96 protein-coding genes and 1 tRNA gene (1 of these 97 running past the window's edge) are annotated in these 115,343 nt (G+C 61.8%); 67 read left to right on the plus strand and 30 right to left on the minus strand.

All coding sequences use genetic code 11. From position 1 onward, the window contains the following. Nucleotides 1-56: 56 nt before the first annotated feature. Genes BV071_RS19415 through BV071_RS19430 form a run of 4 tightly spaced genes read right to left on the minus strand, consistent with a single transcriptional unit; the run spans nucleotide 57 to nucleotide 8,150 of the window. Nucleotides 57-1,070 (minus strand): aldose epimerase family protein, encoded by a 1,014-nt coding sequence (locus BV071_RS19415; RefSeq protein ID WP_052573615.1) that lies wholly within the window; start codon nucleotides 1,068-1,070, stop codon nucleotides 57-59. Nucleotides 1,071-1,077: 7 nt separating this feature from the next. Continuing rightward, the gene (locus BV071_RS19420) at nucleotides 1,078-3,330 is read right to left on the minus strand and encodes an alpha-galactosidase (RefSeq protein WP_035610891.1); all 2,253 of its coding nucleotides are present in this window, start codon (nucleotides 3,328-3,330) and stop codon (nucleotides 1,078-1,080) included. A gap of 20 nt (nucleotides 3,331-3,350) precedes the next feature. Next, nucleotides 3,351-6,677 (minus strand): DUF5107 domain-containing protein, encoded by a 3,327-nt coding sequence (locus tag BV071_RS19425; RefSeq protein WP_075090961.1) that lies wholly within the window; start codon nucleotides 6,675-6,677, stop codon nucleotides 3,351-3,353. 24 nt (nucleotides 6,678-6,701) lie between these two features. Continuing rightward, complete coding sequence (locus BV071_RS19430; protein ID WP_075090962.1) at nucleotides 6,702-8,150, minus strand: sugar porter family MFS transporter; 1,449 nt, start codon at nucleotides 8,148-8,150, stop codon at nucleotides 6,702-6,704. 147 nt (nucleotides 8,151-8,297) lie between these two features. Between BV071_RS19430 and BV071_RS33285 the strand changes: the two genes are divergently transcribed. Then, nucleotides 8,298-9,200, plus strand: coding sequence for an AraC family transcriptional regulator (locus tag BV071_RS33285; protein WP_265594634.1), 903 nt, complete (start codon nucleotides 8,298-8,300; stop codon nucleotides 9,198-9,200). A gap of 67 nt (nucleotides 9,201-9,267) precedes the next feature. On the opposite strand, the gene BV071_RS19440 is transcribed toward BV071_RS33285, so the two are convergent. Then, complete coding sequence (locus BV071_RS19440) at nucleotides 9,268-11,055, minus strand: Gfo/Idh/MocA family oxidoreductase (protein WP_052573619.1); 1,788 nt, start codon at nucleotides 11,053-11,055, stop codon at nucleotides 9,268-9,270. A gap of 317 nt (nucleotides 11,056-11,372) precedes the next feature. Between BV071_RS19440 and BV071_RS19445 the strand changes: the two genes are divergently transcribed. Next, complete coding sequence (locus BV071_RS19445) at nucleotides 11,373-11,969, plus strand: DUF1080 domain-containing protein (protein WP_035611151.1); 597 nt, start codon at nucleotides 11,373-11,375, stop codon at nucleotides 11,967-11,969. A gap of 112 nt (nucleotides 11,970-12,081) precedes the next feature. Beyond that, entirely contained in the window at nucleotides 12,082-13,461 is a 1,380-nt protein-coding gene (locus BV071_RS19450) for an arylsulfatase (RefSeq protein ID WP_052573623.1), read from the plus strand. Between the two features lie 84 nt (nucleotides 13,462-13,545). Here the strand turns inward: BV071_RS19450 and BV071_RS35545 are convergent, their stop codons facing one another. After that, nucleotides 13,546-13,701 (minus strand): hypothetical protein, encoded by a 156-nt coding sequence (locus tag BV071_RS35545; protein WP_265594635.1) that lies wholly within the window; start codon nucleotides 13,699-13,701, stop codon nucleotides 13,546-13,548. 73 nt (nucleotides 13,702-13,774) lie between these two features. After that, a complete protein-coding gene (locus BV071_RS19455) occupies nucleotides 13,775-15,580 on the minus strand; it encodes a hypothetical protein (protein WP_265594636.1) in 1,806 nt (601 codons plus the stop codon). Between the two features lie 7 nt (nucleotides 15,581-15,587). Here BV071_RS19455 and BV071_RS19460 point away from each other — a divergent pair, with 7 nt between their 5' ends. Further along, complete coding sequence (locus BV071_RS19460) at nucleotides 15,588-16,751, plus strand: putative nucleotide-diphospho-sugar transferase (protein WP_265594637.1); 1,164 nt, start codon at nucleotides 15,588-15,590, stop codon at nucleotides 16,749-16,751. 95 nt (nucleotides 16,752-16,846) lie between these two features. Here the strand turns inward: BV071_RS19460 and BV071_RS19465 are convergent, their stop codons facing one another. Then, nucleotides 16,847-17,458, minus strand: a complete 612-nt coding sequence (locus BV071_RS19465) for a sulfotransferase family 2 domain-containing protein (protein WP_265594638.1) — start codon at nucleotides 17,456-17,458, stop codon at nucleotides 16,847-16,849. Between the two features lie 912 nt (nucleotides 17,459-18,370). On the opposite strand from BV071_RS19465, the gene BV071_RS19470 reads away from it, so the two are divergent. Both BV071_RS19470 and BV071_RS19490 read left to right on the plus strand, forming a co-directional pair. Next, nucleotides 18,371-19,630 carry a tyrosine-type recombinase/integrase gene (locus tag BV071_RS19470; RefSeq protein ID WP_265594639.1) on the plus strand — a complete coding sequence of 420 codons (1,260 nt, stop codon included), beginning with the start codon at nucleotides 18,371-18,373 and terminating at the stop codon, nucleotides 19,628-19,630. 2,059 nt (nucleotides 19,631-21,689) lie between these two features. Continuing rightward, nucleotides 21,690-22,973 (plus strand): DnaB-like helicase C-terminal domain-containing protein, encoded by a 1,284-nt coding sequence (locus BV071_RS19490; protein WP_035610907.1) that lies wholly within the window; start codon nucleotides 21,690-21,692, stop codon nucleotides 22,971-22,973. 86 nt (nucleotides 22,974-23,059) lie between these two features. Here the strand turns inward: BV071_RS19490 and BV071_RS33290 are convergent, their stop codons facing one another. Continuing rightward, complete coding sequence (locus tag BV071_RS33290; RefSeq protein ID WP_265594640.1) at nucleotides 23,060-24,046, minus strand: hypothetical protein; 987 nt, start codon at nucleotides 24,044-24,046, stop codon at nucleotides 23,060-23,062. Between the two features lie 326 nt (nucleotides 24,047-24,372). Here BV071_RS33290 and BV071_RS19500 point away from each other — a divergent pair, with 326 nt between their 5' ends. Further along, a complete protein-coding gene (locus tag BV071_RS19500) occupies nucleotides 24,373-24,786 on the plus strand; it encodes a hypothetical protein (protein ID WP_265594641.1) in 414 nt (137 codons plus the stop codon). Nucleotides 24,787-24,820: 34 nt separating this feature from the next. On the opposite strand, the gene BV071_RS33295 is transcribed toward BV071_RS19500, so the two are convergent. After that, entirely contained in the window at nucleotides 24,821-25,141 is a 321-nt protein-coding gene (locus BV071_RS33295) for a hypothetical protein (protein WP_052573627.1), read from the minus strand. Nucleotides 25,142-25,407: 266 nt separating this feature from the next. Here BV071_RS33295 and BV071_RS19510 point away from each other — a divergent pair, with 266 nt between their 5' ends. The 5 genes from BV071_RS19510 to BV071_RS19530 all read left to right on the plus strand — a co-directional run bounded on the left by BV071_RS19510 (nucleotide 25,408) and on the right by BV071_RS19530 (nucleotide 27,344). Then, on the plus strand, nucleotides 25,408-25,617 hold the full coding sequence (locus tag BV071_RS19510; protein ID WP_035610911.1) for a hypothetical protein: 210 nt from the start codon (nucleotides 25,408-25,410) through the stop codon (nucleotides 25,615-25,617). A 29-nt stretch (nucleotides 25,618-25,646) separates the two neighbouring features. Next, entirely contained in the window at nucleotides 25,647-25,934 is a 288-nt protein-coding gene (locus BV071_RS19515) for a hypothetical protein (protein WP_265594642.1), read from the plus strand. A gap of 234 nt (nucleotides 25,935-26,168) precedes the next feature. Further along, the gene (locus BV071_RS19520; protein ID WP_035610915.1) at nucleotides 26,169-26,621 is read left to right on the plus strand and encodes an Hsp20/alpha crystallin family protein; all 453 of its coding nucleotides are present in this window, start codon (nucleotides 26,169-26,171) and stop codon (nucleotides 26,619-26,621) included. Between the two features lie 70 nt (nucleotides 26,622-26,691). Beyond that, on the plus strand, nucleotides 26,692-27,012 hold the full coding sequence (locus tag BV071_RS19525) for a hypothetical protein (RefSeq protein ID WP_265594643.1): 321 nt from the start codon (nucleotides 26,692-26,694) through the stop codon (nucleotides 27,010-27,012). Between the two features lie 38 nt (nucleotides 27,013-27,050). Next, nucleotides 27,051-27,344, plus strand: coding sequence for a hypothetical protein (locus tag BV071_RS19530; RefSeq protein WP_035610920.1), 294 nt, complete (start codon nucleotides 27,051-27,053; stop codon nucleotides 27,342-27,344). Nucleotides 27,345-29,109: 1,765 nt separating this feature from the next. On the opposite strand, the gene BV071_RS19545 is transcribed toward BV071_RS19530, so the two are convergent. Further along, on the minus strand, nucleotides 29,110-32,247 hold the full coding sequence (locus BV071_RS19545) for an error-prone DNA polymerase (RefSeq protein ID WP_035610926.1): 3,138 nt from the start codon (nucleotides 32,245-32,247) through the stop codon (nucleotides 29,110-29,112). 108 nt (nucleotides 32,248-32,355) lie between these two features. Between BV071_RS19545 and BV071_RS19550 the strand changes: the two genes are divergently transcribed. From BV071_RS19550 to BV071_RS19560, 4 genes are all read left to right on the plus strand, one after another. Continuing rightward, entirely contained in the window at nucleotides 32,356-32,724 is a 369-nt protein-coding gene (locus tag BV071_RS19550) for a hypothetical protein (protein ID WP_035610929.1), read from the plus strand. 62 nt (nucleotides 32,725-32,786) lie between these two features. After that, nucleotides 32,787-33,341: an AAA family ATPase gene (locus BV071_RS19555; RefSeq protein WP_035610931.1), complete on the plus strand. Its 555-nt coding sequence runs from the start codon at nucleotides 32,787-32,789 to the stop codon at nucleotides 33,339-33,341. Continuing rightward, nucleotides 33,338-33,520 carry a hypothetical protein gene (locus BV071_RS35550; protein ID WP_265594644.1) on the plus strand — a complete coding sequence of 61 codons (183 nt, stop codon included), beginning with the start codon at nucleotides 33,338-33,340 and terminating at the stop codon, nucleotides 33,518-33,520. The genes BV071_RS19555 and BV071_RS35550 overlap by 4 nt, the downstream gene beginning before the upstream one ends. Nucleotides 33,521-33,546: 26 nt before the next feature. Further along, nucleotides 33,547-34,284 (plus strand): hypothetical protein, encoded by a 738-nt coding sequence (locus tag BV071_RS19560; protein ID WP_265594645.1) that lies wholly within the window; start codon nucleotides 33,547-33,549, stop codon nucleotides 34,282-34,284. A 73-nt stretch (nucleotides 34,285-34,357) separates the two neighbouring features. On the opposite strand, the gene BV071_RS33300 is transcribed toward BV071_RS19560, so the two are convergent. Next, the gene (locus tag BV071_RS33300) at nucleotides 34,358-35,026 is read right to left on the minus strand and encodes an SOS response-associated peptidase family protein (RefSeq protein ID WP_052573630.1); all 669 of its coding nucleotides are present in this window, start codon (nucleotides 35,024-35,026) and stop codon (nucleotides 34,358-34,360) included. Between the two features lie 7 nt (nucleotides 35,027-35,033). Then, complete coding sequence (locus tag BV071_RS19570) at nucleotides 35,034-35,714, minus strand: hypothetical protein (RefSeq protein ID WP_035610935.1); 681 nt, start codon at nucleotides 35,712-35,714, stop codon at nucleotides 35,034-35,036. 74 nt (nucleotides 35,715-35,788) lie between these two features. Between BV071_RS19570 and BV071_RS19575 the strand changes: the two genes are divergently transcribed. The 4 genes from BV071_RS19575 (at nucleotide 35,789) to BV071_RS19590 (ending at nucleotide 39,040) form a co-directional block, all read left to right on the plus strand. Continuing rightward, on the plus strand, nucleotides 35,789-36,697 hold the full coding sequence (locus BV071_RS19575; protein WP_265594646.1) for a hypothetical protein: 909 nt from the start codon (nucleotides 35,789-35,791) through the stop codon (nucleotides 36,695-36,697). A 363-nt stretch (nucleotides 36,698-37,060) separates the two neighbouring features. After that, complete coding sequence (locus BV071_RS19580) at nucleotides 37,061-37,972, plus strand: Ku protein (RefSeq protein ID WP_035610940.1); 912 nt, start codon at nucleotides 37,061-37,063, stop codon at nucleotides 37,970-37,972. Nucleotides 37,973-37,979: 7 nt separating this feature from the next. After that, nucleotides 37,980-38,189: a hypothetical protein gene (locus BV071_RS19585; protein ID WP_035610943.1), complete on the plus strand. Its 210-nt coding sequence runs from the start codon at nucleotides 37,980-37,982 to the stop codon at nucleotides 38,187-38,189. Nucleotides 38,190-38,683: 494 nt separating this feature from the next. Next, entirely contained in the window at nucleotides 38,684-39,040 is a 357-nt protein-coding gene (locus BV071_RS19590) for a hypothetical protein (RefSeq protein ID WP_035610946.1), read from the plus strand. Nucleotides 39,041-39,538: 498 nt separating this feature from the next. Here the strand turns inward: BV071_RS19590 and brxL are convergent, their stop codons facing one another. From brxL to BV071_RS19625, 7 genes are all read right to left on the minus strand, one after another. Next, a complete protein-coding gene (gene brxL / locus BV071_RS19595) occupies nucleotides 39,539-41,590 on the minus strand; it encodes a BREX system Lon protease-like protein BrxL (RefSeq protein ID WP_035610948.1) in 2,052 nt (683 codons plus the stop codon). Nucleotides 41,591-41,593: 3 nt separating this feature from the next. Then, complete coding sequence (gene pglZ / locus BV071_RS19600; protein ID WP_035610950.1) at nucleotides 41,594-43,918, minus strand: BREX-1 system phosphatase PglZ type B; 2,325 nt, start codon at nucleotides 43,916-43,918, stop codon at nucleotides 41,594-41,596. A 73-nt stretch (nucleotides 43,919-43,991) separates the two neighbouring features. Next, nucleotides 43,992-47,336, minus strand: a complete 3,345-nt coding sequence (locus tag BV071_RS19605; RefSeq protein WP_035610952.1) for an N-6 DNA methylase — start codon at nucleotides 47,334-47,336, stop codon at nucleotides 43,992-43,994. Between the two features lie 54 nt (nucleotides 47,337-47,390). Further along, nucleotides 47,391-50,828, minus strand: a complete 3,438-nt coding sequence (gene brxC / locus BV071_RS19610; protein ID WP_035610953.1) for a BREX system P-loop protein BrxC — start codon at nucleotides 50,826-50,828, stop codon at nucleotides 47,391-47,393. Next, the gene (locus BV071_RS19615; RefSeq protein ID WP_035610956.1) at nucleotides 50,825-51,376 is read right to left on the minus strand and encodes a BREX protein BrxB domain-containing protein; all 552 of its coding nucleotides are present in this window, start codon (nucleotides 51,374-51,376) and stop codon (nucleotides 50,825-50,827) included. Before BV071_RS19615 ends, brxC begins: the two co-directional genes overlap by 4 nt. Beyond that, nucleotides 51,373-52,122, minus strand: a complete 750-nt coding sequence (locus BV071_RS19620) for a hypothetical protein (protein WP_265594647.1) — start codon at nucleotides 52,120-52,122, stop codon at nucleotides 51,373-51,375. Before BV071_RS19620 ends, BV071_RS19615 begins: the two co-directional genes overlap by 4 nt. Before the next feature lie 838 nt (nucleotides 52,123-52,960). Continuing rightward, a tRNA-Cys gene (locus BV071_RS19625) sits at nucleotides 52,961-53,035 on the minus strand. Between the two features lie 149 nt (nucleotides 53,036-53,184). Between BV071_RS19625 and BV071_RS19630 the strand changes: the two genes are divergently transcribed. The 30 genes from BV071_RS19630 (at nucleotide 53,185) to BV071_RS33315 (ending at nucleotide 86,353) form a co-directional block, all read left to right on the plus strand. Further along, a complete protein-coding gene (locus BV071_RS19630) occupies nucleotides 53,185-54,615 on the plus strand; it encodes a class I SAM-dependent methyltransferase (protein WP_265594648.1) in 1,431 nt (476 codons plus the stop codon). Nucleotides 54,616-54,681: 66 nt separating this feature from the next. After that, nucleotides 54,682-55,197 (plus strand): hypothetical protein, encoded by a 516-nt coding sequence (locus BV071_RS19635; protein ID WP_265594649.1) that lies wholly within the window; start codon nucleotides 54,682-54,684, stop codon nucleotides 55,195-55,197. Continuing rightward, on the plus strand, nucleotides 55,194-55,736 hold the full coding sequence (locus BV071_RS19640; RefSeq protein WP_035610962.1) for a transcription termination/antitermination NusG family protein: 543 nt from the start codon (nucleotides 55,194-55,196) through the stop codon (nucleotides 55,734-55,736). The genes BV071_RS19635 and BV071_RS19640 overlap by 4 nt, the downstream gene beginning before the upstream one ends. A gap of 224 nt (nucleotides 55,737-55,960) precedes the next feature. Beyond that, entirely contained in the window at nucleotides 55,961-56,926 is a 966-nt protein-coding gene (locus tag BV071_RS19645; RefSeq protein ID WP_052573634.1) for a UDP-glucuronic acid decarboxylase family protein, read from the plus strand. Nucleotides 56,927-56,955: 29 nt separating this feature from the next. Beyond that, a complete protein-coding gene (locus tag BV071_RS19650; protein WP_052573636.1) occupies nucleotides 56,956-58,272 on the plus strand; it encodes a nucleotide sugar dehydrogenase in 1,317 nt (438 codons plus the stop codon). Nucleotides 58,273-58,336: 64 nt separating this feature from the next. Beyond that, nucleotides 58,337-59,464: a DegT/DnrJ/EryC1/StrS family aminotransferase gene (locus BV071_RS19655; RefSeq protein ID WP_035610964.1), complete on the plus strand. Its 1,128-nt coding sequence runs from the start codon at nucleotides 58,337-58,339 to the stop codon at nucleotides 59,462-59,464. A gap of 2 nt (nucleotides 59,465-59,466) precedes the next feature. Beyond that, the gene (locus BV071_RS19660) at nucleotides 59,467-60,405 is read left to right on the plus strand and encodes a GDP-L-fucose synthase (protein WP_035610966.1); all 939 of its coding nucleotides are present in this window, start codon (nucleotides 59,467-59,469) and stop codon (nucleotides 60,403-60,405) included. Between the two features lie 12 nt (nucleotides 60,406-60,417). Then, nucleotides 60,418-61,533, plus strand: coding sequence for a GDP-mannose 4,6-dehydratase (gmd, locus tag BV071_RS19665; protein WP_035610969.1), 1,116 nt, complete (start codon nucleotides 60,418-60,420; stop codon nucleotides 61,531-61,533). A 434-nt stretch (nucleotides 61,534-61,967) separates the two neighbouring features. Continuing rightward, nucleotides 61,968-63,050, plus strand: coding sequence for an adenylyltransferase/cytidyltransferase family protein (locus tag BV071_RS19675; protein WP_035610975.1), 1,083 nt, complete (start codon nucleotides 61,968-61,970; stop codon nucleotides 63,048-63,050). A gap of 12 nt (nucleotides 63,051-63,062) precedes the next feature. Further along, entirely contained in the window at nucleotides 63,063-63,830 is a 768-nt protein-coding gene (locus BV071_RS19680; protein ID WP_035610977.1) for a WecB/TagA/CpsF family glycosyltransferase, read from the plus strand. A gap of 405 nt (nucleotides 63,831-64,235) precedes the next feature. Further along, on the plus strand, nucleotides 64,236-64,493 hold the full coding sequence (locus BV071_RS19690) for a hypothetical protein (protein ID WP_265594650.1): 258 nt from the start codon (nucleotides 64,236-64,238) through the stop codon (nucleotides 64,491-64,493). 38 nt (nucleotides 64,494-64,531) lie between these two features. Beyond that, nucleotides 64,532-65,119, plus strand: coding sequence for an adenylyl-sulfate kinase (gene cysC, locus BV071_RS19695; protein ID WP_035610983.1), 588 nt, complete (start codon nucleotides 64,532-64,534; stop codon nucleotides 65,117-65,119). A gap of 123 nt (nucleotides 65,120-65,242) precedes the next feature. Further along, nucleotides 65,243-66,148, plus strand: a complete 906-nt coding sequence (cysD, locus tag BV071_RS19700; protein WP_035610985.1) for a sulfate adenylyltransferase subunit CysD — start codon at nucleotides 65,243-65,245, stop codon at nucleotides 66,146-66,148. A 47-nt stretch (nucleotides 66,149-66,195) separates the two neighbouring features. After that, complete coding sequence (gene cysN, locus BV071_RS19705) at nucleotides 66,196-67,440, plus strand: sulfate adenylyltransferase subunit CysN (protein ID WP_035610987.1); 1,245 nt, start codon at nucleotides 66,196-66,198, stop codon at nucleotides 67,438-67,440. Nucleotides 67,441-67,501: 61 nt separating this feature from the next. Beyond that, nucleotides 67,502-68,266 (plus strand): class I SAM-dependent methyltransferase, encoded by a 765-nt coding sequence (locus tag BV071_RS19710; protein WP_081886109.1) that lies wholly within the window; start codon nucleotides 67,502-67,504, stop codon nucleotides 68,264-68,266. 23 nt (nucleotides 68,267-68,289) lie between these two features. Further along, nucleotides 68,290-69,078 (plus strand): sulfotransferase family 2 domain-containing protein, encoded by a 789-nt coding sequence (locus BV071_RS19715; protein WP_265594651.1) that lies wholly within the window; start codon nucleotides 68,290-68,292, stop codon nucleotides 69,076-69,078. A 270-nt stretch (nucleotides 69,079-69,348) separates the two neighbouring features. Then, complete coding sequence (locus BV071_RS19720) at nucleotides 69,349-70,935, plus strand: hypothetical protein (protein WP_035610991.1); 1,587 nt, start codon at nucleotides 69,349-69,351, stop codon at nucleotides 70,933-70,935. A 58-nt stretch (nucleotides 70,936-70,993) separates the two neighbouring features. Next, a complete protein-coding gene (locus BV071_RS35555; protein ID WP_035610993.1) occupies nucleotides 70,994-72,520 on the plus strand; it encodes a hypothetical protein in 1,527 nt (508 codons plus the stop codon). Beyond that, a complete protein-coding gene (locus tag BV071_RS33305) occupies nucleotides 72,517-73,692 on the plus strand; it encodes a glycosyltransferase family 4 protein (protein WP_052573638.1) in 1,176 nt (391 codons plus the stop codon). The genes BV071_RS35555 and BV071_RS33305 overlap by 4 nt, the downstream gene beginning before the upstream one ends. A gap of 2 nt (nucleotides 73,693-73,694) precedes the next feature. Next, nucleotides 73,695-74,915: a glycosyltransferase gene (locus BV071_RS19735; protein ID WP_035610995.1), complete on the plus strand. Its 1,221-nt coding sequence runs from the start codon at nucleotides 73,695-73,697 to the stop codon at nucleotides 74,913-74,915. Between the two features lie 4 nt (nucleotides 74,916-74,919). Further along, nucleotides 74,920-75,933, plus strand: coding sequence for a putative sugar O-methyltransferase (locus BV071_RS19740; RefSeq protein ID WP_035610997.1), 1,014 nt, complete (start codon nucleotides 74,920-74,922; stop codon nucleotides 75,931-75,933). 59 nt (nucleotides 75,934-75,992) lie between these two features. After that, complete coding sequence (locus BV071_RS19745) at nucleotides 75,993-77,102, plus strand: acyltransferase (protein WP_265594652.1); 1,110 nt, start codon at nucleotides 75,993-75,995, stop codon at nucleotides 77,100-77,102. 1 nt (nucleotide 77,103) lies between these two features. Next, the gene (locus BV071_RS19750) at nucleotides 77,104-78,246 is read left to right on the plus strand and encodes a glycosyltransferase family 4 protein (protein ID WP_035611001.1); all 1,143 of its coding nucleotides are present in this window, start codon (nucleotides 77,104-77,106) and stop codon (nucleotides 78,244-78,246) included. Further along, complete coding sequence (locus BV071_RS36085) at nucleotides 78,243-78,863, plus strand: DapH/DapD/GlmU-related protein (RefSeq protein ID WP_052573640.1); 621 nt, start codon at nucleotides 78,243-78,245, stop codon at nucleotides 78,861-78,863. The genes BV071_RS19750 and BV071_RS36085 overlap by 4 nt, the downstream gene beginning before the upstream one ends. Nucleotide 78,864: 1 nt before the next feature. Next, nucleotides 78,865-79,704, plus strand: a complete 840-nt coding sequence (locus BV071_RS19760) for a glycosyltransferase family 2 protein (RefSeq protein WP_052573641.1) — start codon at nucleotides 78,865-78,867, stop codon at nucleotides 79,702-79,704. Nucleotides 79,705-79,738: 34 nt separating this feature from the next. Then, on the plus strand, nucleotides 79,739-81,667 hold the full coding sequence (locus tag BV071_RS19765; RefSeq protein ID WP_035611004.1) for an NAD(+) synthase: 1,929 nt from the start codon (nucleotides 79,739-79,741) through the stop codon (nucleotides 81,665-81,667). Between the two features lie 19 nt (nucleotides 81,668-81,686). Beyond that, complete coding sequence (locus BV071_RS19770) at nucleotides 81,687-82,877, plus strand: glycosyltransferase family 4 protein (RefSeq protein WP_035611006.1); 1,191 nt, start codon at nucleotides 81,687-81,689, stop codon at nucleotides 82,875-82,877. Nucleotides 82,878-82,896: 19 nt separating this feature from the next. Beyond that, nucleotides 82,897-84,054 carry a UDP-galactopyranose mutase gene (glf, locus tag BV071_RS19775; protein ID WP_035611008.1) on the plus strand — a complete coding sequence of 386 codons (1,158 nt, stop codon included), beginning with the start codon at nucleotides 82,897-82,899 and terminating at the stop codon, nucleotides 84,052-84,054. Nucleotides 84,055-84,068: 14 nt separating this feature from the next. Next, complete coding sequence (locus BV071_RS19780; protein ID WP_035611010.1) at nucleotides 84,069-85,229, plus strand: glycosyltransferase; 1,161 nt, start codon at nucleotides 84,069-84,071, stop codon at nucleotides 85,227-85,229. A gap of 20 nt (nucleotides 85,230-85,249) precedes the next feature. Further along, nucleotides 85,250-86,353, plus strand: coding sequence for an acyltransferase (locus tag BV071_RS33315; protein WP_081886113.1), 1,104 nt, complete (start codon nucleotides 85,250-85,252; stop codon nucleotides 86,351-86,353). A gap of 31 nt (nucleotides 86,354-86,384) precedes the next feature. On the opposite strand, the gene BV071_RS19795 is transcribed toward BV071_RS33315, so the two are convergent. Continuing rightward, a complete protein-coding gene (locus tag BV071_RS19795) occupies nucleotides 86,385-89,399 on the minus strand; it encodes a lamin tail domain-containing protein (protein WP_265594653.1) in 3,015 nt (1,004 codons plus the stop codon). A 430-nt stretch (nucleotides 89,400-89,829) separates the two neighbouring features. Here BV071_RS19795 and BV071_RS19800 point away from each other — a divergent pair, with 430 nt between their 5' ends. Genes BV071_RS19800 through BV071_RS19840 form a run of 9 tightly spaced genes read left to right on the plus strand, consistent with a single transcriptional unit; the run spans nucleotide 89,830 to nucleotide 99,286 of the window. After that, nucleotides 89,830-90,669, plus strand: a complete 840-nt coding sequence (locus tag BV071_RS19800; RefSeq protein WP_035611019.1) for a hypothetical protein — start codon at nucleotides 89,830-89,832, stop codon at nucleotides 90,667-90,669. A 56-nt stretch (nucleotides 90,670-90,725) separates the two neighbouring features. Next, entirely contained in the window at nucleotides 90,726-92,201 is a 1,476-nt protein-coding gene (locus tag BV071_RS19805) for an MBOAT family O-acyltransferase (protein WP_035611021.1), read from the plus strand. Beyond that, a complete protein-coding gene (locus tag BV071_RS19810) occupies nucleotides 92,176-93,060 on the plus strand; it encodes a hypothetical protein (protein WP_265594654.1) in 885 nt (294 codons plus the stop codon). The genes BV071_RS19805 and BV071_RS19810 overlap by 26 nt, the downstream gene beginning before the upstream one ends. Continuing rightward, the gene (locus BV071_RS19815) at nucleotides 93,057-94,265 is read left to right on the plus strand and encodes a glycosyltransferase family 4 protein (RefSeq protein ID WP_035611025.1); all 1,209 of its coding nucleotides are present in this window, start codon (nucleotides 93,057-93,059) and stop codon (nucleotides 94,263-94,265) included. The genes BV071_RS19810 and BV071_RS19815 overlap by 4 nt, the downstream gene beginning before the upstream one ends. Beyond that, nucleotides 94,262-94,852, plus strand: a complete 591-nt coding sequence (locus BV071_RS36140) for a DapH/DapD/GlmU-related protein (RefSeq protein WP_035611027.1) — start codon at nucleotides 94,262-94,264, stop codon at nucleotides 94,850-94,852. The genes BV071_RS19815 and BV071_RS36140 overlap by 4 nt, the downstream gene beginning before the upstream one ends. A 16-nt stretch (nucleotides 94,853-94,868) precedes the next feature. Further along, complete coding sequence (locus BV071_RS19825; RefSeq protein ID WP_035611029.1) at nucleotides 94,869-96,134, plus strand: glycosyltransferase; 1,266 nt, start codon at nucleotides 94,869-94,871, stop codon at nucleotides 96,132-96,134. Beyond that, the gene (locus tag BV071_RS19830) at nucleotides 96,131-97,300 is read left to right on the plus strand and encodes a glycosyltransferase family 4 protein (protein ID WP_035611031.1); all 1,170 of its coding nucleotides are present in this window, start codon (nucleotides 96,131-96,133) and stop codon (nucleotides 97,298-97,300) included. Before BV071_RS19825 ends, BV071_RS19830 begins: the two co-directional genes overlap by 4 nt. Beyond that, nucleotides 97,297-98,160 (plus strand): alpha-1,2-fucosyltransferase, encoded by an 864-nt coding sequence (locus BV071_RS19835; RefSeq protein WP_035611033.1) that lies wholly within the window; start codon nucleotides 97,297-97,299, stop codon nucleotides 98,158-98,160. The genes BV071_RS19830 and BV071_RS19835 overlap by 4 nt, the downstream gene beginning before the upstream one ends. 13 nt (nucleotides 98,161-98,173) lie before the next feature. Continuing rightward, nucleotides 98,174-99,286 (plus strand): glycosyltransferase 61 family protein, encoded by a 1,113-nt coding sequence (locus BV071_RS19840; RefSeq protein WP_035611036.1) that lies wholly within the window; start codon nucleotides 98,174-98,176, stop codon nucleotides 99,284-99,286. Here the strand turns inward: BV071_RS19840 and BV071_RS35575 are convergent. Beyond that, nucleotides 99,262-100,566, minus strand: a complete 1,305-nt coding sequence (locus BV071_RS35575) for a hypothetical protein (protein ID WP_265594655.1) — start codon at nucleotides 100,564-100,566, stop codon at nucleotides 99,262-99,264. The two genes, BV071_RS19840 and BV071_RS35575, sit on opposite strands and share 25 nt — an antisense overlap. 120 nt (nucleotides 100,567-100,686) lie before the next feature. Between BV071_RS35575 and BV071_RS33320 the strand changes: the two genes are divergently transcribed. Further along, nucleotides 100,687-101,484 (plus strand): glycosyltransferase family 2 protein, encoded by a 798-nt coding sequence (locus BV071_RS33320; RefSeq protein WP_052573645.1) that lies wholly within the window; start codon nucleotides 100,687-100,689, stop codon nucleotides 101,482-101,484. Nucleotides 101,485-101,562: 78 nt separating this feature from the next. Here the strand turns inward: BV071_RS33320 and BV071_RS19855 are convergent, their stop codons facing one another. The 3 genes from BV071_RS19855 to BV071_RS19865 are packed head-to-tail and all read right to left on the minus strand — an operon-like array spanning nucleotide 101,563 to nucleotide 102,958. Beyond that, a complete protein-coding gene (locus BV071_RS19855) occupies nucleotides 101,563-102,024 on the minus strand; it encodes a GyrI-like domain-containing protein (RefSeq protein ID WP_035611040.1) in 462 nt (153 codons plus the stop codon). Nucleotides 102,025-102,070: 46 nt separating this feature from the next. After that, nucleotides 102,071-102,655 carry a hypothetical protein gene (locus BV071_RS35580; protein WP_035611042.1) on the minus strand — a complete coding sequence of 195 codons (585 nt, stop codon included), beginning with the start codon at nucleotides 102,653-102,655 and terminating at the stop codon, nucleotides 102,071-102,073. Nucleotides 102,656-102,685: 30 nt separating this feature from the next. After that, entirely contained in the window at nucleotides 102,686-102,958 is a 273-nt protein-coding gene (locus BV071_RS19865) for a hypothetical protein (RefSeq protein WP_035611044.1), read from the minus strand. Nucleotides 102,959-103,049: 91 nt separating this feature from the next. Between BV071_RS19865 and BV071_RS33325 the strand changes: the two genes are divergently transcribed. Continuing rightward, a complete protein-coding gene (locus BV071_RS33325) occupies nucleotides 103,050-103,973 on the plus strand; it encodes a glycosyltransferase (protein WP_052573646.1) in 924 nt (307 codons plus the stop codon). A gap of 299 nt (nucleotides 103,974-104,272) precedes the next feature. Then, nucleotides 104,273-104,611, plus strand: coding sequence for a hypothetical protein (locus BV071_RS19875; protein WP_265594656.1), 339 nt, complete (start codon nucleotides 104,273-104,275; stop codon nucleotides 104,609-104,611). A 69-nt stretch (nucleotides 104,612-104,680) separates the two neighbouring features. Here BV071_RS19875 and BV071_RS19880 read toward each other — a convergent pair whose 3' ends face one another. The 3 genes from BV071_RS19880 to BV071_RS19890 form a co-directional block, all read right to left on the minus strand. Beyond that, entirely contained in the window at nucleotides 104,681-105,307 is a 627-nt protein-coding gene (locus BV071_RS19880) for a hypothetical protein (protein ID WP_265594657.1), read from the minus strand. Nucleotides 105,308-105,475: 168 nt separating this feature from the next. Further along, nucleotides 105,476-106,174, minus strand: coding sequence for a hypothetical protein (locus tag BV071_RS19885; RefSeq protein WP_265594658.1), 699 nt, complete (start codon nucleotides 106,172-106,174; stop codon nucleotides 105,476-105,478). A 29-nt stretch (nucleotides 106,175-106,203) separates the two neighbouring features. After that, nucleotides 106,204-107,154, minus strand: coding sequence for a hypothetical protein (locus BV071_RS19890; protein WP_035611052.1), 951 nt, complete (start codon nucleotides 107,152-107,154; stop codon nucleotides 106,204-106,206). Nucleotides 107,155-107,557: 403 nt separating this feature from the next. Here BV071_RS19890 and BV071_RS19895 point away from each other — a divergent pair, with 403 nt between their 5' ends. Together BV071_RS19895 and BV071_RS19900 are read left to right on the plus strand one after the other, a co-directional pair. Beyond that, nucleotides 107,558-108,967, plus strand: coding sequence for a sugar transferase (locus BV071_RS19895; protein ID WP_035611054.1), 1,410 nt, complete (start codon nucleotides 107,558-107,560; stop codon nucleotides 108,965-108,967). 12 nt (nucleotides 108,968-108,979) lie between these two features. Further along, on the plus strand, nucleotides 108,980-110,944 hold the full coding sequence (locus tag BV071_RS19900) for an O-antigen ligase family protein (RefSeq protein ID WP_081886118.1): 1,965 nt from the start codon (nucleotides 108,980-108,982) through the stop codon (nucleotides 110,942-110,944). A gap of 119 nt (nucleotides 110,945-111,063) precedes the next feature. On the opposite strand, the gene BV071_RS19905 is transcribed toward BV071_RS19900, so the two are convergent. Both BV071_RS19905 and BV071_RS19910 read right to left on the minus strand, forming a co-directional pair. Beyond that, entirely contained in the window at nucleotides 111,064-111,870 is an 807-nt protein-coding gene (locus BV071_RS19905) for an exosortase-associated EpsI family protein (protein WP_035611058.1), read from the minus strand. Beyond that, nucleotides 111,867-112,907: an exosortase/archaeosortase family protein gene (locus BV071_RS19910; RefSeq protein WP_035611060.1), complete on the minus strand. Its 1,041-nt coding sequence runs from the start codon at nucleotides 112,905-112,907 to the stop codon at nucleotides 111,867-111,869. Before BV071_RS19910 ends, BV071_RS19905 begins: the two co-directional genes overlap by 4 nt. A gap of 67 nt (nucleotides 112,908-112,974) precedes the next feature. Here BV071_RS19910 and BV071_RS19915 point away from each other — a divergent pair, with 67 nt between their 5' ends. The 3 genes from BV071_RS19915 to pth form a co-directional block, all read left to right on the plus strand. After that, complete coding sequence (locus BV071_RS19915) at nucleotides 112,975-113,901, plus strand: ribose-phosphate pyrophosphokinase (protein WP_035611061.1); 927 nt, start codon at nucleotides 112,975-112,977, stop codon at nucleotides 113,899-113,901. Nucleotides 113,902-114,149: 248 nt separating this feature from the next. Next, nucleotides 114,150-114,740 carry a 50S ribosomal protein L25 gene (locus BV071_RS19920; RefSeq protein WP_035611063.1) on the plus strand — a complete coding sequence of 197 codons (591 nt, stop codon included), beginning with the start codon at nucleotides 114,150-114,152 and terminating at the stop codon, nucleotides 114,738-114,740. Between the two features lie 60 nt (nucleotides 114,741-114,800). Then, nucleotides 114,801-115,343, plus strand: partial view of an aminoacyl-tRNA hydrolase gene (gene pth / locus BV071_RS19925; protein ID WP_035611065.1) — the 5' portion only. Its footprint extends 45 nt past the window's final position; the window shows 543 of its 588 coding nt (coding positions 1-543); its start codon is at nucleotides 114,801-114,803; its stop codon lies beyond the right edge, outside the window.

Raw genomic sequence — 115,343 nt, forward strand, 5'->3', positions numbered from 1 at the left:
GGGTGGTCGCCCCGTTAGCCTGATGGGAGTGATGTCGATGGGTGCCGAGTGCCACCTCACTCCCCTCCAAACCACCACTCGGTGTGATGCCGATAAGTCTCACCCGGCCGCAAGACGCAAGCCACGGGAAACTCCGGGTGATTCGGCGCATCTGGCAAGCCCCCGGCTTCGATCGCCACCCCGGCGTAGCGTCGCCATGACGGAGCCTCGCTCCCACCCGCCGGATCATCGAGATAGCCCCCGGTGTAGAGATGCACCGCAGGCTGGTCGGTTTGCATCTCCATCCAGCGGCCGCTTTCTGAATCCTCCAGCCGGGCGGCAAGGCGCAGGCCCGACCGGTCGATCAGGAAAGGGTGGTTGAAACCCCGCCGGTCCCTGATCTGCGGATCTGCGGATGCCAATCGATCTTCTAACAAAGCGGTCCGGCGAAAGTCGAAGGCGGTTCCATCCACTGAAGCGATCTCCCCGGTTACCAGATGATCATCGTCAATCGGCAGGAAACGGCCAGCGGGGATGGTCAGCAAATGGCCGCCAATGTTGCTCCCATCCTTCCCGCTGAGATTCCAGTACACATGGTTGGTGAGACTGATGATGGTCGCTGCCTTGCTTGTCGCCGTGTAGTCTACGGACAATACCCCATCTGAACTCAGCCGGTAGCTCGCGGTGACCTGCAGCTCGCCTGGATAGCCGCCATCCCCGTCAGGGCTGAGAAGATGGAAGCTCACGCCGCGTGTCTCGCCGCACTCCTCATGGATTTCGCCCACGGCCCATTCGCGTGCATGGTATGGCGCCTCGCCTCCGTGCAGTGAATTCGGGCCGTTGTTGCAAGCGAGCTGATAAACACGTCCATCAAGTCTGAAGCGGCCCTCGCTTATCCGGTTCGCATAGCGTCCACACGTGGCACCGAAGCAGAAGCGATTCCGCTGGAAGTCCTCGATCCGCTCATCGCCGAGCGTGATCCGTGTCCATCTCCCGTCGACCCCCCGTTGCTCAACGAAGAAAATCGAAGCGCCCCACGTGCTGAGGGCGACGCGGAGCCCAGGCGAACGAAGCAGTACCGGATCCATCATGCCTGTCTCACTTTACCTGCCACTGCACGGTGCGATTCTTCGGCGCGGTGAGCGTGACCAGGACCAAACCATCCTTTTCTACCAATCCGGCCTTAACGCCGGCGGCCTGATCCTCTGCGCCGAGGCTCACACCGCTCAGCTTCTTGCCGTGGGGAGCGATTCGGATTTCGTAGGGATCGTTCGCCACCACTTTCGAAGTGCCGGTGAGCGCTTCGTTCTCCCAATTCGCCTTCAGGAGATCCACCGCGCCTTGGGTGATGTGACGCGAGGTGGAGAGCACGGCGGGTTCGGCCGATTCCGGAGTCACCGCCAGAACCAGACAACTGCGGCCGGGCAGGCTGCGGGAGATCTTGCCGGAGAAGCGATCGTGCGTCTTCGACCAGAACTCGAACAGGTGATACCCCTTGGCCGGATCGAGCCCCAGCGACTCCGCAGTGACTTCGATAGTGAGCGGCGCATCACTCCAGTTGAACAAGCCCACCGTGTGGCGTGTCGTTCCACCGACTTGGTAGTGCAGGTCCCAGATCCGCGCCGGATCATTCTGGAAGTAATCCACCGGTCGCACCGAGGTGAGCTGGTGTGCGGGCATCGTACGCCGCAGGACTTCCATCCGCTCCGCCGGGTAGTTTGGAGCCCAGTCGGTCATGTTGTTCAGCATGCCGGCCAGCGTGATGAAGGATGCGAAGCACCGCACTTCGTTCAGCGGAAAGCGCGGCCCTTGCGCGTAGATCGAGTCGGGATCGATCCACCACGTGCGGCCATTTTGGAACCATAGTGCCGTGGCAGAGCGCACGCCTTCCACGATTGAGGTGCTGCCCGCCCAAGTTTGGCACGAATCCGGACCTACCCGGATGGCGTCGAACTTTCCGAGGCACATCGCCAGGGAGCGCTCGTTCTGCGGTGCCGCGCAGGCGAGCAGAAAGGCATCGGGGCCCGCGCCTTCACGCGCGGCATCGAGTCCGTGACGGCCGACCTGCATGTTCGACATCGTCTTGTCGTGGAAGACGGCGTTGCCGAAGTCGTCCTGCAGGTAGTCGCGCGCCGTGTAGGTCTGCTTGGTCGCCATCGCCATGTGGATGCCGTCGAGCTTGAGGTAGGTGTAGCCCCAATCCTTGACAGTCCGGCGCATCATCTCCTTCACATAGGCCGCGCCCTCGGGATGCGAGGAATCGATGGAGGTTCCGCTCCAGTTGGTGGTGAAGGGCGAGCCGTCCGGCTTGTGCACGATGAAGTCGTTGACCCTCTTCAGATCGGGATCGGTCTCGTTGGTGCCGAAGGGCAGTAGCCACAGCCCGGGCCTCAATCCGAGATTGCGGATCTTGTCGGCCGGTCCTTTCATCCCGTCCTTGTAGGGCCCCTTGGCCGCCACTTTGGAGAAGTCCTTCGCGGGTCCGTTGGACTTGATGCCGTTCTGCCAGAGGTCGTCGATCTGGATGAACTCATAGCCGTAGTCCTTGAAGTTCTTCGCGATGAATTCGGAAATCTCCACCACCGCATCCTGATTGAGCGCGCCGCCGTATTTCTCGCAGTACCAGGTCATAAGCCCGACCGGGAGCTGCTTCATCTTCAGCTTGTTGATCCGCGCGAATTCGCTGGCGTAGTTCTCCAGGCCAAGACGGGCGTCGTCGAAGTAGCCGATCGCCCACCAGTCACCTCCGAATGGCGGGAGCGCCGGTGGCACGGCAGCACCATACTGGTTCTGGAGCGTGAGTTGGACCTTGTCGTTCTCGACCCTGGAGAAAAGCACCGGGCTGGCGGCATCGATGATCACCGGTGCCGCCACGATCCCGTGGTTGGTCGCGGGATCGGCGATCGCCATGAAGAGGTGCTGTCCCTTGTTGGAAGCAGGATCGAAGTGACCCAGCGGGCTGGCACCCTTGAGCTGCGAAGCCGCAACCCCAGCATCCAGCGTGGCGGTGACCACATTCATGCCCTTGCTCGGAGCGATGAGCTCACGTTTCCTTGCATCGCGGCGGATGTAGAGGAAGGGCGAATCCTTCAGCACGAGGATCCGGTCGCCGGAGGCCGCGTCTGCCAGCATTTTACCGGCACCCAAGGGCGATCCGGCAGGGATCTCCCCGGCGCTGAACTTCGCATTCTCGCCCAGCGCAAACGGCGCCGTAAAGAAGACCTTCTCCCCGGCCTTTGCGCTCAGCGTGCCATTCTCGTCGAGCGTGGCAGTGAGAGAGCCATTGGAGATGGTCTGTGCCGCGGCAGCGGCGATGGTCAACGCCCATGCGGCGATGGCTTTGAGTTTCATCGGAAAAAGGGAAGCTTGGATCAAACTGCGGCTGGCTGCAGCGCAGACTCATTCGGCATCTGCTTGAGCCGGTGCGCGTGCGCATCGTCGTTGGCGAACTTGAAGACTTCAGCGAGGTGCCGCTCCGATTGCTCGCGCTGGCCCAGGCCCTGGGCTGCCAGTGCCAGCAGCAGCTGGGCTTCGGCATCCCGCCGGGCCTGTAGATCCTCATCGAAGACGAGCAGGTTCGGTAGACTGGTGGCAAAGTAGTCGATCTTCGCCGGTTGCCCGAGTTGCCGCTGTGCATGGTCCCGCAGCGAACGGAACAGCGTCACCGCATCGCCCTCACGGCCCAAGCAGCGGAGCGAAAGCCCGCGGTAGTAGCTCAGGGGGGAATGATCGGCCACGCTCATCTCGGCGAAGTCGCCTGTCTCCGTAGCTGAGGCTTCGAAGGCAGCTCGTGCCTCCTCGTTTCTTCCCAGTGCCTGCAAGCTACGACCAATCCAGTAGTTGACGTCGGCCTTTGCCTGAAGCGGATGGTACGCCTCACCCAACGACTCGGGAGTCTCCATTGCCAGTTCGAAATGCCTCTGCGCGCTCGCGGCGTCGCCGCTTTTCAGGGCCTGTTGGCCCAGCAGCAGGCGAGCGGTAGTATACTGTCGTAGCACCGCGCCTTCACCGCCTTCCCACGGATGAAAGCGACGCGATACTACGAGATCCAAACCCTCCTGCGGACGTCCGCTGAGGTTGAGCAAGGCGGCGAGTTCGACGGTTGCGTCGTCCCGTTGGAGGACGAGGTCTCGATTCGCTTCGAGGAATGCCAAGCGCTCGGCGAGCGGGCGGTTTCTCTTTTTGGAGAGTTGGTCGGACTCCGACACCAGCCGCGGGTCCGCGGGATCGAGCTCACGGGCCCGCTGGTAAAGCCGTGCGGCACGCTCGCCGTCGCGCGATCGGTTCCAGACCGCGATCGCGAGATTGCGGTAAACCGGGGGGATAGTCGTCCCTGCTGCGCTAGCCGTCTCCCAGCACGCGATTGCATCCGCGTGGCGGCGTCGGTCGTAGAGGAAGTTCCCCAGCGCATAGGCCGCGTTCGGATCATCACCCGGCTGTGCAAGGGCCCAGCGCAGCACCTCGCTCTCGTCGAGACGCGAGGGGAAGAAATAATCGGCCGCCTGCCCGCGCGCCTCGGTCAGCGCGGTTACGGCGGCCGGGTGCCGGCTTTCCGCCATCAGCCGGGCGAGCAGATAGTGGGTCATCGGCGTGCGCTCAAGCGGGTTCGGCACCGCGACGGGCGCGACCTCCTTGGCGTGGTGATCCTCCAATAGCGCGATGGCCTCGCTGTAGAAACCCGCCTCACAAAAGTCGAAGGCGAGATCGAGGATCGTCTGGGCATCGTTGCGGGTGGCCTCGCTGATATCCTCTCCTGCGACCAGGCGTGCCCAGTGATCGAGCGGATCGATAGCCAGCAGATCAGCAAGCGACGATGCTGCTTCCGCGGTGCGGCCAAGCTCGGACAGGGCAAGGGCCTTCAAGATTACGGCTTTGTTGTTCGCGCGGTTCGTGTCGAGGCTCGCTTCGAGGTGTTCCGAGGCGCTCTTCCAATCACCCTTCCGGCAATCCAGCGTGGCCAGTTGGTAGTAGGCACTACTACGCCACTCGTAGTTCCAGGTCGCCTTGTAGAAGGCAGGATAAGCTTCGCCTTCTCTTCCCAGTCGCCGTAACGCGAGGCCCAAGTGATAGTGGGCTTCGCCGGTGACTGGATTCGGATGACGGTGGGTCAGTCGCGCGACGGAAGCTTGGAAATGGCCGCAGGCTTTCTCGAACTCGCCGCGCTCCAGCGCCCGTTTGCCCAGGGCCAGATGGCAACGGCTGTCACCGGGATCCCGCGCCAAGGCTTCGTTCCAGTAGTCCTCAGGATTGCGGGTCGGATGGCGATACTGGTCCAGATGCTCGCCGGTCAGGAAAAGTTCATCGGCACTGCGAATCTCACCCGGCTCGGGCGGCTCGGTGGCTTGGCTGCGGTCGCGGGTCAGTGAATCGCGGTCGATCGGACTATAGGCCAGGACCGTTTCCCCGCCATGTCTGCGGAGCACCACGGTGAGCGATGTCGGGTTCTCGCCTTCGAAACGGAGATCCTGATTCTGCCAAGACTGTCCCGGTCGAAGCTCGATCGGGAACTCACCGAGCGTCTGGCCATTCCACTGGATCACCAGAACTCCGGAGAAGTGCTCCGAACTGCACAGCCCCAGCTCAATCCGCCGGTCTTCCCGAATCGTGCAGGCTAGGGCCGCCAGCTCATTCGCCTGCTGGACCGGCCCGATATTCTGGATCGGCCACCAGAACTGCGAGAAGGTCTTGGTCTCGTATGGCAGCAGATAGCTGAAATCCGGCTGATTGTCGGTGTAGGCGCCGGCCATCAGTTCGATGTAGGGACCGTTCTCATCTGTCAGCTCACGATCCCAAGCCCAGCCAAAGGGATCGTTGCCCCAAGTCCATTGCTTCTTCCCCGGTGCGATATGGCGCTCGGCTACATGGACGAAGCCGCCATTTTTCGCGAAGTCGTAGCCGCCGAAGAAGTCGAACTGCGTCTGGCAGACCATGTAGCTCGTCGGCACCGGGATGTTCTTATACCAGCCCAGGTCATTCGCGCCGGGACGGCTTTGATAGTCGATGCCGTAGTAAGGATTCTCCGCGATGGGAAAGGAGGAGATCGCTCGCACCGCATGATCCGCCACATAGTGGACATCAGGTGGGAAGAACGACTGGTAGCGTTCATGCACCATCGCCGCCACATTCGCCCACCATAGGAAGGTGCGTGTCTGCGCGCAGCGGTTGTAGAGCCGCACACGTAGCTCGATCAGTGATGACCCGGGACGCAGCCGGACGCCGTGCATGCCCTTGAGCCGGTTCAGCGGATCGTGCTCGGACATCCACACCGTGCGTGCACCATCGGCCTCTTCCTCAATGTGCACATCCGCCGGCATGAAGGTTCCGGGGCGATGGTGCTGCGGCCAGTTGAACTCGACACCGCCGGAAATCCACGGCCCGGCGAGACCGACCAGTGCCGGCTTGATCACATCCTGGCGATAGAAGAAGTCGTAGTCGGCATTGCTCTTGTCCTGGCCGATGAAGATCCGGCCGCCGATCTCCGGCAGCATCACCAGTCGCACGAAATCATTCTCTAGGCGCACGGACTGATAGCTGACCGGCACCGGCTCGTCGAAGACCTTGTCGATGAAAGGCACTGGATAGACCTTGCCATTGCTCCCCTGATAGACCCGCTTCTCGAAGAACACCGGATTCTTCTCGGGGGCACCTACCGGGTAAGTGGGAATGACTCGTGGCTCGAGCGTGGCGATGACGGGCATGATGAGGATGCGGGAGGGTTTGGATTAGTCCACGAGCTCGCGTTCGAGCTGCTCCAGGCTCTTGCCCTTCGTTTCCGGGAGTCGGAACAGCACCAGCAGGAAGCCCGCTGCACAAATCCCGGCGTAGAGCCAGAAGGTGCCGGCCGCGCCAAGCCGCGCATTCAGGATCGGGAAGGTGTAGGTCAGGATGAAGCAAGCCAGCCATAGGAAGGTGACCGATACCGACATGGCGGCGCCGCGGATGCGGTTCGGGAAGATCTCCGAGATGACCACCCAGGTCACCGGTGCGAGCGTGGCTGCGTAGCTGCCGATCGCCGCCAGCACCAAGGCCAGCACCGGGAAGCCGAGGATGCCGCGGAAATAGCAGAAGCCGATCAGCCCGTAGATCACCAGCAGGCCGGCTGCCCCTACCAGCATCAGCGGCCGTCGCCCCAGCTTGTCCACCACGGCCATGGCTACTAGCGTGAACACAAAGTTCACCGAGCCGGTCCACGCGATGTTCTTCAGAGTGTCATCGATCGAATAGCCGGCCGATTTGAAGATCTCACCCGCGTAGTTGAAGATCACATTGATCCCGCACCACTGCTGGAAGACCGCCAGACCGATGCCGAGCATCAGGATCCGCAACATCCGGCCCTCGAACAGCGAGCGCAGATTGGTTTTCGTTTCACCTTCGACTGCGAGAGTGGCTTCGATGGATTGCAGCAGGCCCTTGCCGTAGGCCTCACCGCCAATCCTCGCCAAGACGCGACCCGCCTTCTCCTGGTGCCCCTTCTTCACCAGCCAGCGCGGGCTCTCCGGCACGAAGAACATTCCGACCAGGAACAGCAGCGATGGAATCGCGGTGACGCCGAACATCCAGCGCCAGCCGGTCGATTCGTTCCATGCCAGCGCGGCCTCTTTCCCCATCACTCCTCCAAGGAACCCGGGGAAGCTTGAGGCAATCCCCAGATTGACCACCTGGGCCAGCAGCACGCCGATGACGATGGTGAACTGATTCAGCGAAACCAGGCGGCCTCGCAGGGATGCGGGCGCGATCTCCGCGATGTACAGTGGCGACAAATTCGAGGCCAAGCCGATCGCAACTCCGCCGAGGATCCGCCACGCGACGAAGGCTTCGAAGCTGTTCACGATCCCCGTGCCCACGGAGGAGATGGCGAACAGCACCGCGGACAAGATCAGTATCGGCTTCCGTCCGAAGCGATCACTGGTTCCACCTGACACTAGCGCTCCAATCAGACAGCCGATCAGCGCACAGCTCTGCGCCCAGCCCTTCGACTCCGGAGAGGCCAGATGGAAGAACTTCTCGTAGAAAGGCGCGGCGCCACCGATGACCACCCAGTCGTAGCCGAATAGTAGTCCGCCCAGCGCCGCGCTCAGCGCGATCAGCCACAGGAAGGGACCATAGCGGGCATTGGCATCGCCATCGGCGAGACTTTCGTTCGGTTCGGCGGAGGAGACGATCAAAGCCATCGGAAGAGACTTGGGTTTGCGGGGGGGGCTTGCCCCGATCTCCTCTTTATAAGGAATTCACCGTCCCGGGAACAATGGATCATCGCGGGAAAAAGATGGAGGATTCTCGGATTTATGCTGAGCTGGGTGAAAGCCGGATCGCGCACCATGCCAAGAAAGACTCCAGACGGCATTGCCGAAGGCTTCGAGCGCCAGCGCCTGCTCGTGGTGCCGGAGTTTCGCTCGCGGCAAGTCGCCACCCTGCCGATCCTCCGCGACTTGCGCATCACCGCCCTCGGCCAATTCTGGGAGGCCAAACGGCACTTCGTGACCCGTCCGAAGGGCGCGGCGGAACACATCTGGATCTATTGCCTCGCCGGTCGCGGCGGAGCGGAGCTCGGAGGCAAACAGCACGTCCTCGGCGCGGGCGACCTGATTGTCCTGCCCGCGCGGAAAGCCCACCGCTACTTTGCCGATCCGGAAATTCCTTGGACGATCTTCTGGTTTCATGTCACGGGTGAACGCGCCCTGGACCATGCCGCCGCGCTGGGCCTTGACCTCGCCCAGCCAGTCTTGCATGCGCCAGCCACCGACGAGCTTCAACGCGCCTTCGAAGACATCCATCGCCACGCCCTCGACGGCTTTACCGGTGCCGGCATGCTGGCAGTCGCCACCGGCTTCATCCGCATGGTCGGCATGTTCCGGCTGGGAGCCCGCTCAAGGAGCGAGCGCGTCCGCGGCAGCGAGGACCGCTTGGCCGAAGTCGTCGACGCGATCCAACAACACCTGCTCCAGCCCTGGACTGTCAGCGCCATGGCCGCAAGCGCCGCCATGTCCGTGGCCCACTTCTCCGAGCTCTTCAAAGCTCGTGCCGGCATGTCCCCCATGGCCTATGTGATTCACCTCCGCATGCAGCGCGCCGCCGCCCTGCTGCAATGGGACGATGCCCCGGTCTCTGAGGTCGCCGCCCGGGTGGGCTACGATGATGCCTACTACTTCAGCCGCCTCTTCCGCTCCGTCTTCGGAGTTTCACCTCGCGCCTACCGAAAGCATCTCAATGCGGGGCGCTAAACGACCTGCTCTGTTGCTGGTTGGCGGAAAGTATCGGGGCCTCGCTGGCTAACCGGGCGTGGTACACCTACTCTCTCGAGATCAGAATCTCGCCGTAGGAATCCGTGCCGCCGTCGGCCTTGATCTCCGCCTGCAGCGAGTACTTCGCCTTTGGGTCATGCTGCGGAAGCTTGAAGCGATAGAGATTGTGGACGTCCTCCACTCCTGTGTGACCAGCTTGCTCATCGCGACCGACCACGGTTTCGCCTACCAGTAAGGTCACCTTGCGGAAATCCAGGCGGTGCGCGCCGCGGTTGTATTGGAACTCGATACACTGCTCGCCGGGACCGGTGATGCCCTTGCTCACATCCCAGCTCTTGACGACCCAATCCGCCTGCAAGTCCTTCGGCGTCCACTCGCCTGCCTTCACTGGCACGGCGATGGTGCTGCCGGCTTCCTTGAAGGCGACGGGCAGGGGCTCCATGGTCTTCCACAGTCCACGGGTGAAATCCGGAATGATCACCGGCATGCTGCCCATGGACACCGATAGCGATGAAAGCTCGAGGATCGAACTCCAGGCCGCGGCATCATAGACCACGCTGTCCGGCGTGATGCCTTGGCGGATGCAATCGAGATGCCGCCAGTTCATCACGAAGTCCATGCCGCCATGCCCGCCACCCTTGGCGCGCTCCGCCAGCTTGCGCCAGAGCGGATGGGTGAAGAGCTTGCGCATCCGCGCCAGATCCTTGTCGTCGAGCCATTCGTGGGAACCACTGGCATCAAGCCGGTATTTTCGCGGTTCGTTCAGAGCTAGCCGCGCGGGATAGTCGAAGAAGGTGCCGCCGGTGCCGGAGAGCGCATTGATCCGGCTATACGGGCGCGGGCTGATCACATCGTGCTGGATCATGATCGTGCGTCCACGCTCGGTCTTGACCATGGAGGTGTTCATGTCTCCGCAGACGTAGTCCTCCTTCTCGTGCTTGCCGCCGTTCGGGTGATGCTGGTCGCGCCAGGTGTGCAGGCCCAGTTCCGGCGAACTCATCGAAACGAGGAACTTGAACTGGTCGCCGCGGCCGATGCCCAGGTATTGCGCGACCGGCCCGAGCCCGTGAGTGGGATAGAGGTTCCCATTGTACTGCCAGTGGTAGTCGCGGCGCCAATCGCCCTCGGTGCCAAGCGCGAACAGCATGTCGCGCAGATCGTGGATGTAGGCGCACTCGGCGTGGGTGAGCTCGCCGAACACACCCTCGCGGACCATGTTGAGAACGAAGAGCTCGTTCTCGCCATAGCAACAGTTTTCCAGCATCACGCAGTGACGCTGGGTGCGCTCGCTGGTGTCCACCAGCTTCCAGCAATCGTCGACTGTCACCGCCGCAGAAACTTCGACGAAGGCGTGCTTGCCGTGCTGCATGGTGGCTACGGCCATGGGAACATGCCACGCCCAGGGAGTCGCAATGTAAACGACATCGATGTCCTCGCGGGCGACCAGTTTTTCCCAGATGTTCTCGGTGCCACTGTAAACTTCGGGACGCTTGCCGCGGACACTCTCGCAGCGATCTGCGGCATTTTTCGCGCGGTCATCGCGAAGGTCGCACACGGCCACCACCTCGGCGAACTCGATGTTGAGGCTATCGTTCACGTGAGTCATGCCGCGGCTCAGTCCGATGAAGCCGACACGGACTTTTTCGAGCGGCTTGGTCGTGAGGTCATGAACGGGCTTTTGCCCGGCCGGGCGAGGCCGCGCGTGAGTGATGTCCGGTCGGATCGCAGTCGCGGCAGCATCGGCGTGGGAGGCACCAGCGAAGAGCCCGGCAAGGGAGGTAGACAGGCCGCCAAGGGCGGTGGTTTTCAGCAGGTCGCGGCGTGACGGATTCATGGGCTGTCTCTAACGAAGCGAAGCGCGCACTTTTTGCATGGAGAGCCGGCGGGAATGGCTCATGGCGGGTTCTTGTGTGGTGATGTGAGGCCGGGATCTGTCACCAAAGCTTCCAATCCGGTCGGCCGCGATCTCGGGATCGGCTAGGTCATGGGTAGTTCCCAAGCTCTTGGCTTTCCCGTCGGTGGCATCTGTCCGGCGATGAAGCTCACTTTCATTGCGGGATTCATTTCTCCGCACATCGCCGCTTCGGGTCATGGGTAATGCGGGAGATCTCGACATCCTCCGCCTTCCCCAGTAATCCCGATCCGATTCCCATGAAACGTCTGCTCTCCTCCATCCTGCCCTTGGCCTTGCTTCTCAACGCCGCCGCCGAGCCCTTGTTCAAGTCCGATCTCAGCGACGCCACGGTCAAGGGACCGAAGGAATGCTGGACCTTCGCCGACGGTATCATCACCGGCAAGAACGACGCCAAGAAGTCCGGCTCGAACCTGTGGACGACCCGCCAGTTCAAGGACTTCACCCTGCAGGGTGAGTTCAAGTTTCCGGCCCATGTCGATAAGGACCGGATCGATTCCGGCGTCTTCGTTCGCACCGAGGGCGACCAGATCCAGATCGGTGTTTCCGGTTCACTCAAGCGGGACCTGACTTGCTCGCCTTACATCTCGAAGACCGGGAAGTATCCCGTCGAAGCGAATGTGAAGGACATCCTCAAGCCGGGCGAGTGGAATGCTTTCACCATCACCGCGCAGGGTGCCCATTACCTGGTCACCCTGAATGGCAAACAGGTGCTGGACTACACCTCTGAAACCGCAGTGGCAGAAGGCCCGATCGGCCTGCAGGTGCATCCGGGAGTCGAGATGATCATCGAGTTCCGCAATCTGGAGGTGAAGCCTCTGCCGGAGGCCAAGTGAGGTCCACGCATTGTCGCGGAAGCTCATCCAAGGATTGATGAAGTTTTCCGGGGCGGCAGGGAACACCAGGCCGCCTTGGTGAAATTACAGTCGCGTCAATCTATCGAATCGCATGACCCGACCAAGTTCACTCCGTCTCTTCGCGACTGCTGTCCTCACGGTGCTCGTGAGCTCCCTTGCCAGCGCCGAAGAGACCCCGCCGGCAGACCCGAAGCGCCCGAATATCGTCTTCTTTCTCATAGACGATCTCGGCTATGCCGACTGCGGTTTCAATGGCGGCAAGCAGATCAAGACGCCGAATATCGACAAGCTCGCGCGCGAGGGCAGCATTCTGGATTCGCTCTACGTGCAGCCGGTCTGCTCGCCGACCCGGGCCGCGCTGATGACCGGACGCTATCCGACCCACACCGGCGTTTACACGATCGTGCGCCCGCATGCCAAGTGGGGCCTCCCGCTTGCCGAGCGCACACTGGCAAATGCGCTGCATGATGCGGGCTACGAAACGGCGATCACCGGCAAGTGGCACCTCGGCGAGTTTGAGCCAGCCTATCTGCCGACCGCCCGCGGCTTCGACCATCAATACGGGCACTACTTCGGCGCGATCGACTACTTCACCCACATGCGCGACGGCTCGCACGATTGGTATCGCGATGGCAAGGAGCTGAAGGAAGAAGGCTATAGCACGCATCTCGTCGCCCGCGAGGCCTGCCGGCTCATCGAAGGCAAGGACAAGGCCAAGCCGCTTTTCCTCTACGTGCCTTTCAATGGTGTCCACGCCCCCATGCAAGTGCCCCAGGATTACTTGAAGCCTTATCCGTATCTCAAAGGGCCGCGCCAAAAGCTTGCGGGCATGCTCTCTGCGGTGGACGAGGCGGTCGGGAAAGTCGTCGCCTCGCTCGAAAAGGCCGGCTTGCGCGGTGACACGCTCATCGTCTTCTCCTCGGACAACGGCGGCCCGGCTCCCGGCGACAACTCCCCGCTGCGTGCCCGCAAGGGCACCATCTATGAGGGCGGCGTGCGTGCCTGCGGCTTTCTCAATTGGCCCGATCACGTCCCTGCTGGCGCGCATGTGAAGGCACCGATGCACGCGGTCGATTGGTATCCCACGTTCCTGAAACTTGCCGGCGGCTCACTCGAGCAAAAGCTGCCGCTCGATGGCTGCGATGTCTGGCCGATGCTCACCCAAGGTGCTACCTCACCTCACGAGGCGATCCTCTTGGCGGGCTCGCCCGGGCGCGTCGCCCTGCGGATGGGTGATTGGAAGTTGCTCACGAATGCGAGCGAGGTGGACAGCGAGGAGTCATCCGATGATGGCGAGAAGCCGGCGGCGAAAGAGAGCTTCGAACTCTACGACCTCGCCAATGATATCGGAGAAAAGACCAACCTTGCCGACAAGGAGTCTGAGCGCGTGGCGCAGATGCGCACGAAGCTGGCCGAGATGCTCAAGAACGCCGTGCCGCCCGGTGCACCGAAACAAGGACCCCGGAAGTGACACCTGCCCTTTCCAGATAAGTCAGACCTGTCGGCGTAAGTAGAAGTCTCGTCGGCGGGTCGACTCCTCACTTCTCCCAAGCCTTCACCAGTCGATCTCGAACTTCTGGGGATAAACCTTCGAGTCGGCCTTGTCACCCCACTTGCCGCCGAGCGCGAGGTTGAGGATCAGGTAAAACGCATCCGCCTCGCGGAAGGGATTGTCCGTCCCGCTTCCGGCGACATCGCTGCTCCAGCCCATTGCCGTGCGCCCGGGAAAGCCGACCGAAGAGAGAGTTTCTGGGCCTGCTTGAACAAGTGGTCGGAATCGTCAGTTACGTGACCAAGGGCGCGAGCGACTGCGTGACCAACTGCCGTAGCTCGGGAAGTCCGCGATAACTCCCCTTGATGGCAACTTCGAGTTCAGATACTGCGCTAGCAAGATCACTGGCAACGCGCACCGCAGAGACCCCGGACAACCACCAGGATGGTGATGTGGCTGAGTCCGGGTGATCTGTGATCATCACGCAGGGCGTTCTCGCAAGAACTGCGAAAGCAACATAGTCCAGCGAGTCGGTGACCACCGCCTGGAGTGCAGCAAATTCGGCAACCTTCTTGCGCAATATCCAAGGTCGCAGGCCCGATTTAACATCAGAGGACCATTCGATCTTGGCTGTCAGCGCTTGGAGAGACAGGCCAAGTTCAGAGATGCCATGAAGCAATTCCTCCAAGTCCTTTGGGGTGGATCCATCTATAGCCACAGCCACCCCGTCCCGATCATAGGAGGGAGGAGAAAAATTCTGTTCTAGAAACAACGCGACATCCGGTATGGATGCTTGACCCTCTTCTCGAGGGAGGGTCGCCCGGGGAATCACCATTCGGGGTATCTCCTTCTCGCAAGCTGACAGCAGCGCTGAGTCTTCACCAAGCACCACGACCATATCGCGTGCGGACAACCCGAGCTCCACAAGGCAATCTTCCTCTCCCTTGTCCAGGGTGAGAATTTCAGCGCTGGGAAATGATTGCCCGAGCCACGCCACCAGCCCTGCCGTTCTGAGATGAGCGGTCAAGTTCCTCTCTTGAGGAGGGGGACAAGAGCCCAGGACAATTCGTTGGGGTTCGCGATGCATCTCTTGGATTATTGCGTTGATGAGAGTGCAGAAATGCCGGCGTGCGATCTTGTGGTTTTTCTCGCCTGCTTGCGCATGGGGTTCTGGCAGGTCCAGCTGATTCATCCGGCCATCAGGAAGCGGCGGCACGACAATCGCTCGACGCCCCGTGAAAGCCTCGATGCTCTTGGCTAAAAGGATGTCGTCTTCTCTTACTCCCCCATTGAATCCCAAGTCCCACGCTTTCCAGAGAAAGCGCTGGATCGAGGCCAAGTCACGCGTCTGGACCCAATAGCCACGGACCAGGAAGTCTGCTAGAGTCGGTTTCTCGGGATACTGGATCTTCGCGAAGCCAGCCTTCCGGACGGCCCGGCCCATCTGGCCAAGTACTCCGTAGGACAGCCCGGTGTAGCGTAGGAAGCCTTCTATCATCCTCCTCCCTGGAACCATGTCGTCGTCGTGGAACCAAGTGTAAGGCAGGCGGAAAGCATTGGCCGCGACGTATCGGTTGAGACCGCCGATATTATCCGTGAGGTCGATGACGGCATCGACCGTGTCCCTGACCGCTTGAGTCAGGCGTTCGGGGCCTTTGGCGACTTCGCAGATGGTGATGCGGCAAGGCTCGGATTGCGCCCTGAATCCCTTGATGATCGCCGGCAGGTTACCAGGGCGCCGGTAGTTCACGATGACCACCTCCACCTTGATTTCAGAGGAGTAAGGATTCTCGACATTCAAGCGTCGAGGCGAAGCACTCGCCGGGGATTTGGCCTCATCTTCACTCGGCGAGGCCGCTGGATTGCTCATGCTGGCGTCTCTTCGTTGATATCCGGAAGTTTGTCGAGAGCTGACCTCCGGAGTATCTTCCTCCGGGAGGGTCTCGTGACCGAACGAACTTGACACGAATTCCATGCTCCCCAAATTCCGTTCAACTCGTTGGGAGAGTTGTTGTGATTTCCATTGTCTTATGAAGGTGCTTGCTTCGATCACTCCGGTTTTTAGTGAGTTATGCGAAAAATGGTTGGTCGAGCCCATGCGGCGCATGGATCCCTCAACCGAAGTTGTCGTCGTCGTGGATGATTCGAAGGAAGCGGAGGGAAATGGGAACTTCAGGACACCCGGATTTGACTCCCACATCGCCAACAAAATGGCCGTTATTTCGGACTGGGCGGTACGGGAGAGCGAACCCTTCTTGGTGACGGATGTTGATATTGTTTATTTCCAGCCCCTGCAGCCGCTGCTGCTGGAATGTTTGGGCGATTGCGACATCGCCCTCGCAGCGGGCCGCCTGAAGGACCCCCAAGAATACAACATCGGGCAAATGGTCATCAGGCCCAGTGCCCGCACCTATCAGTTTTTCCAAGAGGTCGAGGCAGCGCTTAGAAAGCCCGGATCGCGCGATCGCTTCCGGCAGGATGAGCCTGCCAACCAGAGGATTCTCAATGAAATGCTCAAAGCCAGCGGCCTCAAGCATCGCTTTCTTCCTCCTTCCTTTGCGAACACTCCGATGTTCAACCAAATGGGATATCGGCAGCGCAGGTCGCTGGCCTCTTACCATGCCACCTTGAACGCTCCGCCGGTACGGGGGCGGAGCTGTCTGGAAACCAAGTTCGATCTCTTGGACAAGGTGGCCACCTTGGTCAATGCTTGGGATTGCACGGCTTCGTCCCGCAGTTTTCTCGACCTTGCTCCATTGATGGAAGCGCCGCAAGCAGCCAAGACTCTGATCGTGGGTGCTGGCGATGGCCGCGTGGCGGAGGGAATATTGAGGGATCTCTCTACGTCTCCAGAGGCGGAAATTCATGCGATCGGGAACTACGGATCCGACGATGTTAATTCGATACACCATCCCGCCGCGAGAGACCGCTTCCTCGCCTTGGTCGAGGAGAAGGGCTGGAACAGCCGCGCCCACTTCTATGAGGGCGAGTTTTGCGAGGCCTTGGCTTGGATGATCCAAGCAGATGGCTTCTGGGAATCCTTCGATCTGGTCTACCTGGAGGCTTGGAACGACTGCGCGGAGCTTTTGACTTCCGCCTGCCAGTCATGGAGTCTGCTGCGGCCCGGTGGCCTCTTGGTTTGGGTTGCCAACGAAGCCTCTGCCCGAGTCTTGGACTCATTCATGAATTCTTTCTCGGATCGTGCGCAAGTGGTGGATGAAGGAGGCCACTTCGTCCTCCGGAAGGGCCTGCGACCGGTTGCCGATTGAGCGGTTGAAACGCCTTCTCCGGAAAAGCCACGGTGCTTGGCGGCGCTGGCGGCATGGGCCAGTTGTCAGTACGCTCCGAAAATTCCGGCTCGTTTCTAGTGGGTCGCCGTCCCTAGCGAGTCCATGAGTTCAAAGTCCGCTTCGTAAAACTGCAGGATTCCTTTGAGGAGGGCCCGGTCCAAGTAGGCGTGCTTCCGGGAAGAGCTTCTGTTTTCCTCCAGCGCCCGGATGCTCCGCCCCACCGCAAGCGAGATTTTCTCAAAGAGCAGCGGATCGTCGAGCCGGAAGAGCAGACGGGGGAGGAGCCTATCCCCATCAAAGATGAAGTCTCTCTGGGGGGCTCCGTGAATGTAGATATGCGAATGCGGCGTGTTGACCTTGAATTCCCCGTTCATGAGCCGCTCCAGATATTCGTGCTCATTTGCCGAGGCTTCTGCATCCCGGCCATATTGCTTCCGGTGTTCACGAAAGGCGGAAACAAACCGGCTCACCGGATCCCTCACCACCGCGATCGAGGTGGCATGATCAGAAGCAAGCAGGTTCCACGCGCGCGGGAAATGGTCGCGGAGAGAGGAGGGCAGGGGATGCGCGAGATCCACCCCCTCCTTCAATCCCCAGCCCTCCACCGGCTGAGGGCTGTCGCTGAAGGCCTGCTTGAGTGCTTCCCGGATTGAGGACCCGCCGCTTTTGGGAATATGGAGAAACATGATTTGCTTCTCAAGATATGCGATCATCGGGTTTTGCCGGGGCTTGAACTGGTGTGATGCGTGGGTGCCTCTTCATCTCGGAACGCAGTCGCAAGACTGCGGCCAAGGGCTCTTCGTGCTCGGATTGGAGACAAATCCAAATAGACCGTCAATCTCCGGCTGTGGATGCCGCCTCGCGGGTTTCCTTCGTCTGCCTGCGGACCGCTCTTGGAAAACTCCGCGCAGCCTAAAGTCATCTCCTCTCGAGGAATTCATCGGTGGGACCGGCTACCGTCACTAGATTCAGAGTGATGGCCGGAAAGCCCCTTCTGATAAGGCCATTTCCGAGGCATATAACTCTGAATGAGTTGACCGCCTCGGGCCGAATCTCTCTCAGCTTCCCATCGCTGAATTCCCTGCCTCCCTCACGCGACGGCGTAGTGCGTAAGCGGTGAGGCGGCGGACGGTGAGGGCGGCGCCTTTTCGAGACTCTCGGGTGATGGCATGTTGCCGTGGGAGCATGACCGAACCAGAGCAAGCAGCGGCGATTTTAGAACGGCCAAAGCATTGAGGACTGGAACAACCTGTGGTTCAGGTTTGTCGTTTTCCGTGGGGAGGATGTTGGAGTCTGCTGCGGCATAGCTTCAGCGCCTACGTGGTGGCACTACTGCGGCTCGACGCCCGTCAACGACACCGCTGACCACGCGCTTGCGCAGCGCATCACAGATGGTGCATCACCTTGCCGATTTGGTTAGGCCCAATCCTCTGCAACTATTGAGGATTTTTGGAGGCGGAGGAGGGAATCGAACCCTCGAATAGCGGTTTTGCAAACCGCAATGAGCAACGTGAAATGTGGGTTTGTGGGCGCACCATCCACTTACCATCCAAAACGCGCCTTGACGCACCGAGGCGAAAATGGGCGAAATGCCGGCCATGAGGAAGCCCAAGGCCCGGTCATGGACCGATCCCAAAACCGGCAGAGAGTACCTCCGCGTGAGGTCCAGCGATGCCAACGGGAAGGTGATCGCACGGCTTTTCACCGATCCGGAGGATGCCGACCGCTACATCGCCACCCTCACCAAGGAAAGGCATCGGCATGGAAGAGCGGCAGCCGTCAATTCGGACGAGATCGACGCGCTCCGGGTATGGCGGGAATACGTCGCCGCGGAGAACACCGCCGGTCGTGACGCCCCGGCGCTGCGCGATGTTATTCGCCAGGCAATCGAACGGCAGAAGGCCGGCGTAACGAGCCCCCGGATGAGCGACCTTCGCGATCGCTTTCTCGAAGCGCGGGAACGGGAAGAGCTTTCCTCGCGCCACTTGGTGGGCCTGAAGCACCGGCTCAAGCGATTCGTCTCGTATTTCGCACCGGCCGATCTTGCGGGAGCCGTCACCACGGAGGAGGTCGAGTCGGCACTCAGTTCGATGCGGGCCGGCGGCTTGTCAGCGCAGACCGTGAAAGGAATCCGCACCGCAGCCCACGGTCTGTTCCAGTGGGGGATCGATCGCGGCCTCGTTGTCGCCAATCCGGTAACCAAGGCGAAGGCACCCAAAGTCACCCAAGGCGAAGTTGGCACCATTACCCCCTCACAGCTCCTAGGATTGCTTAGGACGGCCTTGCTGATCTGCCCACGCTCTGTGCCCGCCTTGGCGACCTGGGCCCTCTGCGGGGCTCGTAGAGCCGAAATTTGCCGGCTGTCTTTCCAAGATCTTGATCGGAAGAGGATGGAGCTTCGAATTTCGGCCAAAGTGGCCAAGAGCGGGGTGGCGAGATTTGTTCCCATCCCACCTGCCCTCATTGCTTGGTTGGAGGCTGCCGAGGCAGAAGGAGTGGCCCCCGTCGGGAAGCTTGTCCCGGGCGGCTCAGAAGGCCGTTCGGAGGGCCAGATGATCCGCTGGCTGAAAGAGGTGCGCGAAGAAGCGGGAATCATTGATTGGCCGGCGAATGCGCTGCGGCACTCGTTCGCTTCGCACGCCTGTGCGCTGCACGATGATTTCGCGAAGGTTGCCGCTTGGCTGGGGCATGCGCGTGATCCGCGCCTACTGGTGGCGAGATATCGGCACGCCGTGCCAAAAGATGCCGGTGCGAAATGGTTCGAGGTGACGCCCGGCCTGCGAGGAAAGCGGAAGGGCGCACCGAAAGCATTGGTCGTGGATGGCAAGCCTAAGAGGGAGGGTCGAGCCGCAGTATGAACTTTGATCACCCCCTAGCGGCCCAGATTGAGGCCTGGGCATCGGACGGCCAACCATTGGTGCCGTTCCGGACGAGCGAGGCTGAGTTTATTGCCGCATGGAAGGAATCGGATCTATGTTGGCTTTCAAAGCATCCAACGGCGGGCCACTATTTTGTCTTGAACCACCGTCGCTCAAGGTTGGTCGCCATGGCCTTGGCGCGCGAACTTTTCCCACCTGACCTTCATGAAATGTGCTACCGCGCCGCGGCCGGAAGCTCTCTAGCAGACGCAATGTGCGGGGCCTGTGAGGCCGCCTTCAACATGAGCCCGTTGATGTTTGCGCGGTTATCAGTTGCGATGAGGTTTGAGGGATTCATCGAGGCACTTCACGACTGGGCGCAACTTATGCCATTCGGTCGAGTTTTCGAAGCCACTTCAGCGCTTAGAGATGTAGTCAGGGAGATGGAGCCGCGCGGAGTTCCTCAAGCGGGATTTTGGCTGCATGCAAGCCAAGAAGGTTTTGGCGACGTTTCCAAGTACATGCAGCAGCTGGAGAACGAGCGGCGGCTGTTTGCCCAAGCATTGAGTAAGCGGGAATCGCGTGGCACAAAAAGGCCTGCCGCTCAGTTTAAGGGGGACATTGGTTTGGGGTGGGTCCCGATGTCATTTTGGACTCATACGGCAGCTGAAATCCTAGAATTCCTTGATCCGCGGGCGACGCGCGCTGTCGAGAAAGCGCAAAGGATTCGGAACGATATATCGCTCCTGAAGCTCTCGGCTTCTCACCGACCAAACTTATACCCTCTGCTAGTGTCCGAAGCAGAAAAATTCGTGGGGAGGGGGCGTTGTTGAGTGGTTGAAATTCAGTGAGATCAGTAATGTCCCTAGGGGACAGTAGTGTGATCGCTTCGACTCGCACCATTTCGCGATCCAGCGCTTTGTCGCGTCGTATGACGCTTCCAACTATTCCTGAGACGGGCCGGATCGAGGTCGCGCTTTTGACGCGGACCGATCTGGCGAAAGCTCTTAATTGCTCACTTCGGAAGATTGACGGGTTACAGGCTGCCGGGATGCCCTGCATTCTCATAGGCCGCTCCCGGCGCTTTTTATTGGACGAGGTCATTTCCTGGTTGCGCCGGAAGGGGGGTGCCAGGTGAGCAAGCCGCTGAATCTCGGAAGAAAATTTGCCCCAAAAGGACGTCAAATCCTAGGCACCTCATCTCCCCGGGAATTAAATCGGGGGACCCGTTTTGAACTTCAATCGTCCGGAGGCTGTCCCCTTCGATGAAGTACCCTGCTGTCATCAGCGCAACATTGGATGATGCCGGGCTCAGCGCCGCGGAGTTCCGCGTGATGTGCGCCGTCTCCCGTCGTGCCGGCGATGAGGCGAATGGCCGTGGTTGCGATGCTTCACTGGCTGCGTTGTCTCGAACTTGTCGTCTGGATGAAAAGACCGTGCGGCGTGCCCTCAAGATCTTGGCAAAAGGGGGCTGGGTGGAGGTCCAAGAAAGGCCGGGTAGAACTGCCTCTTACCGCCCCCGCTTTCCACACCCCTACCAAATGGCCCCAGGGGTAGATGATCGTGAAGGCCTCCCCAACGGCACCCCTGGTGCCAAACGGCACCCCTCCCCAAAGACTCCAGGGGCGGGCTCCCAAACGGCACCAGGGGACCCCTCCCCAATGGCACCAGACGAAGGGAAACCAGAAGGGAAACCACCAAGGGAAAAGCGGCCCGCTCCTGCGGAGCGTCTTCTTGTCGAGTTTCCCTTGGAACTTTCAGGCACAGCCTTCGCTTCCGCTTGGAAGGACTGGGAAATCCACAAACGGGAGATCCGGTCCAAGCTCACACCTAAATCCGCCAAGCTTCAGCTTTCTCGGCTCGCCGCGTGGGGTGAGAGCCGAGCGGTTGCGGCCATCCAACACTCCATCGCGCAGGGATGGAAAGGCGTCTACGAGGCCAAGGAAGCGGCCCTGCCTGCGCCCGCCGCCACTACCGCGGGAACGGGTGGTTGGAAGACACCGGACCCGAAATTTTTTGGCACGCAATGAGTCCAACCCTCTTAATCCCTCACGCTCCAATGATTGAAAAGGCTGTGCTTTCTGTCCTCCTGCGGGAGTGGGAACGCATAGACGGAGCGCCCGACCTGAAAGTGGATCACTTCCACTTGCCTGGGCACCGGCTGCTCTTTGGCTTCCTGCAGGAGCAGGCGAGGAAGGGAATCGTGCAAGACCTGACCTCGCTGGTGGAGATTCTGCACTCTGCTGGACAACTTGAGGCGATCGGCGGGCCCGCGGCTGTAATGGAGATCTACACATACGCTCCGACCGGCGCGTACTTCGGAGGGCACCTCGCGATTCTGCGGGACAAACTCGCGCGCCGCCAAGCGCTCGCAGTGGCAGGGGAGATCGAGCGACTGGTAGTCGAGGCGGAGACCGCGCAAGAGATCATTGAGGCGACCTCCGCGCCGATCACCGAGATTCACGACACGCTTGCGGCCAGTCGCCCGGCTCCTACCACGAGGAGCGTGCTTGAGGCATGCATCAATCGCTTCGAATCGCTGGTGAAGGGCGATGCCTCACCTATGGGGATCAAGACCAGCCTGCCAATTTTCAACAACATGTTCGGCGGACTGCACGGCAAGCAGGCAATCGTCATTTCAGCTTACCCCTCCGACGGCAAAACCACGCTTGCGGGACAGCTTGCCATGGATGCAGCGCTGGAAGAGGCTGGCACGCTCATTTGCTCGTTGGAAATGCCGGCAGAAGCAATGATGAACCGGCTCCTTGCCTATGTGGCGCGGCTTCCCGGAGACGCGATTACAGACCCTCTTCGTTACGCCAGGGAACACTTCAGCGCGTGCCACCCTACCAAAGAGACCTTGGGACGCATCGGGCAGGCGGCAAAGAGAATCGCAGGTCTTCCTTTCGCGGTCGAGGACATGACTGGCGCGAATGTCTACCAGCTCGCCGCGACAATTCGTCGCCACCACCGGCGGTTCCCCTTGCGGGTGGTGGCGGTGGACTTTGCCCAGCGGATCCGGCCAGTGCCGGAGCTTCGGAGGGAAAGCCGTGAGCAGCAGCTCGCCCACGCGTCCAACCACCTCGCGGACCTCTGCAAAGAGCTTGGCTTCACGCTGCTCCTGCCATCGCAGCTCAACAAGGAAGGCGCGGCCAAGCATGCCGAGGCGATCAACGAGGACGCGGACCTGCATCTTCGGATCAAAACAGAGGTCAAAGACGGCGGTGTCCAGCGGGAGCACGTCGGGCTTGCTGTGATCAAGGATCGTCACCACGGTCACAACGGCACGATTTTGCCGGTCGTGTTTGATGCCCCGATGCTTCGATTTGTCCCCAAACCCTAACGAGGCAACTTCATTGGCTTACCTCTACCTTCGAATGGATCTCACGTTGAAGTGGATGGGGAGCGATCTACTTCTCGCAGGTTTGCTCACATCCCAATAGGCGGAGGAACCGGGGTGGATCTCGCGACCAAGGGGCGAACCGCGGGGGCCTTGGCCACAAGCCGGAGGTAGATTGTGAATGCATCACGTTCGTCGATCTTCATATCCTCCGCAGCCTCGAATCGCTGGGAGCTATGACCGGTAAGGCCTGTTCCTCCAGCCTCATCATTCAGGGGAGCAGCGTATAAGGCGTCCATTTCGGGGACGAAGGTGACGGAGACGAGTCCGATCGCCTCGTTCTTCACGATGCCAGCCTGGCCTGCTTCCACGGTGCCCGCCTTGAAGAAGGTGAACCGGCCGGTGTCATGCGAGGGCCGTTCCAGGACGATGTGAGACCGCTGATCGATGCGGAAGGTGCCGACAGGATTGCCCTCGATTTCAATTCTCGCGTTGCACCGCCGTGAACTTTTGTTTTCGAGGCGAATGGAATAGGGCGTCCCGTGTTCCATTCGGACGTAGCCTCCCTCGACCTCCTTGCCTTCAGGAATAGCTACGGCGTAATCCTTGTGTCTCATGATTTTGTCTGGTTTAGGGTCTGGGGTGGCGGGTTCTGGCTTTGATTCCTTGAGAAGCTTGGAGGGCAGGAAAAGGGCTATCAGGTACGGGAATCCGGTCAGTCCGGCGGCCCCCATCAGGCATGCGGCCCAAGCGGGAAAGTTTGCATCCTTGAGCCTCCGCCCGAGGGATCGGAGAATCCACCAGGCATTGTAGATCCACGCGATAAGCCCCGCTAACGCAAAGACGGCCCCGCCTGCTTGCATCGCGACCGTTGCCACCACCCCGAGAAGGAAGGCTCCCGCGCACTTGCTTAGTAGATCAAGGCGGCCAATGGGATGCCCATTTCTCCAACCGAGAAAAACGACGGTGGCTGGAATGGCACACGCAACGACAACAGCGGCAAGATCCTGTAGCATGACTCGGGGCAATTCGAGGCCGATTGCCCGTTCCAGGTGGCCCGGGAGTTCAGAAGTCATGACAGCATGACCGCACGGGCCTTTTAGAGCCCCGAATACACGAGGCTCCTTGGACATGCGCCGGTGCCTCCCGGACCATTTGTCCGGTTGGCTGTCATGGGTTCTGACGCCCAGCCCACGCTGTTGCGGGCGCACCGTTTCAACCACATTGGCACGAGAGGTTCAAGTGAACTCTGCTAGGCTTTGCCCTCCGCCAATCTTTTGCATTCCGGATCAATGTTGGCTTGGCGTAGCCGGTGTGCGTGGGATCTTCTGCTGGACGAAGAGGTTCGCGAGGCGGGTCTCGGCCCTCGCCATCTCCTGACGGGTTTGCTTGGCTTCCGTTCGTGATTCCAGAGTCCCACACGCTTTCTTTTCTTTTTGGCTTCCGTGAATTAAGTGCCAAGGGGTCAGACGGAGAGGGACCTATCAGATATTATGTCGTAACGATGGAGAAGTCTGCAGTTGAGGCAGATATGGCAGCACCTGGAAGCCTCCTGCGGCTTCACTTCTGGTATTGCCCTGCCGATGCAAGCGACGCGGACCGGCAAGCTGAGATGCTCGCAGCGTGCCTCATCCGGCTGCTCATGCTCTATCGATTTCCTCTCATGAATCGCATGGCGGACGAAACTCTCCCGGCCTGCAAAACGCTGCATTTGAAACCTGGATGCTTTCGGGGAAGCATTCCAATTTGGGAGTTTCCTCACGCATCCATTTGGGTGATCAATTACACCGGGCAATTGCAAGTAAATGACTTTTGAAAATCGGCTCCTCGCAAGAAGGCGCTATGCGAGGTCAATGGAAGTCGTGGATTCCCGTTGCGTGGGCGGCTTCCGGGTTTGACAATGGCTCGATCGCGGTGAGGCAGAGGGTGGTTTGGTCGCCTTCCCCGATCTGAATTCTCCCGGAGGCAAGGAGAAAGGACTCCGCTGCAATGAGGAGGCGATAGGCGGTCTCGTCTTCGAGGCTAATGAAGCAGTGACCCTTTGCTGTCCCATGGCGCTGGCGGCAGATTACCATGCCTGCGATCTGGATGGGAAAGTCGTGCGGGAGATTGACGAGATCGATCGCGCGGGGAAGGCGCGGCTCGGGGTAGCGTTCGCGCCAGATGCGCATGGGGTGCGGGCCGGCGGATGCGCTCTGGGTAGCGTAGTTGGCGCGGAGGGAGCTCGGGGAGGAGGTCTGCCGAGGCGCCCGATGGGAGCAGATCGGTGACGGGTACCGGAACTTTCCTTAGAGCGTTGACCCGCTTTCTACCGCTGTCTGAGGTCCTCATCAAGGACGAGGGATCGTTCCTTGTGGTAGACCCTTGACCTTCGCGGTTTTGAGGAACGGTGCTCGGCTCATTGCGAATGAGGCTCCCGGCTACATCATGCCAGGTCATGTCTCCCCGCTTCAAAGCTCCTAGCACCGTCCGTATTACCTCCGGAACGAACGAGGGTGCGGTAGGGGCGATAGACGGCGTGGTAATGAGTGGCGGCGTCTGGCTCTACCTTGTGAAGCTCGGCGGGGCCACCTTGTGGGTGGAGGAGGATCGCTTGGAGCACGTGACCGGCGTGTATGGGCCGCGGAAAATCGATTTACATCGCTAGTGCTGTTGCATGCCCCCACGGTGGAGGGGATGAAGCACTTTTTTGCGGCCCTCAATGACCTCCTCGACACAATCACTCCGATCGATCAGGTCGAAAACCTGAAGACTTTCGCCGCAATCGACTCGATCACGAGAACGATCGAGCAAAGCGTGGACATCGCCGCCCACTCGGTCGAGAAGCTACGGAAATTCCGCTGGGAAGCGCTCTACGCGATTGTTCCGGGCGAGAGCACCAAGCACCTGCCACAGTCCCATTACATCGCCGAGGCGCGGTTTGCCCTCCGGCAGGCAGCGGAAGAAATGGAGAAGGACAACTAGGCCCGTCGGCCGACCAGCGCCCATGGATTCCGTAGAGGGCGGGGGGGCCGGAGCGCGTTCACAGGCCTAACGAAAAATTTTTCGTGGCCTTCTTGACGTCTGCGAAATTTGGATATTTTTTCCGCTCGTGGGCCCTTCCTGGAGGGCTTCGCAGGATGAACCGGCTCGCACGCGAACCGGCGGGGCGAGCGGGCCGGAGGATAGATCTACCCGCCTCATCCATACTGAAGAAACATGAATGCGATCATTCGTTGGAACCCGATCCGGGATCTGGCCGATGTGCATGGGAGTCTCTCCAGCATTCTCGGTCGTTCCACCCGGAACCATGTGAGCAGCCAAGGCGAAATCAGTCCCGCGCCCGACTGGGTGCCGGTGGTCGACATCGCCGAAAACGAGAGCGGCTACCTGCTGAAAATCGAGATCCCCGGAGTGCGGGAGGATGACGTCTCGGTGAAGATCGACGACCGGCTCCTCACCGTCACCGGAGAGCGCAAGCCTGAGGCTGGAGAGGGTGTTCGCCATCTGCTGATGGAGCGCGCCTCCGGAACCTTTGCGCGGGCTTTTAAGCTCGCTGACAGCGTCGATCCGGAAAGCGTCGAGGCACGTTTCCGAAACGGCGTGTTGGAGATCCACGTGGCGAAGCTCGAGGCCACCAAGCCCCGCGTGATCCAGATCAAGTCGGAATAACTTCCAAGGCAAAGGGGAGGGGTCTTTCGCTATGGCTGGGGTAAGACTCCTCCCCACTTCTCCCGTTATTATGGAACCTGACAACGTACTTCGTCAGAGGGCGATCGATATGACGATTTCCCAGTTCGATTTTGGCAAAGTCCAAAAGGCCGCCGCTACCTTCTCGATGAGGTGGGATCAGCGTCCCGGCGTCCGCGAACCTCTGTCCGTCGAACAGATAAAGGACATCGCTAGGGAACTTCTGGAAAAGGCGTGGGACGACGACCTCGCCCCGAATTGCGAGTATTGCCACGGCGGCCTTAGGGCCACCCGCACGGACGGTGTCCTAGCACTGCAGTTCGTCTTGGAGGAATCCTTCTTCGTCGCGGCAATCGATGCAGAGGCTGCCTGACAAAGGTGGCTGTTCCTTTAACAAACCGAAATTCGACTATGGCTAACCAAAAACATGCACCGCTATCCGCCCTCAAGGAAGCGATCCGTGGTTTTCGCGTGATCCGCTTTACCTGCGATGGGGAAAAGTATGTCGTGGAGCCCAGCGAACTGGGCCGCTCTGAACGTGGATCCATGCAGCTTTCCGGCTGGGTTCGAGAAGGCCCCCATGCCTCCGGACTGTGGATGGATTTCCACTATTGGAAGATCCGCGAGCTGGAGATTCAGGACGAAAGCTTCAGTCCTCCGCCGCAAGCCGCGCCCGTGCCCTTCTTAGTGGCACGAGGACGTTAGCCATGCGAGGCCGCCTTCACTGGCGGCCTTTTCCATGTGCTACCGATACCCCTTTTTCCCGGTGTAGGAGTTCCGGTTGCCTTGCGACGTGAAGTTGTTCCGGGTCGAGTTGTCGGCTTGGGTCCTGTAGTAGCCGCCTACGCTTGCGCCGTCCGGCGGTCGTCACATCCTTTTGACCCTCCCGCTACTCTCCGTCCGCGGGTCGGAGGTTCTCGAAAGTCGCGGGACTCAACGGGGGCTTTGCCTCCGACTCACACGTCTCGACCTCGGCGCTTGAGTGGTCGACCGATCGATCGCCGATCTCCGATGGGGGACCGTCCGGGCTCCGACCATTCTCAGCGGCTTTGATCCACGACGCCGGCATCCAAATCTCGTTCCCAGCTACGAGGACTAAATACACGTGATCGCCGTTCAAAAGGGCATCGTCGATCACCACGCCGTGTTCCCCTAGTAATGAGCCGTCTACGATACTGACGCTGCCGTGCAGCTTGGGGGAGGTTTCTTTCAACTGCGCAGTATTATCACCCTTTTCCTTACAACCAAGATGTTCCGCATCGCCGGAGCGGAACGGAGAGGCAGGCCTCAAGCTCTCGTCCCGTCGGCTATCAAGTTTTATTGATATTCGGGCGGCGTTTTGGTTTATTGGGGATGCTCTGTTCTCACCCTACTCCACTCCATGTCCTAATGGACGACCCATTCCAGCTCGCGGCTGATTTGTTGAATCTAAAACCCGGCGCCCCTTTGTCGCCTTCATTGACCTTTCGAGAGTTCGAGCGGGAACTCAGCGAATGGCGTGCTGGTGTCTTCCGTGCTCTCGCGCTCAGGGAGAAGTCCAACAGCATCTCCGTCCGCCAACCTTTCCCTTTGATGTCTCAAGAGGTTTCGGCTCCGTAACTTGGTGGACCGGGGGGATCCGAGGTCGGGGGACTTTACAGGTCCGGGATCGCGTTCGACGCTTCCCAGCCGAGCGTACTTTTTGCGGTGCCCGAGCTTTTCATTCCTCCCCCCGCTTTGACAGGATGCCTGCGTGAAGCTCGCCCTTCACCATCAGCTTTTGGTCGGCCATCTTGGAGATGACCTTCATTTGATGGGCTTAGGGCGGTCGCCCGGGAAGCCACTGTATCTCGGTTCCGCCGCAATGGTGCCCACAGTGCATTGCCCACGGTTGCTTGACTATTTGCAGTCATCGAAATGCTTGACCCGTGAAAATCCCCTAGGGGCGGGCTAATTGCGCGAAGCGGAATTTTGGCTCAACAGCTGCAAAGGATCACGCGCTCCTGCCAGTCGCCGCTTACTTCCTCCCCTGGAGATGCGGCGGGCCTGATGCTTCTCCCCCCAGAACATCAGGCCCGCCGCCAACCCCTGCGCGACGAATTGGATTTCTAGGATGCCCAAGGCATGGGGTGCGGCCGGTCGGGCTTACCGGTCGCGCTCTTGTTTTTATGATGAGACCTACTGCCGCCCTCCATCCCCGCCCTGGAAGTCCCCCACCGCTTCCTTTGGCCCCCTCAATCGCCGCGATCACTGCGGCTAGGTCGAAGCGGATTAGGCGACGAATTCGGATCACCGGAATGCCGCCAGACTTTGCCCAGTCGCTTACGGTGTGAACGCTTAAAGACCATTCCCCCCCGCCCAGCGCCAAGCGGATCCGGACCTGAGGCCATGCCTGACCCTACCCAGCGGCGTCATCGTTAGCCGAAGGGCGAGATTTTCCAAGACCGGGAAGGTCCCAAACGATCAAGCGATGCCCGGCAGGCACCTAAGTTCAATGGAAGTCGTGGCTTCCTGTGGCATGCGAGGTCTCTCGGTGGGGCAATGGCTCGATGGAGGTCACATAAACGGTGGCTTGGTCGCCTTCGCCGATCTGGATCCGGCCGGAGGCGAGGAGGAAGGATTCGGCCGTGATGACGAGGCGGTGGGCGTTGAAGGTCTTCTTCGGAACGAAGAGATTGGCGATGCCGGTTTCGTCCTCCAAGCTGATGAAGCAGTGGCCCTTGGCGGTGCCTGGGCGCTGGCGGCAAATGACCATGCCGGCGATCTGGATGGGAAAGCCGTGCGGAAGATTGACGAGATCGATCGCGCGGGGAAGGCGCGGCTCGGGGTGGCGTTCGCGCCAGATGCGCATGGGGTGCGGGCCGGCGGACGCGCCTTGGGTGGCGTAGTCGGCGGCGAGACGCTCAGGGAGAAGCATGGCGGGCAGGACGTCCGCTGAGGAGGTCGAAGGGAGGAGATCCCGGTAGAGCGGTAGCTCGACTTGCCACATGCCGTCGCGACGGTGAGTGACGGAGGGGAGATCATTGAGGGCCCCGGCTTTGGCGAGGAGGCGCCGTTCCTTCTGGTTCGGCTGACAGCGCTCCAGGAAGTCTGGCAAGGAGGCGAAGGGGCGGTGGGCGCGCTCGGCGGCGATGCGGGAGGCCGTATAGCGGGTGAGACCTTTGATCCGGAGCAGGCCGAGGCGGATCTCGCGATCGGTGACTACGGCGGTCGACTCGTCGCTGTGAGCGACGGAGACCGGGAGGAAGCGGAGGCCGCGGCGCTTGCCGTCCTGGATGAGGGAATTGACCGAGTAGAAGCCCATCGGCTGGTTGTTGAGGAGCCCGGTGTAGAACTCGGCGGCGTGGTGCACTTTGAGCCAACAGGAGGCGTAGGCGATCAGTGCAAAGGAAATGGCGTGACTCTCCGGGAAGCCGTAGAGGGCGAAGGCGCCGATGCTTTGGATGATCTTTTCCTGAGCCGTCTGATCGACACCACGTGCGGCCATGCCGGAGCGCAGCTTGTCGACCACACGGCCCATCTTCTCCTGCGAACGTTTCGAGCCCATCGCGCGGCGGAGCTCGTCCGCCTCGGCACCGGAGAAGCCGGCCACCTCCATCGAAATGCGGAGGATTTGTTCCTGGAAGAGTATCACGCCGAGGGTGCGCTCGAGGATCGGCTTGCAGAGCGGGTGGATGTGATCGACCGGCTCGTGGCCTTGCCGGCGATTCAGATAGGGGTGGCGCATCTCGCCGACGATGGGACCGGGCCGGATGATGGCGACCTCCACGGCGACATCGTAGAAGCAGCGCGGCTTGAGGATCGGGAGGGTGGCCATCTGCGCCCGGCTCTCGACCTGGAAGGTGCCGACGGTATCGGCGCGGCACATGAGGTCGTAGACGGCGGTGTCGTCGTGCGGGATCTTGGCGAGGTCGATTGCCTTGCCACGGCGGCTGCAGATGGCGATGGCATCCTCCATCGCGGCGAGCATGCCGAGGCCAAGCAAATCGATCTTCACGATTCCGAGGTCCTCGCAATCGTCCTTGTCCCATTGGACGACATTCCGGCCTGGCATCGTGGCGCGCTCCAAGGGGACGACGAGATCGAGGCCACGGTCACAAACGATCATCCCCCCGGAGTGCTGGCCGAGGTGACGGGGCATGCCGAGGACCGCCTGGTAAAGGTGAACGAGCGGCTTGAGACGCGGGTGCGAAGGCGGGATGAGTCTCTCGATGCTTTCGGCGAAGGAGACCTCGCCCTTTTCCTTGCGAATCTCAGCTTCCCCTTCGCCACGGAATTCGCCCCCCGACTGGCTAAAGCGGTCCGCGATGGACGGAGGGAAGCCGAGGACCTTGCTCATCTCGCGGAAGGCAGACTTGGGACGATAGGTGATGACGTTGGCGGTCATCGCGGCGCCGCGTTCGCCATACTTGCGGAAGACGTGCTGGATGACCTCCTCGCGGTGGTCCCCGGAGGGGAAGTCGATATCGATGTCCGGCCAACTATTGCGGTTCTCGCTGAGAAAGCGTTCGAAGAGCAGGCCACTGGCAACGGGATCGAAAGCGGTGATGCCCAGGCAGAAGCAGACGGCGCTATTTGCGGCTGAACCGCGCCCTTGGCAGAGGATGCCACGGCCGCGGGCGAACTCGATGATCTCGCGGACGATCAGGAAGTAGCCGGCGAAGCCAAGGCGACCGATTAGGGCGAGTTCGTGTTCGAGCTGGCTTTTGACCTTGGATGGGACCAGCCGCGGGGCGTAGCGGCGGGTGGCACCTTCAAAAGTGAAGCGGCGGAGCTGGTTCTGCTGCTCCGCGAGGGAGAGAGGATTGCCGCGGGGATCTGGAAAGTCGGGGAAGCGGTAGCCGAGGTTTTCCAAGCCGAAGCCGATCCGATCAAGCAAGCGGCGGCCGTTGTCGATAGCGACGGGGAGGTCGCGGAAAAGATCCACCATTGCGGCCGGCGGCTTGAGGTGCCGCTCGCCGTTGGGTTCGAGCAGCAGGCCGGCGGCATCGAGGGAGGTGTGGTGGCGGAGGCAGGTGAAGGCATCGGCAAGGAGCCGGTCACGTGGCGTCGCGTGGTGCGGGGCATTGCTAGCGAGGAGTGGAAGGCGAAGGTGGGTGGCAAGGTCGATGAGGCCACGATTGAGCTTGGCGTCGTCCCGGAGCCCGTGCCGGTGGATCTCCACATAGACGTTGCTGGGGCCGTAGGTGGCCACCAGCGCCTCCGCGGCGGCGAGGGCCTGTGGCCGGTCGTCCCGGATCAGGTGACGCAGCAGGGGGCCTTCCCGATCGCCAGTCAGGGCGATCAGGTCTCCAGTACGGACGAGATCACCGGCGGTCCCGTGGAGGTGAAAGTCCGTCAGGTGGCGGCTGAGGATTTGGTAGCCACGGCAGGTGGCGCAGAGGACCGGGAGGTGGGAGCCGTCGGGCAGTGTGAGCGTGGTGCCGACCAAGGCGCGTATGCCGCACTCACGGGCGGCGGCGTGGGCCCTGGCCGAGCCGTAAAAGCCGCCGTGATCGGTAATGGCGATCGCCGGGTAGCCCAGACTGGCGGCGCGATGGATCATCGTCTCCGGCTGGCTGGATCCGCGCAGGAAGGAGAAGGCGGAAACAGCGTGAAATTCTGAAAATTCAGGGCGGCTCGGGTGCACGGCGGATCACCCTGCCTCAGAATTTTAAAATGTTCAAGTGAACACTATCGATGGACCCGGAATCATATTGGGATTGTTCAGCCTCAAGGGCAGAGAGAGGGTCGCGGCATGTCGTGGGAAGAGGATCTGAAACGGGTAGAAGGATTTGCGGATCTCGGGATGTGGCAAGAGGCTTGGGAGGTGCTGGAGAATCTCTCGGAGGAGGACAGCAACCGGCGCGAGTTCATGAGGGCCGGAATCAAAGTCGCGGCCATGGCGGGGCATGGCGAGGTCGCGCATGCGATCGCACAGGACCTCAGGAACGGCGATGACCCGGACCGATACCAAGCGGCGTGCTGGTACCAGGCCCTCGCCGCTGAACAGGTAAAGCACGGGCAGATCGAAGTGGCGAAGCAGTTGCTGCAGGAGGCTCTTTTGATCCGTCCGGAGCAAAGGGAGATGTTCCCGGAGGAGCCGATGTTGAACGGCCTGTACTAAGCCGGGAGTCTTCGATCGAGGACGCACTTTGCATCCTCTCCAGAGCTGCCAAGCTCCGACCCATGACCCCACCCGTGCTCTACCTCTTCGCCGGCAGCAACGGCGCGGGGAAAACCACCTTCGCGCGGTCCTATCTCACGCCGCTTCCCGGGCCGCCGCGCTTCCTGAATGCGGATGAGATGGCAAGGGGCCTTTCCCCTTTCGATCCGACTTCCGTGGCGCGGAAGGCGGGCAAGCTCTTGCTGGCTGAGATCGCTGAATGCATCGCCGCCCGGCGTTCCTTCGGCCTGGAGAGCACGCTGAGCGGCCGCTTGCAGCTCGGGGTGATCGAACGCGCCAAGGCCTGCGGCTATCAGGTGGAGATCCACTATCTCTGGATCCCCGCCCCGGAACTCGGGATACGCCGGATCGCCCAGCGAGTGCTGAAGGGCGGTCACCACGTGCCGGATGCCGATGTGATCCGGCGCTACCAGCGCAGCCAGGACAACTTCGTGAAGCTCTACGCGCCGCTCGCCGATGCCTGGGTGCTGTGGGACAACACCCTCAGCCCGCCGACATTGCTATTGGAGTCGCCCGGCGCTAGCTTGAACCTGCTCAAGGCCCGCTTGATCCCATGAAATCGGTCGATCCACGCCCGTCTCCCTCACAGGAGACATTGCTCCTGGCCGTCACCCCGGGCCAGCGTGGCTTGCTCGCGGCGCTGGCGATGGCCAAGGCGCTGGAGGAGGAGCAGAAGCGCTGGGGGTTGCCGTTGCTTACTTGGAAGGACGGCAAGGTTGTAGAGGTGGAGCCGTGAGATGTCGGCTTCGTTACCTGCCTAGCATGATTGCAAACCCAATACCAACGGCGCTTTCCTCGATGCGGAGGCATGGCGTCCAGTGCCTGCTGATGGGTGGGCAGGCCTGCGTGTTCTACGGAGGGGCGCAGTTTAGCCGGGACATCGACCTAGCCATCCTTGCCAACGATGAAAACGTCGGGCGGCTCAAGGCTGCCTTGAATGAACTCCATGCCGAGGTGGTCGACGTCCCGGATTTCGAAGTTGCTCATCTTCATCGTGGGCATGCGATTCATTTCCGCTGCCAGCACCCCGATGCTATGGGGCTGCGGGTTGACGTCATTTCGTCCATGCGCGGTGTAGGACCATTCCCGGATCTCTGGGAGAGACGTACGACTATCGAGGCTCCGGACGGCACCACCTTCAACTTGCTCAGCGTTCCGGATCTCGTCCAATCCACGAAGACCCAGAGGGACAAGGACTGGCCGATCATCCGCCGCTTGGTGGAAGCCCATTATTTCGAGAATTCAGCCGAACCGGCCGAGCAGCAGGTCCGATTCTGGCTACAGCAACTGCGGACTTCAGCGCTTCTGATTGAGTGTGCCATAAGATGGGAAGAGGTATGCCGCCAAGAAGTCGCCACGCGACCGTTGCTCATGCACGCATCGGCCCAAGACGATGCTGCTCTCGGTTCTGCCTTCCTCGCTGAAGAGCAGGAAGAACGCGTTCGCGACAAGGAGTATTGGCTGCCGCTTCGACAAGAATTGGAGGCGCTGCGAAGGTAGCGCTAGATCTCTGTCTCCCCTGGGCCTTTTGGAAAAAGCCGCTGCGGGCTGGCTGGCCAATTCGTCGCTACCCTCACCAGAATTCGCCTTGCCCTGGCGGTGATGGCTTGGGCTTCTTCGGATTCTTCACTGCCGCGGGTTTGGCTGCCCGCTTCTGCCCCTTCAGGAAGTTTGGCGTCTCACGCCATTCGAGTGGGACGGTGGTCGGAGTGAAGCTCTTCAATTCTCCGGCGAGATACGGCTCCATCTCGTCGTCTCGAAGCACCCTAAGCAGGCGATCGTGAACCGGGGCAATTTCCGGCGTGGGATCAGTCGTAATCACCGAGAAGCACTCGCCGCGCTTTTCTTCCTCCCTCCACAAGCCGGCGACCCAGATGACTTGTCCTCCTGGTCGGGAGAATCGGTAGGGCGTCTTCGACTTATCGGGATTTTCGTGCCACTCGAAAAAGGCGGTCATCGGGACCACGCAGCGACGTTCACGGAAGCTTTCTCGCCACAGGGCAATACCCAGCTGATCCTCGCGCGTGTTCCCTGTCTTCGTCGGCTTAGTCTGCTTCCACGGGATGTGCTGAAATGCCCAGGACATCAGCCGCAACTTGCCGTTTGGCATCATCACCGGGGCCAGGTCGGTATAGCGAATGATCTGGTAGGCGTGATTTTCCGACATCATCGCCTCGTAGGCGTCGGCGACGAGGAAGTCCACGTCGTAGTTGGCGCCATCAATCTCGTAGGCCGTGCACATGCCCGTTTCAGGTCAATTCGCGTGCAAGTGTCAGGTAGGCCTCCATGCGGGCGGCTGCTTGCTCCACCTTCGTTTGCAAGGTCCCCAGCTCGTTGGCCCGGAACCATTCGAGCGACTCTTTCGCCTCTTCCACACTGTCGTCGACCATCCAGCCCATCTGCTCCGCGACCAGCTCGGGGCTACTGCCGCGGCGGAAGTGCCAGGCAATGCCCTGCGCGTGCTCATTGGGCCATAGGTCGGCGAGATACTCTTCCCAGATCACCTGCTCAGCCAAGGACTTGGCGAAATCCACCTTGGCGGGAATCGATGCCGACTCCACCGCGGGGGACAAGTTCCAGAGCTTCGCCGATTCGTAGATCAGTTCGCGATCGGAAGCACCGTTTCCCTGGCTTTCCGCGGGCTCAAACTGAACGTCAACTTGCAAGCCAGCTCCGGAGGCGATCGACGGGAATTTCAGGTCCGCCGCGCCCTCGACCTTGTCGACCGTTCGCTCCTCGCCAGGGGCAATCTGAAAAGTCAGCTCCCAGAGCCGGGACCCCAACTTCGCTATCGCCCTGACGCTGCAGAGACAGGGGACCGGGAGCGTGTTGTGAACCCTCACGGCGAAAGTCTCCCCGGGGCGGATTCCGATGGAATCCTCGGTGATCTCCACTCCTCCGACGATTTGAAGGGCGTCCGGGTGCTGCATGGTCCGAATCGACACCCGATCGGACGCTCCGTCCAGAACGGCGACATCGGGGACGGGGGGAATAATTCTCGGGCTTGACATGGAAGGCGATGTTCTTGATTGGTGTTCACGTGAACCCATTTGAGCCCGAAGGCAAGCCATCAGTAAAAACTTCGTGGGAGGACGATCTTCGCTTGGGCGAAGCGTTCCTCGACGTGGAGGACGGAGAGCAAGCCTATCGAGTCGCGGAGCGACTGAGTCGCTCGGGGGTACTGAACAGCCCGCGGATGATGGTTTTTATGCTACGAGCTGCCACCATGGCGAACGCGCTCACGCATGCGGATGCATTGGCGAAGCGCCTCCGGCTGATGCCGGACCCCGATGCCAGGACCGCCGCTGCGGCATGGTTTCAGGTTCTCGCCGGCACGGCCTTTGCCGCCGGCAAAATCAAGGAGGCTATTGCCTACCTGGAAGAATCCCTCGCGATCGCTCCCGCCCAGCGCGATGCCCTTCTCTCCGATCCGAAGCTTGCCGGTCTTTTGCCAGAGTTCGAGGAGCACGAACGGACCAAGGATCCATCCGTCATCCCGCCACCGCCGCCGAAACCTGATGCGGGTCCGATGCCGGCGCTCGCAAAGAAGGCCTTGAAGCGCGCCAAGGAGCTTTTGGCGAAGCAGGACTTCGATGAGGCCCTGGAGGTGCTTGGTCGGCTGCGGGCAAATGATTTTCACCGCACCGAGGTGATGGTGCTTTTCTTCGAGACCGCCCACCGGGGCGGGTATACCGACATGCTGATGGGGCTAGCCCAATTGATGCAGCGGGGGGATCGGGAGGAACGGCAGCTTGCCCTCGGCTTCTATGGTGAGACCGCTCTTGCCGCACTTCGTGTGGGGCAGCCCGAGATGGCGCGCAGGCTTCTTAAGGAGGCGATGGAGGGAATGGGTGATCAGCGTGCGACATTTGCCGCAAGACCCGAGCTGGCGGAGCTGATGAAGTCCATCTAGGGCGCGTTGGCGTGTGGAGCATTGGTGCTCGCCTGTGAGAACTTTCTTCTCGTCGAGGGTTCGTGTCTCCTCCGCTCCGCGAGAAGGACTCCGGATGCCCGCAGCGCTGGATTGGACGAAACCCGCCGCTCGCCCTTGGGCAAGCGGCGGGCTGTGATTGTGCTGCAGGAGCACTGTGATGGTACCGGAATCAAACGTCCTGCGGCATGACGCGATCATGGAGGGTAGGTCGGAATGCAAAAATCCACCCCTCCCGTGCAAGAACGGCCGCGAGATTCTTAATTAATCCGAAAATCCCAACCGCCAGTCCCCGCCGAATCGCTAAAGCGCATCCCCGGCACGCCGCCCGCATGGTATCCACCCATGGCAGCACGTTCCATCTGGAAAGGCGCGATCGCCTTCGGCCTCGTCAATATCCCCGTAGGCCTCACTAGCGCGGAGGAATCACCCGAGGGCGTAAGCCTCAACCTCGTCGACAGTAAGAACAACGCCCGCATCCGGTACAAAAAGGTCAACTCCGAGACAGACGAGGAAGTTCCCGCGGAGCGTATCGTAAAGGGCTACGAGGTCGAGGAAGGCCACTTCATCCTCTTCGATGACCAAGAGCTCGAAAGCATCACTCCCCAGCTCACCAAGACCATCGAGATTGAGCAATTCGTGAAGCTCGCCGACGTCGAGCCCCTCCTCTTCGAAAAACCCTACTACCTCGAGCCCGAGAAGCGCGGCAAGAAGGCCTACGCCCTCCTACGCGAAACCCTCCGCCAGACCGGCATGGCTGGCATCGCCCGCGTCGTTGTCCGCACCAAGGAATACCTCACCGCCATGTTCGTCCGGGGCGACGCAGTCATCCTCGAAATGCTCCGCTTCCCCCAGGAGATTCGCTCCGCCGACAAGCTCGACCTCCCTGCCTCCTCCGACCCCGACTACAAGCCCAATCCCCGGGAGCTCGACCTCGCCAAGCATCTTGTCGCCCAGATGACCGAGAAGTGGAACCCCGCCGAGCACCACGATGAATACCAGAAGGCCCTCCAGACTTACGTCGATCAGAAGATCGCCAGCGGTGCGACCTCCATCGTCAAGGGCGGCCACCGCGAGCGCGACACCGCCCCAGCTACCAACATGATCGACCTTGCCGCCTACCTCGAGCAAAGCATCAAGACCGGCACCGGAGCCAAGGCCAAAGCTGCCGCCACCAAGGCCACCTCAAAGCCCACCGCCAAAAAGCCCGCCGCCGCCAAGAAAGCCGCGAAGAAGGCCGCCAAAAGATCCGCCTGAGCCCGCCATGCACAACCACGACTACCATCGCGCGGAAGAGGAAGATCTTCACCACTTCATCCAGTGCCGCAGCTGCGGCCAATGGATCGACTCCCGCGACCTCGCCGAAGTTCTCTACCACGAGGCCGCCGATCATGAGGCCCACAAGCCGCCTGAAAGTATCGCCGCTGAGCCTCCTTGGAGTAGCAGATTGCAGCTACTCGAAGATCCCGAATAACGCGCATAAACCGCTGCTCGCTTCCTAACATTGTCCCGGTGTCATGAGCGACACTCCGCCCTGATCCCTCCCAACTCCGGCGGCCCAGGGTGCCCTCACTTTCACCGGGGAGGGCACCCACCTTCGCTCCACCCGGCACGCCATCTGCGAAAGAGGAAAGGGTATGAACCCTACCACCTTTCTTGAAACCCGGCCGCGGCACCTCCTTTCGGATTTCGCTCCTGATGTCCGGCGGGAAGGTGAGCGGCATTCGGCAGAACGCTCGAACGCCAAACGCCTAGTTACCCTCCCTGTGGGTACTGCCAGCTACCTGCAGGGTTCGTGGTCCCGCGTCTCAAGGGCCGCACTTGCCGGATTCCGCCGCTCAGCCGTGGGAGTGGTGGCACGTAGGCCGGCGTTAGCACTAGGGCTGACCTTTGTTTGCGGTGCCGTGCTCGGCCGCTTGATCTTCCGGCGGTGAGCCGGTTAGTAAAACACGTGAGCACCTCTTCTGAATGAGCTTTGACGAAGCCGAGCATCACGCCGATCGCCGACGCTTCCGCCAAGCATGGGCGGTGATCGATGAGCTTCCGCCCGACGCCCGCATGACTCCACGGGCGCTCCGGGTCAGCCTTCGTTGCTGCGCCGGACTCGCCCGCTGGGACCTAGGCCAGGAGATCGCCGCCTTGCTCGCCACCGGTGAGATGCCTGACCGCGAGTGTGCCGCGGGTTTCTACCATCTGCTGGCCGTGGCCCACCTGCAGGACGGCGACAAGCGCGAAGCCATCCTTGCCGCAAGCAGGGCGGTCGACGCTTGGAAACCCGCCCGCGTCGAGCTGTTCGAAGACAACCGGTTGGCTGGCTTGTTCTAGTCGCACCCACTCGAGTATCAGGGAGGGATGGGGGAGGTGGCTGCAGCAGTCTCTATTCGTCCCCGCCCTTCTTGGCCCTATCCGTTCAGGCAGCCGGGGAACAATGCATCGTCCGAGGTTTAACGCCGTACCAATCCATCCCGACAACCCGCCGCGTCCGTCCTACTTCTCCCACCTCTGCTCCTCCCGCAGCTTCCTCCCATCCCCCGCGATAACTCCTCCGTCGGCCGCTTCGACGCATCCACCGAATCACTCATTTTCCCGTCGTTTAGGTGTTCCTGTGATTGCCTCCAGCCCTGCTTGCGATCCGCGAAAGGTAGCGTCCCGTTGCCTGTGCTTAAGCTTAAACCCCAATATCAGGAGCTTCAGGCGGGCGTGACGCTGCTGGGGGCGAATTCGGTCGTAAGCTGATACTGAAGGAAGAAAGCATCCTCCAATAGTTTGCTTGAGAAGACGGAAGGTCTCCAACCCTCTCTGAATGGTTGCCCAAATCCCCGGCTATTGTGCTAAGGCCTTGAGCAAGGCATCCCGCGCGTCAAAGTAGTAAAGGATTGTGATTCTCGCCGCCATCTCATCGGGCAAATCGTTCAACTGACGGCGGCTGCTGATCGGCATCAGGATGCTGCTCGCTCCTTTCTCCACAGCGATCTCGACGGCGGAAACAGGATTAAAGATCGTCTCGATCGAACCTCCTAGGTTCAGGCTTCCGGTTATCATCAGGCCGCCCTTGAGGCTTTTCTGAACAAGTGACGAGCACAGGGCCAGCAGCACGCCGACCCCGACGCCGGCACCGCTCTTGGCACTGTCGAAGGCGCGGAGCTGCACGGAAAATTCGTGCTGGCGGGGATCACGATCACCAACCAGTTCCTTGGCGCGGACGTAGAGGTTTTGCTCGGCGCAGCGGACACTTTCCTTGAACGCCGGCGGGGCGGGTTGATTAAGGATCTTCACGCCGCTGCCGGGGCCTTCGGTGATATCCACGCGATAGAGGCCAGGGTTCTCGTCTCCGCCACCTGGCGACATCACCCAAACCTGGCCGGGGGGAAGGGGATCGCTGCCGATGCTGTCTTCGCTATAAAGCTCGGGCGTAGACACGAACTTTTCCACGCCTTCGTCACCGAGGGTGTAGCTGAATTGAGTATTACGAAACTCCGCGGAGCCGATTCGCTTCTGCTGCTCCTTGACCCGTCGCCGGCACTCCAAGCTGATGCGCAGCGCCCATTCTAAGACCTCGTCGGAAACAGGGACCTCGGGGTTTGGTGAGACCAATTTGATGAGGCCGCTCACAGTCTTCATCACGCCCGTCGTATCGCGGCCGCTCAGCGCCCCCCCGAGATGCGCCCGGCCTTGCATCACGCTTTGGCGGCTTTGGCGTCTCAGTTGGTTCCAGCATTCCGAGAGGTAGTCGCTGACAAGGCCGAAGTGATCGGTGAGGACTTCCCGGCTCACCTTGGGCACATCCCAGCCCGGCAGGTAGGCGTGGATGCGATCCATGAACGCGGTGTCGTCCCGCATCTCCGCCGGCAGCGGACCGAAGAGGTGCCCGATCCGCTGCTGGTGCTGCACGTCCACGTCGAAGTTGCCGACCATGACCATGCCGCCATCGGCCCGGATGCTCTCCTTGCCGCGGCTGAACTCGCCGGACTCCATGTAGCCCTTCATGATGTTCACGCCGTCCTTTTGGTCGAAGGACACTCCGGAAATCTCGTCGAAGCACACCACGTCATACTGGCAAACCAATCCTCGTTGCCCGCTGCTGTTGTTCACGAACATGCGCGCGACCGATGACTTGCCGCCCGAAACGAGGTGCGCGTATGGGGAGATCTGTTGGAAGAGGTGGCTCTTGCCGGTGCCCCGCGGCCCTAGCTCCACCACGTTGTAGTTTCGCTCCACAAACGGCACCATGCGCAGGAGGATCATGTCCCTGCCGCGTGGAGTGAGCTTCTCCGGCTCCATGCCGATGCTCCGGATCAGGAAATCCTTCCACTCTTCCGTGGAGAACGCTTCCCGGCCAGCGTAGAGCGTCGGCAGCACCTCGCGCTTGGAGAGCTGGATCTCACGCATGTTCTCGATCCCGAACGGGCGGCCGTTTTTCTCCTGTGCGATGGTCGGATCATAGGCGAGTTCCACCTCGGCGTAGAATCCGCCGGTGAGCATCCGCTCGTTGGCATGGACCATTTCCTCGCTGATCCTCACATCCTTCAGCTGCACGCTCGGCAGGGTGGCCAGGAACGAATCAGTGTTGGAATCCAACCGGGCGGTGATGATGTCGATCAACTTCACGTGGCCCTTCTCCTTGGCGCGGGCCTTGAACAATTCATGCTCACCGGCGCGGATGGTCTTCTCGCCCAGTTGCCGCTCCACGATCTTCAGCCCCTCCGCGATTTCCTCCTCATCCACGGACGAGCAGTAGCGCCCAAGCAGGAACTCGGCGACGTAGGTTGGGACGGGGTACTGGCCTTTGAATTTCCGCACCAAGTCCTTCCGGACCACGTAGCCTTCAAAAGCTCTGGTTGCGATTTGATCGATGGGATCCAGTGGCTCGCTCATAAATTATTCTCCAAGGGTGGTTTGCAACGAATCAATCACCGTTCCCGCGGGGTCCAACAAGACGATCTCCGCCTGCTTGCCCATGCTGCCGTCGTCATCAAGAAAGACGGTCACCTTGTCCCCGGCGGTGATCTTCACGGCCTGCTTGTTGGCGAGCAGGGAGGTTTCGCTGTCGGCCTGATGGTTCCGAACATCAACCGAGAAACCGTCGGCATCGCCGCTCACGGAAACCCGGCACTTGGCACCGGTCCACTTGCCTTCGACCAATCGGACCAAACCGCCTGAAGGCCCGCCCCGTGAAATGTGCAGAACGGGCGTGACCATCTCCTGGAGGGAAATGCCGCCGTGGGTGTATTCCATGGACGCACGGAAGCACCCCACACCTGGCGGGCTCGCGATGACGACTTCTTCGTTCCAGTGCCACTTCAGCGTCGGTACGTCGGTCTGCGATTCCGCCTTCATCGCGGCGCAGCGTCCCCAGCGGTGATCCGCGAGGCCGGCCTTTAGCTCTACCTTGGGCAGGCCTCCCGGCAGCAGGAGCCATCCGTGATCCGTGACCACGAACATCTCCTTCCAACCCGCTGTTAGCAGTGCGGAAATTCGGCTGGCGAGATCGCGCACTTCCGTCTCCACGCTGCGGGCGAGCTTCCAGCCCTCGTTGTGGCCGCGTTTATCCAAAGCTCCTGCTTCTGTCCACGCCGATCCCGAAGGATCTCCGGTTTGGTCGGATCTGAGAAATTGCCAGCCACTTTCCTTCAATGCGGCGATGAAGCGATCCTGCGTCAGGGTCTGGCCGGTGTTGATGAGTCGCGTGGTGAATGCGTCGCCCGCCTCACCACCCTGCACCTTTCGCGCAATCGGCGATGCTGCCGCTTTTGCGGTAGCGGTCACGGATGGAACCGTGGACCACTCCCAGTCTTGCGTGGACTCTATGCCGGCCCCTGCCAGTTGCTCCGCCAGTTGCCGAGCGACATCCATGCGTAGTCCGTCGGCAAACAGCACCAAGCGTCCCGGCGCTGGTTCTAACGGTTTCGCACGCTTTGCGACGGCGAGGCCGCGGGCCCGGATTAGCTGCTGGAGTTGGCGGGCGGTGGCTTCCAGCCAAGGGAGATAAACCGACCGCAAAGTCCCCAGAAGCGCGCCGTGCTGCTCTTGTGTCCCACAGGCACCCATGGCGGCGAGTGCCGCGGCGTCCACCTGCCAGCCTGAACTGGCGTAGTTCTCGGCGTAGGCCTCCGGTGTAGGCGCACCTGGGACGGTTTGGCACGCATGAGCCACGTGCGCGAGCGGTTCAAGCGCGGTCGCCAGCGGACTCAAGCCGAGCTGCTGCCACGGGTAGCGGCGGCGCGGCGCATGTTGTTTTTCGAGTTCGGCGATTCCCGTGATCGCTTCGTGCTGCGGCCGGTCCGCCAGCTTGGTGAGCGCCTGCTGCAGTGCCCGCTCTTCTCGCTCGTTGATGTCAGGCCAGACTTCCGCGGTGTCGAAGATCGATGCCTCCTTGGGGGCGGCCCGTTTCAGCCAGTGCACGATTCCCTTATAGCTCACGGGCGTTTCGGCGAAGCGCTGCCATACTTTGCCCCATGAGTTGTCGCGCCCGGACAGGAGCTGTGCTGCCTTGAGCGGCCCTTCCTTCACCGGGTCGAAGCGGAAATCGGTTTTGCACTGCTCGCAGAAGGCCTTCCATTCTGCGTCCGAGTGGCACTTCAAAAATGCGTCCGGGTCACTCAACCAGCGAAGCAGTAGGCCAGTGGCGTCAGGTGCCACCATGCCGTTGAAAAAATCCCCGTCCAGCCGCCGGCCGAGCAGTTCGAAAACCGGGGTGCCCAGCAGAATGGGCAGGGCACCGGTAAGCGCGTCAAGCGTCGCCTGGTCTTTGGCGACATCAAGATTCAGTCCACCATGCTTGGAAACGAGGAAACCGTATGGCGTCCATTCCTTGCCATTCGTGTGCAGCCACACCACTCCGCGATGCTGGAGTTCAACCAGCACAGCGAGTTCTTGCGGGCAATGCTCTGCCGCGCGCAGTTTCTCACGGCTAATGCCGGGCAGGTAAAAAATCGGGGTCGTACCGGAGGGTGGCGCGCCGTCCACGCATCGCGCTTCGATGCATCGCAGCCATAGCGCTGGTCCGCTGCGCTTTTCGGCAGCGTATTCTCCCAGCACGAACAACTCGGGTGCCAGCTCCTGCAACAGTGGCACCACGCCCTCCCACAATCGTTCAGGATCCGCCCAGAGCACGGCACATGGGGCGACTTGATCGCCCGGCGCATAGGCCTGGGCAGCGATTCTCAGCGTAGATACCAGTTTGTCCGAAAGACTCTCACTCATCCTCGATCATCTCCTTCTTGGATATTTGCAGCCGTTGCCGCGCGTGCGTCGCGACCTGATGCAGTTTTTCTATTCATGGGTCCGCCTTCTCTTTCTGTGACCTCTTCAGATTCACGTCATTGACTCGATCCGCCACGAAGGAGTTGCCTTTCCAGAACCAGGGGAACTCGGCTTTCTCTCGGTGAGGTTCTTTGCCACGATCCTTATCCCACTTAATGTTGGGCTTGGCGCGGAGGAGGCCGGCTCCGCTTTTGCCGCCGGGGATATCGGTGGCCATGAAGGGGCGGATGTTGATGCGAACGCCGTCGTTAAGGTCGGGGTGCCAGCCGATGGATTGCTTCGAGAGCGGCTTCCAGCGGACGAAGAGGTCGTAGGGTGGCTCGCCTTCGAGGATGAGCTTGAGGCGGACTTGCAGGAGCTTGGCGGCTTGAAGCCGGGAGTCGCTGCCGGACTCGCCGGCATCCACCGCGGCTTGCTGGCGGCGGATCCAATCGCCGAGGTAAGCGTATGTTAGGTTTTCCAGTTTGGCGTGGGTGAGCTTGTGGTAGTTCAACAGCGCGCTGAAGCCGCTCTTGTGCCCGTCCCAGACGTGCCAGATGAAGGGGCGATTGTGGAAGAGTGCGCAATGCTGCTCGAAGAACTCGTCGCGCAGCCAGTCTTCGAGAGATTCGGATTTGCTGCCCTTGGGACCGGAGCTGGCGAGAAGGGCAGGCAGGTCGAGCTTGCCGAGGGTCTGGACGAGCAGTGCGCGCAGGCGTTCGGCAGCAGGCGCTTCGCCCTTGGTGGCGGAGAGGCAGACGATGCCATCGTCATCCGCCACTGCTTCCAAACCATCCGGGCCGAGCGCCGGGCAATCGGGAAAACTTGAACCGGTCTGGCGCGGCCACTGGTACCCAAGCAAGCGCGCCACGGACACGTGCAACGGCTGGTCAGCCCCGGCCGGGTGGCCGTTGAACAGCCATTGCGTCGGGTCGCTGGAAAAGGGGTTCGGCAATCCGTGCGGATACTTATCCGCCGCCGCCTTCTGCCAGTGCGCGGCGTCGAATGGAACTTTCACAAATGTTCCGGCCGTAACCGCCATTTTTGGCTCTAAAAGTCGGAGGGTTGTCTTGAAATCTGGCGAAGTGCAAAACGTCCAAAGTGCCGATAGGTTGCTTGCGTCGTTCGGAATTAGAACCGCGAGGTTGTCGTCGAAGAGTTCTCCTTCGTAGCGCGTGCAGTGAAGATGATTCATCTTGGCGATGGCTACTCCCTTTTGACCTAACACCCGTTGGCCACGTTCTGCGAATCCAATCTCGGTTCGTGGATCAAAGCCATCTAACCGCCAAAGCACTACCTGCTCTCGTCCGCCCCATGGCTGTTTCTCATCAGGACTGTTTAGCCAATATCGGCAACCTTCAACAATCCTATCAAATTCCCAGAAGTTCCGAAGGTAGTGAGGGCCATCGCCAGTCACGCTTCCTTTCCCAAATACTGCTGCTTTTCCCAATAGGTCATGCGACCCAAGCTCGCTAATAATCACTCGATTATCAGGGTTGTGTAGTTGACTACGCTGGCTTAGCACGGAAACAGAGGCGCTACGTAGCAAAGAAGCTTTTTGCGAGGGGTCCCGAGGCGCGGAAACATCAATGCCGCCGATTGACGAATCTGCCAAACTTGTCTCGGAATTAAGCACAATTAAAAGAGTGTTTGCGCCCCACCAATTCATATCCTGGAACGCCGCAGGGCCGAGCTGGGCGACGATCTTAAAACAACGATCATTGAGTAAGCTTGTTCGAAGCTTCCGAAACGAGCCGAGCGATATCCAATTCTGCGGCGTTACTAAGGCGGTAGTGCCATGCGATCCTTGAGTTCCACAGAACTCCAGGCAACGCTCTACGAAGGCTGTAGCGAGGTCCGCTTTGGACTGCGGGTAAACGCGTTCGCAGTAATCTTGGAGAACTTCATCCTGTTTTCCCCGTCCGAGGTAAGGCACGTTGGTGGCGACGAGCGTAAACTGGCTGGCGAGAATTTCCGCTGCCTTGGCCAAGCCGCGCGCGGTCACGGCCATTTCGTGCTCTGTGCCGTCCTTGGCCTCCTGCTCCAGCGCCTTTTCCAGCAGCGGCAGTAGTTCATGGAACGCGGCCACCAGCAAATCGCCCTCGCCGGCGCTCGGGTTGATGAGACTGCCCAACACCGCCGCCTTTTGGAACAGTCGATAAAGCCGCTCCATGCCGCGCTGGAGCTTGGGGTTGTCGCCGGCAATCGCCAGCCAGTCGGCTTCTCGGGTGTTCGGCGCGAGGCCGGAGCAAGCCAGGTTCATCGCCGGCAGTTTGCAGTGGCCCACGCGCCTCCATGCGACCAGCGCCAGGTTGAACGCGACAATCTGCGTGCAGCGCGGGTCAATCTCCAAGCCGAACAGGTTTTCGCGGATGACCGCCGCCACCGCCGCCGCCTCGTCCATTTTTTCCTCGGCTAGGCGCAAGGCTACCAGCCGTTCGAACATCGCTACCACGAAATGCCCGCTGCCCATGCACGGGTCGAGCGCCCTGAGGGCGGCCGCGGATTTGGGCCAACCGTCGAACGAGCCAGCGGCGGGAGTCCACTTGCCGTCCGTGCCTTGGATGAAGCGCAGATATTTCCACGGGCAGCCCGGCAGAGTAACAGACTGGCGAAGTTCGTCCTCCGAGCTGAGATCCGAGAGTTGAGGACTGAGAGCCAATTGTTTTTCCGCCCACCACGCACCGAGCGTGTTGTCCAAGAGGAAGTCCACCATGTAATCCTCGGTGAAGAGCTGGGTGACCGGTGAGATCTCATCGGCACCGATCTTGTTGCCGGACTTATTGACCTCTTCCTTCTTGTCCGCCTGCCAGAATTGATAGCACCAGCCCAGGCTGTCACCGGCGGTGAAGACTTCCACTGGCAGCCCGGTGACAAGGGCGATGAGCGGCTTGCGATCCTCCACGGGAAGCTCCACCGCTCCCGCCGGATCATCGGCACGGAAGATTTCCGGCAGCTCGACTGCGGCGAAGCGGGCGGCGACGGCCCAAGCGTCCTTCAGGCCCACGGACGGCGCGAGTTCCTCACAATCGTCCAGCGAGACGGCCACACCGTGGTCCGGAGAGATGAGGAGGTCGTTTTCCAGCAGGTAGCGGGCGAAGAGGATGCGGTGCCATTGGTCGTAAGCGAGTTTCTCGACGAGGTGGGTGATCTCGTATGAGCCGCGTTTCACGTGGCTCTCACCATCGCCGAGCTGCTTGGCCTGGGCGCGGAGCTTGCGGCGGAGCGCGCGCTGGACCTCGTCCATGTGGGGGTAGGGGTCCGGCTCATGCACGGCGAGGGCTTCGAGGGACTTCTGCGCCCCTCCGGTGGCGATCTTGTGGGCCTGCTTAACTGCCGATTCCAACAGCTTGCGGTGGGGAGTGGTGAGAGCGGACATGGGGAGGAAGGCGATTGTAGACTAGGATCGATTGATGAACGGGGCTCGCGGCGCTCAAAGGGTGATGGGGCCGGCCTTGAGTTGATTCTCCGCCAGCACTCGGGCGTCGGCGAACCATTGGTCGAGCTGGGCAGTCGTATGGATGGTTCTGCTAGGGAGAACCACACGGACGGCCTCTGGCTCCAACGAAGCACGGGCTTCCTCCAAGGCGCGGGAGAAACGCTGCGGCACGGCGTCCAGCAGGTTGTGGCGGTCGACCAGGGTGCGCGTATGGAGGGCAGCGAGGATTTCCTCGTCTGAGCCGATGGCGACCTTCGCGGGGGGCGTGAGTTGGCAGGATGCGGTGAGCGTGGCGCGTTGTTCGTCGGTCAGGCGGCTCCACAGATCCGAGGTGGCGAGTTTATCCTGTCCTGCGGCAAACGCCGCGGTGAGGTCGTCCTGTAGTTTCCCGAGGGCACTGCGCAAGGCGGTGGAGAGCTGCTTGATCAGCTCCGGCAAGGGATCGGGGTCCGCCAGCAGGTTTCGGTCCCGGATGATGGCGGCGATGGATGTGGCGCAGGCCTCTCCCTCCGGCAGGCTGCTCGCGAAGCCTTGGAACTCCGCCAACCTTTGCCACTCAGGCCAGCGCTGAGCGATGGCATCGGCGCTCTTTTTCCAAGCCGCGAGTTGGGCGGCGAGAGCGTCCTTTTGCTCGTGAAGCTTGAGGAGTTGCGCGTTGCCGCTGAGCAACTGGATATCGCGGACATGCTTTGTGTCTGGTGCCTCAGGACGTGGAGCCTCGCCACCGGCAGACTCCGCCATGGCGAGCAGCTTCTGGAGAAACTGGGCGGCGGCCTCGGGCTCCTTGCCATTCTGGGTGGTGACGGAGAGCTTTTGAAACAGCGCCTTAAGGTCGAGGCGCTGCTGCACATTGAGCGGCGGCACGTCCACGTAGTAGGTGGCGATCCCCACTTGGCTCTGCACCAGCGATTGTGCATGGACGGGATTGCCGTTCAAGGTTGCGCGGAGATTGCCTGCGACTAGCATGAGATAGAGCGCGCCGTCGATGGCATCCTGTGCCCAGCCGTAGGGTGCGGACTTGAAGAACTCGCGGAGGTCCTTGCCCTTCTTCCCGGCACCGATGAAGTCGAGAACACGGCGGCACACGGGATGCTTGGTGACATCGCCCTGATATCCTACCTGGGCAAGCGCGCCGACATCGCCGCCACGGGCCTTGCTGACCACGAGGCCCCAGTTGCCGTGATCTGCTTCGGAGAATTGCGGGAAGAGCCGCTCCACGGCGTTGTCCCCCGAGTCCTGCACCTTGTCCGCCAACTCGATGCCATTGGCCTCCTGACCGCCGCCGAGGAAAACCTTGGATCCGCCTATGATAAGGCCCAGCAGATCTTGGATGCGGTGAGTCGCGACCTCCAGATGAGTCTCAACCGCTTTGCGCGCCTCGATGGCCTCCGGGGTAGTTGCAGTTCCGTGGGCATCCAAGGTTTCCTGCGCGGCAATCTGAGAAGCGATGGCTTGGCGCAATTCCTCATGATGCAGGCGCGGCAGGTAGCCGAAGAGGACAGGGCTCTCGACGCCAGCGGCGCGGGCATCGTTCAAGACAGATTTTTCGTCGTCGCTCCAACCATCGCGTAGCCATAGAGAGACTTCATCACTTGTGGACGCCGGGCGGCTGGAAGACAGCTCGAACGCCAACTTGCGTGCCTGGTTGGAGGTGCCCTGTTTCAGAGTCACCGGCTTGAGGGCCTGCTTGGCGCCCGTGCGGAGAAGTTCGGCCCGCTTGGAGTTGATGCGCTCCTCGTCATTGAGGGCGGAGGAACGTCGGCGGTTGAAGTCTTGCGTCCAGCGCGAGCCCTCCTTGGTCTGGAGGCGAAATTCCTTTTCGACGGGCATGAGCTGTCCGGTTTTGACGAGTTCCTCCAGTATCACCGGCACCTTCTGCTCCAGCTTCGGGCGATCGCTCTTAAGATCGCTCACCAAAAGGTCCAACAGCGTCTCGGCGTTGGCGCGGACGCCATCGTCGGCACCGGGGGTGCGCGGCAGTTTGCCGATCAGGAAAATCAAGGCGCAGATGCTGGAGCGGAGGTCGCCGTCCGGAGTGCCGTCGCGCTGCTTGCGGATGATTTCGTCGTACTCTCGCTCCAGTTCACCGGAGTTGAGAAGGTCTGTGGAGATCTGGTCGTAGATGAAATCGGCCGGCACTACGGAGCCAACGGCCGCGGCGGCTGTTTGTCGGGTCGCCTCGAAGACGACCTGCATCTGGGAGCGCAACTGGGCCTTGGTGCCGGAGTGGTCGGTATTGCGCAGAACTTTCTCCCAGAACCGCCGGCGGGTGGGGAGCAGCGGGTAGTCGGCGACGAAGTATTTTTCATCGTCATGATTTGCCGCGAGCCGAGTATCCTGAAGATGGCGGGCGAGTTCGCCTTGGTTGGCCTCCATGCATTTTGTGATCGCCGCTTCCTGCTCCGGCTTCTTGCGGAGAACCGTCTTGCGGATCACGCTCTCGACGTCTGTATCGGAGAGCTGGACGCGCACGAAGAAGCGAGCCTGAAGGCGCTGCAAGCTGGGAGTGGTATTAAGCGCTGACTGCCCTGTGCCGACAATTAGCAGCCGACTGCCGAGGTCCGTGCTGCAATGCTCGGCGATTTCCTGCACGTCATTTGCCCGCGGGATTTTTTCACCGATGAACTGCTGAACTTCGTCTACTACCAGCAGGGTGCAGGGGAGCTTGTTGCCATCACCATACACCTGCTTAAGGAGCTCTAGCGTCTGCTTGATCGTGGGAGACGTGATCTCAGGAAAACCGGTGCGGATTACCTCTTGGACGTTGGGCAGGGACCCGTATTTGGGATCGGCAGCGAGTAGTGCCTCTGCTAGGGGCACCGAGTAGTTCATACTCTCCACCTCCTCCATGAGGCTGCAATCGCTCGCTTTCAATGCCGCTGTGATGGCTGCTTCCAAGCCCGAGGAACGGAGCCAGAGGATGAACTTCGCGTGGGCGAGATCTTCCGGGAGACCGGCGGAGCGCAAGACGAGTTGGACGAAAGCTAAGCGGACATTGTCCATCGAGCCCGCGCCGAGCGTTCCCGCCGCCGCGCGTAGTCCGCCAAGCGGCTTGCTTCGACTGCTCAGTTCTTTCAGTAGATCGGAAATCTCTGATGGCAGCTTCACCAAGGAGCGAGCGGTGGCACCGTCGGCGAAGTGATAATCCTCCCAAAGGTAGCGGAGTACTTTGACTAGGTGGGACTTGCCACTGCCGAAGAAGCCGCTGACCCAAACTGCCTTTTGTTCGGGCTGACCCAAGCCTGCGAGGTAGGCCCTGAGGATTCGTTCAAGGCCACGGGCATATTCGCCATCGCAGACGAAGGTTTCCAACTCGAAGCGGAGGGTCTGGATCTGGCGTTCGTCGTGACCAATCTCGGAAACTTTCGAGACGCCATTGTTGAGCAACTCCAGGGTGGTGGGATCGCGGAAGTAGAGTTCGCGGTTGGTCATGAGGTGAGGAAGCTTTCGGTGGAAGTGATCGGCGTGGCCATGTAGTTGAAGCCGTCACGGGCATCCATGAACCGATAAAGGGTGCCTTGGAACTCTCCGGGAAACATGACGAGCAAGCGCCCGCGCACGCTGTCTTCGACGCGGTCGATCAAGCTGGAGACGCGCATGAAGTCGAAGAGCGACGCGAGGCCGGTGATCACCACGACGCTGTTTGCATCGGAATGGGCGCAGGCGGCGTCCACCATGGTGGCGGCACGGACTTCCAGTTGGGTGCCGGCCTTGAGATGCTGAGGCTTCTTGAAAATCTCCTCCCGGTACTTGTGGGTGGACAGGAACTCGGGGAGGAGGGCCGTGAGATCTACGGGGATCCAGTCGTGACCTGCCCCGAGGGTCACTTCCTCAAACTGAGGCATGCGCGCGCGAACCCGACGTTCCTCCGAAGGGGGATAGACCGCAAACCAGACCCGCTGTTTTCCTGCCGCATTGGGGGACCACGGCAGGCGGACCTGCCGGGTGTAGTTCGCAAGAAGACGATCGATGGCGCTCATGATTGTGGGATTTGGAACTCAGCGAACATCGGAAAGGTCAGCTCAACCACCTCACCGACCGCGCGCAGATTGATCAGCCCCGCTCGATGGGCCTCGAATCCGAGGGATTTGGCACCGTCGGGGTCCAGATCGAGCAGGCGGCACCAGGGACTGGAGAACACCGCGGCCCCGTGGTGCCCCGCGGCGCTGCCAAGAATCAGGGCCAGAGTGACAGCAACGATCGTCGGTTTGACGCGGCTGCGTACTTTTTTCGCGCGGCCGGCGAGATGCCCGGATTGGGTCCAGGAGGATGCGGCATTGCGGCCAATCTTGTCGGTGTTCAGATCGGAGTATTGATTAGGAAAGGCATCAAGCGCTGCGAGCGACAGTGCCTTAGTCTCCACGCGATCCCCCTCGGGCACCTCCAAGACCGCAGGTGTAGTAGAACGGAGAAGATGATCTCGCGACCACGCGATCTGCATGGCGAGGAGCGGCAGGCTCGCCGCGTCCAAGGCATGAAGAGCACGTAGAAGCTTGAAGATCGGGACCTCTTCATCGAGCGCGTAGAGTTCCCGGAGGTGGCGCAACGACTTTTGCCGTGTGCTGTCGGTGGCCTTTCTCAGGGCGTTTCGCAGCAGGATCGCATCGCGATACTCCCCGGCTGGCGAGCCTGCGGGAACCGCCGCCAGCACCGCCTCAAGTTCCGCCAGCATGATGGTGCGGCTGATGTGCGTGCCTCCGCCCGAGAATTTCAGCCCAAACTTCACCAAGCCGGCCAACGCAGCGGGTGAATCATGCGGGAATGTAGGATGGGAGGGATTCAAGGAATACATCGAGAAGCAGGGGCGGACAGCGGGGCCAAAGGCTTTGCGAAGGTGACGGATCTATCGACAGGGCAAAAAACTTATCTCCGCCATTCCAGTCGCTCGCCATCCGGCATGGAAGCCCGATCTTGCTGGGGGACACAGTCGGTCAGCCGGCCATGGGGGGCGGGGGCAACTCGTCGCCTCAGCGGGGCGGGCCCGGGATAGCTATCGGCATGCGGAACGAAATGCGGCGGCTTGGTCGCCGGGGAAGGGCGGCGGCTCCGGCCCGAAGTACCCGGACGACGAATGCTTTCCCCTAGGATGCGCCTCATGGGGCTCACGGCGTCCCTACTGGAACTCACCAAGCGGGCGTCGGAAGGCAGGTCTGCGGGAAGATCGGGGCCAGCGAGCGGATCCTACCGTATTTCGATAGAGAGTGAACTCCCCACCTCCGCGCTCACCTTGGCAGCCTTCTTCGTGCGTTTTGCGCGACAAACTGCCGTTGGAAGGTCAAAATAACCCTAAATCATGGTTCTGGGGCTCGTAGCCGGCACACAGGCGCGCCCGCTCGCCCGCGCGCGCGCGAGGCGGAGCTGAAACACGGACCCCTCGGCGCTTCAGGTGTCCGCGTGTGTGTGCGCGCGAGGGGATCGGCGGCGGCATGGGGCGAGGGCGGCAAATGGCACCATCCACTTACCATCCAGAAACGGGTGCGTTTTTGAGCGCTTTTTTGCGCGAATGCGATCCCTAGGAATGGGGGTCAACTTGCCGCAAGCCGATCACTTTAAAGGTGTTGTGATGGAGGCGGAGGAGGGAATCGAACCCTCGAATAGCGGTTTTGCAAACCGATGCCTTACCACTTGGCTACTCCGCCGTTTGACGCTTGCTGGTCGCGCGGGGCCGATTCCCTACGTCCCGCGGAACGGGGTGTCAATGCCGGGATTTGGCTGACGGGCCTGATCCGGGCCTCAAAAGCCCCGGTTGGGGTTGAAATCACCCGGTCGCTTGCCCTGAATGGCGGTCATGCCCGATCCGGTTCGAGAACTCTACTCCGAAAAGCGCTATCCGGCCCTGAGCCATCCGGTCACGGATATTGCGAAGCTCGCGGTGGCGGCCCGGGTCGGTGGCCTGCAACGCCTGCCGCAGCCCGGCGGCTGCCGGGTCTTGGAGTTTGGCTGCGCCTCCGGCCACAACCTTCTGCCCATGGCCTCGCGCTATCCGAACAGCGAGTTTTCCGGCCTCGATTATTCCGACACGGCGATCCGGAACGCCCGGAAGGCCTCTTGGGAGGCGAAATTGGAGAATGCGCTCTTCGAGGTGGCGGATTTGGAGCACTGGCGGCCCTCTCATCCCTGCGACTACCTGATTGTCCATGGCGTCTTCTCCTGGGTGCCAGATTCGGTGAAGGCGCGGGTGCTGGACCTCTGTGCGCAGGTGCTTTCGGAGTCTGGGATCGTTTGCCTGAGCTACAATACGCTGCCGGGCTGGTCGCTGAAGCAAGGGGTGGTGCCGCTGGTCCGCAGCTTGGCGGGGAACCCGGCTGCGGCTGGACTTGGCGGAAATATCGTGGCGGTCGCGGAATCCTTGGCCGCGATGGCCGGCTCAAGCACGGCGCATGCCGCGAATTTGCAGGCCGTTTGCCGTGAGATTGTGCGCAAGGGGCCGGAGGTGCTGCCCTTCGACGACTTCGCCCCGGTCTGCGATCCGATCTATTTTGCCCAGCTCGCGGGCTGGGCGGCGGAGCGCGGTCTCCGCTATTTGGGCGAGGCCGATCTGAGGGATAACCTTCCGGACGGCATCAATCCCGCGGCCTTGGAATCCCTTGCGCCCTTGGCGGCTGAGCCCCTGCTTTTGCAGCAGACCTTGGATCTGCTCTCCGGTCGCACCCATCGCAATAGCCTGTTTTGCCGGGAGGATGCCCCGGTGGAGGAGGGGACGACGACCGCCGTGGTGATGCAGTTTGCGGCCGGTTTGGGCGATCAACCGCTCGGCCCGGGTGTCAATGAAAGCGGCTTGATCCGGATTTTCCGGGAGGTACTGGCCGAGGCGGCCGGGAGTTGCCTGCCGATCCAAGAACTGCTGGAGCGGACCGCGGCTTGTGCCCAAGGTAATTGGGAGCCGACCCGGCACTCTCAGGAAATTGCGCACTGGATCTTCCACGCCTCTCGCCTCGGGGGGATCGAGTTGCGGACGGACGAAATACGGATCCTGCCCGAGGTTCCGGCGAAGCCCGAAGTCTCCCGCCTGAACCGCTATTTTGCCGCCAACAGCCTGCCGGTGGTGGATGCCCGGCACGTGACCTGCCGCTACCCGGACGGCCACGGCAGTCTGATGGCGCTCATGGATGGCAGCCGCGGCGTGGAGGAACTCGGTGCCGCCGCAGCCGGGGAATTTCCCAACTTGGATTTCGAGCGCTGGATGAAACATCTCACGGAGCGGGGGATTCTCTGTTAGCGGCTTGTGGCGGCTCCCTGTTCATTTGAGATTGAACACTTTGGCTTTGCGAGTTATCACGGCCACGTGCCGCCATTGCGCGAAGAGGAGGAAGTCAGGAGTTTTCCGTCCCTCGGTCCGATCGAGACCCAGGTGATCCAATTCTTCGTCGACGGAGTGAAGGTCCTCGGTCTGCCGCGCTCAATCGGGGAAATCTACGGGCTCCTGTTCATTTTCCCGGAGCCGCTCGCGCTGGACGATCTGGTCTCACTGCTCGGCATCAGCAAGGGCTCGGCGAGCCAAGGCCTGCGGGCGCTCAAGACCCTCGGCGCGGTGGGTGAGACCCAGGTAGAGAACTCGCGGCGGACCTACTACTCCGCCTCCACCGAGCTGAAACGGCTCGTCGGGGGCTTCATCCGCGAGCAGGTTCGGCCGCATCTCGAAAGCGGGAAATCCAAGGTTGGCAGCCTGCTTGAAGCGGCCGCCGCCGAGCCCGACCCTGCGCGCCGCGAATTTTACGAGACCCAGGTGCGGCAATTGGAACACTGGATTGGCCGTGGGCGCTTTGTGCTGCCGCTGCTGCAACGAGTCCTTGGCGAATGAAGATGCCTTCCTCCAGCGAAATGGCCTGGTTCTGTCTGAAGACGCAGACCAAGCGCGAAGCCGTGGCCGCCGCTCACCTGCGCGAACTGGAGGAGGTAGAGGTATTCTGCCCGATGCTGCGCTACCGCAAGGCGACCCGCCGGGGCAAAATCTGGTGGGTCGAGGCACTTTTCCCCGGCTACGTGCTCGCCCGCTTCAGCCTCGAGAAGGGCGAGCGGGCCGTGATGTACAGCCAAGGGGTGCGCGGGATCGTCCGCTTTGGGGACAAGGTTCCCTCGGTGCCGGATGATTTCGTCGAGGCGCTGCGCCAAGAGGTCGCCCGCCAAGGGGGGGAGGACGTCCTGACCGTCGGCCCCCGGATCGCAGAGGGCGAGGAGGTGGAACTGGCCCACGGACCGCTCGGCGGCGTGCGGGCAACGGTGGTGGAAGTGCTCTCGGCCCGCGAGCGGGTCAAGGTCCTGCTGGAATTCCTTGGCCGCGAGCAGGTCATCGAAGTCGACCTGTTTTCCCTGCTGCTACCCCGCAAACCATTTCCCTGACGTGATCGCGGAGCCCCCTCCAGTTCATTTCGGATTGAACAAACGGCCGATTTTTCGGTCCATCGCGCCGCCAAGGCGCTCCGATGAAGCCGCCTGAACCTACTCTCCTGCCAAGCCGCCCGATTGGTTTTGCCCGTTCCACGGGCAAATGACCAAGGGCGGCAGCTTGTCTGCACCACCCCATCGTCCCCCTCATACCCTCCCTCATCCCCCCAGAAAACGACATGAAGCTGATCCAGGATCTCAAAGGCAAAACCGCGGTTGTGACCGGCGGTGCCGGATTCGTACCCTCCCACTTGGTTGATCGTCTGCTGGCAGACGGCCTGCGGGTGGTCGCGCTCGATAATTTCGTCACCGGCCACGCCCGCAACATCGAACACCTTGGAGACAATCCGGCCTTCGATTTCATCGAGCACGACGTGTCGGAGCCCTTCGACGTGAAGGGACCGGTGGACTTCGTCTTCCACATGGCCTCTCCAGCCAGCCCCATCGACTACGTCCAGATCCCGGTCGAGACGCTCAAGGCCGGCTCCTACGCCTCCCACAATGCGCTCGATCTCGCGCTGAAGAAGAAGGCGACCTACCTGGTGGCCTCCACTTCCGAGGTCTACGGCGACCCTGAGATCCATCCACAGCGGGAGGAATACTGGGGCAATGTGAACTCGATCGGCGTGCGCTCCTGCTACGATGAGGCAAAGCGCTACGCGGAGGCCGCCACCATGGCCTACCACCGCGCCCACGGTCTCGATACGAAGATCGTCCGCATCTTCAATACCTACGGCCCGCGCATGCGCCTCGACGATGGCCGGGTAGTGCCTGCCTTCATCGGCCAGGCCCTGCGCGGTGAGCCGATGACCATCTTCGGCGATGGCTCGCAGACGCGGTCCTTCTGCTACGTCTCGGACCTGGTGGATGGCATCTGGCGTCTTGCCCGCAGCAACTACAACCTGCCGGTCAATTGCGGTAACCCGAACGAGATGAGCATGCGTCAATTCGCCGAGGCGATTGCCAAGTTCTTCGGCACCGAGCTGCGGATCGATCCGAAGCCGCTGCCGCCGGACGACCCGAAGGTTCGCAAGCCGGATATTTCGCGCGCGAAGGAAATCCTCGGCTGGGAGCCGGTGGTGTCGTTTGACACGGGGATCCGCGAGACGATCGAATACTTCCGTGATTTCGTGCCGGTTGCCTGAACGGGGCGAGCCCGGCATCTTTGTTTTTCATGAGTCTCCAGCAGAAGTTCGCGGACCGCAGTGCCGCAGTAGGCGTCGTCGGTCTTGGCTACGTGGGTTTGCCGCTCTTGCTCGCCTATGCCAAGGCGGGCTTCCGGGCGGTTGGCATCGATATTGATCCCGGCAAGCCCGCGGCGCTGTTAGAGGGGCGCAGCTACATCAAGCACATCCCGGGCGAGCAGGTCGCGGAGGCCTTGGCCTCCGGCCGGCTGGAGGCGACGACCGACTTCAGTGTGGTCTCGACTCTGGATGCAGTGATCCTCTGCGTGCCGACTCCTCTGGACGAGCACTTCGAGCCGGATCTCAGCTACGTGATCCACACGGTGGAGGCCGTGGTCCCGCACTTGAAGGCGGGCCAAGTCCTCAGCTTGGAGAGCACCACCTACCCCGGCACTACCGATGAAGAGGTGGTGACCCGCGTGGAGAAGGCAGGCTTCAAGGTGGGAGAGCAGGTTTACGTGGTCTATTCGCCGGAGCGCGAGGATCCTGGCAATCCAAAGTTCTCCGCGACGAATATCCCGAAGGTCGTCGGCGGTGTGACCCAAGGCTGCCTGGATGCTGGCGTGGCCTTGTATGAGGCGGCATTCGAGCAGATAGTGCCGGTGAGTTCTTGCAAGGTGGCCGAGCTGACGAAGCTGCTGGAGAACATCTATCGCGCGGTGAACATCGGCTTGGTCAACGAGTTGAAGATCGCCGCCGATCGCATGGGCATCGACATCTGGGAAGTAATCCGTGCGGCCTCGACCAAGCCCTTCGGCTTCACGGCTTTTTATCCGGGGCCTGGACTGGGCGGTCACTGCATTCCCATCGATCCCTTCTATTTGACCTGGAAGGCGCGCGAGTACGGCGTGCACACCCGCTTCATCGAGCTGGCCGGTGAGATCAACCGTGGGATGCCGGACTACGTCGTCCATCGTACGATGGAAGCGCTGAACTCCCGCGGCAAGCCGGTGAAAGGCTCGAAGGTCTTGCTGCTGGGCCTGGCGTACAAAGCGAATGTCGACGACATGCGCGAGTCGCCGACCTTCGCTCTGCTCGATGGCTTCAAGCGTTTGGGTGCAGAAGTAGCCTACTACGATCCACATGTCCCGGTGGTGGGGCCGACCCGCGAGCACATGAACTGGGCCGGCGTCCAGTCCGTGGAGTGGAGCGAATCCGTGATCCGCGCGCAGGACTGCATCGTCATCTCCACCCATCACGCCGCCTTCGACCTTGGTCAGCTTGCGGCTTGGTCGGACTTGATCATCGATACCCGCAATGCGATGGCTTCGACGCCGACTGCCGAGGGGCAGGTGGTGAAGGCCTGAAGCAAAGAATCTGAAATCTGAAATTTGGAATCTCAGATTTGAGATTTCCGCTCCGAACTTTCCCATGCCTGTTCCGCTTCTCGACGTTAACGCCCAGAACCTGCCCCTCGAAGACGAACTCAAGTCGGTCTTCGAAAAGGTCCTTCGCTCCGGCCGCTTCATCCTCGGTGAGGAAGTGGAAGCTTTCGAGCGCGAGTGCGCCGCGGAGCTGGGCGTGAAGCATGCGATCTCGATCTCTTCCGGCACGGATGCCCTGATCATTGCGCTGATGGCCTTCGGAATCGGCGCAGGGGATGAAGTGCTTTGCCCTTCCTTCACCTTCTTCGCCACGGCGGGAAGTATCTCCCGCACGGGGGCCACGCCGGTCTTCTGCGACGTGAACCCGGTGGACTTCGGAATCGATCTCGCGGCGGCGAAGGCCAAGATCACGCCGCGGACCAAGGCGATCATCCCGGTCCATCTCTATGGACAAGCCGTGGATCTCGATGGCGTGCAGGCCCTCGCCAAGGAGCACGGGCTGAAGGTGATCGAGGATATCGCACAATCCTTCGGCGCGAGCTACAAGGGCGTGACCTGTGGCGCGATCGGTGAGGTCGGATGCTTCAGCTTCTTCCCGTCCAAGAACCTCGGTGGCTTCGGCGACGGTGGCTTGGTCACGACCAACGACGACTCGCTTGCCGAAACCTTGCTGCGCTTGCGCAACCACGGCATGCATCCGCGCTACTACCACTCGCTGGTGGGGGGCAATTTCCGAATGGATGCCCTGCAGTGCGCGCTGTTGCGAGTGAAGCTCCGCCACATCAAGGAATACGCCGCGGGCCGCGCGCGGAATGCGGAGTACTATTCGCGCCGTATTTCGGAGCTCACCGGTTATTCCTTCATCCTGCCGGTGGCCGCGCCGGATCGCGGTCACGTCTGGAACCAGTTCACCCTGCGCGTGCCGGGTGAGGGGCGCCGCGATGCCCTTCGCGCCCATCTCATGGAGAAGGGGGTCGGCTGCGAGATTTACTACCCCGTGCCGATGCATCGCCAGGAGTGCTTCGCGAATTTGCCGACGGCATCTTTGTCGGACTGCCCGATCTCCGATGAACTGTCTGCCGAGGTGATCAGCATTCCGGTCTATCCGGAAATGAGCATCGAGCAGCTTGATGAGGTGATCGCGGCGCTCGCTTCTTTCCCCCCATCGAACTGAACATGCCCAAAATTTTCATTACCGGACACCGCGGGATGGTCGGCTCCGCGCTGGTGCGCGAGGCGGAACGCCACGGGGGACATGAGGTTATCACCGCGGGCCGCGATCGTCTCGATCTGCTCAATCAGCAAGCCGTCTTTGATTTCCTCGCTGCGGAAAAGCCGGACATCGTTGTCATCGCGGCGGCGAAGGTCGGTGGCATCCATGCCAATGCGACCTATCCTGCGGACTTCATCTACGAGAACCTGGCGATTGCCTCGAACCTGGTGGAAGGCAGCCGGCGCGCCGAAGTGCCGCGCGTGCTCTTCCTCGGCTCCTCCTGCATCTATCCGAAGCTGGCACCCCAGCCGATGCCGGAAGACTGCCTGCTGACCAGCCCGCTGGAAGTGACCAATGAGGCCTACGCGATTGCGAAGATCGCCGGCCTCAAGCTCTGCCAGCACTACCGCGCTCAGCATGGTCTGCTCTACCACTCGGCGATGCCGACAAACCTCTACGGTCCGGGCGACAACTATCATCCGGAGAACTCGCATGTGATCCCGGCGCTGATCCGCCGCTTCCACGAAGCGAAGGTCTCCGGCAAACCGAGCGTCACGATCTGGGGCACCGGCACCCCGCGCCGCGAATTCCTGCACGTGGACGACCTCGCCGCCGCATGCTTCCACTTGCTCGGTCTCGAGAATCCCCCGGACTGGGTCAACGTGGGTGTGGGTGAAGACGTGACGATCCTTGAGCTGGCCCAGCTGGTCGCGAAGACGGTCGGCTATGAAGGAGAGATTCTGACCGATCCAACCAAGCCCGATGGAACTCCCCGCAAGCTGATGGAAGTATCCCGCCTCAAGGGTACCGGCTGGGCCCCGCAAATCGGCTTCGAGGAAGGCCTCGCGGCAGCATACCAAGACTTTCTTTCCAAACTCGAGTCAGGCGAAGCCAGACTCTAACATCCCCTCCCCATGAAGCGCGCACTCATCACAGGCATTACCGGTCAAGACGGCTCCTACCTCGCCGAGTTCCTTCTGGAAAAAGGCTACGAAGTTCACGGCATCAAGCGCCGGGCTTCCTTGTTCAACACCCAGCGGGTGGACCACATCTACGAGGATCCACACGTGGAGAACTCCCGTTTCCGTCTGCACTACGGCGATCTCACGGACACCTCGAACCTAACCCGTATTCTCAGCGAGGTGAAACCGGACGAGGTTTACAACCTCGGCGCGCAGTCGCATGTCGCGGTTTCCTTCGAAGCGCCGGAATACACCGCGGATGTGGATGCCATCGGCACGCTGCGCCTGCTGGAGGCGATCCGCTTCCTGGGATTGGAGAAGACGACCCGCTTCTATCAGGCATCCACCTCCGAGCTTTATGGCTTGGTGCAGGAGATTCCGCAAACGGAGACGACGCCCTTCCATCCCCGCTCCCCCTATGCAGTGGCCAAGATGTATGCCTACTGGATCACGGTGAACTACCGCGAGGCTTACGGAATGTATGCCTGCAACGGTATCCTCTTCAACCACGAGTCCCCGCGCCGCGGCGAGACCTTCGTGACCCGCAAGATCACCCGCGGCATCGCGAACATCGCGCAGGGCTTGGAGAAGTGCCTCTTCCTCGGAAACATGGATGCGCTGCGCGACTGGGGCCACGCCAAGGACTACGTCCGCATGCAGTGGATGATGCTCCAGCAGGAGCAGCCGGATGACTTCGTGATCGCCACCGGCAAGCAGATCTCTGTGCGCGAGTTCGTGCGCATGTCCGCCCGCGAGGCCGGCATCGAGCTGGAGTTCAGCGGCAGCGGTGTGGATGAGATCGCGAAGGTCGTTTCCGCGGATTCTTCGAAGGCTCCTGCGGTGAAGGCCGGCGACGTGATCGTGCGAGTTGATCCGCGTTACTTCCGCCCCGCTGAAGTGGAGACCCTCCTCGGCAATCCCGCCAAGGCGAAGGAGAAGCTCGGCTGGGTGCCAGAGATCACTGTCGAGGAGATGTGCGCCGAAATGGTTGCCTCCGACCTTGATACGGCCAGACAGCACTCGCTGTTGAAGGCTCACGGGCACCATGTCTCCGTGTCGAAGGAGTAAGACCGGAAGGCGGAAAGCGGTAGGCGAAGAGACTTCGATGGGGCGCCCTCATTTTCGGTTTGAGGACCTCGAGGTCTGGCACGATGCCTGCGAGCTGGCGCTGGTTTGTCACCGCGTTGCGGACGATCTTGCCGAGCGCAAGTGGTTCCGCTACGCGGAGCAACTTCGGGCAGCTGGGCTTTCTCCTTCGAACAATGTTGCCGAAGGGTCTGCGAGTCATCACGACAAGGAATTCATCAAATTCCTCAATATAGCTCGCCGGTCCACCGCGGAATTGGCGTCAATGGCGCTCACCTTTGAGGATCGGTTTCCTAACAGATCCTTCGGTTTCTGAGATTCTCGAATTGGCTGACAAAGTCGGCCGCAAGCTTACCAGCTTAATTCGCCATCTCGGCTGTTAACGCTTACCGAATTCCGCTTACCGTTCCCCCTTTGTGAAGAAAGTCTTTGTTAGCGGCTGCTACGACATCCTGCATGCCGGGCATCTCCAGTTCTTTGAAGAGGCGCGTGCCCATGGCGACTACCTGATCGTCTCCTTCGCATCCGCGGAAGTCCTCTGGCATCACAAGCGTCGCAAGCCTTCGATCCCGGATGATCACAAGAAGGCGCTGCTCCAAGCGTTGAGGATGGTGGACGAAGTCATCATCACCCATGGTCACGACGAAGGACTCGATTTCAAAGAGGACTTCCTGCGCATCCGGCCCGCGATGTTGCTGGTTACGGATGACGACAAGTATGGCCAGCTGAAGCGTGAACTTTGCGCCGAGGTGGGTGCGGAGTACCGGATCCTTGCCAAGACGCCGCCGAAGTTTGAGCCGGTTTCCACCAGCTCGATCGTGCGCTGGGTGCAGGCACCGACGGAGGCGCCACTACGGGTGGACTTCGCCGGCGGCTGGCTGGATGTGCCGCGCTTTGCGAAGGCAGGGGAGTTCGTGGTGAATTGCGCGATCTCGCCCTTGGTATCGCTGCGCGATTGGCCCTACGAAAAGCAGGCTGGTCTGGGCGGCAGCGGGGCGTGGGCTTTGCTCAATGGCAAGGATGGCATCGACTCGGAACTGGACCTTGGTGTTGGCTGGCAGGATCCCGCGGTGATCCGCGAGACCGGTGTATGCGTGTGGCGCTCCGGTGAACGGCCGCAGCTCGACTTCAAGCGCAACGGTGATTTCCTCAAAGGCCGGATGGCCGTTCTGTGGACCGCCGGTCAGCACGATACGCCTGGCGTGGTAGATCACCCGCGCGACTACGACCGGATCGCGGAATCCGGCCGGATCGCACGTGATGGAGTTCTCTCGGAAGATGTCTTCCTGCTGGCGAAGGGCATTGCCCTCTATCACGAGACCCAGCTTGCCGAGGGCATGGAGCCATTGCCGGAACTACCTGATGCCCTCGCCTGCAAGTACTGCGGTGGCGGCTACGGCGGCTACGCGCTCTATCTCTTCGCTGATGAGGCGGCTCGGGAAGGCGCATTGCAAACGGTTCCCGAATTGCGCCCGGTGGAACCCTTCTGCCGGATCTAACAGGTCCCTCCGATGCGCACGCAATCTGTCATCGGCCTGCCGCTGGCCTGCACCGACTATGCCGGTGCGGTGCGGTGGATCCTGGACCGCGCCAGCGTCACGGCGCGGCCGCTGGCAGTGGAAGCCGCGAATACCCACGTGGCCGCGCTCGCCCGTTCCGATTCGTCCTTCGGCGACGCGATGCGGCGCTTCGATCTGATCGTGCCGGATGGCATGCCGCTGGTGTGGTCCTTGAACGCCGCCCTGCCGACAGAGGAAAGGCTGAAGGACCGGGTCTATGGACCTACCCTGATGCTGGAGACGCTCAGGGCCAGCGCCGGGCGACCGGAGTTCCGCCACTTTCTCTTGGGTGGGAAGGAATCCACGCTTGCGAAATTGGAAGAGGGATTCGCCCGGGATTTCCCCGGCCTGGCGCTCGCCGGCACCCACTCGCCGCCCTTCGGCGAGTGGCCGGAAGATGAGTTCGAGCGGATCTGTGAGAAGATCTGCGAGTCCCGGGCCAACTTGATCTGGGTCGGCCTCGGCTGCCCGAAGCAGGAGCACTGGATCGCCCGTCACAAGGACCGCCTGCCGCCCGGGATCTATTTCGGGATTGGTGCCGCCTTTGCCTTCCATGCCGGCGAGGTCTCGCAAGCGCCGGCCGTGCTGCAGAAGCTAGGTCTCGAATGGGCCTACCGGATCGCCGCCGAGCCGCGGCGTCTTTTCCGGCGCTACTTCACCTACAACTCGCTCTTCCTATGGTACAGCTTGCGGGACCGGATGCGGGGGCAGGCCCCTTGACCTCGATCGCCTCTTGTGGGAAATTCCCATCGTGAACGAAGTGCGGAAATTGGACTCTAGGCGGCGTGCAGTCTTTCCTGACTGTTATGCTCCAGGTGACATTTTCATCGAGGAAGAGGTGACGGCTGAGCGTGTAGTTTTTCGTCTCCTCAAGACTTCCGAGGCTCCGCTCGCCAAGGTTGTAGAAAAGGACGGTTACCTGTTTGTGGATCGACCCGTTGACCGGGAGTCCATCCGGAAGGCGATTCGCGCTGAGCGTGATGAGCGATGAACCCTTATTGGGACAGCTCGGTCATCATCGAAACGACTCTGAATCCCGCTCTTCTGGGGCCGCTTCAGAGTCTCCGTCCGTGGTGTCGACCGCATGCCTTGGCGGAGAGTTTCTCGACCTTGACGGGCGGCCGCTTGGGTTTCCGCGTCGATCCCGATCAAGCCTCTGCAATCCTTGCTAAGCTTTCGGCCCACCTGCGTTTCGTGGAATTGACCAGCGACGAAACCTTGGCGGCGCTCGCAACGGCAAAGAGCTTAGGGATCCGGGGCGGGCGGATTCACGACTTCTTGCATGTCGTTGCGGCGCGGAAGGCAGGTTGCACGGTGTTGGTCACGTTGAATCTCGCGGATTTCGCGGGAATTGATCCGCAGCTCATCATCGAATCTCCCTGACGGGCAAGCCGACCGCTGCTAGGATTTCTCACCTGACCATGTCTGACATCCATCCGCACGCCACTCTTCCGCGCTACGACAAGGAAACCCTGCTCGGCCAGCAAGGCGTGGTCCTGTGGTTTTGTGGCCTCTCCGGTTCAGGCAAATCGACCATCGCCGCCGGCGTGGAGCGGGTGTTGCACCAGCAAGGCCGTTTCACGATCCGCTTGGATGGCGACAACCTGCGCACCGGCCTGAATGCCAATCTCGGCTTCAGCGACGATGATCGTCTGGAGAACATCCGGCGCACCTCGGAGATGGCCAAAGTCTTGGCGCAGAATGGGGTGATCGTGCTGTGTTCGCTGATCACTCCGCGCGGGATCCATCGGGATTTGGCCCGGGGAATTCTGGGAGATGACTTTGCTCTGGTCTACGTGAAGGCCAGCTTCGCCGCCTGCGAGGCGCGCGATGTGAAGGGCCTCTACGCCAAGGCCGCGCAAGGCCAAGTGGCGAACTTCACCGGCCGCGACAGCAGCTTCGAGGAGCCCCACAATGCGGACCTGACGCTGGATACCGAACGGCTGTCGGTGGAAGACGCGGTCTCCGAAGTGCTTGATTTTGTAAGCGGCAGGCTGGTGTCCGCTTAATACATTATCAAGTTACTCAATTAAGTAATTATTGCTTGCCCCGACTCCGGGGTCGGGCTTTTCCTCCCGCCCTCCGCCGCGCGGTCTCACTGGCGGCTTCCGATTTTCCGACCACCGATACCCGTGCCCAATTACCAGCTATCCCACCTTGATCAGATCGAAGCCGAGGCGATCTTCATCCTTCGCGAAACGGCGGCGCAGTTCCAGAATCCGGGTCTCCTTTTCTCCGGTGGCAAGGACTCGATCGTCATGGCTTGGATCGCCCGCAAGGCCTTCCACCCGGCGCGCATGCCCTTCCCGCTGGTGCACATCGACACGGGTCACAATTTCCCGGAAACCATCACCTACCGCGATGAGTTCGCGGAGAAGATTGGCGCCCGCCTGATCGTCGGATCGGTCCAGAAGTCGATCGATGAGGGTCGCGTGGTCGAAGAGAAGGGACCGAATGCTTCCCGCAACCGCGCCCAGACGACCACTTTGCTCGATACCGTGGCGGAATATCAATTCGACGCGATGCTCGGTGGTGGCCGCCGCGATGAAGAGAAGGCCCGCGCCAAGGAGCGCTTCTTCTCGCACCGTGATGACTTCGGCCAGTGGGACCCGAAGAACCAGCGCCCCGAGCTCTGGAACCTTTTCAATGGCCGCAAGCATCCCGGCGAGCACTTCCGGGTTTTCCCGCTGTCCAACTTCACGGAGATGGACATCTGGATGTACATGCAGCGCGAGGGCATCGTCCTACCGAGCCTCTACTATGCTCACACTCGTGACACGGTGACCCGCAACAACACGATCCTGGCGGTATCCGAGTTCGTGCAGCCGCGCGAAGGCGAGGTGGTGGAGAGCAAGACGATCCGTTTCCGCACCATGGGTGATGCCACCATCACCGGTGCCGTCGAATCCACGGCGGACACCATGGACAAGATCATCGAGGAGGTCGCGGCCGCCCGCCAGACCGAGCGTGGCAACCGTGCCGACGACAAGCGCTCCGAGACCGCAATGGAGGACCGCAAGAAGGAAGGATACTTCTAACCGATTCGTCCTCCCGCGCTTCCTTTTAAATCTTTCATTCGCTTTCCATGGATCTTCTTCGCTTCACCACCGCCGGCTCTGTTGATGACGGCAAGTCTACTCTCATCGGCCGCTTGCTCTACGATTCCAAGTCGATCTTCGAGGATCAGCTTGAAGCTATCGAAGAAACCTCCAAGCGCCGTGGCGATGGCCACGTGGACCTGGCTCTCCTCACTGACGGTCTGAAGGCCGAGCGTGAGCAGGGGATCACGATCGACGTGGCTTACCGCTACTTCGCCACGCCGAAGCGCAAGTTCATCATCGCCGATACGCCGGGGCACATCCAGTATACCCGCAACATGGTGACCGGGGCTTCGACCGCGAACCTCGCGATCATCCTGGTGGATGCGCGCAAAGGCGTGATCGAGCAGACCAAGCGCCACAGCTTCATTGCGAACCTGCTGCGCATCCAGCACGTGGTGGTGGCGGTGAACAAGATGGACCTCGTGGACTACTCGCAGGAGGTCTATGAGCAGATCGTGAAGGACTACCAGGAGTTCGCCTCGCGTCTCGACAACATTGTCGACATCACGCCGATCCCGATCTCCGCGCTCAACGGCGACAACGTGGTGGACAAGTCCTCGAGCATGCCTTGGTTCCAAGGTCCTTCGCTGCTCTATCATCTGGAACATGTTTACGTTGGCGGTGAAGAGAACCACGTGGACGCCCGTTTCCCGGTGCAGTGGGTGATCCGTCCGCAGAGCGATGAATGGCACGACTTCCGCGGCTATGCCGGTCGCGTGGCTGGCGGTGTCTTCAAGCCGGGTGATGAGATCTCCGTCCTGCCTTCCGGCTTCACCAGCCGGATCAAGTCGATCCACACCGCTGATGGCAATCTGGATGAAGCCTACGCGCCGCAGAGTGTGACGCTCACGCTGACGGACGAGATCGACATCTCGCGCGGCGACATGATCGTCAAAAAGAACAATCCGCCGAAGACCTCGCAGGATCTGGAAGCGATGATCTGTTGGTTCTCGAACAAGCCGATGGCTTCGCGTGCCAAACTGATCCTCCGCCACACTTCGCGGGAGATGCAGGCGGTGGTCAGCGAGGTGAAGTACCTCGTGGACATCAACACGCTCCACAAGGTTGAAGGCGCGGGAACCTTTGCGATGAACGACATTGGCCGCATCACCCTGCGCACCGCGCAGCCAGTGATCCACGATTCCTATCGTCGCAACCGGCAGACGGGATCTTTCATTCTGGTGGACCCGGGTACGAATGAGACCGTGGCTGCCGGCATGATCATCTGATCGATCTTGTCGCGGACCATGGCGGCGTCCTTGCCGCACCCAGTTTCTAGACACCTTGCCGATGTCGATCTCCCGCTGCGCGCAAAGTTGGATCAAGGGGGTCGCCTACCATTTTGGCTTCAGCCTGCGCAGGCTGCGTGTGGCCTCGCGAAATGCCGCCTCGGGTGGCGACTTCACCGGCAAGGTGCGGTCGCTGCTGCACAAGGTGGACCCCTACGAGGGCTTCCCTTGGCAGTCATATCCCGATGACGCTTCCGGCTGGGGTTCGGCTTCGCCGGCCTTCGGCGAACTCGTAGCTGCCAAGCGCCCGCAGCGGATCATCGAAGTGGGCACTTGGAAGGGCGGCTCGGCTCTGACACTGGCGGAGCATGTCGCCCAACTGGGTCTCGATGCCGAAATCATCTGCGTCGATACATGGCTTGGGGCCCTTGAGATGTGGACGGACCAGGAGGATGAGAGTCGCTTCGGGTCGCTGGCGCTCAAGCACGGCTATCCCACGCTCTACTATCAGTTCCTGGCGAACGTCTGCCGCGCGGGACGGCAATCCCTGATCACGCCCTTTCCGATTCCCTCGGTCACCGCGGCACAGTGGTTCGCCCTCCGCGATGTGCGGGCCGATTTGATCTACATCGACGGCAGCCACGAGGAAGAGGACGTCTATCAGGACCTCGTCTCCTACTGGGATCTCGTCCGCCCCGGTGGCGTCTTGTTTGGTGATGACTGGGGTTGGGACGGCGTGAGATTCGCGGTCGAGCGCTTCGCCCGCGAAAACGGGCTGACGATCACGCATCGCCACGACAAGTGGGAGCTGGTGCGTCCTGCCTGACCGGTGCCCGACCTGACCACGCCATGCTCGTCTTCGTCCATATTCCTAAAACGGCGGGGACCACGCTGCACAAGGTCATCTCCCATCAATATCGCCGGAGGGATATTCTCATCCGGCACGATTCGGATGGGCCGGTGGCGGAGACCTTGGCGGGCCGGACGGGTGCGCCGCCCCAAGTGGTCATGGGCCACTACAGTGTGGGGCTGCATCGCCACGTGCCTGGGTTGCGCTATATTACCTGCCTGCGCGAGCCGGTCGGCCGGCTGATTTCCCACTACCATTACGCCGCCAGCTTCACCGGGCACTACCTCCACCAGGCGATCCATCGGGAGAAGCTCGACCTGGCCGGATACGTCAGCAGTGGCTTGGCCGGAGAGCTGTCCAATGGCATGACCCGGATGCTGGCCGGGCTCGATGACGTGGAACAACCGGAAATCGGGGATGCCGAGCTGGCGATGGCCAAGGAGAACATCGAGCGGCATTTCGACGGAGTGCTGCTCAACGATCGCTTCGACGAGGGTCTTCTGCTGCTTGCGGAGCGTCTTGGCTGGAAGACTCCTTACTACCTCCGGCGAAGGGTGGGCAATTATCCGGTCTCGGCCACCAAGCTGGATGCGGCGACCCGGAAACTGATTGAAGATCAGAATGCCATCGACTTGCAGCTCTACGCTTGGGCGAAGTCACGATTCGAGGATTTGGCCGCATCCCGGCCGGACTTGGCCGAGCGGACCGCGGCCTTCAAGAAGCGGAACCTTGGGGTGGGGAGGGCGATTTTCATAGTCCGGGAAGCCCGGTGCCGGGCTTTCGGTTGATCCTGAGGCGGGGAAGCCCTGAACCTGAGGGGTTTAGAATCTGTTCATTTTTATTTGAACAGAGATGGCTGGCCGGGTTATGAAGCCATCCAACGAAAAGCTGGAGCCCGATGGCCGCCGATTCGTTCAGATCCCTTAGGCTTTCGTCAGCTGCCGCGAGGCGGATGACCAAGGGCGGCAGCTTGCCGTTATTGTGCTGTTGATTTTACGCTTCTATTGCCCGGTTTGCGGGGCAAAGTCCCGCCCTGCCCCTTAGGGCAGCCTGTCGTCATGGAATCCAGTCAGATCAAGGCCCTGTTCATCGTCGTCCTCGCGTCGCTTTTCGCGGTGTACCTCGGTGTCGCGGCGGCCACGGCCCAGTTCGAAGCGATCGCCTGGGTCAGCGGTTTCATGGGCATCACCATGATTCTCGCCATGGGGCGGAATGTCTGGCTGCTCATTCCCGCCGCCCTTTCGCTTGATGGTACGATCAACGCGCTTCCTGGATCTCCACCTGCCTGGGCCTTCGCCGGGGCGATCGCCGCGACGATGTTCGTCATCCGTTTCGCCATGCGGCGTCCGGATTTCACCGTGAAGCTGGACCTGATCGATGCTGCGATCCTCTTGCAGGTTTTGGTGATCGGCCAGGCCTACGCCCGAAACCCGACCGGGATCCTTTTGCTGGGTGGTGACCGGGCGGGTGGTAAGTCCTACTTCATCTTCGCCGCAGCCTTCTTGGCCTACGCCTGTATCGCGATCGTCAAGCCGCGCGAGAGCAGTGTCCGCTGGGTGGTGATCCTGATGATCTTGTTCTCGGTGGGTGACGGCCTCGTCTCGACCATCTCCGACTGGTCCGCCTCCTTCTCGGCCTTGGTGCTGCCGATCTACTCGAACGTGAACTTCGACACGGCGATGAGTGGTAGCGCGGGCTTCGACCTCGACGCGTTCCGCGGTGGTGGTGGTTTCTTCCTGCTCGGCCAAGCGATGGTGATGCCTTGCTTCTGCCTGGCCCGGCCGATCAGTTGCATGAATCCGCTCCGGCCCTGGCTCTTCGGCATCGTTCTCATCGGCTCCGTCCTCGTGCTGCTGAGCGGATTCCGAAGCGGTGTCGCCTATCTGGGGGCGGTCTTCGTGGTGTCCGCCCTGATCCGGCGCAAGCCGATCGACGCGGTCGCCGTCGGAGTGGTCGGAGCTCTCGGACTGATTGTGATCATCATGAGCGGACAGCTCAGGTCGCTTCCGTTCGGTGTGCAGCGTGTGCTCTCGGTCCTGCCGGTGGATGTCACCGCCGCGGCCCGGGCTGACGCGGAGAACAGCACGGAGTGGCGGATCGAGATGTGGAAGCTCGCGCTGACCACGGACCGCTACATCAAGAACAAGACCCTGGGCGATGGCTTCGGCTTCAGCTCCGCGGAAATGAAGGCCGTGCTCGATGCCGCCCAAGGCTTCGGCGACGATTTCGGAAGCGTGCAGGACCAGATGCTGGCGCAGGGGAGCTATCACGGCTTCCACGTGGAGACGATCCGTTTCACCGGTGTCGTCGGGCTACTGGCGGCGATTGTCCTGATGCTTGTGGGGTTCAAGAAAGCGATGCAGCTCGTCCGGCATTACCGGGGGACCTCCATGTTCCCCTATATCGCCTTCATTTGTATTCCCTTTTTGATCTACCCTTGGTGGTCGCTGCTGGTCTTCGGCTCGTATCGAGCGGAATTCCCGCAGTTCATTGTCACCATGGGGCTCCTCAAGTGGCTGGACAACCTGCGTCTTGCGCAGATGAAGGCAGTGCCTGTCGCCGCACTGGTCGAAGAATCGACCCCGGCCCCACGCTCGCGGATGCGCGCACCTGCCTACGCCATTGCCGGTAGCCGGCAGGCTTGAATCTCCCCGGTGCTTTCCGCCGGCCCATCCGAAGCTTCCCTGAAGGGAGGCTCCTGACATGATATCCGGGCTATTCCATCGCCTGCGGAGTTCCCCCACGGGACTCACGGCAGCCGCCGGCTATGCGGCGATGCTGAGCGCTGTATTCGTCGGCTTTTTCAATGTGCCGCTGGCGCTGAAATTCCTCAGCGGCAAGGAATTCGGCCTGTGGAATGTCGTGGGACAGACCTTGGGCTATCTTCTTCTGCTCGACTTCGGGGTTTCCTGGTCGGCCAGCCGGATGCTGGTCGGCCCGATGCGGGAGGGAAACCAGAAGGAACTCAACTCGTGGTGGACCATCATCGTGGCGGTTCTGATTTTCCAAGGCCTGCTGGTGGCGGGCATCGGGCTCGGGGCTGCCAAGCAGATCATCGGCTCCTTTGAGGACCTTCCGCCGGACCTGATCCCGGCGGCAGAGGGTCTTTGGGTCGGGATGATCCTGATCAACGCCATCCAGCTTCCCTTCCGGGCCTATACCGGAGTCCTCTATTGCCAGGACCGCTGGTACATCATGCACGTGGTGACGATCCTCACCTCGTGGATCAACCTGATCGCATTTGCCATCCTGCTTTACGCAGGCTTCAGGACCTACGCCTACCTCATTGCCAGCCTGCTCTCGGTGGGAACCAACTCGCTGCTGATGCAGTATATGGTCCGTCGCAGCGGCGTGCGGCTGCAGCTGGTTTTCCGGGGTTTCGATTTCGAGAAGCTGCGGGTTCTCTTCCGGTACAGCAGCGGGGTTTTCTTGTTGGCCTTGGCCGGTCAGATCGCCTTCACCTCCCAATCGCTCATCCTGAGCAAGGTGATCGGCCTGGAGGCGGTGACCGTGTTTGTCGTCAGTTACAAGTCCTTCACGGTGATCAAGGAGATCCTGAAGCGTGCCTTCGATTCCTTCAGTCCGCGCTGGATGCAGCTCTACGTGAGCGGTGACAAACAGGCGGTCTGGAACGAGTGGAAGAACCTGATGGCCTGGCTCTTGCCCACTGCGATGATCGGGGCACTAGGCATCCTGATCTTCAATCGCTCCTTCTCCATGCTCTACGGCGGCCCCGCCAACCATGAGAGCCGGGTCTTCGACTTGTTCACCGCCGTGGGCCTGGTAGCGCAAGTCTTCACTTACTTCACTGAGTTCGTCTTCCCGATGTCGGGAAGGGTCAAGGGCCGGAGTATCGCGGGAATCATCGATGCTGTGTTGCAGATGACTTCCGGAATCATGCTCACGCATTGGTACGGTGCCACCGGCCTGATGCTTGGCGCGCTCATCGGGCCGGTCTGCGTTTCCATTCCCTACCTTTTGCTGAAGGCACCCGCTCAACTCGGCATCTCGCGCCGGACGATGGTCGGCGCGGTAGCCCGCACCTATGGGCTCACGCTGCTCTGCATGGCTGGCAGTTTCTTTGCCCTGAATACGCCAGCGGCCACGCCCGATACCTGGGGCTTGAGTGGCATCGAGTGCCTTCTCGGCGTCGGCTTGGCCTGCCTCGGGCTCTTCTGGTTCTGGAAATTCCGCGGCATTTTCATGAGCGCCAAACGAGTGGAAGCGTGAGCAGCGGCGGAGAAAAAAAGGCGATTGCCCTGTGCCTGGAGTATCCCATCGCCGATCGCGGCGGTGTCAGTGTGCTGGTGCAGGAATTGGTCGCGGGACTCTCGGAGGATTTCGCCATTCGCCTAGTCAGCCCGGAACCCAGCGAAGGCGTGCTTGCCAGCAAGATCGGCGCGCAGTTGGCCGGCCATCTTTCCTTCCAGTTGATGTCGGTTCCGCCTTCGCCCAGCTACTTCAAGCAAGCGCGAGCATTCGCGGAGCAGCTCGGTGACGTGCGTCTGGTCCACTTCCATTGCGGTGGCACCTTTGGCTGGGGCAACCGCTGTCCGGCGCCTTCGATTCCCGAGTATTGCTCCAAGGCGGGACTCAAAACCGTGTGGACCAACCATCTCACTGATCCTCCGCGGCGCGCCTTCGCGTCGGTTGGCCGGGCCCCGTGGATTTCCGATCTCGCGGCACCCATCGGCAAGCTTGGCAAGATCCGCCAAACCCGCGCGACGGATGCCGAGATCGCGGTTTCAGAGCACGACCGCGACTACCTCGATTCCCAATACCCTGCCGATCAGCAGCGGCGTCGCATCTATCATTCCCGCTTGGAAGAAAGCCCCGCCCCGGGAACGGAGCGGGAGCCGCTGATCCTCGCTGTGGGTCATGTGGCCTACCGGAAGGGCCAGGACGTGCTCGTCCGCGCCTTCCTCAATATCGCCGGAACTGCTCCGGGATGGACTCTGGAGATTGCCGGTCACGATGGTGGCGACGGCTGCTGGCAGGAGATCGAATCCCTGTGCGCGAATCATCCGCAGGGCTCGCGGGTGAAACTCCTCGGCGCTCATCCACGTCCAGCCGAGCTCATGGGGCGGGCTTCCATCTTTGTGCAGCCCTCCTTGGAGGAAGCCCTTGGCCTCGCATTGCAGGAGGCCATCTTCCTCGGTTGTCCGGCGATTGGCAGCCGGGTGGGAGGCATCCCCGAAGTGATCGATGAAGGCGAGACCGGCCTGCTGATCGAGCCCAAGAATGTGGCCGCACTTTCCGCAGCGCTGTCACGGCTGTTAGTGGATGCCGCCCTGCGTGGCCAGATGGGCGCACGGGGCCGGGATGCGATCCTGGGGAAGGGGATGACCCGGCAGCGGATGATTGAAGCCCACCGCAGCCTTTATCTGGAGCTTCTCGCGTGACGATGTCGTCTACCCTTTCATCTCCCGTCCTTCCCGCGCAGGCAGCCGGAAACCCCATCGTTCACGGGACGAAGGGCCAGTTTATCGTCGCGGCACCGGAGCGGGTGAACTACTACGAGGACTACGCCCGGGTGCTCGCGAAGATCGATTCGCTTTACGGCTACTTCACCGGCAACCGCCGCGGCAGCAAGGGCATCCCCGGGGAATTGACCTACCTGAACCCGCTTTTCGGGCTCTTCATCAATGGCACCCGGCGGACCCTTCCCGGCTACACCGCAGAGTGGCTGCGCGCCGCGATCCATCCGCTCTTCGACCGTTGGGTGAGCATCGACGTGAAGCCGGGCATGCACGTGCTCTCGAGCTTCGGCTACGCGAACCGCTGTTTCAAGAAGGCCCGGGCAAATGGTGGCAAGACCTTCCTGGAGGCCGGGAACTCCCACCCGGAGAACTTCTGGAACACGGTGAAGGAAGAGCACCGCCGCTGGAAAGTACGGCGCCCGCCGTACCCGCCGAACTGGAACCGCCAGGGCCGCGAGATGGTGAAGCACGCGGACTACGTGCTGGCGCCCAGCAAGTACGTCGCCCAGTCCTTCCTCGACCGCGGCTTCACGCAGGAGCAGATCATCCACTCGCCCTTTGCCATCAACCTCGACCTCTTCCGCCCGAAGAACGAGGAGATCCCGCCAAGCACGCCGATCCGGGTGGTGTGCACCGGCAGTGTCTCGCTGCGGAAGGGCATGCCCTATCTCATGGAGGCGGTGCGCATCGTGCGGAAAACCCGCGACGCCGTGCTGGTCCTCACCGACTCGGTGGAGAGCAGCATGAAGGACATCATCCCGAAGTACTCCGACGTGCCGATCGAGTGGGCTCCGCCGAAGCCGCACGCGGAACTCGCGGAGCATCTGCGCGGCTGCCACGTTTTCGCCCTGCTCTCGCTGGAGGAAGGCTTCGCGCGCACGGCAGCAGAGGCCTTGGCCTGCGGACTCCCGGCGGTGCTCACCTTCAACACCGGCTCGGCCGATTGCATCAAACCCGGCGTGAATGGCGAGATCGTGCCGATCCGCGATCCACAAGCCGCGGCCGAAGCGATCTTGAAGTGTCACGAGCGCCTGCTGGAAAAGGGCAGGCCGGAGATTGGCGATCTCCACGAATACCTCTCACTGGAGCAATTCGAAGCCCGCTTCCTGAACGCGCTGCGCCGTATCGGTCTCCTCGAACATTGATTTCATGAAACAGGCCATCTGGGACTTTCTCTACCGGTTCTTTCCCGACCACGGGCATCACCTGATGCCCAGCGCCGCCTTGTACGATTGGCAAACCAAGCCGGAACTCGGAACAGGATCGGTCGTCACCGACGGACCTGAAACCAAGGACAGCCGCTTGCAACCGGACAACCCGCGCCTGGCCGAACTGCGGAAGCGCTATGCCGAATTCGACAAGCAGGCAACCACGCCGCTGGTCTGGAGCCCGGGCCGCGTCACGGCGGAAGAGCTACGCGGCTTCCGCGGTGCCGATATCTACGTCTGGCAATCGGGCGGCTTGCAGTATGGCCTGATGGCCCACGCCTTGGCCTACCACTACCTGCGCTCGCACGATGAACTCGGCCTGCTCGACCGGATGGATGACGATGCCGCCTTCGCCGTGCGCCGCTTCGACGTGGGCAACCGCAAGGTCTCGCGCGACCTTCTCGACTCCATTCTGGAGATCAACTTCATCGAGCGCGAACTCGGGCTCTCGAAGAAGCCGGGTTTCAACATCCTCGACATCGGTGCCGGTTACGGCCGCTTGGCCCACCGCATGGTGCAGGCCATGCCAATGCTCGGGAAGCACCTCTGCACCGATGCGGTCCCGGAATCGACCTTCATCTGCGAGCATTACCTCGGCCATCGCGGCGTCACGGACAAGGCCCAGGTCGTGCCGCTCGATGAGATCGAGCGCACACTAGCGGCCACACCGGTGGATCTGGCGGTGAATATCCACAGCTTCTCCGAGTGCAGCCTGGAGGCGATCGACTGGTGGGCGAAGCTGCTAGCCACCAACCGTGTGCCTTGGTTGCTGGTCTGCCCGAATGCGAAGCATGATGCCGGCCGCCATCTCGGTGTGGAAGACGGCAGGGGCTTCAAGGGCGAGATCGAAAAGCATGGCTACCGTCTGGTGAAGATGGTGCCGAAGTTCGATGATCCGGTTCTCCAAGCCTACGGCCTGGACCCGAGCTACTTCCACCTGTTCCAGCTCCAGTAGTCGGAATGCAGGAAGCGCAGCCAGAATCCGATCCGCCAAGGCTGCGGAGCTTTCCTTCCTTGTTTGGAGGAAAGATCCCGGCCCTGAATGGCTGGCGTGCGGTGTGCATCCTCCTGGTGCTGCTGCATCACTCCAAGTGGGTTCCCGGCGGCCCCGATTTCTTCGTCACCGGTTTCGGTGGGCTCGGCGTCCGCTTCTTCTTCGTCATCAGCGGCTTTTTGATCACGGTGCTGATGCTCCGTGAGGTTGCGGGGCTGGGGCACCTGGAGGTGCTCTCCTTCTTCAAGCGCCGCTGCCTGCGCATCCTGCCCGTTTACTATGCCTTCCTGCTGGTGGTCCTCCTCCTGCAACTATGGACGCCGTACGAGTTGTCCACGCAGGAGTGGATCGGGAACCTGACCTTTACCAAGAATTACTTCGGCAGCGACTGGACGACCGGACACCTGTGGAGCCTGGGCGTTGAACAGCAGTTCTACCTGCTCTGGCCCTTTGCCTTCCGGGCCCTGAATCCTTCGGTCGCCCCACGCCGTACCCTAGCGTGGCTGGCGCTGCCGATGCTGCTCTGCCCGCTGCTCTGGGCCATCGGCTCGGTTGCGGGGATTCAAGGCCCCTTGGGTCTCGGCTCCTTCCTCATCAACGCCGATTCACTGGCTACCGGCTGCGCGCTCGCGGTGCTGCTCTGGCACTGGGGAGACAAGGTGAGTGGCTGGCTTGCGACGAAGCCGGCACTCTTGCTCGCCGCTGGCGCGCTGGTGGTTGCCGCGCCGCTCTGGCTCTCGCCGACATTGCGCGGTGTCCTGTTTGCCCTGACTTTCAGTTTTCCGACATTGCAGAATCTCGGGCTGGCCTTGTTGCTCGCCCTTTCCATTCAGGCAGGCCGCAGCCGCTTGCTTGCATGGCTGGACTGGTCTTGGATCACCTTCATCGGCACCGTCTCCTACTCGCTCTACATCTGGCAGCAGATCTTCTGCACCAAGCCCGGAACCTTTGGTGCTTCGACCGCATGGTGGAATTCCTTCCCGACCTGGGTGCTGGCGGCCTTCCTCGCTGCGATTGTGTCGTACTACCTGGTCGAGCGTCCCTTCCTGCGCATGAAGCGCCGGCACAGCACTGTTCCCGCAGAGCCGGTGGCAACTTCGGAGCTTCCCGCATGCCCGGGCGAGAAATGAGATGAGTGCCCGGACGAAGATCGCCATTCTCGCGGACTCTCCTGTGGCCGCCCTCCGGGCCGGTGCCCAGGGGCGGGGTGCAGGGCAGGGGGCTACTTGGTTGCCGCCGCTGGCGCAGGCCTTCGAGGCCTACGATGATCTGGACATCACTTGGATCGCGCTTGAGCAAGGCATCCAGGAGAAGATCGACGAGCGCCATCATGGCCAGCGCTTCATCGCGCTGCCCCACATCAAGAAGACCTACGACACCCTGCTGAACTACCTCCCGGCGCGACTGCGGCTGAAGAACGAGATCCGCAAGATCCAGCCGCAAGTTGTCCACGTCTGGGGGTCCGAGCACTACTATCCGAGCGTGCTGCCGGGCTTGGGCGTTCCTTCCGTTTACTCGATCCAAGGCAACATGACCCACTATGCGAAGGTGGGTGCCCTGCCGGACAACTGGTACTGGCGCAAGCAGTGGCGCTATGAGGGCGGGTGGATCCCGCATGCCAGCGTGGTCGCCTGCGAGTCGCCATGGTCGCGTGAGATCGCCTTGGCCAATTGGCCGCAGATCGATGTCCGGGACATCGAGTGGGGAGTGCATCCTTCCTTCTACGAAGTGAAGTGGCAGCCTGATATGCAGCGGCCCTATCTCCTCTTCTGCGGCGCGATCGATTGGAGGAAGGGAATTGATGTGCTCTTCGATGCGCTGGCGCTACTGCCCGACCGCAACTGGAGCATCCGCCTGGCCGGTGAAGGCTCCCTGCGCGGGGAAATGGAATCACGCGGCCTGCCGAAGGTGGAGTGGCTGGGCAATCTCAAGTGGGATGAACTCAAGCGCCAGATGGCAGGAGCCTCCGGACTTGTCGTTCCCACCCGTGCGGATACCGGGCCCTCGGTGGTGAAGGAGGCGCGGGTGATCGGCCTGCCGGTGATCGCCTCCTGCCACGGTGGCCTGCGCGACTACATCAAGCCGGGCGTCAACGGCCTGCACATCGATCCTCTGGATGCTGCAACCCTCGCCAAGGCCATGAGCGAACTGATGTCCGATCCCGAGCTGATCCAGCGCCTCGGTGCCGGGCAGCATGAAGGAGACCGGGCCTACTTCCGCCCGGAGCGCGCGGCACGGTCCTTCCACGATCTCTATCTCGAACTCGCAAAGTGAACCTCGGCGAACTCAAGGTGAAGCTGATCAGCCTGCAGGCCCCTCTGTGGCGTGCCTGGGCAAAGCTCTGCCGAGTCGAGGTGGCGGATGATGTCTGCCTCATCGGGCGTCCGCATTTCCGGATCGCGCGGGGCGCAAAGGTGATCCTTTCGCAAGGGGTGAAGCTGTTTGGGATCAAGCAGATGAACCCGCTGATCGGCAGCGGTCGCAGCACCTTCTGGGCGATAGCACCCGGTGCCCTGATTGAGCTCGGCAAGGACGTGGGCGGCAGCGCCCCCTGCATCTGCGCGGCGCAGAGCATCCGCATCGGCGAAGGCACGATCCTCGGTGCGGACTGCCTGATCGTGGACAACGATTTCCACCTGCCCGGCGAAGGGTGGACCTGGGGCTTCAATCCCGTGGAGACAGCGCGGCCGGTGGAGATCGGCCGGGGCTGCTTCATTGGCGCACGCTCGGTCATCCTCAAAGGCGTGACCATTGGCGACGGCGCAGTGGTGGGTGCCGGGGCCGTGGTCACCTCGGACGTGCCGGCTTTTCACATGGCCACGGGGAACCCCGCGACCGTCCGTCCGCTGTCCGCCAAATGGCAGCGCGAGAATCAATCCCAAGGATCCTAAGGTGCAGTCGAATTCCTGGATCATCATCCCTGTCCACAATCGCAAGGCCATCACGCGCGCGTGCTTGGAGCGCTTGCGTGCGCAGGGAGTCTTCGACCGGGCAAGGGTCTGCGTCGTCGACGATGCGTGCACGGACGGCACCCGCGAGATGCTGGAGTCAGAGTTTCCCCAAGTTCATTGCGTGGATGGGAACGGTCACCTCTATTGGGGTGGCGGCATCCTGGAGGGCATGAAGGTCGCGCACGCCGCCGGTGCCGGGGTGATGGTCTGGTTGAATGACGACTGCCTGCCCGCGGAGGGTGCGATCGATCATCTCATCGCCCGCGTCCTGGAGACGAAGGGGATCTGTGGTGGTGTGTGCCGCGATCCGGAGAGCCCCGATACAGTGACCTATAGCGGGACGCGCGTGGGCGAGGACGACATGGTGAAGCCGGGGCCCGGGGAGTTCCTGCACGTGGACTTGATCAATGGAAACCTGGTCGCGGTGCATCGCGAGGTCGTGGATCGCATCGGGCTTCCGCCGGGACGCGAACTTCCACATTACGGTGGCGACTCCGTCTATGCGCTGCGCGCCGGGCGCGTCGGCATTCCCTGCGAAGTCTCCGGGGATGCCATCGCCACGAATCCGCCGAACCTCTACTTTGACCGCTTCGGAAAAAACAAGCCGGCCTGGTGGCTGCTGAAGGAGCCATTCCGGATCGGTTCGATCCTTTATTGGCCGACTTACTGGCGCTTCCTGCGCGAGGCATTCGGCTGGCGCGCCTACATCCGTTGGCCCGCCTACTTCATCCGCTTGGTGCGCTATCTGACTGCCGCGTTCGGGAGGCAGTTTTCGAATTGAGGAAGTTCGCGATATCCGCGACTTATCTGGCCCCATGCTCTTCTCCAAATACGGATTTCTCCGGCTCGCCGTCTGCGTGCCGGAGGTGGAAGTCGCTGCCGTCGAAGCGAACACGCGCCAGACCATTGCCGCGCTTGGAAAAGCCGCGGCGGCCGGTGCCCAGCTGGCGGTCTTTCCGGAACTGGGAATCACGAGCTACTCCTGCTCCGATCTCTTCTTCCAGCAGCGTTTGTTGGACGACGCGGAGCAGGCCGTGGGGCAGATCGCGGAGGCCTGTGCGGTTCACGGGATCGCGGCCGTCGTGGGGCTGCCCGTGCGCTACAAGGGCCGGCTCTTCAATGCCGCGGCGGTGATCGATTCGACTGGGGCGCTGGCCGCGATCGTGGCGAAGACCCACCTGCCGACGAACAACGAGTTCTACGAACGCCGCTGGTTTGCCACGGCGCTCGATCTGCCGGACGGTGGGGAGATTTCCTTCCTGGGAAGCCAGGTGCCGTTTGGTGCCGATCTGCTTTTCCCGGTGGAAGGCTGGGGGGACTGCGTCTTCGGAGTGGAAATCTGTGAGGACCTCTGGTCCGTGATTCCTCCCAGCAGTGGGCAGGCGATTGCCGGAGCGAATGTGCTGCTGAATCTCTCGGCGAGCAATGAGCTGTTAGGCAAGGTCGGCTACCGCCGCGATCTCGTGCGCCAGCAGTCGGCGCGCTGCCTCGCGGCCTATGCGTATTGCTCGGCGGGTCCCGGCGAATCGACTTCCGATATCGTTTACTCGGGGCACTCGCTGATCTGCGAGAACGGCTCCCTCTTGGCCGAGACGGCACGCATGTCCTTCGAGGCCCAGATGGCGGTTGCGGATATCGATGTCGGCAAGCTCCACCATGAGCGCCTCGTCAGCAGCAGCTATCGGGAAAGCACCACGCGTTCCTTCCGGCGGATTAGCGTCTCGCTGAAGCCTTGGAAGGAAGGGGGCGGCTTGCTGCGGAAAGTGGATCCGCGGCCCTTCGTGCCGGCCGATCCCTTGCGGAGGACGGAGCATTGCGAGGAGATCTTCCGCATCCAGACGGTGGGTCTGGCGAAGCGCCTGCGCCACACCAAGAGCAAGGCGATCGTGCTCGGGCTTTCCGGTGGTCTGGATTCCACCTTGGCCGCGCTGGTCGCCGTCCGCGCCTTCGATCTGGTCGGCATCGATCGCAAGCAGATCGTGGCGATCACCATGCCCGGCATGGGCACCACCGACCGCACACGCGACAACAGTGTGGTGCTGGCGGAGATGCTGGGTTTGACCCTGCGTGAGATCGTGATCCGCGAGGCGGTGGAGGTTCATTTCCGCGATATCGGCCATCCGCCGGATCTCCACGATATTACCTTCGAGAACTCGCAGGCCCGCGAGCGGACCCAGATCCTGATGGATGTGGCCAACCAGATCGGTGGCTTCGTGCTGGGCACCGGTGATCTTTCCGAGCTCGCGCTCGGCTGGTGCACCTTCAACGGCGACCACATGTCGATGTATCATGTGAATGCCGGGGTGCCGAAGACCTTGGTGCGCCACCTCGTCGAGTGGTGTGCCGATGAAGTTTTCCGCGGCCCGGAAGCGGCCGTGCTGCATGATATTGCGGCCACGCCGATCAGCCCGGAGCTTCTGCCGCCGGATACGGAAGGCAAGATCGCCCAGCAGACCGAGGAGGTCGTGGGGCCATACTCTCTGCATGACTTCTTCCTCTTCCAGTTGGTCCGTCTTGGCTTCCCGCCGGACAAGATCCGCTATCTCGCGGAGATTGCCTTCGCGGATGAATACCCGCCGGAGGTGATTGCGAAGTGGCTCGATGTTTTTATCCGCCGCTTCTTCTCCCAACAGTTCAAGCGCAACGCGATGCCCGATGGCCCGAAGGTCGGTTCGGTCGCGCTCTCGCCGCGCGGGGACTGGCGGATGCCGAGTGACAGTGTCGCGGCATCATGGCTCAAGTGAACTACTCCCAAGGCTGCCCTTGACCTCCGCTTCCTCCTCAACCGGGGGCTTCTCCTGTGCCTTGGTCACCGGAGCGCTCCAACCCTATGCGATCGACTTCTATCGTGCGCTGGATGCGTCGTTGAGGCGGCGTGGTGCCAGCCTGATCGTGCTGGTTGGCAGCCGCTCGACCTATCGCCCTTGGTCCTCGCTCGGGATCCAGGAGGATGATCCCCTGTTCCAGTTCGTCGGTGGCAAGTTTGCTCCGGCATGGATCCAGCGGATCCTGGGCTCGAGCTCCCGCGACAAGGTGTTCCTGCCGGGAAGCTCGAAGATTGGCAGCGCTTTGTCTGAACGGCAGCCGGACATTGTCATCGTCAATGAGCGCAACCCGATCTGCCTCGGGGCGGCGGCATGGGCGAGGCGGCATGGCGTGCCTTGCATCCTTTCCACGGATATTGGGAGGAATCCGCCGCGCTATTCCTCGACTCGCATGCATCTGGTTTACCACCGCCTGATCGGTGGCTTTTTTGATGGCGTGCTGGCGAAGACGGTGGAGGGCAAGACCGCCTTTGCCCGGCGCGGTGCTCCGGTGCTCCTTGCGCCGCATGCCATCGATACCGCCCGCTATCCGCTTCCCACTTGTGCCAAGGAGGAGCCCTTCCGCTTTCTCTTCGTCGGGGTTTTGGAAGAGCGCAAGGGCCTGGATGTGTTGATGGCTGCCGCGCGGATCGCGCATGCCGCGGGCCATCGCTTCAGCGTGCGCCTCGTCGGTAGCGGTCCCTGGCAGGCCTCCGCTGAAGATGCGGCCAGCCCCTGGCTCTCGCTCGCGGGCTTCAAGGATGGAGACAACCTCATCGCGGAATATCATCAGGCTGGCGCCTTCGTCCTGCCCACGCGTGAAGACACTTATGCCGTGGTGGTTCACGAGGCTGCTTCCTGCGGTCTCCCGCTGCTGGTGAGCACTGGAGCTGGGGCCTCGCTGACTCTGGTCGAAGATGGCATCAGCGGTTATCGCTTTGCGCCGGCGGACTTCCGCAGGCTTGCGGAACATATGAGCCGCCTCTTAGAAGATTCGCAGCTTTGCCAGAATCTTGGTGCAGGAGCTCGGGCCTTGGCAGAGGAATGGTCCACCGATCGCGCGGGCGAGAAGCTCGCCGAATGGTTGCCCCAATTCCTGCGCTCCGGGCGTGCCAAGACTCGCGCTGGAGAACCCCGGGCTTCCCTATAAGGATTTAACAGATTTATTTATGCCAGACCCTGTCCTGATTGTCGGTGCCGGATTCTCCGGTGCGGTGCTCGCCCGGCAACTTGCCGAGCTCGCGGATGTAAAGAGCATCGTCATCGACGCTCGCGACCACATCGCTGGCAATTGTCACACTGAGCGCGACGCGGAGACGGGCATCATGGTGCACACCTTCGGCCCGCACATCTTCCATACGGACCGTGCCGATGTCTGGGCCTACGTGAACCGCTTCAGCGAGTTCCGTCCCTTCGTCAACCGGGTCAAGGCGACCACCGATCGCGGCGTCTTCTCGCTGCCGGTGAATCTCCATACGATCAATCAATTCTTCGGCACCAGCATGTCTCCCGCCGAGGCGCGCGAATTCATCCAGGAGAAGGCCGACACCAGCATCGCCGAGCCCGCCAACTTCGAGGAGCAGGCCCTCAAGTTCATCGGCCGCGAACTCTACGAGGCCTTCTTCTACGGCTACACCAAGAAGCAATGGGGTTGCGATCCCACCGAACTTCCCGCCGCGATCCTGAGCCGCCTGCCGGTGCGTTTCAGCTACGACGACAACTACTACAACAGCCCCTTCCAAGGCATGCCGGCCGAGGGCTACACGGCGCTCATCGCGAAGATCCTGGATCACCCGAACATCGAGGTCCGGCTCAACACCCGCTACGAGCATGCGATGGCGGAACAATTCGGACACGTCTTCTACACGGGACCGCTGGATGAGTATTTCGCGCATCGTCTCGGCCGCCTATCCTACCGCACGGTTTTCTGGGAGAAGAAGAAGAGCGAAGGCGATTTCCAGGGTGTGGCGGTGATGAACTATCCCGACCCGAAGCTGCCCTACACCCGTATCCACGAGCACAAGCACTTCACGCCGTGGGAGAAGCACGACTCCACCCTCGCTTTTGTCGAGTACAGCAAGGAGACCGGGCCGGATGACATTCCCTACTATCCGAAGCGCCTTGCCGCAGACAAAGAGCTGCTGGCTTCCTACGCTACGCTGGCAAATGCGGAGCAGAAGGTTTCCTTCCTGGGACGCCTCGCCACCTATCGCTATATGGACATGCACCAAGTGATCGGGGAGGCCATCGACTTTGCCGATGCGTGGCTTGCAGCGAAGTCCTCGGGAGCGAAGACCCCGACCTTCCCGGCGAAGGCTGCACTCTAATAGAATCCCAGGTCGTGGCGAACTCGCTGGTCATCTACGTGTGCAAGGGGCTTCCCGCGAGAGCGGGCGGGGGACTGGGCGTCGCCTACAACTACCTTTCAGCCGCTTGGGGAAAGACACTGGAACCCGCGAGTGCCGATCACATCCTCCTTTGCGGAATGGCGGAAGCATCCTTGCCCTCGCAGGTGGAGAACTTCGATGCCTTCCTCGCCGGCCTCGACCTCGGGTCCAAGCGCGGAGCCAGCCTCTTGATCTGGCAGGCCGCACGGATCCGCGAGCTTGCGAAGCGCTACGAGCGTATCGTGGTGCTCGCCTTCACGCCGTACTACCTCTGGCCCTTGGTGCAGGTCTGCGGGAGGAAACTCGCCACCATCCACAGCGAGCACGGCAAGGGCGGCCGCCACAACGAACTCGCGGAAGAGCGCGGCAAGTTCGGCCTCCGCGAGCGCTTCGTCCAATGGTGCGTGGGCCACAACTTCCGCTTCCCGGATCGGGTCGTCTTTCCCAGTCGTGGAGCCCTCAACCTCTTCACGGAGAAGAACCCCGGACTCCGGGAAGATGCAGAAAACAAGGCCGCGATCCTCTACAATGGCGTCTCAACCTGTGAGGCCCCTTCGCCACGCCCAAACCATGGTCCGCTCAAGATTGTCTCCGTGGCCCACCATGTGAGGGAGAAGGGTTTGGAGATGATGCTAGATTCCCTGCGTCTTTTCAGCGACGCCGGTGTTGAATGGCAAATGATCAACTACGGCCAGCAAAGCACGCTGACACCGGAGCTCGTCGCCCAAGCCGACAGGCTTGGCATTGGCAGCCGCATCACTCATGCCGGCCTGCAGCCGCAGGCAGTTGTACGCAAGCAACTTGGCGAGGCGGATGTATTCTTGCACACGCCGGTGATCGTGGTCTTCGACCTCTCGCTATTGGAGGCGATGATGCATGCAGTGCCGGTGGTGACCGTTCCCTTGGAAGGCAACCGTGAGGCATTGGGTGAGGACTATCCGCTCTATGCGAATACCCCCGCGGAAGTCTCAGATCGTTTGAAATGGATCGAAAATCATCGCGATGAAGCTGCCGAAATCGGCAAGGCTTTGCGCGAGAGGGCCTTGGAACTCTTCACGAGTGATGCCATGGTGAAGCACTATGCAGGCCTCCTAACGGAGCTTGCCCGGAACTAAGTTATTTCGTCGCTTCAGTTATGTCATCGCTAGAGCATCGCGCCGGCGGTAGAGACACGGCGGCGATGGTAAGCATCACCCCCACCGGAGCTCTGCCACTTGCTCCCGCAAGCACCTTGCGGGACCGGTCGATCGATATTTCCCGGATGGCGGCAGCCTTCCTGATCGTGGTCTTCCACGCGGCGGAGGCCTACTCCATGTCCGGTGGTGGCCCTTTCTTCGGCCGTCCCTTGTGGTCCGTGGTGGGTGACCTCTCCCTTTGGGGGCGGGTTCCTTTCTTCTTCTTCCTTTCCGGCTGCTTCGCGGCGCGATCCCTGCAGAAGAATCCCGGGGATCCGGGAGCCTTGGTTAAAAAGCGCCTGACCGCCTTGCTCCCTCCCTACCTGTTCTGGAATCTGGTCTCGATTTTGATGATCTGGATTGCCGTCAGCCAGGGATTCGGGAGTGCCTACGGCGGCGGCTTCAGCCTATCCGGCGCCTTGGCCCAACTTACCGGTATTGGTTCGGCTCCGGCCAATGGACCGCTGTGGTTCGTGCGGGACCTGATGATTTGTTCCTGCCTCGCACCGCTGCTCAGCCGGGCTGGCGTGTGGTTGTTGATTCCCTGCGTGGCACTTGCCACCTTCCCGGAGATCCCGGAAGCATGGATCAGCAAGGGCTGCATCCGGCCATCCTCGCTCGGCTATTTCGGGATCGGGATGCTGATGAACCTCGTCCCGCGCGGAACCATCAAAATGCTTTTTCCCAAGCCCGGTTGGGGCGCCCTGCTTTGCATCGGCCTGGGATTGGCCCGGACCGCCTTGGGTATGCTCAAGCCCGCGCTTAGCGGTGTTGCTTGCGGGGCCTTGGGAATTGTCCTGATCGGGATTTTCGTGGATCAGTCCATGCCCAAGCTGGCTGCTTGGCTCGGGCGGCACGCGAATTCCTCATTCCTGATCTTTGCAGCGAATGTTCCCTTTCTGGCCGCAGCCCGGCAGTTCTATCCGCTCCTGCCCTGGAAGCTGCCTTTGCTGGCCTACTACGGTTTGATGGCGCTGATTTTCGTATCCCTCGCGATCGGCGCGCACTCCCTTCTCAAGCGTTACACTCCCAAGCTGTTGTTCGTGGTTTCCGGCGGACGGTGAAGGAGTCAGCCACTTCATCACGCGCCCACTGTCACTGGCCGGCCGCCGGTTGGAAATCCACCCGCAGGAAGCCTTGTGCCGATGGCAGGGCCGGATCGGTGGCCTCCAATTCGTAGCGTCCTGAGATGGGGTCGACCTGACAATTCAGCTCCGGAGTCTCCGACGGGGCCCAGCTGTTGAGATCGGGGCTTGATTTCAGATTCCAAGTCACACCCCGGCCCTGACCGGGGTCCGGGAAGACGATAAACCGGCTTTTCGGGATATCGTGGATCAGCGTATTGCTCGCAATCCGTGGATTACTGGCGATTGCGTACTCCACGAAATTCGGCAGGCCGTCCCCATCAGGATCGGCATTGTCCTGAATTAGCGTTCCAGCGGCAATCTCCGCCGCCGTGAAGTAGCGTTGGGTCCATGTGCTCCAGCTCGGTTGCTCGACCGCTGCCAGCCGGTAGATTTTCCCGGATCCGATCACTGCCTGCGAGACAAGCAGCATTCCCGGGACGCCTGAGCTGCCGGTTTGCGGCGCTCCACTGACCATCGCGGGGTGCCAGGTTTGCTGGTCGCTGCTCTCCATCAGCCGGTAGCCGACCTCCGCGTTGTCGCGCCACAGAAAGTTCACCCGTCCTTGGTTTTCAGTGATGATCGGCGCGCTATCCACTTGGCTGGCGTTTGTGCCTTGGGAGTATTCCAGTAGATTCGAGCGGCCATCCCCGTCGGAATCGAGATCCAGGACCAGGGGAACCGCTGCCCCGCTGGACGGCTGCTGATAGACCCAGCCTTGCGCCGGCAGCGGCGATCCCGCCCCGCTGGCGCCACCCGCGCTCGGGGTCGAGAAGTAGCGGGCAATTTCCCCGTAGGGGCTGATCAAATCCAAGCCGGCCCGTCCAAAGCAGCGCCCGTCATTGTCCGCCGCATTGAAGATTTGCACAGCCAGCACGTTCCCCGTCGGCTGAATCAGGCTGGAGAAGGCGGAGACATCCAGGGTCAAGGGATCGACACCCCACGAGTTGTCGCGCGATTCCGGTGCCGTCGTTCCGCTCGCCGGGGCATTGCAGGAAGCGATCTCGGTGCCGTTGATCCAAGCGCGGAAACCGTCGTCGAATTCCATCTTCAGCTTCATCGCCGCCACTTCCTGGCTGCTGCCAATGAAGGGAATCCGCAGCAGGCAGCTCGTGCCGGGACTGAGCGGGCCGGTCGAGTCGGTAGTGAGTGGCTGGGTATCGGCATTGCCGGTCTGCACGTAGGCATTCACACCCGCAGGCGAGTAGGCCCCCGTGGTGTCGTAGCTCGAGTAATCGATCACCGCATCGATCGGCGATCCGCTGCCGGAAGCACCCATGGCCAGCCACAGGAAGCGGCTGGAATCCCGGGTCCGTCCATCGGTCCGCTGGCTGATCTCCACGCCATCCCGCCAGACGAAGAAATTGCGGGTCGGTGCGTGGTAGGCGATCCGGAAGGTGTGGAAGTCATCGGTATTGTCCGCGGTGGAAAGGACCGTCCCTTGGTCGTAGGGGCTTCCGAAGACCACTTGGTTGGACTGGATGTAGAGGGTCGTGTAGGCCCCACCCACGTGCCGGGTTCCGCAGCGGATCACGTAGCCGCCGGTGGGGCCGGTCTGAATCCCGTTGAGCTTCACTTTGTTTTCCGCCGTCCAGGAAGTGTCCGTCCCGGTGATCCAGGAGGGAACCGTTTGGCCCGCTCCGGTTCCGGCCGCCGCGTAGGTGCCGTCGCCTTGGGCGGACCAACCACTCCCGATCAGGGTCCAGACTCCTGTCGGGCTTTGGTCCGCCGACCAGCGCTTCGCGAATTGGGCTTCCGTCCGCACCGGAAGTTCCGCTCCCGCACCGCCGGTTCCCGTCGTCCACGCGGCGTCATCGAATCCCGGTTGTTGCCAGCCCTGTGGCGGCGTCGCAGTCACCAGCCGCTGGTGGGGCGCGTTCGGGCCCACCAGTGTGTTTGTCAGGGAATCAGCCCGGCCCAAAGAGCCATTTGGCGTCCAGTTCCGCCAGCCGATCGAATCCACCAGTTCGCCAGTCCGCGAGATCAGGCGCACTTCCGCCTCGGAGTTATCCACCGTGAAGTTCGCATGGAGGTTCTTGATCGGTGAATTGCGGTTCAATCCCGAGAGAAACACGATCCGGCGCTCCCCCGGCCACAGCACCGTGGAATTCGTGAAGGTGAAGCGCGTGGACCCCGGTCCCGAGTCCAAGGCCAAATCATCGAGACTGATCGCGAAGGCGGCGGGATTGTAGAGCTCCACCCACGGATACTTGTATCCGTTCTCATCCGAGGGTGAGCTGGCTCCGGGGTTAGGCGCGGCCTCGGTCAGCCGCGGCAGCACGGAGGTCGCCTGCTCGGGCCAAGCCTGGCAATAGTTCAGTTCGGCCAGCCGCTTTAGACCGGGCTCCACTAGATGCAGGCCCTCGCCCGCCCACTGTGGCACTGCGGAAAGCTGGCTGTAGGAGTCGATCAGACCCACCCCGAGCGCCGGGCCTAACAAGTCCACCTTGGCTTGGATGCCGGGACGGTTCGGTGCCATCCCGTCATTGTTGGTGGTGAAGACCGCACTGGGAAAGATGTTCCCCGGATAGGCGGGCTCGCCGATCGGCCCGCGGTAGTCCGGGGTCAGCCGGTTCCACAGGAAGATCGAAGGATTTCTCCCGCCGGCGCGCCAGGTGCCCACCAGATCGCGGTATCCCTGCTCGAATTTGTCCCGGTCGTTCCAAGTGGGAATGCAGTCGTTCACCCCCAAGCCGCCGATGATGATGTCCGGCTGCCACTTCACGGTGCCGACCTGCTCGCCGCTCAAAATGTAGGCCCGGTCATCCTGACCGGGGTAGCGCCCGGCAGTTGCCCCGCCGTAGCCGTAGTTTCTCACCTGATAGCCGGGCCCTAGCAGGGTCGCCAGCTGGTCCGGGTAGGTCTTGCGCTTGATCGGGTATTCCAACCAGTAGCCCCAAGTGACGCTTCCACCGACGCAGGCCACCTTCTTGGGAGCGGGGTCGGGGGAATTGATCGGAGCTGCTATGGCTGTGCCGGCGGCCACCAATGAAAGAATGGCAATTCCTGCCGGGTAACACGCCGTTTTGTCTTTGGGTTTAATAGCGAGTGACACCGCTAACACACAATCACGTCGCATTGACGGCGGCAAGAGATGACTCGGTTAAGGAGTGTTAAGGCGAGAAACGCATTTGGGACTCTGCGCAGGTGTTAGAAGGCGGGCTTTCCCTGTGTTTCTAAGGCCCTCCCCGGTTTTCGCGCCATTTTCACATGGCCTGAAAAATTTAATTCCTGCTGATCTTCAGCGGCCATATGCGTTGATTCACGCAGGTGATCCGGCGCCTCGTTTTGCCTTTCCCTCGCCTCGGGAGGAAGGCAGAGAGTTCCGCGCAAAACGGTCCGGGATGACCCATGGGAAACTCTGCAAACAGCCTGCCGGCTGATCACCTTCAAGAGAAACAGCTTTCGACGACACGATGAGAAGTCCCGCCTACCTGGCCTCCCGGCTCCTGCATAAATTACTCGTCTTCGCCGAGAAGCGCCTCCCCGGCGAGGGGATTTGGTTCGGGATGCGTTTCCGGATCGATTGCAAGGCCCGGCACGGCCCTTTCCAACAGGCCTTCATCCAAAAGGTTTACCCGAATGACGCCCCGATCGAGGTGCTGGGAGGTCCCTTTGAAGGCATGCGCTATTTCGACGGCACTTTCTTCGGGCCGATCACCAGCCGTTGGCTGGGCTGCTACGAGGAAGCGCTTCACTCGGTGGTTCGCGAAGTCTTTGCCGGGAACTACCGGACCATCATCGATGTGGGCAGTGCCGAGGGCTACTACGCCGTGGGCTTGGCCCGGGCGCTTCCCCAGTGCGAAGTCTATTCCTTCGACACCGATCCGATTTCCCGCTCACAGCAGAAGCACCTGATCGAGCTGAACGGGACGAAGAATCTCCGGCTCGGCTCCTTCTGCGATCACGCCTTCCTTTCCCGGCCTTTGGAGGGACCGGTCTTCCTGCTGGTGGATATCGAAGGCTGGGAGTGGAAGCTCCTGGATCCCGAGGTCTGCCCGGCGCTCGCCAAGATGGACATCCTGACCGAGATCCACGACGGCTTCGGGCTCACCTATCAGCAAATGATCGATGGCCTGACGGCCCGCTTCGCGGCCACCCACGAGGTCATCCAGATCCACGACACGCCCCGCGTCGCCGCTGACTACATGGCCCGCACCCAAGGGCGCCTCAGCGAGTCCGAACTGGACGAAGCGGCGAACGAGTACCGCCCGTGGCGGAATTCCTGGCTGCGCTTCCGGCCCCGGAATGCCTGAGTACGGCACGCGCCGTCCCTTCCTCCCACAGGATCCCCACTGCCCCTTAGTTCCGAATGCTTTTCAATTCCTGGGAGTTCGCCGTTCTGCTGGCGGTCACCTTTGTCCTCTACTACGCGCCCTGGTCGCGTGGTCGCCATGGCAAGGCCTGGCAGGTGACCTTGGCCCTTGCGGCCAGTGTCGTCTTCTACGGCTGGAAGGATCCGCGCCTGATCATCCTGCTCGCGGTCTCCTGTGTCGGGAACAGCGTAGCGACCGCCCGCATCATTCTCCACAAGGTGGCGGGGGATGAGGCACGCGTGAAGCACTGGACCCGTCTCGCGGTCATCCTGAATCTCGCGCTTCTGGCCATCTTCAAGTATGCGCCCTTTGTGGTGGGGATGATTCCCTTCCTGCCGCAGTCCTGGGTACAGGCGGTGAAGGGCATCCCACTGCCGATCGGCATCTCCTTCTACACCTTCCACGGCATCAGCATGATCGTGGATGTCGCCCGCGGCGAGGTGACCCGTGAAGGCGATGCGATGCTCTCGAAGGGCGGGCGCTTTGCGAAGGGTGTGCGCGACATCGGCTTCTACCTGCTCTTCTTCCCGCAGCTCGTCGCCGGCCCCATCGTCAAGGCCAAGCAATTCTGGCCGCAGATCGCGGCCAAGCGCTTCGAGGCGATCCCCTGGATGTTCGTGATCCGGGCGCTGATCCTCGGCTACTTCCTGAAAGTCTTCGTCGCGGACAATCTCGCGGAGCAGACCCGGGCGCTGACCACGCCGGATCTGGTGGGACTCTCGACCTCCGGGCCGCTCTTCCTCGTCCCGCTGCTCTATGGCTACGGCCTGCAGATCTTCGCGGACTTCGGCGGCTACTCGCTGATCGCCCTCGGGCTGGCTGCGCTCTTCGGCTACAAGTTCCCGGAGAACTTCAATTTCCCCTACCTCTCGACCAGTATCACCGAGTTCTGGCGGCGCTGGCACATGTCGCTCTCCGCCTGGCTCCGGGACTACCTCTACATCCCGCTCGGTGGAAACCGGAAAGGGGAGGGGAGGACCTACCTGAATCTCTTCCTCGTCATGTTCCTCGGCGGCCTCTGGCACGGCGCGGAGTGGAAGTTCGCGATCTGGGGCACGCTCCATGGCTTGCTCCTGGCAGTGGAGCGCTTCTTCACGCGCCGCCGCGGCAAGCTGGAGGAAAACCCCGGCCGCTCGCCCATCCGCGCGCTCTGTGGCTGGATCTACACCTTTCACGCGGTCACACTGCTCTGGCTCACCTTCCTGATGCCGGACATGGCGCACGTCCGCGCCTTCCTCAAGGGCGTCACCTGCGGGCAGTATCACATGTCCGGCCCGCCGGTCTTCTCGCTGCTTTTCTATGGCACCGCCGTGGTGTTCTATCATGCTTGGGGCTGGGGCCGCGAACACCGCCCCGGCCTCAGCGCGAAGCTGCACGGCCCGTTTTCCGAAGGCATGGTTCATGCGTTGATGCTCTTCCTCCTGATCACCAATCCCGGAGCTCCCAGTGGATTCATTTACTTCCAGTTCTGAGCGGCCGCGGCTTGCCTACGTGGCCTGCCTGCTTGCCGGGCTGGCGGCCTGCTTCGCCGTGCAGTCATTCCTGATCCGGCGTACCGGCGGCCGCACCACTAAGAGCGAGTCGAACTACTTCTCCTCGATCGCCCGCTTGCAGAGCGGCATCCGCGGCGCCCCGCAGGTGATGTTCCTTGGCTCCTCGATCACCGGGCGCTTGCCGGATCGCAGCCGCGGCTTCAATGGTGTGGCGAATCTCGGCTGCGACGGTGGTAGTGCGATGGAAACCCTGCGCGCGATGGATGCTGGGATCATTCCGCGCGCCCCCTACCTGATCATTGAGGGCAACACCTTCTATCGGGCCGTTGGTGCGGAGGAAACCGATGTGGCGAAGGCGATGCACAAGCCGTGGTTCCGGCGCGGTGTCGCGCTGCCCAATCTCAGCGCCGCCGGTCGTCCTTCCTCGATGGCTTACACGCTGCTGATGGAGCGCAAGATGGGTGCCAGCAGTCCGGATATCGAGCCCTTCCCGGTCATCACGCAGCCGACCCTCAGTCCCCGGCCCCAACCGACCAGCAAGGCGGAGGATGCCCTCCTGGAGGAAGCTGTCGGGATTCTGCGCAGGCTCACGACCGCCGGCTCGAAGATCACCCTCATCATGTTTCCGCCCGGAGCGGAGCCCTCCTCGCCGAATCGCCGCCTGCCGGAGGAGCTCGCCCGCCGTGCCGGCCTGCCATTCTGGGATCTTGCGAATGCCGTTCCACCCGGCATGGTGAGGTTCACCGACGGCGTGCACATGGACCCTCCTAGTGCGACGGCGGCGGTTCGCACGATTTTTAAAGCCACGGGCTATCCATCCGCTCTTTCTCCAGAATGAAGCCCGCGTCGTCGAAAGTCCTCCAAGTATTTAACCAGTATCTGGAAACGGGTGGGGAAGAGGTCTGGGTCGACGAGATCTCAAGCTTCTCCGGACGCGGCTTCCAAGTGGACAATCTGCGCTTTCAGAGCAGCGAATGGACCCGTAAGGGTGCGCCCACCCGTTTTCGACAAGCGCAGCGGGTCTGGGACAATCCGCAATCCCGAGATCGTCTGAGGGAAGCAGTGAAAACGGCGAATCCCGATGTGCTACTCTTCCACAATTTGATCCCCGTGGGTTCTTTGGGTCTATACGACGAAGCGGCCACGCTTGGCCTCCCTGTTCTTCAGTATATCCACAATTTCCGGCCCTTCAGTCCCTCGGGCACTATGTGGGTGGGTGGTAGGGTCCATGATGGCGGCTTGTATGGCAACCCGTGGCCGGAGGTCTTCGGGCGCGCTTGGGAGCGGTCCTTCCTGCGTACCTTCCTGATGGCCACCTATCAATCGCGCCTAATTCGCTCTGGTGCGTTGGACGTCGTTAAGCGTTGGATCGCGGTTTCGGATTTCATGCGGGAGAAGTTCATCCTCGCCGGAATTCCGGAGGAGAAGGTGGTGACGCTCCGGCACTGCTGGAAGGCCCGCATCCATCCGCCCTCCGACAATACGGGCGCCCACTACTTGTTCCTCGGACGTCTGGTCGCGGAGAAGGGCATCTACACAATCTTGGAGGGATGGCGTATTTTAGAGCGCCGGCTGGGGGATGCATGTCCCCGGCTCGTTGTCGCCGGATCGGGGCCTGAGGAAGCACGTATCCACGCGATTGCGGACAAGATGAAGAAGGTCGTCTGTCTCGGCTTCGTCTCCGGCCCGCCGAAGGACGAACTCCTGCGCGGCTGCCGGGCCTTGATTGCGTCTTCCATCTGGTGGGAGCCTCTCGGCCTAGTGGTGTATGAAGCCTATGACATGACGCGCCCGGTGCTCGCCGCGGCCTCCGGCGGGCTCACGGAAACCGTTATCCCCGGCGTGACCGGGCTCTTGCACCCGCCGGGGGACGCCGCGGCCTTGGCGGATGACGTCGAGCGCATGGAAGCCATGGGCGAAGCCGGCCGCCTGGCGATGGGGGCCGCCGGCCGCGAATGGCTCACGGCCAATGCCTCTCCGGAAAAATGGCTCGCCGGATTCTCGGCCATCCTTGAATCCGTAGCCCACGCCAAGACTCCGTGAACCAGCTTCTCCAGAATCTTGTCCGGGCGGTGAAGGGTCTGCGCGACTTCTTCCTGGTCCATGTGATCTGGCGGCGCCACTCGATCGGCCGGAATTTCCACGCCGGTCGCCGCGTGGTGATGTGGGCGCCTAACAAGATCGTCATCGGCGAGAACTGCTACATCGGCCGCTACAGCCAGATCGAATGCGATGCGGAGATCGGCAACAATGTGATCATGGCCAACATGGTCGCCTTCGTCGGCCGCTACGATCATCACTTCCAGCACGTCGGCACGCCCACCCGCCTTGCCCAGCAGGTCCGTGATCCGGATTACGATTGGAAGGGTGTCGGCCTGAAGGTGGTGGTCGGCGACGACGTCTGGATCGGTTACGGTGCGATTATCCTCAGCGGGGTGAGGATCGGTGAAGGCTGCGTGATCGCCTCCGGCTCGGTGGTTACCAAGGATGTCGAGCCCTACGTCGTCGTCGGCGGGAATCCGGCCAAGCCCATCTGCCCGCGCTTCTCCGATCCTACCGATCTTGAACTCCACCGCATGGCCATCGCCGCGCGCCGGAAGGTGGTCACGGGGCGGCAGAAGAAGAGCTAGTGCCCTTCGCCTCGTGATGAGAATCCTGCTCTCCGCCTACTACTTTTCTCCCTACCAAGGCGGCGAGTCAGCCGTGGGGTGGCGTGTCGCCACGGAGCTCGCGAAGATCCACGATGTCACCGTGATCTGCGGTGACCTTTCCTCCGGCGCGCCGATCCGGAAGGAGCTGGAGCGTTACGAGAAGGAGCAGGGCTTGCCGCCGCGGCTGAAGTATCACCACATCCAGGCCACCGGGCGGATGCTCAAGATCCACGATGCCCACGCGCTCCCGGGCCTGTGGTTCCTTTTTTACGAGGCTTATCGTAGGTGGCAGTTGGAAGCGGCCGCAGCCGCGCGAGAGCTGCATGCGGCCAGGCCCTTCGACCTGATCCATCACGTGAACGTGATCGGCTTTCGCGAGCCGGGCTACCTGTGGCAACTGGGCATTCCTTTCTTCTGGGGCCCGGTATCAGGTGCACCCATGGTGCCGGAGGCCTTCATCACGGACTTCGGTCCCAAGGAAAAATTCCGCTGGGGAACCCGCAATCTTCTCAACCGCCTGCAGATCCGCATGGCGCGCCGCTCCGCCGCCGCCGCTCGCGCGGCCGTGAAGGTCTGGGCGGTCTCGAAGGAGGACCGCGCGGTCTTCGCCGGCTGGGGCGTCGATGCAGAGCCGATGCTGGAGACCGGCTGCGCCGTCGATCCGGGCCGCCAGCCCCGCTCCCGCGCTGCCGGCGAGCCGCTGCGCATTTGCTGGAGCGGGCTCTTCCAAGGGATCAAGGCGCTGCCGCTCTTGCTCCGCGCCATCGCGACCTCTCCGCACAAGGCGGCCATGCAGCTCGAAGTGCTCGGTAACGGGCCCGAGGCGGAACGCTGGAAGTCGCTCGCCAATTCCCTGGGTGTCGCAAGCCAAGTCCTTTTCCATGGTATGCTGCCTCGCGACAAGGCGCTCGAGGTCATGCAGCGTTCCCACTTGCTGGTCCACAGCTCGGTGAAGGAAGGTACGCCGCATGTCGTGCTTGAAGCTCTTTCCTTCGGCCTGCCGGTCATCTGCCACGATGCCTGCGGCATGGGCACCGCCGTCACCGAGGCCTGCGGCATCAAGGTCCCGCTGGTGAATCCAGAGACCAGCATCGCGGGCTTCCGCGCCGCCCTCGACCGCTTCCACGCCGAGCCCGGCCTGCTCGAGCAACTCTCCCGCGGCGCCCTCGCTCGCGCGAATGAGCTCAGTTGGGAATCCAAGATCCAGCGGATCTCCGATACCTACCAGCAGGTCTTGGCCAACGCCACCCAACCGGCATGAGCACTCAGCCCCGCGTGCTGATCTCGGCCATGCTCAAGTGGTATCTCCACCACACTGCTAGGGCCTTCGAGCAACGCGAGGCCCTCAGCGGCTATTGGGTTAGCAACGCCAATATCACCGGCGTCAAAAACTACCGCCGCATCTGGCCCTACCACCTGCTCAAGAAGCCCTTCTACCATCTTCCCTTCGTTCAATTGGAAGAGTGGAGCCGCTGGCTCTTCCTCCCTGCCTACGACGCCTGGCTTCTGCGCCAAACCCTCCCTGCTGACACCAATGTCGTGATGGCCCCCATGGGCTCCGCTGAACTTCTCTTCCAACTTGCCGACCGCCAGCAGAAGCCCGTCCTCAAGGTCTTCGATGCGCCTAACAGCCACCCACGCCTCTACGCCAGACTCTGGCGCCAGGAGTGCGACGAGTTCAGCCCCGGTTATCAGATTCCCTTTCCGGATTCCGCTATCAACCGCATCTCGCGTGAGATCGAACAGGCGGACCTCATTCTCTGCCCCAGTGTCTTCGTGAAGGACTCGATGGTCGCGGAGGGCGTTCCGGAGTCCAAATGCCACGTCCGCCACTTCGGCGTGGATACCTCCATCTTCAAGCCGCGCCCCGCCGTCCCGCAGAAGCCGGTCTTCATCTCGGTCGGCAGCATCTGCCTGCGCAAGGGCCACCAGTATCTCTTCCGCGCCTTCGCCGAACTCCGCAAAACTTACCCGGAAGCGCGTCTCATCTGCATCGGTGGCCTGCGGCCGGACTTTGAGAAGGAATGGCCCGCGTGGCAGGGGATCGTGGAGTATCACTCTCTCCTTCCCCAGCAGCGCATCCCTGAATTGCTTCAGGAAGCCACTGCCTTCGTCCTCGCCTCGGTGGAGGAAGGCTTCGCCCGTGTCCTCTCCGAGGCCATGGCCGCCGGCCTGCCCATCATTGCCACCCACGAAAGCGGCGCTACGACGGTCGTCGAAGACGGCAAGCAAGGCCTCATCGTCCCCGCGCGCAGCATCACCGCCCTGCACAAGGCTATGGCCCGCCTCACCTCCGATCCGGCCTTGAACCAGCGCATGGGTGCTGCCGCCCTTGAGGCCGGCGCGATCGGCAACACCTGGCAAGACTACGGCGACAACTTGCTCCAGCGCATCTCCCAGGCTCTCGCCGCAAAGCTCTCTGCATGATCCGCGCCCTCATGCTCGGCCGCACCGGCAACAACCTGTTCCAATACGCCATGGGACGGGTCCTCGCCGAACGCCATGGCGTGCCGCTGGTGCTGAACGCGAGTTGGTTCAACTTTGCGGGCTGGTCCCGCGTCTCCTGCCTGCGGCGTCTGCCGCTCAAGGCCGAGGTGACCCGGCCCTTCACCCTGACCGCGCGCGCGCTGCTCAAGCTTACCGGCAAGCACTACTGGGAGTACAGCCGCCTGCCGGTGATCCGCGAGACGGTGGAGGACCAAAGCTTTGATCCCCGCTACCTGGAGGCTCCTGCCGACTGCTTGCTCTTCGGCTACTTCCAGTCACCGCTCTACTTCCGCGGTATCGAGCCGCTCCTGCGCGAGGAACTCCGCATGGATGGCCTGTCATGGGAAGCGGACACGCTCCGCATCCGCGACCGCATCCGCTTCAATAACACCGTCGCGGTCCACATCCGCCGCACCGACTACGTCGGCAATGCTCCTTTCGAAGTTTGCGATCTGGCCTACTATCGCGCTGCCATGAGTCGCCTCCGCGAGCGCATGGAAGGAGCCCGCTTCTTCCTCTTCTCCGACGATCCCGCCTGGTGTGCGCAGCACCTCGCGGCAGATGACGTCGAAGTCTGCGCTCTCCCTCACGGCGTGCAGGACCCTTTGCACGACCTCCACCTCATGAGCGAGGCCAGCCATCACATCATCGCGAACAGCAGCTATTCGTGGTGGGCCGCATGGCTCGGTAAAAAAACGGGCCAGCAGGTGCTCATGCCCTCGGTATGGTATCGCACCGGCATGAAGGCACCCGCGGAGGAAAAACGCTGCGATGGATGGGAGTTTGTCGATGTGGGCTAAAGCGAGAATCGTGATGGGCCGCCGCTGGCCGCAGCGCACCGTCGAGAAGCTCGCCTTCCCGGCGCTCCGGCGCTGGCGTGGCTGGCGCGGCGAAGGCCCCGAGCAAGGCGGCGTGCCCTTCGGAATCTTCCAAGAGAAGCAGGAGATCCGAGCAGGCCTCGTCAATGGCCGCATCATTGCCGATGGCCAATCCATCCCGCCCCTGCCGGAGCGTTCCGAGCTCATCGCCTGTGGTCTCCGTCAAGCGGGCTACGATTGGTGGCCAGTGCTCTGGACCCGCCGCGCCTCCGCCCGTCTGTTAGGTTCATCCCTCGTCCACACCGATCTCTATGGCCATGCCTGCTACGAGGCCATGTACGGTCCCCAGGCCACCGGCGATCCCGTCTGGCGCATCATCGGTAGCCATCCAGAGACCGAGTTGGCAGGAAGCTGGACCTCCCTCGTCTCCCGCTGGACCCGCGGCAGGAACTACTACCACTGGCTCACCGACGGCCTCACGCGCCTCCTTCACCTGCCATCCTTCCCGGAGGATACGAAGATCCTCGTGCCACCCGGTCTCCCGCCCTTCGCCCTGGACAGCTTGAAGATGTTAGGTCTCGCCGACCGCGTCCGCGAAGCCACCGAGGAACACCTGCTGATCGAGAACTACCACTTCGCAGGACCCTCTGCTCTAACAGGCTGCGTGAATCCCATGGGCGTCGCTTGGCTGCGCAAGAGCTTCGGCCTGCCGCCCAAGCCCGCCGGTGGCCACCGCAAGATCTTCATCTCACGCCAGGGCACCACCCGCTCGGTCTCGAACCTCCGCGAAGTCGAGCACGCCCTCGCTGCCGATGACTGGGAGATCATCGATCCCGGCCGCCTTTCCTTCGGCGAGCAGCTTGAGACTTTCAAGCAGGCCCGCATCATCGCCGGCATCCACGGAGCGGGCATGACCAATGTCCTCTGGGCACCGCCCGGCACCCGCGTGGTGGAATTCATGCCGCGGAGCTTCCGCAATGCCTGCTACGAAGGCATCTCGCTTGTGCTGGGCCACTCCCACCAAGTGCTGATCTGCCAGTCGGACAGCCGCGGAAACATGCAGGTCTCCGCCGACCAGCTTCGTCAGGTATTAGCCGCCGGCGATTGAAGTTCGGCCTCGGGCGGCACCACTTTCTTCCGGCGCCACCTCACCAGCAGTTGCCAGATCGCCAGCCCCAGCATTACCGAGGCGGTATCGAGCACCAGGTCCAGGACATCGTCCCAGCCAAAGCCGAAACCGAAGGCCCACTGGCAGAATTCCGATATCGCGCCTAGCGCTAGCGCCGGCCACATCGCACGCCGCGAGCCCATCAGCAGCCCTAGCAGCGCGGCCAGCATCGCAAAGCCCCCGAGGTGCGCGAATTTCTTCAACTCCGGCAGTCGCGATAGCAGCCAGCGCATCGGCCCGCCGCCGATCGCTTCCGGCGCTCCTTCTGCTGCGGATGGCACGGGTTGGGCAGCTGGCGCCGCAACCGGTGCTGCTTGAGGTGGTGCCACCACCACGACTGGTGCAGGAGCCGGCGCGGTGCTTGTGACCTCGGGCGTTGTTGCCGGGTGCTCGGCGATCACCGGGGGCGGAGCTGGTGCTGGCACAGGAGTCACAGGGGCCGGAGGTGGTGGCGGTGGCGGGGGAAGCACCGGAATCGGAAACGGTTTACCCATCGGGTGCCACGGGATCCACGGCCCCGGCAGACTCGAGTACCAGCCGAAGACCACCCACAACCCGGCCGCAGCCACGACCTTCACCAGCGTCGTGCCTTCGCTCGCGACCCAGCGGCGGATTCCCCATGCCGCCCAGCCCAGCCACGCGGCCACCAGCAGGATCAGCGCCGGAAACATCGCGGTCCGCCACCGCAGCGGCTGGACGCTGAAGGAGTAAATGGTGCACTCGCCCGACCGACCGGTGTTGGAGATCACGATCTTCGGCAGCGTCCCGTGCCGCGCCAGCGGCACCACGATGTCGCGATGCAAACGGGAGGTGTCCCCATACGCCGCCCACAGCAGCAGGTAGTCCGGCGCCAGCTTTCCATCCGCGTCGATCCACAGCAGCGTGGCCCGCGCATCGTCCCAGTCGTACTTTCCGTGCGCCAAGCCTTGGCAAGAGGTCTCGATCTGCACGTGCGCGAACTTCGCATCCGGCTGCTTCTTCCAGCGGAATTCCAGCCGCGGGAAATTCGGGTCAGACTTCAGCCGCAGCGGCTCCTTCCCATCCCCGCCCTCGGGCTTGCCCAGCGGCACCCGCATCACATCGTCCGGCGTGTGCCCCAGCGTCAGGGCCGCTTCCCCTGGCACCGCTTCGTAGCGGTATTGCCACAGCGCCCAGGTCAGCCCTGAGAGGAGTAGAAACGCGAGCAGATATCCGCAGACGGTGGCGGCGCGGCGAGGCACGCCGGAGGGAAGGGGAATTTCCTCCCCCGGGGAAGGCCAAAAGCCCCTTTGGGTCATCCGCACGCACGCACTCAGCATTCGCCAAGCACCCCTTCTCCCCGCTATCCCTTCTCCCGCCCGATGGACTTTACCGTCATCACCGCGAATCTTAACCACGGCCATTTCCTGGCCGAGTGCCTCGCCAGCGTCGCGGAGCAAGCGGGCGTCACCCTCGAGCACCTCGTCATCGATGGCGGCTCCACCGATGACAGCGCCGCCATCGCCGCCCGCTTCCCGCATGTCACTTGGTCCCAAGGACCTGACAAGGGCATGTCCGATGCCATCAACAAGGGCTTCGACCGCGCCCAAGGCGATTGGGTCATCTGGCTGAATGCCGACGACCGCCTCAAGCCCGGCATCCTCCAGCAGGTCAAGCAAGCCGCCGCGAATACCACCGCCGATATTCTCTACGGCGACTACGACTTCATCGATGAAAGCGGCCGCCTGATCCGCAGCATCCACATGCCGGACTGGTCGCCCTTCGTCCACGTCCACCACTGCTGCTACATCGGCTCCACCGCCTGCTTCCTGAAGCGCGCCACCGTCATCGCCCCCGGCCATCGCCTCCGCGAGGACTTCCACTACGTCATGGATGGCGAGCTCTACGCCCGTCTCCATGCCAGCGGTCTGAACTTCGACCGCATGCGCCTGAATGTCGCCGACTTCCGCATCCACGGCGGCAATGCCTCCCTCCGTCACCTTGGCAAGCCCCGCGACCTCGAGACCATCCTCAAGGCCGAGCGCCAGCACGTCGAATCCCGCGCCATCCGCCGCGCCTACGGCCTCACGCTCTTCAGCGACCCCTACCTCAACGGCCTCGCCGACGGAGTCCTCTGGTTAGCCGCCAAAGGCTGGAAGGGCGTGATGAAGCTCAGGTAGACGGACTGTTCCTGACAGCGCGCCTTGCGGACGGCTCACTGGGTGCGCTGTTCTCCAGCGGGCTTCGACGGTCGAGTGCTATTCCACCGGCCGGTTCAACTCCGTCCGCCAATCCGCCGGGTCATCGCTGCTCTCCGGACCCACGAGGTAGCGCTCCCAGAATCCGGGGGCCTTCTTGAGTCCGCTCTTCTCAATCCACTCCATGAACTCTCCCCAGCCCTCGCCCAGATTCTCGTAGGGGCCGTGGTAGATCGTGCGCACCACCTTGGCGGCTTTCAACTCGCTGGCCTTCACCCGTCCAACCGGCTTCACCGGCGCGCTCACTGGCACCGCGACCTCGAAGTCGAAGATGTCCAACTCCCCGCGGAAGTGATAGCTCAACAATGGCCCCACCGGACCGATGCCCTGCGAACCCACCGCCGCCATCACCTCCATGATTGCCGGCCCCATCACCTCTTGGATCTGGCTGCGGGGAATCGTCAGGTGGATTGCGGCAGTCAGTTGTGCCTCGGATTGCGTGATTTGCGGTGTCTCGATCATGGTAGTTTGGGGTTGGTTTCAGGCACTCGACGAACAGCTCTCGAAATTATGGACAGGTTTCTGCCTGGTACGCCCGGTGACGATAATATTTCGGCCGCGAGTCCAGCCGCAGGTGCAGCCAGGATACTCCCAGCCCGGCCGTGCTGAGCCAGACCGGCGCATCTGAAATCCGCGCCTTCATCGCCTCTCCCACCCCCTGCCAAAAGGTATCCACCTGCGTTTCCGGTGCCTCTCGCAAGAAGCAGGCGAGGTGCGTGTAGCAACTCGCCTCTGCCAGTGGTCCGGGCACCACGAGAACCGCATCGCCGCGGAGGTTCGGGAAAACCACCACCGCTTCGCCGCGGAAGTGTTCCGCGAAGGCCCCGACATCCGGCTTCACCCGCAGCAGCGGCGGCGCATCCACGAACACAAACTCAAAGGGCCGTTCCAGGCAGTCACGATTCACTGGCGGTGTTTCCCAAAAGAATGCCTCAAAAGGTGCCGCCCGCAGGAGGCCAGCAAACTCCTGCCGGAAACCGGAATTACCCTGCCACAAGCCAATCACCTCTCCATAGCTCAAGGGCCCGGTTCCATTCCTCACCGTTCCCTGCACCGTGCGCCCATCAAGCTGCTTGCTGCTGAATTCCCACATGAGTTCGGCTTGGCCGCATCGTCCCGCAGTTTACGAACTCGTGACCGCTTTCCACGAACGCGATTCTTTCTGCCGCTGGAACAGGACCTCCGCGTCCCTGACCTTGGACTCGCCGGAGAGCCGGTACCGGAAGTGATAGTAAACATCGTCGGCATCACCCTCCCCGGGATCCACCTCCAGGATGGTGGCAGTGGGATGGAGCTTCAGGAATTCGGCTTTGAGCTCCTTCTGCCTCGGTTCCTTCCACGCCGCGGCGAAAACGGCGATGACGACGCAGGCCAAGAGTAACATGCGGACCTTCATGGCGACGCGTTTGCTCTAGCCCCGATCCGCCGTCATTGCAATTGTCCGCTGGGCTGGGCTGAATTCCTCAACCGCCGCTCGCTGCTTGTCTGTGACTTCCTCGCCCCGCATCGCCGCCGTCTTCGCGTGCTTCAACCGCCGCGCCGCCGCGCTCGAGTGCCTCCGCCGCCTCCGCGCCCAGACCCGCCAACCGGATCTGGTCGTCGTCGGCGACAATGCCTCCACGGACGGCACCGCGGGGGCTCTGCAGGCAGAGGGCTGGGACCGCCTCATCATCCTCAATACCGGCGATAACCTTGGCAACGCCGGCGGCGTCCAGGTCGCCATGGACCACGCCTTCATCGTCGGGAAAGTGGATGCGGTTTGGGTCCTCGATGACGACTCATGGCCCCGCGCCGGAGCTTTGGAAGCCCTCCTCGCCAGCGGCTTCGATTCCCAGCTCGTTCGCCACAGCCTCCAGATCGACCCCACCGGCGGCCACTACTCCTGGCCCCTTCCCATCCGCGCCGGACACGGCGACTGGCAGACCATCCGCCACCCGGACGAATGGCCGCAGGATGCCGACCGCGCCGAAAGCCGCGCCTCTTGGACCGGCGCAATGGTCCCCCGCGCCGCATGGGAAAAGGCCGGCCCCGTCCTCGGTGAACTCTTCATCCGCGGGGAGGATGAGGAATATCCCCGCCGCCTCGCAGCTGCCGGCTTCCACTTTGAGGCCGTCCGCGACTCCGTGCTCGACCACCCCTCGGCCAAGAACCTCCGCCGCTGGCGCATCGGTCACAAGGACTTCTGGTTCGAGACCGGCCTGGAGGACTGGAAGTTCTACTACGAGGTCCGCAACACCGCCTGGCTCATGTTCCGCCAAGGCTCTGTCCTCCAAGGCTGGGCCATCGCCCTCCTCCACCTCGCCGCCACCCTTCTCCACGAAGGCTACTCGCCCTCCCGTTGGCACACTTGGCGCATGGCCTTGGCGGACGCCCGGACCGGCAAGTTGGGCCGCCGCGACTTCCCGAAGTAGTCCGCTCACGCCGTGTGCGGACAAAGGATTTTCGGCTGCCCGCCCCTCGGACGGTCCTCCTCCGGGTGCACGGAGGCACTTCCCCCCGCATGCACTCTTCCCGGCCCTTCACCTTGCCTCCGCCCGCCAGATCCGGTTTCATTTAGGCCTCAATCCAGAAAGGAAGGAGCCCCATGCCTCTCAATAGCGAAGTAGCTTTCACCGTCAGGTGGGTCCAACTGCTGGACGCAGCCTTGGTCTGGCTCGCCTTTTGGATCTCATCCCTGTTCCGAGTCCCCCTTAGGGAACTCCTCACGACGGTGGAATCTACCCATGGAGACCTGACCCTCTGGCAGATGAGCTGGGTCCTCTATATTGTCGTGCCTTTCACCCCGCTGGTCCTTGAGTTCTTTCACTTCTACCGCCGCCCGCGCCCCCCGTCCGCAGCCTTGGCATTCGCACAGCTCTTCAAGGCCGCCATCTGCATGACCTTGCTGGTCGGCGCGGTGGTTGTCTGGGCCCAGCTCGGCGGGGTCAGCCGCCTCATCCTGATGACCGGAGCCATCTTGACCTTGGCTGTCTTGTTCCTCCGTGAGCGCGTCTTTTTTGCCTTCTTCGACCGCGAGAGCTCCGATTCCACCGGCAGATCGGTTCCCTAAGTCTCATGGAACCTGTCTGAAGCACGGGAACGCCCCATCTTATCCTGCCGTGCTCCATCCTTTGGTCCCTTATCGGGGAGGGGATGCCTCCGCGGCTCCTTCGGCAATTTTCCCCTCATGCAGCGGGTGGATCGCGTCCCATCTCGCGAACTCTGACAGATCGGTCCCTTTTAGATAAGTCGACTCGTCCATGGAGATCTCGATGCCCCGGGAGTCCAGAAGCCTCTTGCTCAAGAGCAACTGCCCCGAGCCGGATTTCACCACGCCGACTTCCATGAGAGTCCGTCCCCCTTCGCGCAGTTGCTTCTTCAGGAGCGCCTTCATCCCGTTCGTTCGCTCGGATCCGAGGGTCTGGCCCAAATTTCGGGAAAAGTCCTCGAAGATCTGCTTTGCCAGATCGCTGCAATCCGCGAGCTTGATATAGCGCTCTCCAACAGTGGAGACCAACTTCGCCCGCTTCAATTCAGCCGCTTTGAATTGCTCCAGAGCCTTCGCGATCTCCCGCCGTACCAACGGGCGTTCCTCTTTAGTGATCTGGAAGTAGCTGTAGATCCGGGGCGATACCTCGCCGGTGTCTTCCTCGAATACATTCACCGCCAGGAGCGGCACGAGCTCAGGGGGCAGCGCTTGGTGTTCCCGATCATACTTCACCTCGTCCTGCGGTGGGACGGCGTCCGGGAGGGCTTGGTTTCTCACCGTTCCGGCAGGCTCCGGGGGAGCTCCCTCGGGCCGACCGGCCTCACCTTGGTGGGACCGGAGAAACACGGCGAACCCAAGGACAAGCACGACGAGGACCGCCACTAAGGTCCGCCGCTTCCATGCTCCGGCTGAAGTTGCTGCCTCGGGCCTCATGCAAGCACCCTATCAGGGAGAAGCCTTTAGATAAAAGAACTCGCTGCGTTCCCCTTGGATCGGGTTCAGGGAGAATTTCTCGATTCGGCCATCTCCCTTCTCCCGTTCAACTTGAAAGGTCAGACCTCGCGTTTCCGGGGTGCTGTGGGCCAGGTCGGACAGCCCTTGTATCCCCGTCTGCTCGAGCGTGACCCGCATGCGGAGACCGAATTGGTCGTGAAGTTGCTCGCGAAGCAGGATCTCAAGACTCTCCAGCGGCAGATCCTTGGTTTCTTTCCGGAGCCCGGCGATGAAATCCCTCACGATCCCGGAGAGTTCCTCATCGGGAAGCGCTTCGATCGTTACCGTCTTGCCGATGGGAAAGACCAGCGAAGAAGCGGACTGCCCTCGTAGGGTATTCGCCCTGCCGAAGGCTGTCTGCAACCTTTCGGCAATGGCAGGGACCGCCGCATAGGGAACCCCGATTTGCTTGAGGACGGACTCTTCGGCTTTGCCTCCCGAACTCGCAATTCTAGGCAGGGTCTCCAGCGCCGAAGATCCCACGACTACTCCTTTCCCAACGCTTTGCGGTGAGGACTCAGGTGAGTGTTTCATGGCCTTGGATTGATCTATTTTGTCATTGGAGCCGGTCTTTTTCCGATCTTGGTCCTGCTCTTTCGGAGAGCAACCCGCCCCCAGACAACAAAGAACCACGGCGGGAATATAGCCCACCTTGGAGAAGCGGAAAAATCCGGCCTCAATTATAACCATTCGAGCAAATAGTCGGCCGTAGTCGTGGTGGCATTGGAAATCGTGAGCTTCCGCCGCAGTTGCCCGCAATCGTGGCCCGCGACGTAGATTTGAAACGGGGTTTGGTCCTCGCCATTTGCAAATCTCCCCACAGGATCATTATACTGCCCCGACCGCATCCAAGCAATGCACAAGCTGTCTTCCTGTACCGCGGTTCCATAGTACATCGGTCCTAGCGGCTCGTTGAATTGGTTGTTGATCCGGACCTGAACAAGCCGGAGGAACACCATTGGAAGAGCTAGTGTCGCGGGAGGAGTTTGATGTTCGGGGAGGCCAGCCACGATTTGGCCTTCATACTGCGCATGGGCATAGTAGCCGGTACTGCCGAACATGCCCGGGTGGCTCGCGATTGGGTTTGTGCCTTTAACGATCTTGTCGGGCTTCACGACGTAGCACTTCGCCGAGCCTACAACATTGCCTTGGTGCACGGCTTCAATCAGGGATCCTTTCGGCCTGCGGCCGCCGTTGATCGGGGTGGACGGAGTAACCGCTTGGATACGGAGGAGAACCGTGCCGCTGCCGTCGTTGACGGTTTCAAAAATCGTGATGCAGCCGGGTTCGTCGCCTCTTACTCTGAACTCAACTTCGGCGTCTTTCGGATGCACCGTCGCAGTGATCGTACAGTAGTTGGGCGGGGCTGAATTCGCAGGGGTGGCAGTGTCATGCGGCAAGGTCATCGGGGCATTGTTGCCATATATCCAATCGTACTTCCCCGTAAACTCCTGCATCTCCTCACGATATCCATGCTGATCCAAGCCTAGGTCGAAGTCCTTCATCTCCACCGTGACATCACTGCTTTCGACCGTGGTGCCACGGGCTCTTTCAAGGGATGCCACATTCCAAGCGATCAAACTGACTGCAGTTGCTCCGCCGGTCCGCTTCAGGAACTGGCGGCGGGTCATGGAGTTGCTGGGGCCGTCGCTTCCAGTTGATTCCTGATTGATGCGCGGACGGAGCAGCTGGCTGCCTAGAGTAGGTGGCTTTCCTATCATCAGATTTATTAAGTCTTCTGCTAGAATCTCTGTGCCAGTCAAGAAATGTCCGGTTTCTATCCCGTGGCTGGAGGGGCCGTCCCTTCTGGCTCGATCCTGACGACCGGCGGGACCGTGTCTTTTTCGCCTTCTTCGGCCGCGGGAACCGCGATCCCAAGGGCGGATAGGGCCCATGAGCCTTAGGGAGCGCCCAGCTTCCCATCCGCAAAAGCACGCAGTCCCTCCCATGAAACCGTAGGGTCCAGCCCTGAGCTTGGGCTTGCTTTACCCTGACCCTTCCGGTTTCATCGCGGCCGTTCGGTAGGAATTTTTCATGGCTGTTGGTCGCAAAGAAGCGTTCTCGATCCAATTGCTCCAACTGCTCGACGCAGCCTTGGTTTGGTTCGCTTTCTGGGTGGGTTCGTTATTCCGCGTTCCGATCCGCGACTTCCTCACCACGGATGATAAATCCGTCGACATGAGCCTCTGGCAGATGAGCTGGGTGCTCTACATCGTGGTGCCCTTCACCCCGCTGGTCCTCGAATTCTTCCAATTCTACCGCCGGCCGCGGACCAAGACCCCTCTGCAGGCCTTCAGCCAGCTCTTCAAGGCCTTGCTCTTCATGGCCTTGGTCATCGGCATGATGGTCACCTTCGCCCAGATCGCTGGTGCCAGCCGCCTGATCCTCGCCCTTGGCGGAGTCCTGACCCTGGTGGTGCTCTTCATCCGCGACCGCCTCTTCCACTCCTACTTGCGTCGCCAAGAGCTCCTCGACTACGCCAAGGAGCGCATCATCATCGCCGGCTCCGATGAGGAGATTGATTCCTTCTTCGGCGAGGTGGATGAGGAGGACAGCAGTCTCTGGCAGATCGTCGCGCGTTTCGATCTTTCGGAGCGTCCGGTTGAGGAGCTCTACAGCCTGCTCAAGCAGAACTCCGTGGAGCGCGTGATCTTCACCGCCCGCGATACCGGGTTCGGCAAGGTCGCCGAAGGGGTGGAAGCCTGCGAGCTCCAAGGGGTGGAGGCATGGATTGTGGCCTCCTTCATCCGCACCCAGATTGCCCGCCCGACCTTCGATGTCGTCGGCAAGAAGCCGATGCTGGTGCTGCGCTCGACTCCCGAGCTCTCTTGGGAGCTGGCTTGCAAGGCGGTGATCGACCGCGTCGGTGCCTTCTGCCTCATCCTAGGCACTTCGCCACTGTGGATCTTCGCCATCATCGGCATCAAGATTGCCAGCCCGGGTGCCCCGGTCTTCTTCCGCCAGCGCCGCGCCGGCCGCTACGGCAAGCCCTTCCGGATGTGGAAGTTCCGCACCATGGTGCCGGATGCGGAAGCCCAGCTCGCCAAGGTCAAGGAGGAGCACGGCAACCACATGGAAGGCCCGGTCTTCAAGCTCGACCGCGACCCGCGCGTCTTCGCCTTCGGTGCCCTGCTGCGCAAGCTGAGCATCGATGAGCTGCCCCAGCTCCTCAATGTCCTGCGCGGCCACATGAGCCTGGTCGGCCCGCGTCCTCTGCCGATCTATGAGGTGGACGCCTTCGAGAAGTCCGAGCACCGCCGCCGTCTGAGCGTGAAGCCGGGGATCACCTGCGAGTGGCAGGCCGGCGGCCGCAACAAGATCACCAGCTTCGAGCAGTGGGTGGAAATGGACCTCCGCTACATCGACAACTGGTCCCTCTGGCTCGATATCAAGATCTTGCTCCGCACCATCCCCGCGGTTTTGCTGGGGCGCGGCGCGAACTGAGCCGGTTTTCCGATGAGGTGGGTTTCAGGTGTTTGTTTCGCCCTGGCGTTGGTCTTCGGGGTCTCCTTGGGTGGCCAGACGATCGATTACACTTGGGGTCCCGCCTTGCTGGCCCTGTCGCTCGCCTTGCTGAGCGCTGCGGGAGGAGCCTCAGCCTTGAAGGAGCGGGGGAAGGGGACTTGGATCGCATTGACCTTCCTCTTCCTAGCCTGGGGCTGGGTCCTCTGGCGCTGTTGGGGCAGTCCGGTGCAGGAGTTCGCCCGCGCCGATGCCCTTCTGGTCGGCGGTATGATCGCGGGCTGCTTCTGGGGCCTTCTGGCTGCCCCAAGTGGCGCGGCGGTCCGGATCGTGATGCTGGCGCTGGCCGTTCTGGGCCTGGTGAATCTGGCCTTCGTGCTTTGCCAGGTGAGGGATTCCTCCTTCTCCTGGCCCTTCGCCAGCCGTCCCGGGTTTTTCCCTTCCGGCCTTTTCGGGCACTACAATCACCTCGCGGACTTCTCCGTGGTTTCGGTGGCCTTGCTGGCGGCGCGCTTCTTCTTCGCTGGGGATTCCAAGCTTGAGCGGATTGCCCAGGCCTTGGGCGTCATTGCCGCGACCGCCTGCGTGTTCATCTCCACCTCGCGTGGTGGCATGGTCGCGCTCTGTGCAACTGGAGCGACCCTGATGGTCCTCGCAGCGTTGATCGCATGGCGGGACAAGTCGAAGAAAGCCCGCCTGCTGGCCATCGCCGCACTGGCGGGCCCGCTCATCTTGGCCTTGGTCGCGGTTCCGGTCTTGAAGCATTTCCAAGAGCGGCGCGGGATTCAGGACCTCAGCCTGAGCCAATTCGCCGACAACCGTACCCGCTTGCAGTTGTACGGCACTGCAGTGGACATCTCCATGAACCACCCGCTCAGCGGCGGCGGCAGCCGCAGCTACGGCTGGGAAAAATACGCCGCTTGGAAGCCGGAGGAAGGCGGCATGCTGCCCCGGAATGATGACTTTGTTCACAACGAGTTCCTCCAGTCGGCGGTCGAATATGGCTGGCTCGGAGCTCTTCTGATTGGCTGTGGGGTGCTCTCCGCCGTGCTCTGTTCGGTGGCCGGCCTCTTCTCTGCCGATCCCTCCTCGCGCTTCCCGCGCGGGCCGATCGATGCCCTGATGTGTGGCGGTCTGGCCGCGATGGCGGGCACCTTGGTGAATTCGAATTTCAGCTTCGTGACCCACACGATTCCCGGCGCGATCTACCTCGGCCTGGCGATTGGGTTTGCCTTGCCGCGGCGGGCGGAAGAGGTCTACCCATCCTCCCGCGCCACCTTGGTGGCGGCGCTTCTGCTCCTTCCCTTGGCCGGGATTCTGGCCGTGACGGGCATTCGCGGGACCAGGGTTTACCGGGCGGTGTGGCCGGTGAGTTTTGGCAAGGAGCGTCTCGGCGTTTACGCGCCGGGTATTTCGCTGGAGCTGATGGGTGACGCCTTGGAACACTGGCCGAGTGCCCACCTCGCGGGTCGCGCCGGACACGTGGCGCGCCGGGCGGCGGAGCGCCAGGGGCAGCCGGAGGATGAAGTCCGCGACTGGCACAGCAAGGCGGTGGAATTCTACAATCGGGCTGGCAAGCTCAACCCCAACGATCCCGAGTGGGCGCTCAACCGCGCGATCGCTCTCTCCGCCCTGAACCGCAACGATGAGGCCGACCGCAGCTACGAGGAGGCGGTCCGCCTGCAGGGTGGCATGGAAGGCAGCTTCCGCGCCCGCTACTACTTCGCCCAGCACCTCTTCCACCGCTACCATAGCGCTTGGGAAAGTCGCGCCTGCACCCCGGGCCAAGCGCTCACCGGTTTCATTCGCGCGCGCGACCTGCTCAAGGAAGCCAACAGCATGACCGAGCAGTGGGTGCGGGGTAAGGAAGAGGCCGCCTTCCAGAAGAACCTCGAGGATATGATCGCCTTCCTGGAGGGTGCTCATGTCACCCCCGAGCCCCTGCTGGAGCAGAAATAAGCCCGCGCCGCTGCAATCACTTCACGGCTCCGCCAGGCAAGGTATTCAGGCTATTTCCGGAGGTTTCCGGAGGTTCAGATTTCGCGGCCTTTCGCGGTCAAAGCCAAGCCTCCACCCGCTCAATTCAGGGTGGTGATCTGCTTCCAATTGATATTGTTCTCGGCGATTTCGCCCAGCAGCGAGCGGACCTCCGAATCCGCAGTCTTCAGATCCGGCAGGCTGCCCCAGTTGAAACGGGGGTCTTCCGTGCCCGCCCGGAAGCGCATGGTTACCAGGATGTAGGCCCACTTCTGGGCCTGGCCCTTGGCGAGCCGGTCACGCATATCCACCAAGGTCCGCGCCTTGTGGCTCTCGGTGATCATCTCGTTGCCCACGAAGAAATAGTAGGTCAGGTAGTTGAACTCGACCTCGGTCTTCTCGGTCTCTGAGGTCGCGATCCACTCCTTCCTTTTCGAAATCAACTTGCGGGTTGGAAGGGTGCCGGCCTTGGGCAGAGCGATTCCCGCTTTCCCCGCGTCGACGATCTCGTGGCCATTGGCCGTCTGGCAATCGATCCGCGACTGCTCCGAAAGGTAGATCTCGTGGCCTTGGGCGCCCATGCAGCGCTCCGGGCGGTGGATCGAGTTCGCGAGGTCTTGGCCGGAGAGCACGATCGAAAGCTCGGCCTGATCCTCAATCCCGCGCATGTAGAGTGAATTCCAAGTCCCCGGGCGCACGATCTTGCAACTGGCCTTGGAGAAGCGGGTATCGCTCGCCAGCGAGTTGATTTCCTTGTCCGTCGGAAGAACAGGCGTGGTCGTCCAGTCGCCGATTTCCTTCGGAATCTCCAGGCTCATGGCCGACTCGACCACCTTGAAGGGCGGAAGCATGAAGATCGAGGATAGGCCGACCCCGAGGATCGCTGCCAGAAGGGTGGACCGCTTCATGGGACGGTGGTGGGGGCCGAGGTGACATCGCCGCGCTCGTGGACAATTCTCGGTTCCACGTCGGAATCCTTATCCCCGGACTTCCGGCCGACCACATGGCGCACGGCCTTCTTCTTCGGCTTCTTCCATGGCAGGCCTTGCTCCAAGATGGAGTGGACCAGCAGCAAAAGGCAGAGGGAGATCGGGTAGAAGATCACCAAGCCGGACCAGTCGTGCCAAGTGTGGCGGGCAAAGTCCGGATTGCCGTATTCGGCGATCACGAAGATCGAGGTCAGGCGCAGCATATTGCCGAAGATCGCCAGCGGGAAGGCGGCCAGCAGCAGGATCCCCTTCTTCCACAGGCTGACCTTGGCCAAGTAGGCCCAGACCGTGGAGATCATGATCAGGGCCATCAGCGAGCGGATACCGCCGCAGCCCTCGTCGATCTCCAGCGGCTCCCAGAGCTTGCTGGCGGATTCGATCTTGGTGCCACTCACGTGGACCTTCACGCCGAAGAGTTCCGAACCCCACTGAGACAACTGCGTAGAGAGCATCTGCAGTTTCACCGTGGCTTGCTGGAACTCCGGCACCGGAACGGCCAGCCACAGGAAAAAGAAGGGGAAGAACAAGAGCCGGGAAAGCTGCCAGCCCCAGAGATAGAGGGAAGAACCCCAGAGGATCATCGGCAGGCCGGCGATCGCCAGGCGCGGCTGACCGCAGCGATGGGAGGCCACGAAGAAGAGGATCCCGAGCAGCAGCATGGGCAGGCCGAGCCAGTGGCTCTTTCCTTCCTTGGCAAGGCGCACGAGGTTTTTCCACTGCCAGGCAACCAAGCCGACCATGATGATCGGGACCATGAAGCCGTGCTCATAACGGGTCTCCTTGTTCCACGCGCTCTGCAGCCAGTAGAGCGGGGAGCGGTTGCCGATCACCCCGAAGCCGCCAATCACGGCGTAGTAAACCGCGATGATGGCCCCGCAGATCGCAGGCCCGAGCCAAGTGGGCAGGGCACTCTCCGGGGGTGACGAGTGCGATGGCGGGTTCGGACTTTCCATCATTCTTCGGGATGCAGGGTTGCCGATCCGGGCGCGAGTGTCAACAATCCCGGCCCGCCGCCCGTCCCGCATGAAACTGATCAGTGGAACTTCCCACCGCGCGCTCGCAGAGCGCATTGCAGAAACCCTCGGTGAACCCTTGGCCGACGTCCACGTCACGGCCTTCCCCGACGGTGAAACTTTCGTCAAAATCAACGAGAACATCCGCGGTGACGATGTCTTCATCGTCCAGCCGAGCTGTCCGCCGACGAATCACAACATCATGGAGTTGCTGATCATGGTGGATGCCGCCCGCCGCGCCAGCGCCGGCCGGATTACCGCCGTGATGCCCTTCTTCGGCTATGCCCGCCAGGACCGCAAGGATCAGCCCCGCGTGCCGATCACGGCGAAGCTGGTGGCCAACCTCCTGACCTCCGCCGGTGTCGGCCGGGTCCTGACCATGGACCTCCACGCCCCGCAGATCCAAGGTTTCTTCGATATTCCGGTCGATCATCTCTACGCCAAGCCGGCGCTGATTCACTACCTGCGCGAGCGCCACCCTGACCCCTCGAACATCACGGTGGTGTCCCCGGACGTGGGCGGGGTGAAGATGGCCCGCTCCTATGCGGAGGCCCTCGGCGCAGATCTCGCGATCGTCGCCAAGCACCGCGTCAGCGCCACCCGCGTGGAGGCGACCAATGTGATCGGCGACGTGGAAGGCCGCGATGTGATCCTAGTGGATGACATGACCGAAACCGCCGGCACCCTCACCGCCGCCGCGGAGATCCTCCAGAAGCACGGGGCGAAGCGCGTTTTCGCCGGGGTTTCCCACGCAGTTCTTGGCGAGATGGGTCGTGAGCGGATCAAAAATTCCGTGATCGAGGAGATCATCACCACCGACTCTGTGCCCCAAGCCAGTGGGGAAAAGGTCCGCGCCGTGGGCATCGCGCCGCTGCTCGGCGAAGCCATCCGCCGCATCCACGGCGGCCAGTCGGTGACTTCCTTGTTTGAAGTTTGAGGATCAGGGACTGGCGGATTTTCGGAAGGACCGGGATGGATCCGATGGATGGGATTTAGAAGAATCCCGATTCCAGCCTCACCATCCAGTCTTCTTCCTCTCATCCCATTCATCCTATCCATCCCGGTCCAAATCTCTTGGAACTCGGGGAAACAATTTTTTGACAAATTCGGGTCCGCCCGTTACAGACCCCGCCCCCGGCCGCGGAACATCGCTGCCGGAACTCGAATCCCACGCCTTTTTCCGCCATGGCCAAGAAGCACGTCCTGCAAGCCGAACTGCGTCAACGTACCGGTTCCGGAGTCCTCAAGCAAATGCGCCGCGAGGGCTGGGTTCCCTCCGTGATCTACGGGGTCGGCACTGAAAACAAGAACCTGAAGGTCAATGCAAAGGCCTTCGACGAGTTGCTGGCCCACGCCACCTCGGAAAACATTCTCATCAACCTCGACCTCTCCGGTGCGAGCCAGCTGGCCTTCCTCAAGGCCGTCCAGCACGACCCGCTTTCGGGCAAGCCGCTGCACGTGGACTTCCTGGCGATCGACGAGAAGTCGGAAATCACCGCCCACATCCCGGTGCACCTCGTCGGCGAGCCGATCGGCGTGAAGGCCGGCGGCATGCTTGAGCAGCTCAGCCACACCCTGGAAGTCCGCTGCGCCGCAGCTGAGCTCCCGGAAGTGCTGGAGTTCGATGTCGCCCACCTCGACGAAGGTGACTCGCTCCACATCGGCGACGTGAAGCTGCCGGCTGGTGTGACCGCCACCCACGCGGCTGACGTCGTGATCGCCCACCTCGCGAAGACCGCCGCTGCGGTTTCCGAAGGCGCGACCGCCGCTGCCTGAGGCATTTGATTTTTACCAGCCCGGTTCGCCTCACGGCGGACCGGGCTTTTCTTTGAAAATTTGGAGTCTGGAGCTTCCATCACCGCGATCGTTGGCCTCGGCAATCCGGGGCGGCAGTATGAAGGCACGCGCCACAACGCGGGCTTCATGGTGCTCGACCGCATGGCGCTGGGGGCAGGAGTGGCCTTCAAGGCCGAGCCGAAGTGGCAGAGCCATGTCGCCAAGCTTCCCGGCTCCGGGGTGCTACTGGTTAAACCCCAGTGCTTCATGAACTTGAGCGGTCGCCCGGTCCGGCAAATCGCCGCCTTCCACAAGTGGGCTCCCGAGCAGGTCCTGGTCGTCTATGACGATGCCGCGCTGCCGCTGGGCAAGCTGCGCTTCCGCGAAAAGGGCAGTGCCGGCGGCCACAACGGGATCAAGTCGCTGATCGAGCATTTCGGCGGCGACAACTTTCCGCGCCTGAAGGTGGGAATCGGCTCCTCGGACGCCGGTGAAATGGTAGGTCACGTGCTCGGGAATTTCCGCGCCGAGGAGCGGGAACTGCTTGAAAACACGCTTGCAAGGGCAGGGGCAGCTGTGCAGCTTGCGCTCTCCCAAGGCCTA

Origin of the sequence: Haloferula sp. BvORR071, from assembly GCF_000739615.1 — a bacterium.
Taxonomy (GTDB): Bacteria; Verrucomicrobiota; Verrucomicrobiia; order Verrucomicrobiales; family Akkermansiaceae; genus Haloferula.

Coding starts and splice junctions, on each gene's coding strand:
- BV071_RS19415 (WP_052573615.1), bottom strand. CDS start 1,070: ATGATGGATCCGGTACTGCTTCGTTCGCCTGGGCTCCGCGTCGCCCTC.
- BV071_RS19420 (WP_035610891.1), bottom strand. CDS start 3,330: ATGAAACTCAAAGCCATCGCCGCATGGGCGTTGACCATCGCCGCTGCC.
- BV071_RS19425 (WP_075090961.1), bottom strand. CDS start 6,677: ATGCCCGTCATCGCCACGCTCGAGCCACGAGTCATTCCCACTTACCCG.
- BV071_RS19430 (WP_075090962.1), bottom strand. CDS start 8,150: ATGGCTTTGATCGTCTCCTCCGCCGAACCGAACGAAAGTCTCGCCGAT.
- BV071_RS33285 (WP_265594634.1), top strand. CDS start 8,298: ATGCCAAGAAAGACTCCAGACGGCATTGCCGAAGGCTTCGAGCGCCAG.
- BV071_RS19440 (WP_052573619.1), bottom strand. CDS start 11,055: ATGAATCCGTCACGCCGCGACCTGCTGAAAACCACCGCCCTTGGCGGC.
- BV071_RS19445 (WP_035611151.1), top strand. CDS start 11,373: ATGAAACGTCTGCTCTCCTCCATCCTGCCCTTGGCCTTGCTTCTCAAC.
- BV071_RS19450 (WP_052573623.1), top strand. CDS start 12,082: ATGACCCGACCAAGTTCACTCCGTCTCTTCGCGACTGCTGTCCTCACG.
- BV071_RS35545 (WP_265594635.1), bottom strand. CDS start 13,701: ATGGGCTGGAGCAGCGATGTCGCCGGAAGCGGGACGGACAATCCCTTC.
- BV071_RS19455 (WP_265594636.1), bottom strand. CDS start 15,580: ATGGGCTCGACCAACCATTTTTCGCATAACTCACTAAAAACCGGAGTG.
- BV071_RS19460 (WP_265594637.1), top strand. CDS start 15,588: ATGGATCCCTCAACCGAAGTTGTCGTCGTCGTGGATGATTCGAAGGAA.
- BV071_RS19465 (WP_265594638.1), bottom strand. CDS start 17,458: ATGTTTCTCCATATTCCCAAAAGCGGCGGGTCCTCAATCCGGGAAGCA.
- BV071_RS19470 (WP_265594639.1), top strand. CDS start 18,371: ATGAGGAAGCCCAAGGCCCGGTCATGGACCGATCCCAAAACCGGCAGA.
- BV071_RS19490 (WP_035610907.1), top strand. CDS start 21,690: ATGATTGAAAAGGCTGTGCTTTCTGTCCTCCTGCGGGAGTGGGAACGC.
- BV071_RS33290 (WP_265594640.1), bottom strand. CDS start 24,046: ATGACTTCTGAACTCCCGGGCCACCTGGAACGGGCAATCGGCCTCGAA.
- BV071_RS33295 (WP_052573627.1), bottom strand. CDS start 25,141: ATGCGCATCTGGCGCGAACGCTACCCCGAGCCGCGCCTTCCCCGCGCG.
- BV071_RS19510 (WP_035610911.1), top strand. CDS start 25,408: ATGTCTCCCCGCTTCAAAGCTCCTAGCACCGTCCGTATTACCTCCGGA.
- BV071_RS19515 (WP_265594642.1), top strand. CDS start 25,647: ATGAAGCACTTTTTTGCGGCCCTCAATGACCTCCTCGACACAATCACT.
- BV071_RS19520 (WP_035610915.1), top strand. CDS start 26,169: ATGAATGCGATCATTCGTTGGAACCCGATCCGGGATCTGGCCGATGTG.
- BV071_RS19525 (WP_265594643.1), top strand. CDS start 26,692: ATGGAACCTGACAACGTACTTCGTCAGAGGGCGATCGATATGACGATT.
- BV071_RS19530 (WP_035610920.1), top strand. CDS start 27,051: ATGGCTAACCAAAAACATGCACCGCTATCCGCCCTCAAGGAAGCGATC.
- BV071_RS19550 (WP_035610929.1), top strand. CDS start 32,356: ATGTCGTGGGAAGAGGATCTGAAACGGGTAGAAGGATTTGCGGATCTC.
- BV071_RS19555 (WP_035610931.1), top strand. CDS start 32,787: ATGACCCCACCCGTGCTCTACCTCTTCGCCGGCAGCAACGGCGCGGGG.
- BV071_RS35550 (WP_265594644.1), top strand. CDS start 33,338: ATGAAATCGGTCGATCCACGCCCGTCTCCCTCACAGGAGACATTGCTC.
- BV071_RS19560 (WP_265594645.1), top strand. CDS start 33,547: ATGATTGCAAACCCAATACCAACGGCGCTTTCCTCGATGCGGAGGCAT.
- BV071_RS33300 (WP_052573630.1), bottom strand. CDS start 35,026: ATGTGCACGGCCTACGAGATTGATGGCGCCAACTACGACGTGGACTTC.
- BV071_RS19570 (WP_035610935.1), bottom strand. CDS start 35,714: ATGCAGCACCCGGACGCCCTTCAAATCGTCGGAGGAGTGGAGATCACC.
- BV071_RS19580 (WP_035610940.1), top strand. CDS start 37,061: ATGGCAGCACGTTCCATCTGGAAAGGCGCGATCGCCTTCGGCCTCGTC.
- BV071_RS19585 (WP_035610943.1), top strand. CDS start 37,980: ATGCACAACCACGACTACCATCGCGCGGAAGAGGAAGATCTTCACCAC.
- BV071_RS19590 (WP_035610946.1), top strand. CDS start 38,684: ATGAGCTTTGACGAAGCCGAGCATCACGCCGATCGCCGACGCTTCCGC.
- brxL (WP_035610948.1), bottom strand. CDS start 41,590: ATGAGCGAGCCACTGGATCCCATCGATCAAATCGCAACCAGAGCTTTT.
- pglZ (WP_035610950.1), bottom strand. CDS start 43,918: ATGAGTGAGAGTCTTTCGGACAAACTGGTATCTACGCTGAGAATCGCT.
- BV071_RS19605 (WP_035610952.1), bottom strand. CDS start 47,336: ATGTCCGCTCTCACCACTCCCCACCGCAAGCTGTTGGAATCGGCAGTT.
- brxC (WP_035610953.1), bottom strand. CDS start 50,828: ATGACCAACCGCGAACTCTACTTCCGCGATCCCACCACCCTGGAGTTG.
- BV071_RS19615 (WP_035610956.1), bottom strand. CDS start 51,376: ATGAGCGCCATCGATCGTCTTCTTGCGAACTACACCCGGCAGGTCCGC.
- BV071_RS19630 (WP_265594648.1), top strand. CDS start 53,185: ATGCCCGATCCGGTTCGAGAACTCTACTCCGAAAAGCGCTATCCGGCC.
- BV071_RS19640 (WP_035610962.1), top strand. CDS start 55,194: ATGAAGATGCCTTCCTCCAGCGAAATGGCCTGGTTCTGTCTGAAGACG.
- BV071_RS19645 (WP_052573634.1), top strand. CDS start 55,961: ATGAAGCTGATCCAGGATCTCAAAGGCAAAACCGCGGTTGTGACCGGC.
- BV071_RS19650 (WP_052573636.1), top strand. CDS start 56,956: ATGAGTCTCCAGCAGAAGTTCGCGGACCGCAGTGCCGCAGTAGGCGTC.
- BV071_RS19655 (WP_035610964.1), top strand. CDS start 58,337: ATGCCTGTTCCGCTTCTCGACGTTAACGCCCAGAACCTGCCCCTCGAA.
- BV071_RS19660 (WP_035610966.1), top strand. CDS start 59,467: ATGCCCAAAATTTTCATTACCGGACACCGCGGGATGGTCGGCTCCGCG.
- gmd (WP_035610969.1), top strand. CDS start 60,418: ATGAAGCGCGCACTCATCACAGGCATTACCGGTCAAGACGGCTCCTAC.
- BV071_RS19680 (WP_035610977.1), top strand. CDS start 63,063: ATGCGCACGCAATCTGTCATCGGCCTGCCGCTGGCCTGCACCGACTAT.
- cysC (WP_035610983.1), top strand. CDS start 64,532: ATGTCTGACATCCATCCGCACGCCACTCTTCCGCGCTACGACAAGGAA.
- cysN (WP_035610987.1), top strand. CDS start 66,196: ATGGATCTTCTTCGCTTCACCACCGCCGGCTCTGTTGATGACGGCAAG.
- BV071_RS19710 (WP_081886109.1), top strand. CDS start 67,502: ATGTCGATCTCCCGCTGCGCGCAAAGTTGGATCAAGGGGGTCGCCTAC.
- BV071_RS19715 (WP_265594651.1), top strand. CDS start 68,290: ATGCTCGTCTTCGTCCATATTCCTAAAACGGCGGGGACCACGCTGCAC.
- BV071_RS19720 (WP_035610991.1), top strand. CDS start 69,349: ATGGAATCCAGTCAGATCAAGGCCCTGTTCATCGTCGTCCTCGCGTCG.
- BV071_RS35555 (WP_035610993.1), top strand. CDS start 70,994: ATGATATCCGGGCTATTCCATCGCCTGCGGAGTTCCCCCACGGGACTC.
- BV071_RS19735 (WP_035610995.1), top strand. CDS start 73,695: ATGTCGTCTACCCTTTCATCTCCCGTCCTTCCCGCGCAGGCAGCCGGA.
- BV071_RS19740 (WP_035610997.1), top strand. CDS start 74,920: ATGAAACAGGCCATCTGGGACTTTCTCTACCGGTTCTTTCCCGACCAC.
- BV071_RS19750 (WP_035611001.1), top strand. CDS start 77,104: ATGAGTGCCCGGACGAAGATCGCCATTCTCGCGGACTCTCCTGTGGCC.
- BV071_RS19765 (WP_035611004.1), top strand. CDS start 79,739: ATGCTCTTCTCCAAATACGGATTTCTCCGGCTCGCCGTCTGCGTGCCG.
- glf (WP_035611008.1), top strand. CDS start 82,897: ATGCCAGACCCTGTCCTGATTGTCGGTGCCGGATTCTCCGGTGCGGTG.
- BV071_RS33315 (WP_081886113.1), top strand. CDS start 85,250: ATGTCATCGCTAGAGCATCGCGCCGGCGGTAGAGACACGGCGGCGATG.
- BV071_RS19800 (WP_035611019.1), top strand. CDS start 89,830: ATGAGAAGTCCCGCCTACCTGGCCTCCCGGCTCCTGCATAAATTACTC.
- BV071_RS19805 (WP_035611021.1), top strand. CDS start 90,726: ATGCTTTTCAATTCCTGGGAGTTCGCCGTTCTGCTGGCGGTCACCTTT.
- BV071_RS19815 (WP_035611025.1), top strand. CDS start 93,057: ATGAAGCCCGCGTCGTCGAAAGTCCTCCAAGTATTTAACCAGTATCTG.
- BV071_RS19825 (WP_035611029.1), top strand. CDS start 94,869: ATGAGAATCCTGCTCTCCGCCTACTACTTTTCTCCCTACCAAGGCGGC.
- BV071_RS19830 (WP_035611031.1), top strand. CDS start 96,131: ATGAGCACTCAGCCCCGCGTGCTGATCTCGGCCATGCTCAAGTGGTAT.
- BV071_RS19835 (WP_035611033.1), top strand. CDS start 97,297: ATGATCCGCGCCCTCATGCTCGGCCGCACCGGCAACAACCTGTTCCAA.
- BV071_RS19840 (WP_035611036.1), top strand. CDS start 98,174: ATGGGCCGCCGCTGGCCGCAGCGCACCGTCGAGAAGCTCGCCTTCCCG.
- BV071_RS33320 (WP_052573645.1), top strand. CDS start 100,687: ATGGACTTTACCGTCATCACCGCGAATCTTAACCACGGCCATTTCCTG.
- BV071_RS19855 (WP_035611040.1), bottom strand. CDS start 102,024: ATGATCGAGACACCGCAAATCACGCAATCCGAGGCACAACTGACTGCC.
- BV071_RS35580 (WP_035611042.1), bottom strand. CDS start 102,655: ATGTGGGAATTCAGCAGCAAGCAGCTTGATGGGCGCACGGTGCAGGGA.
- BV071_RS19865 (WP_035611044.1), bottom strand. CDS start 102,958: ATGAAGGTCCGCATGTTACTCTTGGCCTGCGTCGTCATCGCCGTTTTC.
- BV071_RS19890 (WP_035611052.1), bottom strand. CDS start 107,154: ATGACCCGCCGCCAGTTCCTGAAGCGGACCGGCGGAGCAACTGCAGTC.
- BV071_RS19895 (WP_035611054.1), top strand. CDS start 107,558: ATGGCTGTTGGTCGCAAAGAAGCGTTCTCGATCCAATTGCTCCAACTG.
- BV071_RS19900 (WP_081886118.1), top strand. CDS start 108,980: ATGAGGTGGGTTTCAGGTGTTTGTTTCGCCCTGGCGTTGGTCTTCGGG.
- BV071_RS19905 (WP_035611058.1), bottom strand. CDS start 111,870: ATGAAGCGGTCCACCCTTCTGGCAGCGATCCTCGGGGTCGGCCTATCC.
- BV071_RS19910 (WP_035611060.1), bottom strand. CDS start 112,907: ATGATGGAAAGTCCGAACCCGCCATCGCACTCGTCACCCCCGGAGAGT.
- BV071_RS19915 (WP_035611061.1), top strand. CDS start 112,975: ATGAAACTGATCAGTGGAACTTCCCACCGCGCGCTCGCAGAGCGCATT.
- BV071_RS19920 (WP_035611063.1), top strand. CDS start 114,150: ATGGCCAAGAAGCACGTCCTGCAAGCCGAACTGCGTCAACGTACCGGT.